Origin of the sequence: Pseudomonas sp. IPO3749, from assembly GCF_013386605.1 — a bacterium.
In the GTDB taxonomy this organism is placed as follows: domain Bacteria; phylum Pseudomonadota; class Gammaproteobacteria; order Pseudomonadales; family Pseudomonadaceae; genus Aquipseudomonas; species Aquipseudomonas azotoformans_A.
Window position 1 is genome coordinate 56,947 of sequence record NZ_JACARN010000019.1, and the last position, 111,853, is coordinate 168,799.

Sequence of the window (111,853 nt, forward strand, 5' to 3'; positions counted from 1 at the left end):
TGAAGGTTTTCTGACCCGGTCGTAAGGGGGCGCGATTATGCCAGAAAACCTCAGTAATCGATGCACTAGCTGCTCATCGGTAACAATCTTCACCGAAAAAAACAGCCGGAAAGGCACGCATCCCAGGGTTTTCGGGGCTTTGGCAAGTCTTTGATTTATAAAGCAGAGGGGCCTCTGGGCGGGGTTTTGTCACAAAAACGTCACCCCTGAAACATTTGTATGAAATTTTACCGGGGATGGTGGGATTCAAGGTTGCCGGCTGCTAGCTATGTGCCAGCAGTCGAGGCAAAAACCTTGGGGCTCGGACCGGATCGCTTATGGCTCTTCGGTTTTCAGCTCTTGTTCAATCTTTTGGATTTCCTGGGCAAATGCCTGGTCGAGCAGGCTGGCTCGCTTGCGCCATGGTTTGCGTTCAGGTTCAGGCTGGGCGGCGTAGGTGGTGACTTCCCCGCCGTAAACGTCCTTGTAACGTTGCTCCTGGCGCTCAAGTTCCGCGCGCAGTTCATCTTTCGTCACATCGTTACCTAATTGAGTGGAGTGTTGATACGTTGCGCCGTTATGCCAGATTGCGCCCTCGGCGTGTTCCAAGTTGAAACGCAGAAGCGTTCAAGTTAGTGGTGCATTCGCGGCAATAGTTGCGATCGACAATGCACGGCATATGCACCATCTGATGAAGCCCGCTCCCGATTATCAAACCAGGTGGACCTTCACACAGAGTGCATTATAGCGGCGCATTTGAATAACACTATCAGCGTAAAGTTAAAAGCCGTCAACTTTGTGTGAGGGTTTTGTTACACGGGTGCGTGGGTAGTTGCAAAAATTCTGGCGTCATAAAATTTAACCAAACTTCACAGGTTATTAAGCAGCCCTTAACTTGATGAAGGCGGGCGGGCCTAAAAACGACGCTCGCCCACAAATTGCGATAATCGAATGATTGTCCGATAATCGCACAATGTTCTCAGGCCTGCCTTGTGCATCCTGGCTGACACGGCTTGTAATAGCTGCCGAACCACCCCAGCGGTCGACAATAAGAGAAAGGATCCCGACATGAACGATCAATTGCGCAACTCTTTCGCGTCAGTGGCGCCGCCGATCGTTGCCTCTCCGGCCAAGCGTATCCAGGCGTTTACCGGTGATCCCGACTTCATGACGTCCCTGGCTCGCGGCCTGGCCGTGGTGCAGGCGTTCCAGGAACGCAAGCGCCACCTCACCATCGCCCAGATCAGTCACCGCACGGAAATCCCCCGCGCCGCCGTGCGCCGTTGCCTGCACACCTTGATCAAGCTCGGCTACGCCACCACCGACGGGCGCACCTATTCGCTGTTGCCCAAAGTGCTGACCCTGGGCCATGCCTATTTGTCGTCCACACCGCTGGCCGTGTCGGCCCAGCCTTACCTGGACCGCATGAGCGAGCAGCTCCACGAAGCCTGCAACATGGCGACCCTCGAAGGCGACGACATTCTCTACATCGCCCGTTCGGCCACCACCCAGCGCCTGATTTCCGTGGACCTGTCGGTGGGCGGGCGCTTGCCGGCCTATTGCACCTCCATGGGCCGCATCCTGCTTGCCGCACTGGACGACGCCTCGCTGCAGGATTACCTCGACCACGCCGATCTGCAAACCAAGACCAGCCGCACCCTGACCACGCCCGCAGCGCTGTTCGAATGCCTGCAACAAGTGCGTCAGCAAGGCTGGTGCATCGTCGACCAGGAGCTGGAGCAAGGCCTGCGTTCCATCGCGGTGCCGGTGTATGACGCCTCGGGCCAGGTGCTGGCCGCGCTGAACGTCAGTACCCACGCCGGGCGCGTCAGCCGCAGTGAGCTGGAACAGCGCTTCCTGCCGAGCATGCTCAGCGCCAGCCGTGAGTTGAGCGCGCAACTGTTCGCTTAAGCTGTTCGGTCACCGCACAGATCCCGGTTTGCTCAATTGACGGTGTTTCCCCCGACTTATTACTGTGCGGCAGCGCTGTTGAAGCGCCCCAATAATAACGACGGCCGCAGGTCGTCAGCCCGCCATCGGTGTGGAAATAAAAACAATGAATCAGCCTTCTGTCGGTTCCACGTTGGACGTCCAGTCCTTCATCAACGCCCAGCCCCTGTCACGTTATCAGTGGCGCGTGGTGATCCTGTGTTTCCTGATCGTTTTCCTCGACGGCCTCGACACCGCTGCCATGGGCTTTATCGCACCGGCACTGTCCCAGGACTGGGGCATTGATCGCGCCAGCCTCGGCCCGGTGATGAGCGCTGCGTTGATCGGCATGGTGTTTGGTGCCCTCGGTTCCGGCCCGTTGGCCGACCGCTTCGGCCGTAAAGTGGTGCTGGTGGGCGCGGTGCTGGTGTTCGGCGCGTTCAGCCTGGCATCTGCCTACAGCAGTAACGTCGATCAGTTGCTGGTGCTGCGGTTTCTCACGGGATTGGGCCTGGGCGCCGGCATGCCGAATGCCACGACGCTGCTGTCCGAATACACACCGGAACGCCACAAATCATTGCTGGTGACCAGCATGTTCTGCGGCTTTAACCTGGGCATGGCCGGTGGCGGGTTTATCTCGGCCAAGCTGATCCCGGCGTTTGGCTGGCATGCCTTGTTGCTGATCGGCGGCATCCTGCCATTGATTCTGGTAGTAGTGCTGATGGTCTGGCTGCCGGAGTCGGCACGCTACCTGGTGGTGCGTAACCGGGGCACCGACAAAGTGCGCAAAACCCTCTCGCCCATCGAACCCAGCATCGTCGCCCAAGCCAGCAGCTTCAGCGTGCCCGAGCAAAAAACCGTCAAGGCGCGCAACGTGTTTGCGGTGATCTTCTCCGGCACCTACAGCGCCGGTACGTTGCTGCTCTGGCTCACCTACTTCATGGGCCTGGTGATCGTCTACCTGCTCACCAGTTGGTTACCGACCCTGATGCGTGACAGTGGCGCCAGCCTGGAACAGGCCGCGTTCATCGGTGCGTTGTTCCAATTCGGTGGCGTGTTGAGCGCGGTGGGCGTGGGGTGGGCGATGGACCGGTTCAATCCGCACAAGGTCATCGGCATTTTCTACCTGCTGGCCGGGGTGTTTGCCTACGCGGTAGGGCAGAGCCTGGGCAATATCACCCTGCTGGCAACCCTGGTGCTGGTTGCCGGGATGTGCGTCAACGGTGCGCAGTCGGCAATGCCGTCTCTGGCCGCACGTTTCTACCCGACCCAAGGCCGCGCGACCGGCGTGTCGTGGATGCTCGGCATCGGTCGTTTCGGCGCGATCCTCGGCGCCTGGATGGGCGCAACCTTACTGGGCCTGGGCTGGAACTTCGAACAAGTGCTCACCGCCCTGGTGATCCCGGCTGCATTGGCCACCGCTGCGGTGGTGATCAAGGGCATGGTCAGCCATGCCGACGCCACCTGAGGCTGATCGATAGCTTGCCAACAATCCGTTCGATAATCGAACACTGAGTCGATTATCGGATTGTTTGGCCCATTTCCCCGGCTTAATCTTCAAGCACTTCGGCGCCACCTCAGCGCCTTTTTCGATCCATACCGGGAGCCCGAACCCCATGGCTGAAATCCTCGCGCTGCGTGACGCGGTGAAGCAATTTGTGAACGACGGTGACACCGTCGCGCTAGAAGGCTTCACCCACCTGATCCCAACGGCAGCAGGTCATGAAATCATTCGTCAGGGCAAAAAAGACCTGACGCTGGTGCGCATGACACCTGACCTGATCTACGACCAGTTGATCGGAGCTGGTTGCGCCCGCAAGCTGATTTTCTCCTGGGGCGGCAACCCCGGCGTGGGCTCCTTGCATCGCCTGCGCGACGCGGTCGAGAAGCAATGGCCGCAACCGCTGGAAATTGAAGAACACAGCCACGCCGACCTGGCCAATGCCTACGTCGCCGGCGCCTCCGGCCTACCGTTCGCGGTGCTGCGTGCCTACGCGGGTTCCGATTTGCCCAAGGTCAACCCGCTGATCAAGACCGTGACTTGCCCCTTTACCGGTGAAGTGCTGGCGGCGGTGCCGTCGGTGCGCCCGGACGTCACCGTGATCCATGCACAAAAGGCTGACCGCAAGGGCAACGTGCTGTTGTGGGGCATCCTCGGTGTGCAGAAAGAGGCGGCCCTGGCGGCCAAGCGTTGCATCGTCACCGTCGAAGAAATCGTCGATGACCTGAATGCGCCGATGAACAGCTGCGTACTGCCGACCTGGGCGCTGACGGCGGTGTGTCATGTGCCGGGTGGCGCGCATCCGTCCTACGCCCATGGCTACAACGAGCGTGATAACCGCTTCTACCAGGCGTGGGACCCGATCGCCCGCGACCGTGGGACCTTCACCGCCTGGATCAATGAATACATCCACGGCACCGCCGATTTCAGCGAATTCCAGGCCAAACTGGCCACCGCGCAGGAGGCCAAGTAATGGCTTACTCGACCAATGAAATGATGACCGTCGCCGCCGCGCGCCGCCTTAAGAACGGCTCGGTATGCTTCGTCGGCATTGGCCTGCCGTCCAAGGCGGCGAACCTGGCGCGCCTGACTTCTTCGCCGGATGTGGTGTTGATCTACGAGTCTGGCCCGATTGGCGCCAAGCCGTCGGTACTGCCGTTGTCTATCGGTGATGGCGAGCTGGCGGAAACCGCCGACACCGTCGTGCCGACCGGTGAGATCTTTCGCTACTGGCTGCAGGGCGGTCGCATCGACGTGGGCTTTCTCGGCGCGGCTCAGGTCGACCGTTTCGGCAACATCAACACCACGGTGGTCGGTGACTACCACCAGCCTAAAGTGCGACTGCCGGGAGCCGGTGGCGCGCCAGAAATCGCCGGTTCGGCCAAGAGCGTGTTGATCATCCTCAAGCAGTCGGCGCGTTCGTTTGTCGACAAGCTCGACTTCATCACCTCGGTCGGCCATGGCGAAGGCGGCGACTCGCGTAAACGCCTGGGTCTGCCAGGTGCCGGCCCTGTCGGGATTATTACCGACCTGTGCATCATGGAGCCGGAGGAGGGCACCCATGAATTCGTGGTCACCGCGTTGCACCCTGGAGTGACCCGCGAGCAGGTGGTGGCCGCGACCGGTTGGGCGATTCGTTTTGCCGACCAGGTCGACACCACCGCCGAACCGACTGACGTAGAGCTGACCGCCCTGCGTGACCTTGAAGCCCGCACTGCGGCCGCCCATGGCCAAGCGCCGGGAGAAGCCTGATGCGCGATGTATTTATCTGTGATGCCATGCGTACCCCCATTGGCCGTTTCGGCGGTGGCTTGTCCACCGTGCGTGCCGATGACCTGGCCGCGCTGCCGATCAAGGCGTTGATCGAGCGCAACCCTTCGGTGGATTGGACGGCCGTCGATGAAGTGTTCCTCGGCTGCGCCAACCAGGCCGGTGAAGACAACCGCAACGTAGCGCGCATGGCGTTGCTGCTGGCGGGCCTGCCGGAAAGCATTCCGGGTGTGACCCTCAACCGCTTGTGCGCCTCGGGCATGGACGCGATCGGCACCGCCTTCCGCGCGATTGCCAGCGGTGAAATGGAACTGGCGATTGCCGGTGGCGTCGAGTCGATGTCCCGCGCGCCGTTCGTGATGGGCAAGGCCGACGCGGCGTTCTCGCGCAATATGAAGCTGGAAGACACCACCATCGGCTGGCGCTTTATCAACCCGTTGATGAAGGCCCAGTACGGCGTGGATGCAATGCCGCAGACGGCCGACAATGTGGCCGACGACTACAAGGTGTCCCGCGCCGACCAAGACGCTTTTGCCCTGCGCAGCCAGCAACGTACCGCTGCTGCACAAGCCGCCGGGTACTTCGCTGAAGAAATCGTGCCCGTACGCGTCGCCCATAAAAAAGGCGAAACCCTGGTCGAACACGATGAGCACCCACGGGACACCACACTGGAAGCCCTGGCCAAACTCAAGCCCGTGAACGGCCCGGACAAAACGGTGACCGCCGGCAACGCCTCGGGTGTCAACGACGGTGCTGCAGCGCTGATCCTGGCCTCAGCCGAAGCCGTCAAAAAACACGGTCTGACTGCCCGTGCCCGCGTGTTGGGCATGGCCAGCGCCGGTGTCGCGCCGCGTGTGATGGGCATTGGCCCGGTGCCAGCGGTGCGTAAGCTGGTCGAGCGCCTGGGCCTGGCCGTCACCGACTTTGACGTCATCGAACTCAACGAAGCCTTCGCCAGCCAAGGCCTGGCCGTGCTGCGCGAACTGGGCATCGCCGACGACGCGCCGCAGGTCAACCCGAACGGCGGCGCCATCGCCCTCGGCCACCCGCTGGGCATGAGCGGCGCGCGGCTGGTGCTGACGGCCCTGCACCAACTCGAAAAGACCGGCGGCAGCAAAGGCCTGGCGACCATGTGCGTGGGCGTCGGCCAAGGCTTGGCCCTGGCGATTGAACGCATCTAATAAGAGAGGACTGCACCATGAGTGACAAGCCTGGATACCGGCGCCCGCAAGCGGGCACTCAACCTGATTACCTGCACCCGGCCTACCAGTCGACGAACCTGCGTTCGCCGTCCCAGCCGTTGGTGTTCCTGCCACATTCCTTGTCGGAAATCACCGGCCCGACCATCGGCGCCGAACGCATCAATGAGAAGGACAACGACCTCACGGCCCAGCATGAAGGCGAGCCCCAAGGCGAACGCATCATCATTCATGGCCGTGTACTCGACGAAAACGGTTTGCCTGTGCCGGGCATTCTGGTGGAGATCTGGCAGGCCAACGCCGCCGGTCGCTACAACCACAAGCGCGACCTGCACGATGCGCCACTGGACCCGAATTTCACCGGCACCGGCCGCACCGTCACCGACGCCGATGGCTGGTACCAGTTCCAGACCATCAAGCCCGGTGCCTATCCGTGGGGCAACCACCACAACGCGTGGCGCCCGGCGCATATCCACTTTTCGCTGTTCGGCCCGAGCGTGCTGACGCGCTTGGTCACGCAGATGTACTTCCCCGGCGACCCGCTGCTGGAATACGACCCGATCTACAACTGCGTGCCGGACACCTCGGCCAAGCAACGCTTGATCGCCAGCTTCGATCTGGAAAAAACCATTCCTTCCTATGCCCTCGGCTACCGCTGGGACATCGTCCTGCGCGGCCGCGACGCCACGCCGATGGAGAAATGAGATGACACTCAACGCGACCACGTCCCACACCGTCGGGCCGTATTACCACATCGGCCTGACCTGGCTGAACCGCGAAGACCTGACCGTGAGCGCCACCCTCGGCGAACGTGTGGCGATCAGCGGGCAAGTGGTGGATGGCAATGGCGATGTCGTCAACGACGCCATGCTTGAAGTCTGGCAGGCCAATGCCGCCGGTAAATATGACCACCCGGAAGACGAGCAGGACAAAGCCGTCGACCCGAACTTCGAAGGCTTCGGCCGGGTGCCGGTGGATGCCGAAGGGCGGTTTCGCTTTACCACCATCAAGCCGGGTGCGGTGCCGGGCCTGAAAGGCACAACCCAGGCGCCGCACCTGGTGGTGCTGGTGTTTGCCCGTGGCTTGGTGAAGCACTTGATGACACGGATTTACTTTGACGGTGAGGCGCTGAATGGGGATGACCCGTTGCTGGCGTGTGTGCCGGCAGATCGGCGCGAAACCTTGATTGCCAAGCAGGATGCAGAGGGTGTGCATCAGTGGAATGTGGTGTTGCAGGGCACAGACCGGGAAACAGTGTTCTTTGATTATTGAGTTGGCTTGAGATCATTCGCGAGCAAGCCCGCTCCCACATTCGATCGAGTTCCACCTTTGGAATACGGTCGAATGTGGGAGCGGGCTTGCTCGCGAAGGCGTCAGATCAGGCACTGAGTAATCAATGGGGTTTAGCAGCTGCTTGCCACAAAACCTCAGCTACACCCTGGCGTCTGGCAATAACCCGCGCCGCCACAAACAGCAAATCTGACAACCGATTGATGTACGCCAACCCCACGCCTTCCAATGGTTCCACCGCATTCAACTGCTGACACCGCCGCTCCGCACTGCGCGCCAGGCTGCGGCACACATGGGCTTGGGCGATCAATGCCGAGCCACCGGGCAGGATGAAGTTCTCCAGCGGCCCCACTTCCTCATTCCAGCGGTCAATCGCGGCTTCCAGCCGATCCACTTCCGCAGCGTTCAAGGCTTTGTACACCGGCATTGCCAGTTCACCGCCCAGATCGAACAAACGATGCTGGCAAGGCGTTAACACCTCGATCACATCCTTCAACTCCGGATGCTTGCCACTCTGTTCTTCCAGGCTGGCCAGCAACAAACCCAACTGGCTGTTCAGCGTATCCACCTCACCAATCGCTTCCACCCGTGGGTGGTCCTTGGGCACGCGGCGGCCATCGCCCAGGCCGGTTTCGCCCTTGTCGCCGGTACGGGTGTAGATCTTCGACAGGCGAAAGCCCATGGTCAGTGCTCCAGTTGGTTCAGTTCGTAAGGGGGCAGTTGGCTACCGGCCAACGGCAGGCGCAGGGTGAAGCAGGTGCCTTGGCCCAGGGTGGAATGCACTTCCATCTGGCCCTTGTGGTTGTTGGTGATGATGAAATACGACACCGACAGCCCGAGCCCTGTGCCCTGGCCGATTTCCTTGGTGGTGAAGAACGGCTCGAAAGTGCGTTTGCGCACGTTCTCGCTCATGCCGATGCCGTTGTCTTCCACTTGGATCTCCGCCCACGGCGGGTTGAGGCGCGTGCGCAGGATGATGCGCCCCGGCTCGCTGTCGTCTTCACGCAGATGGATGGCCTGGGCGGCGTTTTTCAGCAGATTGAGCAGCACCTGTTCCAGCTCGTTGGCGGTGCCGGGCACCGGGCCGAGTTGAGGATCGAACTGGCGGATGATGGCCTGGCCCTTGAAGTCGAAGCCGATGGCCAGGTCGAAGTCATTGCCAGCGATTTCCACGGCCTGGTCGATCAGCGCCGGCAAATCGCAGGGGGCCATCTGCCGGTTGCTGCGACGGCTGAAACTGAGCATGTGGGTGACGATCTTTGCCGCCCGCGCCCCAGCCTGTTGGATGCCATCGAGCAGTTGCGGCACTTCGCGGCTTTGCAGGTAGCGGTTGACTGTTTCCAGCTCGATGCCTGCCTGCTCCGCATGCTCCAGGTTCTTGGGCAACTCGGGGGACAGGCGGCGGCGGATGTTCTGCACGTTGTGCAGGATCGCCCCCAGCGGGTTGTTGATCTCATGGGCCATGCCGGCAGCCAAGCCACCCACGGAGAGCATCTTCTCCGACTGCACCATCATTTCTTCCAGGGACAGGCGCTGCGTGATGTCATCGATCCGGATCACCACGCCACGCCCGGCCCCGCCCATCAGCGGGTAGAAGGTCAGCGCGTAGTGCTTGGCTTCGTCGTCCTTGAACCAAGTGACACGCTCGATGCGCTCCACGGTGTGTTGCTCCACCGCCGCCCGGATCTGCGGCAGGTAAGGTTTGAGCGGCTGGAACGCCAGGTAAATCGGCTGGTTCAGGGCTTCGTCCAAGCGCGTGCCGGAGAGAGCGCTGGCCTCCTGGTTCCATTGGGTGACGTAGAGCTGTTCATCCAGGGCGATCAGCGCCGAGGGCATGGAGTCGATGATGCTGTTCAGGTAATTCTGGAAGCCGGTGAGTTTCTTCTCGATCTTGCTGCGAACCTGCACTTCCAGTTCCAGTTTGCGGTTGGTGTGGCGAGTTTCTTCCGCCAGACCCTGAGCCTGGTCATACGCCGCCTGAGAGTCGTCCCGCGCACGCTTGAGCTGTTGCTCACGGGCTTCGATGCGCGACAGCATGGTGTTGAAGGCCTCGGCCAGGCTGCCAATTTCATCGTGGTTGCCACGGCCGGCGCGCAAGGCGTAGTTCTCCTCGCGGGTGACCTGGCGTGAGAGTTCTTCCAGTTCGTGGATTGGCCGAGTGATCAGGCGTTTGATCTGGCGGGCGATGATCAGCCACAACAACACACTGAAAATCAGGATGCCCAGGCTGGCCGTCAACGTGCCGGTATAGAACGCCACTGGCAGCTCGCTACTGGCCACCAGCAGCAGATGTCCGGACGGCTGGCCGGCGCGGGGCAGGGTGATGATTTGGTTACTGCGAAACTCGGTCACGCGCCAGGCTTCGATATGCCGATAGTTGTCTGGCAGGTGCAGGCGGTCGCCGTGTTGCATCTGCGCCAGGCGATTGCCTTCGCCGTCATACAGGGCGGCGGCGCGCAACGGCGAATAGCTGGTCAGTTCATTGAGCAGCGCGTCTGCCTTGGCGGGCGATTCGAGGGCTTCGGCGGCGAGTGCGGGGTTGGACACCAGGCGGCCGATGGCCTGCAAGGCCTGGGGTGCCATGCTTTCCTGGGAAATCCAGTAGGCGGCGCTGATAAAGGTCAGGTTGGCCACCAGTAACACGGTGGTCAACAGCACCAGCAGGGCGGCCAGCAGTTTCTGCCCGACCGGTAGGTTTTCAAGACGCTGGCGCAGCGGCATCAGGGTTTTCCCAGGTGATAGACAGGCGGGCAGGGTAGCGCGTGGTTCAGTCGCGGGGCAATCCACGTGCAAGCAAGCGCTCCACCAGGCGCACTTGCAGCTGTTGCAGGTGCGGCAGGTTCAACTGGTGACGAGAACCCGCCTGGCAAGCATAGCCCAATAGATAGCTGATTTCGGTGCGACGGCCGGCGGTCACGTCCTGATACATGGACGAGTAGTTGGCGGCAGTGGCCTGGATCACCCGTTCCACTTCGTGTTGCAGGTCCTGCGCGGCAGCCGGTTGGCCGCAACACTCCAGCAGTTCGCCGAGTTCGGCGCACAGGGTTGCGACTTCACAGTGATGGGCTTGCAGTTCTCCGTTACGGCACTGGTACAGCACGGTCAGCGGGTTGATGGCGCAATTGAGCGCCAGCTTGCGCCACAGCCGCGTGAGGATGTCGGTGCTCCAATCGTAGGGGATGCCGGCGGCCTGTAAATCATCCAGCCAGAGCGGCGGGGTGGGGTGGCTCGCGTCGCCCAGCCAGGTGTAGCCATGGCCGGCGAACACCACACGCCAATCGCCATCGCGAAACGCGCCTTCGGTACTGGAGGCAAAGATGCAGCGTGCCTGGGGCAGTTGCGCGGCCACCGCGTCCTGGCTGCCGAGGCCGTTCTGCAGCAGGATCAGTTCTGCGTCCGGTGCCAGCCGGTGTTGCAGCTGTGCGACGGCACTCTGTGCGTCGTAGGCTTTGCACGCCACGAGTAGGCGATGAATCGGCTCGGGACTGTCGGGCGTTTCGCCAATTACCGGGTATGTGTGTTCCATGCCCTGTTCTACCAGCGTTAGCCCTTTGGCTGCCTGATAGCTGGCCAGGCGCGCAGCATCGCGCAGGATCAACCGCACGGGCACGCCAGCGCGCGCCAGCCGGGTGGCCCAGAGTGTGCCCAGGCTGCCGGCGCCGAGAATATGCCAGGTGGTCGACATCAGTTTGTGCTCCAAAGGGTCACCCGCAGCGAACGGGACAAAAGAACCGCTATAATGCCCCGGCATTTTAGCTTGGGCGCGCTCCATCTCTACTGAGCCCGCCCCTTATATTGGAGAAATGACATGCCTTCGTTCGACGTGGTATCCGAACTGGACAAACACGAAGTCACCAACGCCGTCGAGAACGCCGTCAAGGAACTGGACCGTCGCTATGACTTGAAAGGCAAGGGCAGCTTCGAATTCAAGGAAAAAGAGCTGACCGTCAACCTGACCGCTGAAGCCGATTTCCAGCTGGAAGCGATGATCGAGATCCTCAAGCTGTCGCTGGTCAAGCGCAAGATCGACGCGCAATGCCTTGAGATCAAGGACGCCTACGCCTCCGGCAAGTTGATGAAGCAAGAAGCCGTCCTCAAGGAAGGCATCGACAAGGAGCTGGCGAAGAAGATCGTTGCTCACATCAAGGACGCCAAGCTGAAAGTCCAGGCCGCGATCCAGGGTGAGCAGGTTCGCGTCACTGGCAAAAAGCGTGACGACCTGCAAGAGGCCATCGCGGCCCTGCGCGCCAAGACCTTCGACATGCCGCTGCAGTTTAATAACTTCCGCGACTGATGGCACTTTGGGGAACCTGTGGGCGTTTTTGACGTCCCACGCCCCAGAACCTGCGCCGACTATTGAGCCCTACGGGGCTCAATTGCATTTATGGCCAAACATCCGGTAAACAGGAGAATGTAGATGGATTTGAATGCTGAAGTGGATCACCTGATCAAGACCTCAGAGTCGTGGATCCCGATGATCATGGAATACGGCAGCCGTTTTTTGCTGGCGGTGCTCACCCTGGCCATCGGTTGGTGGCTGATCAACGTGTTGACCCACCGAGTGGGGCGTTTGTTGGCATTGCGCAATGCCGACCTGGCGCTGCAACACTTCATCACCAGCCTGGCGAACATTGCGCTCAAGGTCATGCTGGTGGTCAACGTGGCCTCGATGATCGGCGTCGCCACCACTTCGTTCGTGGCCGCGATCGGTGCCGCTACCCTGGCCATTGGCCTGGCATTGCAAGGCAGCCTGGCGAACTTCGCTGGCGGCGTGCTGATTCTGTTGTTCCGTCCGTTCCGCATTGGTGACTGGATCGAAGCCCAGGGCACTTCCGGCACCGTCGACAGCATCCAGATCTTCCACACCGTGCTGCGTACCGGTGACAACAAGACCGTGATCATCCCCAACGGCAGCTTGTCCAACGGCCTCATCACCAACACCAACCGTCAGCCGACCCGCAAGGTGGTGTTTGACGTGGGTGTCGACTATGAAGCTGACCTGCAGAAAGCCCGTGAAGTGTTGCTGGAACTGGCCAAAGACCCGCGTGTACTGGCAGACCCGGCGGCTGTTGCAGTGGTATCGACCTTGGGTGACAGTTCGATCACTGTTTCCCTGCGTTGCTGGACCAAGACTGCGGATTATTGGGACGTAGTGTTCATGTTGAACGAACTTGCACGGGATCGTTTGAAAGCGGCGGGGATTGATATTCCGTTTCCACAGCGGGTTATTCGCGTGATGCAGGAAACAGCTGCCAAGTAATGGCAATTAACTGCCTTGAACTTGGCCGTTAGGTCAGGTTCAAGCCGCCGGTGATAGTGTCGTTAGTTAGCTTGCTAGTTATTTTGTTGCTGAAACATTAAAGCCATAAAAAAGCCGCTCCCTTGTTAAACAAGAGAGCGGCTTTTTGTTTAAGGCGAAAGCCTTAAGTCATCGCTGTAATAAAACTGTCAATTACAGGATGTTCAGCGGGTATTGCGCGATCAGACGCAGTTCGTCGATCGACGACGAACCGTAGTACACGCCATCAGACGAACGATAGGTCGCTTGACGTACACGCAGGCTCAGGTCTTTGGCTGGGCCGCTCTGGATCACGTATTTGGCTTCGATGTCGCGTTCCCACTCTTTGCCGTTCGAGGTGGTGGCGGTGTTGGCGCCGCTACCGGTCACGTAACGAGTCATGAAGCTCAGGCCAGGAATGCCAAAGGTTGCCATGTTGATGTCGTAACGCGCCTGGTAGGACTTCTCGCCCTCGGCGTTGAAGTCGGAACGGGCGATGGAGTTGGCCAGGAACACCGTGCCGCCGCCGTCTACGCCGTAGCCGTAGTCGCCGTCGCCGGTAACTTTCTGAGCTGCCAGGGTGAAGGTGTGTGCACCGATGGTGTACGCACCCTGCAAGCTGAACGCACGGTTATCGAGCTTGGTACGTTCTGCGAACGGCAGAGCGCTGTCTTTGGAAGCACGTTGCAGGCCTTCGCCTTCGCTCTTGGTGTCGTAGATGTTGAAGTCCAAGGCAAACGACTGGTCGTCGCTGATCGCGTGGGTCCAGTTCAGGTTGCTGTAGTACTTACGGAAATAATCTTCAGTTTTCGCGTAGTACAGGCTACCGGTGAACTCAGGAGTGAAGGAGTAGACACCACCGACGAAGTCGGTTTTGGTCAGGCCCAGGCTGTCATGGTAGGTCTGGTTTTGCGCGACGCTGGAAGTGAAGTGACCGCCTTCAAGCTTCAGGCCCTTGATCTCGCTGCTGGTGATCGAGATACCTTGCGGCAGCTCTGGCAGCAAACGGCTGTCGTCTGAAGCGAATACTGGAGCTGTGGTGTATTGGTCACCAATTTTCAGCACAGTATCGGAAATACGGAATTTAACCGCGCCGCCGCCTTTGGAGTAGTCGTCCTGCGAGCGACCATCGGAACCGGTTGGGAACAGACCAGTGCCAGCACGGCCTTTGCCGCTGTCGAGCTTGACGCCCAGCAGGCCGATCACGTCAACACCGACACCGATGGTGCCTTGGGTGAAGCCCGAAGAGTACAGGGCGTTGAAGCCCAGGCCGGATTCTTCGGCACGGCTCTGAGAGTCCGGGCCCGACGGGTTGTTACGGAAGTCGCGGCTGAAGTACAGGGCGCGAGTGTTAATGCTGAAAGTGCTGTCTTCAACAAAGCCTTTGGAATCGCTTTGGGCGGACGCCATTGCGAACTGCGTAGTGCCTGCTGAAACAGCCAGGGCGATCATGCTCCACTTCATCACGCGCATCGTGATTTGCTCCTTTGGTTTTAGGAAGAGTACTGCCGTCCCACCTATATTTTTGTCTGGGCGGCTCTTTCTTTTTGTGTCGGCGCAAAGTTATATCACGCTGACAATATTGGCGATACTTGCCCAACTTTCCTTTCAGCTTCTTTACGAGCTTGTCGTAGATTGCTATATCCATGTCGCAAATTCACAGCCTCACTGTAACGAGGCTGACAACTTCAATACTGTTTCCAGACCGTTAAAAGAACGCAAAAAAACGTTACTTTCCAAGTTTGAAATCTTCCTTGGTGTGCATTGAACCGCTGCTGTTTTTCATCGCGAAACACCTGCTTCCCTTCCGGTGCCGTTGCCGACGATAAAGGGATGAATGCAGCAAGCGTGCCCAAACCGTAAATCGAATGTCATTTTTTCGTGAAAAACGTTACTGCCTCGTGAAAACCGCATAAGCACGGGGTTTTTACGCCGATTGGTTTGGCCTTGACGCCCGGGCTCTGTGCCTGTGTTGGGGTGCATAAATCCTGTATCTGGGAAAAACGTTACCCGTTCACCCCGGTCAGTGGGTAATCGGCGGATCTCTTTGAGGCGCGATTGGGTCATTTTGGTGCATGCCGTCTGATGCCTCAGTGTTTCGGTGATGGCTCAATGCCTTGTTTTGTGAGGCCTCTGCATCGCGGTTCTCGTCGCAATGTTTTGATCAGCGCTTAGCTAATCACTGAAGGATTGGTCATTGAGCGTAGTCGAAAAATCCGTTTGGCTCGAAATGGTGCACTTTTTTTCGTCACGCCTTGCCTGGGCGCGTATTGGCTGACGTGAAGCAATAGCGATTCGCAGGTATGCTGGGCGCCTTGAACCTGACCTGCCGAACGGAGTGCCTGCGGTGTTCGCTTTAGACCAACGCCTTCAACAAGACACACTGGTCATCGGGGATTTCCCCCTGTGCCGCCTGCTGCTGTCCAATGACTCGAACTACCCCTGGTTCATCCTGGTGCCGCGCATCCACGGTATCAGCGAAGTGTTTCAACTGGATGTCGTCGACCAACAACGCCTGTGGCAAGAAACCACCGCCTTGGCCCAGTTGCTGAATGAAGGCTTGTCCGCCGACAAAATGAACATCGGCGCTCTGGGCAACGTGGTCAGCCAGTTGCACGTGCATGTGATCGTGCGCAAACGTGATGATGCCGCCTGGCCTGCGCCGGTATGGGGCAAACACCCCGCGCAGCCTTATACCGATGAACACGTGGCAGCCATTCGTGCTCGCCTGCGCGAGCTGTTGCCCGCCGACTTCGTCTTTACCCAGGGCTGAATCATGGATCTGCAAGACCGCGTCAACGATCTGGAAAGCCGCCTGGCCTTCCAGGACGACACCATCGAGACCCTCAATGACATCCTCGTCACCCAGCAGCGGGCCGTCGAGCGCCTGCAACTGCAGATGACCGCGCTGCTCAAGCGCCAGGAAGAAATGGGCGGTCAGTTCGAAACGTCTGAAGAAGAAGCGCCGCCGCCTCACTATTAATAGGCGTGCATAAAAAAACCGCGACCCAGCCTGGCTGGGTCGCGGTTTTTTTTACTGCGAAGGCGGCTATCAGCGACGCGGCAGTGCAGCGATCACGTCTTCGGCCTGCAGGCCTTTGTCGCGATTCATGACGGAGAATTCCACGCGCTGGCCTTCCACCAGAACGCGATGGCCTTCGCCGCGAATGGCCCGGAAGTGGACGAAGATATCGTCGCCCGAATCACGGGAAATAAAGCCGAAGCCTTTGGAGGTGTTGAACCACTTGACGGTACCGGTATCCCGATTGGTCATGTCGTAGGTTTGCGACGAGGCCGCAGGGGACGAGCGATAGAAGCTGATGGCCAGGTGAAGAACAATGGCGACCACAGCAATCACCAGGCTGAGCAGGATGGCCGGGTGGCCGCCGACTTCAGGCATGGGGGCCAGGAGGGTGAGGGTTTGTACGACAACAGTCAGTACCAACAGCGCGCTGACCAGGTTTTGCAGTTGATGACGCGTGCCTTTGTTCCAGTAAGGGATCACCGGTGCCAGCGTCAGGTTAAGAAGGCCGAACAAGGCCAGGTACAGAGCGTCGTGTTGTTCCAGATACGGCAGGCTTTCAGGCTGCAGGCTCGGGATAAAGGACAGCAGCAAAGCTGCAACGCCCGTTAGCAGGTGGACGATTTTCAACATTTTGATTAACTCACGTTAAGACGGATCACAAGGAAGAGCTGACTGGCACGGTTCGCTTCTGAACAATGGGAGGCGTTGGGCACGTGCGCGGGGTATCAGCCTATGCCGCTGCCGCAGAAAGTAACGGCGACGACACGCCGCCTATTTAACAGCAAAGGCTGTGCCTACTCAAATCAAGCATTTCGAGGTGTTGCAAGGGCGACGGCATTTCTGCGTCAAACGCTTGTCCTAGACACGTGCGGGCTTTTCAAGCGGCCTTCTGGGAGATTTCCTACATGGGCCCAAGGCTTGGACTGTGTCGTTTTCACAGGCCGGGGCGGGGCGAATTGCCGCGCCGGGCTGCGCATCACCGGCACACTTGCTAGAGTGGACCTGCACCTGATCAATGAATGCTTGTCAATTGAAGGGGATAAACATGGCAATCGATATCGGTATCAGTGAAGAAGATCGTAAATCCATCGTCGACGGGCTTTCGCGACTGCTTTCCGATACCTATGTACTGTACCTGAAGACCCACAACTTCCATTGGAACGTCACGGGCCCTATGTTCCGCACGTTGCACCTGATGTTCGAAGAGCAATACAACGAGCTGGCGCTGGCGGTGGACTCCATTGCCGAGCGTATCCGTGCATTGGGTTTCCCGGCGCCGGGTGCCTACTCGGTCTACGCGCGTCTTTCTTCCATCAAGGAAGAAGAAGGCGTGCCGAATGCTGAAGACATGATCAAGCAACTGGTAGAAGGCCAGGAAGCGGTCACGCGCACCGCGCGTGGCATCTTCCCGCTGCTCGACAAGGTCAGCGATGAGCCGACGGCCGACCTGTTGACCCAGCGCATGCAGGTTCACGAGAAAACCGCGTGGATGCTGCGTTCCTTGCTCGAAAATAAGTAAACGACTGCCCTGGGCGGCGCCTTCCCGGCGCCGCTCGCTTGTTTCCACGCATTTGCTAGCGTTGTCCTACGCCGATCAACTCCGCGTCTTCTGGCTGCCGCACTCTGCCTGCTGTTTTATAGGGTCATTGCCCAATGGGACAACCCATGGGCGGCTGTTTGGCAATGGAGTGTCAGGTGTATGTCACGCGGAGTGGGTAATGGAATCATGGAGACCGGTGGTTTTCATAAAATAAAGGTCGACCCCTTTGTAAAAGGGTTCGACATGGGGCTGGCCAAGCCATTGTCCCGGTCGGTGAGGCTCAACGGGTTTTCCACGTGCCTGCGGCTGGAGCAGATTTATTGGAATATCCTCACGGAAATCGCCAGGATCAACGCCTGTTCGGTCAGTGCCTTGCTGTCCTACGTGGATCGCGAAGTGCACTTGCGTTATGGCGGTGTGAAGAACTTCAGTGGGTTGGTCAGGGTGGTGTGCGTGGTTCACGCGTTGAAAGAGCGTGTTCAACCTTATTAGCCACCGGGCTTCGGGGGCAGCCCTCCTTTGAGGTGGGCAAGGCCCCGAGGCAGAAAGCCGGCTGCGCTGCCTCGATTTACCAGATATAATCCCGCGCTTTGCTGCGCGTGCCGGGTTAACCCGGAGCAGGCGTGGCGCAGTAACGTTCTGATCGCCGAGACATCGCCATGCCCATGTACGACTATCAATGTGCTTCCTGTGGTCATCAGTTGGAAGCCATTCAGAAGATCAGCGCCGCGCCGCTGGTCGATTGCCCGGCCTGCCAAGCGCCGGAACTCAAGAAGATGTTGTCCATGCCGGGCTTCCGCCTGAGCGGCAGCGGCTGGTACGAGACCGACTTCAAGACCGGCTCGAAGAAGAACCTGGCGGGCGGCGACAAAGCAGACTGAGTTGAACTCTACGCGCAGGCTCCTGCATTATCCGTCCCCTGCTTTAATGTACGGTGACGAGGCAAGCCTCCACCGAATTTCGAATTACGAGAAGTGAAACCACGACCATGATGCGCAGCCACTATTGCGGCCAACTGAACGAGACCCTGGAAGGTCAGGAAATCACCCTTTGCGGATGGGTCCACCGTCGCCGCGACCACGGCGGGGTGATCTTCCTCGATATCCGTGATCGTGATGGTCTGGCCCAGGTGGTGTTCGACCCGGATCGCGCCGAGAGCTTCGCCGCCGCCGATCGCGTGCGCAGCGAATACGTCGTGAAGATCACCGGCAAGGTTCGCCTGCGTCCGGAAGGCGCCGTGAACAAGAACATGGCCTCCGGCGGCATCGAAGTGTTGGGCTACGAGCTGGAAGTGCTGAACGAGTCGGAAACCCCGCCGTTCCCACTCAACGAATACTCCGACGTCGGCGAAGAAACCCGCCTGCGCTATCGCTTCCTGGACCTGCGTCGTCCGGAAATGGCCGAGAAGCTGCGCCTGCGTTCGCGCATGACCACCAGCATCCGCCGCTTCCTCGACGAAAACGGCTTCCTGGACGTTGAAACCCCGATCCTGACCCGGGCCACCCCGGAAGGCGCGCGTGACTACCTGGTGCCGAGCCGTACCCACGCGGGTTCGTTCTTCGCCCTGCCGCAATCGCCACAACTGTTCAAGCAACTGCTGATGGTGGCCGGCTTCGACCGTTACTACCAGATCGCCAAGTGCTTCCGTGACGAAGACCTGCGCGCCGACCGCCAGCCGGAATTCACCCAGATCGACATCGAGACCAGCTTCCTCGATGAAAAAGAGATCATGGGCCTGACCGAGCAGATGATCCGCAACCTGTTCAAGGAAGTGCTGGACCTGGAGTTCGGCGATTTCCCGCACATGACCTTCGAAGAAGCCATGCGCCGCTACGGTTCCGACAAGCCAGACCTGCGTAACCCGCTGGAACTGGTGGACGTGGCCGACCAACTCAAGGAAGTCGACTTCAAGGTGTTCAGCGGCCCGGCCAATGACCCTAAATGCCGCATCGCCGCCCTGCGTGTGCCTGGCGGCGCGAGCATGCCGCGCAAGCAGATCGACGACTACACCAAGTTCGTCGGCATCTACGGTGCCAAGGGCCTGGCGTACATCAAGGTCAACGAGCGCGCCAACGGTGTTGAAGGTCTGCAATCGCCGATCGTGAAAAACATCCCGTTGGACAACCTGAACGCGATCCTCGATCGCGTCGGTGCAGTCGACGGTGACATCGTGTTCTTCGGTGCCGACAAGGCCAAGATCGTCAGCGAGGCCCTGGGCGCGCTGCGCATCAAGCTGGGTCACGACCTGAACCTGCTGACCTGTGAATGGGCCCCGATGTGGGTCGTTGACTTCCCGATGTTCGAAGAGAACGACGACGGCAGCTTCAGCGCCTTGCACCACCCGTTCACCGCGCCGAAGTGCTCGCCGGCCGAGCTGGAAGCCAACCCGGCAGGCGCTTTGTCCCGTGCCTACGACATGGTGCTCAACGGCACTGAGTTGGGTGGCGGTTCGATCCGTATCCACCGTAAAGAGATGCAACAAGCGGTGTTCCGTCTCTTGGGCATCAACGAAGCGGAACAGGAAGAGAAGTTCGGCTTCCTGCTCGACGCCCTGAAATACGGCGCACCACCGCACGGTGGCCTGGCGTTCGGCCTGGACCGTCTGGTGATGCTGATGACCGGCGCCCAGTCGATCCGCGAAGTGATTGCCTTCCCGAAAACCCAGAGCGCTGCGGACGTCATGACCCAGGCTCCGGGTGTGGTGGATGCCAAGGCACTGCGCGAACTGCACATCCGCCTGCGCGAGACGCCTAAGGCTGAGTAAGGCTGCTGCGTGAAAGCGCACTGAGGTTTACGCAGTCTAAAAAGGCGCATCTTCGGATGCGCCTTTGCGTTAAAGGACTATTCCTCGCCTGGGGCGGGGGTGATCAAGGTTTCTACAGAATTTCGGAGTTGTGTTATGGCTGGCCATTCCAAGTGGGCGAACATCAAGCACCGCAAAGAGCGTCAGGATGCCAAGAAAGGCAAGATCTTCACCAAGTGGATTCGCGAGCTGACCGTCGCCGCCCGCCAGGGCGGTGGTGACCCCGGCTCCAACCCGCGCCTGCGCCTGGCGCTGGACAAGGCGCTGGGCGCCAACATGAGCCGCGACATCATCGACCGCGCCGTGGCCCGTGGCGCTGGTGCTGCCGACACCGACGACATGGTCGAGCTGAGCTACGAAGGCTACGGCCCGGGCGGCGTGGCGGTGATGGTCGAGTGCATGACCGACAACCGCAACCGCACCGCGGCAGCCGTACGTCATGCGTTCAGCAAGTGCGGTGGCAACCTCGGCACCGACGGTTCGGTGGCTTACCTGTTCGAGCGCAAAGGGCAGATCACCTTTGCACCGGGCACGGATGAAGATGCGCTGATGGAAGCCGCGATGGAGGCGGATGCCGACGACGTGGTGACCAACGAAGACGGCTCCATCGACGTGTTCACCTCGTTCGCCAGCTTCTACGCCGTGCGCAATGCGCTGGAAGCCGCCGGCTTCAAAGGCACCGACGCAGAGATCGTGATGCTGCCCACCACCAGCGCCGAGCTGGACCTGGACGGTGCGCAGAAAGTGCTGAAGATGCTGGATATGCTGGAAGATTTGGATGATGTGCAGAATGTGTATTCCAACGCGGATATCCCGGAAGAAGTCGCTGCACAGCTTACCTAAGAACGATGAAAGTCCAGTGTGGAAGCGGGCTTTTGTGGCGAGGGAGCTTGCTCCCGTTGGGGGGCGAAGCGCCCCCCAAAGCCTGCGCCTGCTACGCAGTCGAGCGGGAGCAAGCTCCCTCGCCACAAAAGCAGCTTCCACATTGGATCTATGTGTTTCCACAAAACCGCAGGCGTTATGACTTTAATCCTAGGTATCGACCCCGGTTCGCGCATCACCGGTTTTGGCGTGGTGCAACAGACCCCGCGCGGCTGTGTCTATGTCGCCTCGGGCTGCATCCGCACCGGCGCGGGCGAGTTGGCCGAGCGCCTGCAGATCGTCTATCGCGGCGTACGTGAAGTGATCCAGACCTACGGACCGGTCACCATGGGCATCGAAAAGGTGTTCATGGCAAAAAATGCCGATTCGGCGTTGAAACTGGGCCAGGCCCGTGGCGCCGCCATCGTGGCTGGAGCGGAGGAGGGCATGGAGATCGCCGAGTACACGGCGACCCAGGTCAAGCAGGCCGTGGTCGGTACGGGTGCTGCTAACAAAGAGCAGGTGCAGATGATGGTCATGCACATGCTCAAGCTCACCTCAAAACCGCAGATCGACGCCTCCGACGCCCTGGCCATTGCCATTTGCCACGCGCACACCCGTTCCAGCCTGTTGCCCCATGGCCTGGGTACCGCACGCAGTCGTGGCGGGCGGCTGCGTCTCTGATAGCATCAGCGCAATCGAAATTTCCGGTCAGGCCATGCGCTGACCCCAAGCTTTAAGGATCTGAACCGTGATTGGACGCTTGCGCGGCACCCTGGCTGAGAAACAGCCGCCGCACCTGATTCTGGATGTAAACGGGTTGGGGTATGAGCTGGAAGTGCCCATGACCACCCTGTATCGCCTACCGTCGGTCGGTGAGCCGATTACGCTGCACACTCACTTGGTGGTGCGCGAAGACGCGCAGCTACTCTATGGTTTCATCGGCAAGCGCGACCGCGACTTTTTCCGCGAACTGATCCGCCTCAACGGCGTGGGCCCGAAACTGGCCTTGGCGTTGATGTCGAGCCTGGAAGTGGATGAGCTGGTGCGCGCCGTTTCGGCCCAGGACACTTCAGCGCTGACCAAGGTGCCGGGCGTTGGCAAGAAGACCGCCGAGCGCCTGCTGGTAGAACTCAAGGACCGCTTCAAGGCCTGGGAAGTGGTACCGAGCATGTTCGCCCTTGTACCGAACCAGCCGGATATGCCGGCGGGCCAAGTCGCCAGCGCCGAAAGCGATGCGGTCAGCGCGCTGATTTCCCTGGGCTACAAGCCGCAGGAAGCCAGCAAGGCCGTGTCGTCCATCAAGGACAAGAACCTGAGCAGTGAAGACATGATCCGCCGCGCCCTGAAGGGAATGATTTAAGTGATTGAAGCTGATCGTCTGATTGCAGCCACTGGCCCGCGCGACCGTGAAGAGGTCCAGGACCGCGCCATCCGCCCCCTGAGCCTGGCCGACTACATCGGCCAGCCCACCGTGCGCGAGCAGATGGAGCTGTTCATCCAGGCTGCGCGCGGTCGCAGTGAATCTTTGGATCACACGCTGATATTTGGCCCTCCTGGGTTGGGCAAGACCACCCTGGCCAATATCATCGCCCAGGAAATGGGCGTGTCGATCAAGTCCACCTCCGGCCCGGTGCTGGAGCGTCCGGGTGATTTGGCGGCGTTGCTGACCAACCTTGAACCTCATGACGTGCTGTTCATCGACGAGATCCACCGGCTCTCGCCAATCGTCGAGGAAGTGCTGTACCCAGCGATGGAGGACTTCCAGCTCGACATCATGATCGGCGAAGGCCCGGCAGCGCGCTCGATCAAGCTCGACCTGCCACCGTTCACCCTGGTCGGCGCCACAACACGGGCGGGCATGCTGACCAACCCGTTGCGAGACCGTTTCGGCATTGTTCAACGTCTAGAGTTCTATAGCACGGCCGACCTTGCGACCATCGTCAGCCGTTCGGCGGGCATTCTCGGCTTGCCCCTGGACCCGGAAGGCGCGTTTGAAATAGCCCGTCGGGCCCGCGGTACGCCTCGAATTGCCAACCGTTTGCTGCGCCGTGTGCGCGACTTTGCCGAGGTGCGGGCCAAGGGGCACATCACCAAGGCCGTGGCCGACCTGGCCTTGAACCTGCTGGACGTGGATGAGCACGGCTTCGATCACCAGGATCGGCGTCTACTCTTGACCATGATCGAGAAGTTCGACGGCGGCCCGGTGGGGGTCGACAGCCTGGCCGCGGCCATCAGTGAGGAGCGTCATACCATTGAGGATGTGCTGGAACCGTACTTGATCCAGCAGGGTTACATCATGCGTACCCCAAGGGGGCGAGTCGTTACGCGTCACGCCTATCTGCACTTCGGGTTAAACATTCCGTCACGATTGGGCGAGATGCCTGTAGTAGACGAATTCCTCGATGCAGTGGACGATTAAAAGCCTCACGCCAGACGATTTATCCGAGGTTTGTGCTGTCCTAGTGGCTGGTGTCGTCATTCAGTCAGTCAGAAATGTTTCAGACAACGAAAAAACAGTTGCCCAGCCGGATTGGCAACCTGAGGAGTAAGCACTAGAGTATGCGCGCGCAAAACGGGGATCAGTCGTTCGCACATCGCTGTCGCGTTTATTACGAGGACACCGATGCCGGCGGCATCGTGTATTACGTCAACTACCTCAAGTTCATGGAGCGGGCTCGAACCGAGCGGCTACGGGAGCTGGGCTTTGCCCAGTCCCAGCTGGCAGGGGAGGACCTGTTATTCGTCGTGCATTCCAGCGAGGCGCGGTATCACGCGCCGGCGCGGCTGGACGACGAGTTGTTGGTCAGCGCTGAAGTAATCGAATTGAACCGTGTCAGCCTGCGTTTCAAGCAGCAGGTCAGGCGGGCAACGGATGCAACGCTGCTCTGTGAGGGGCAGTTCCTGGTGGCCTGTGTGCGCACCAATAGTTTGAAACCCCGGGCCATTCCCGAAGCTCTACGTGCGGCCTTTGCCGACGTAAGCGGCGCGGGTAAACAATCAAAGCAGGAGATTTAGCGTGGAACCTACCGTCGTCGACCATTCCTCCATGTGGAGCCTGGTCAGCAATGCCAGTGTTGTGGTTCAACTGGTCATGCTGACCCTGGTAGCCGCATCGGTTACCTCTTGGGTCATGATTTTTCAGCGCAGCAACCTGCTGCGTGCCGGTCGACGTGCCCTGGAGAGCTTTGAAGAGCGCTTCTGGTCGGGTATCGACCTGTCCAAGCTGTACCGCCAGGCTGGCAGCAACCCAGACCCGGATTCGGGCGTCGAGCAAATCTTCCGCGCCGGCTTCAAGGAATTCTCCCGCCTGCGCCAGCAGCCTGGCGTTGACCCGGAAGCGGTCATGGAAGGCGTGGCCCGCGCCATGCGTGTCGCCATTTCCCGCGAAGAAGAGAAGCTTGAGCAAAGCTTGCCGTTTCTTGCCACCGTCGGTTCCGTGAGCCCGTACATCGGCCTGTTCGGTACCGTGTGGGGCATCATGAACTCCTTCCGTGGCCTGGCCCAGGCCCAGCAAGCGACCCTGGCCACCGTGGCTCCAGGTATTGCCGAAGCCCTGATCGCCACCGCGATCGGCCTGTTCGCTGCTATCCCCGCAGTAATTGCCTACAACCGTTTTGCCGCTACCAGCGAAACGTTGATCGGCCGTTACTACACCTTCGCCGACGAATTCCAGGCGATCCTGCACCGTAAAGTGCACACCAGCGAAGAATAAGCAGGTAATTCCCAATGGCTTTAATCGCTCGAGCTCGCAAAAAGCGCAAGCCGGTCGCCGAGATGAACGTAGTGCCTTACATCGATGTGATGCTGGTGCTGCTGGTTATCTTCATGGTGACCGCGCCGATGCTCAATCAGGGCGTGAAGGTTGATCTGCCCAAGGTTTCCAGCGAAGCCTTGCCGCAAGACAACAACACCCAGGTCCTGACCATTTCGATCAAGGCTGACAAGACCTATTACTGGAACCTTGGCAGCGAAGTCGATACCCAAAAACAGCAGGACAAGGCTATGACCTTGCCGCAGATGACCGACGCGGTGACCAAGATCATTCGCTCTGGCAATGAAGGCGGCAAGCACACCCAAGTCTTCATTCGCGGGGACAAAGTGGTCGACTATGGCTCCGTCATGGGCGCCATGGGCGGACTGCAGAAGGCCGGCGTGGGTAACGTTGGCTTGATTACCGAGGCGCCCTGATGCAGCAACAGCGAGAGCCGTCCGCCTCGGAAAGCTTCTTCTGGCCTAGCGTCTGGGCAATTGCCCTGCACGTCCTGGTGTTTGGCATGCTGTTCGTCAGCTTTGCCATGACCCCGGACCTGCCGCCAGCCAAGCCGATCGTGCAGGCGACCCTGTATCAGCTGAAATCGAAAAGTCAGGCCACCACCCAGACCAATCAGAAGATTGCGGGTGAGGCCCAGAAGTCGGCTGCGCGCCAGACTGAAGTCGAACAGATGGAACAGAAGAAGGTCGAGCAGGAAGCGGTGAAGGCTGCTGCGGAACAAAAGAAAGAAGAGGCGGCTCAAAAGGCCGAGGAATCGAAAAAGGCTGACGAAGCCAAGAAAGCGGACGAGGCGAAAAAGGCTGATGAAGCCAAGAAAGCCGAGAAAGCTGCCGAAGCCAAAAAGGCCGAAGAGAAACAATTGGCTGATATAGCCAAGAAGAAGTCTGAAGAAGAAGCCAAGAAGGCTGCTGAAGAAGAGGCCAAGAAAAAGGCCGCTGAAGACGCCAAGAAGAAAATAGTCGAAGACGCGAAGAAGAAAGCCGCCGAAGACGCCAAGAAAAAAGCTGAAGCAGACGAGGCGAAGAAAAAAGTCGCCGACGACGCGAAGAAGAAAGCTGCCGCCGATGCCCAGAAGAAAAAGGCCCAGGAAGCAGCGCGCAAATCCGCCGAAGAGAAAAAGGCCCAGGCCTTGGCAGACTTGCTCTCCGACACGCCGCAGCGTCAGCAAGCCTTGGCCGATGAACGTGGCGATGAAGTTGCGGGCAGTTTCGACGACCTGATTCGGGCGCGGGCAGCAGAAGGTTGGACACGTCCACCTTCGGCACGTAAAGGCATGACAGTAGTGCTGCAGATCGGCATGTTGCCGGACGGTACGGTGACTTCGGTCAGCGTGTCCAAGTCCAGTGGTGACGGTTCGTTCGACAGTTCGGCGGTTGCCGCGGTCAAGAATATTGGCCGGTTGACCGAGATGCAGGGAATGAAACCAAGCGACTTCGCTCCCTATCGTTCATTCAAGATGACATTCACACCTGAGGATCTAGCCTTGTGAGAAACCTTCTTCGAGGAATGCTTGTCGTTATTTGCTGTATGGCAGGGATAGCGGCGGCGGATGAAAAGAACATCCTGGTCACCAGCGGTAGCGATCGGGCCACCCCGATCGCGGTAGTACCGTTCGGTTGGCAAGGCGGCAGCGTGCTGCCGGACGACATGGCCCAGATCGTCAGCGACGACCTGCGCAACTCCGGCTACTACGCACCGATTCCAAAAGGCAACATGATCAGCCAGCCGAACCAGGCCAGCGAAGTCGTGTTCCGCGACTGGAAAGCGGTGGGCGCGCAGTACCTGATGGTCGGCAATATCACGCCGGCCGGTGGTCGTCTGCAAATCACCTACACCTTGTTCAACGTGGCGACCGAGCAGCAGGTTCTGACCGGCAGCGTGTCGGGCACGGCCGAGCAGATCCGCGACATGGCCCACTACATCTCGGACCAGTCGTTTGAAAAGCTCACCGGTATCAAGGGTGCTTTCTCGACGCGTCTGCTGTACGTAACGGCTGAACGTTTCTCCGTAGACAACACTCGTTACACTTTGCAGCGTTCGGACTACGACGGTGCACGGGCTGTGACCTTGCTGCAATCCCGTGAGCCAATCCTGTCGCCGCGCTTCGCGCCGGACGGCAAGCGTATTGCCTACGTGTCCTTCGAACAGAAGCGTCCGCGTATCTTCGTCCAGCACATCGATACTGGCCGTCGTGAGCAGATCACCAACTTCGAAGGCCTCAACGGTGCACCGGCCTGGTCGCCGGATGGTTCGCGCCTGGCGTTTGTACTGTCCAAAGATGGCAACCCGGATATCTACGTGATGAACATGGCTTCGCGCCAGATCACTCGCGCAACCAGCGGCCCTGGCATCAACACCGAGCCGTTCTGGGGCAAGGATGGTTCGACCATCTACTTCACCTCTGACCGCGGCGGCAAGCCCCAGGTCTACAAGGCGAACGTGAATGGTGGTGGGGCAGAGCGTGTTACTTTTATCGGTAACTACAACGCCAACCCTAAGCTTTCGGCCGATGAAAAGACGTTGGTGATGATTCACCGTCAGGATGGTTTCACTAATTTCCGGGTTGCGGCCCAGGATTTGCAGCGCGGAACCGTAAAAATCCTCACAGATACCAACCTTGATGAGTCAGCCACTGTTGCGCCCAACGGCACCATGGTAATCTACGCCACCCGCCAGCAGGGCCGGGGAGTCTTGATGCTCGTGTCCATTAATGGCCGCGTAAGGCTCCCACTTCCTACCGCACAAGGCGAAGTCAGAGAACCATCCTGGTCCCCTTACCTGAACTGACGCGGCGCTACAAAAAGAAGTACTTAACACACTGGGGTTCATTAGGAGTTTCACGATGGAAATGCTGAAGTTTGGTAAGTTTGCTGCTCTGGCTCTGGCTCTGTCCGTAGCCGTTGGTTGCTCGTCTAAAGGCGGCGACAATGCCGGTGAAGGCGCAGCTGTTGATCCAAACGCTGGTTACGGCGCTAACACTGGTGCGGTTGACGGCTCCCTGAGCGAAGAAGCTGCTCTGCGCGCTATCACCACTTTCTACTTCGAATACGACAGTTCGGACCTGAAACCAGAAGCCATGCGCGCTCTGGACGTTCACGCGAAGGACCTGAAAGCTAACGGCGCTCGCGTTGTTCTGGAAGGTAACACTGACGAACGTGGTACTCGTGAGTACAACATGGCACTGGGCGAGCGTCGTGCGAAAGCCGTTCAGCGCTACCTGGTACTGCAAGGTGTTGCTCCAGGCCAACTGGAACTGGTTTCCTACGGTAAAGAGCGTCCAGTTGCTACTGGCCACGACGAGCAGTCCTGGGCTCAAAACCGTCGCGTCGAACTGCGTAAGTAATTCGTCATGCGAACGTGCCGTCGTGCTCTAACTGTATTGGCTCTCAGCCTCGCACCGCTTGCGGTGTGGGCTGCGGTTCCTGTGGAAGATAGCAACTCTGGCTATAACAATAGCGGGAGCAGTTATCCGCCAGCGGGTTATGGCACGAACGGCGCCTATGCGGGGGGAGCGGCTACGTCCGCTCCCTCGGCACAGGGCGAACTGTTCAACCAGCTGCAACGCATGCAGGATCAACTGGCGCAGCAACAAGGCACCATTGAAGTACTGCAAAACCAAGTGAACCAGCTGAAGCAAGAAGGCCTGGAGCGTTACCAGGATCTTGATCGACGCATTGGAGCCGGCGTTCAACCTGCCGCAACTCCTGATAATTCTTCTGCCGGTGGCGCGCCAAGCGCTGCTGCCGGTGGTGCAGCAGCAGGGGCGGCTGCCAGCCAAGCCCCTGCCGCGAGCAGCGAACCGGGTGATCCGGCGAAGGAAAAGCTGTATTACGATGCAGCCTTCGACCTGATCAAAGCCAAGGATTTCGATAAGGCCAGCCAGGCATTTACCGCTTTCCTGCGCAAATACCCGAACAGCCAGTACGCGGGCAATGCTCAATACTGGTTGGGTGAAGTCAACCTGGCCAAGGGTGATCTACAGGGCGCGGGCCAGGCATTTGCCAAGGTCAGCCAGCTCTACCCCAAGCACGCCAAGGTGCCGGATTCACTGTACAAACTCGCTGACGTAGAACGCCGCCTGGGTCATACCGACAAGGTCAAAGGCATTCTGCAGCAGGTTGTGGCCCAGTATCCGGGGACTTCCGCTGCCCAGTTGGCTCAACGGGATCTGCAGCGCTTGTAAGCGATGCAGCCGTTTAGAAGAAACCCGCGCCTGGCGCGGGTTTTTTCGTTAGAATCCACGCCCTTTTATGAAACACGCTTTTTGGGGCCTGCGCGTTGGCGGGGTTCCTTTAAGTGCCTGACGGAGGCGGACAGCCTGTTTAGCTGTTACGCCCGTGGCGACTATGCAAGACACATTACGAATTACCGAAGTCTTTTACTCGTTGCAGGGTGAAACGCGAACGGCTGGCCTGCCCACAGTATTTGTGCGCCTGACCGGTTGCCCCCTGCGTTGCCAATACTGCGACAGCGCCTACGCCTTCAGTGGCGGCACGGTGCGCACCCTCGATGACATTCTGGAGCAGGTCGCCGGCTACAAGCCGCGCTACGTCTGCGTGACCGGCGGCGAGCCGTTGGCCCAGCCCAATGCCATCCCGTTGCTCAAGCAGCTGTGTGATGCCGGCTACGAGGTTTCCCTGGAGACCAGTGGCGCCCTGGACATCTCCGCGGTCGACCCCCGTGTCAGCCGCGTGGTCGACCTCAAGACCCCCGACTCCAAGGAAGCGCACCGTAACCGCTACGAGAACATCGAGCTGCTGACGGCCAACGACCAGGTCAAGTTCGTCATTTGTTCCCGCGACGACTACGACTGGGCGAACTCCAAGCTGATTCAATACGGGCTGGACCGCCGCGCAGGCGAAGTGCTGTTCTCGCCAAGCCACCATGACCTGAATGCACGCGACCTCGCCGATTGGGTGGTTGCAGACAACCTACCGGTGCGCCTGCAATTGCAGTTGCATAAATACCTTTGGAACGACGAGCCAGGACGCTGATATGACTGAACACACAATGGATCAAAAACGCGCGGTAATCCTGCTGTCCGGCGGCCTCGACTCCGCCACCGTGGTGGCCATGGCCCAGGCGCAAGGCTACAGCTGCTACACCATGAGCTTCGACTACGGCCAGCGTCACCGCGCCGAGCTGAATGCCGCCGCGCGTGTCGCCCGTGAGATGGGCGTGGTCGAGCACAAAGTGATTGGACTGAACCTCAACGGCATCGGTGGCTCCGCGCTGACCGACAGCAGCATCGATGTGCCGGAAGCACCTAGCGAAGGCATCCCGGTGACCTACGTGCCGGCACGCAACACCGTGTTCCTGTCCCTGGCCCTGGGTTGGGCAGAGGTACTTAACGCCCGCGACATCTTCATCGGCGTCAACGCAGTGGATTACTCCGGTTACCCGGACTGCCGCCCAGAGTTCGTCGAGTCGTTCGAGCGCATGGCCAACCTGGCGACCAAAGCCGGTGTAGAAGGGCAGGGTTTCCGTATCCTGGCGCCGCTGCAAAACCTGAGCAAGGCCGATATCGTCAAGGCTGGTGTAGGACTTGGCGTAGATTATTCGCTGACTGTTTCCTGCTATCAGGCAGACGATGACGGCCGTGCTTGTGGGAAATGCGACAGCTGCCGACTGCGTGCAGAAGGCTTCCAAGCGGCCGGAATTACTGACCCAACGCGTTATTTCTGATTTATTTCAAATAAGGTGTTGAATAATCCTTAGAAATCAGTATTATACGCGCCACCACACAGCGGGTCGTTAGCTCAGTTGGTAGAGCAGTTGGCTTTTAACCAATTGGTCGTAGGTTCGAATCCCACACGACCCACCATTTTTGGCGGTTTAGAAAATCCGGAAGGCCCACGCAAGTGAGGATTTCCGGGTTTTTTTTTGCCTGTTCGAAACGTCAAAGGCCCCGGCTCGTGAAGAGTCCGGGGCCTTTTTTATTCCTCAGGAAATCCTGTCAGGCGCTGTGCTCAATAAAGTACTGACAAATCAGCCGATCCTCCCGCAAGCACTGTTCGCTCGCCGGCATCCCGGTGGCTTCGGAAAAGAACGCGGCCATCGCCCTGCACACGCATTGCTCTTCGCGTACTACGCTGCCCACCGGGCAGGTGAAGTTGCGCACCATCACACCACCTTCCTGAGGCACCGCCTCGGTACTCGCGCCCAAGGCGTCGGCGGCGGCCATCGCCGCGCGCAGTCCGCTGTCAAAATCTTCAGGCTTGGCCAGGCCAGCGCGTTGGGCCAACTGGCGGCCGGTTTGTTCCAGCACCTCACCCAGCTCCTCGACGTCGTAGCGGTCCTTCAGGGTAGCCAGCAATTGCGTGAGCAGGATTTGATAAGCCGTTGAGGTGACATCTTCGCTGCCCGGTGCGGCTTCGAAGATCACGGGAGGCTTGCCCACAGTGTTAGGCGGACGGATCTTGCTGCGGCGCACCAACCCCTCCGACTCCAACTGTTTGAGCTGCACGATCACGGCATTGCGCGTCACGGCCAGAAGTTCGCAGAGCTGCACCACGGTCAGTGGCTCGCGCTGGAGAAGCTGCAGGATGTCGCTTTTGGTACTCACGGGCGGTCAGGTTCGCTGGCGATTGGGAGGGGCGAGTATAGCGTCATCAAATCCAGTTCACGGAACAAAAAACAATAAAGACAACAAATATTGTCAATATGGCTCGACAGTGATTAGAATCCTCTGCGCCATCGCCCTGTGCGATCTAAAAAAAGGAAATGCCTGATGAGTCTGATACCCAACAATTCACTGGTCACCGCAACCCCCGAAGAGGGGCGCGAGCTGGCGATCAAAATGGCGCGGCTGGTGATCAAGGCGACCCAACCTGATGAAGCGGTACGCGGCCACTTGCGCGATGTGTATGCCAATGATGCGGCAATGCTGATCAGCATTGGCCATGTGGTCGCGACGGAATTTGCGACGATTGCGGCGGCGAATAAATACTGGAACGCGTAGAGCGACCCGGCAGCCAGCGGTCTCTGTTGGCTGCCTGGAACTGCCCGGTCACAACCGGGTTTAAAGGTCAGAAAAAGAAACGATAAAACCACAAAAGTCTTTGATATACATAGGATTGTCTGACAATCCTCTGCATGAAAAACTCTTCATAAACCCCCCGCTCGAACGTTGGTAGCTTCCTCGTCGCTGCCCCACAATTCGAGTCCTAATAATGAATAACAAAACTCTTAAAGGCGCCTTGGCGCTCGCCGTTTCCCTTGCCTCAACCCCGCTGTTCGCCGGTGGTTTCGCGCTCAATGAACAAAGTATCAGTTCAATGGGCACGGGCTATGCCGGTCGCTCCTCATCGGCCGAAGACGCCAGTACCGTGTTCGGCAACCCCGCCGGTATGTCTCGCCTGAAGCAGAATGAAGTCAGCCTTGGTGCGACTTACCTCGATGCCAAAACCGATATCAAGAACGCCAGTTCGTCGCAGTTCGGTGCCGACAACCCAGGCACCAACAAGGGCGACATGGTGCCCGGCATTGCCGTGCCGATGGGCTACCTGGTCACGCCCATTGATGAGCACTGGGCGTTCGGCCTGGGCATCTATGCACCGTTCGGCCTGGTGACTGACTATGAGCACAGCTTCCAGGGCAATGGCTTCGGCAACAAGAGCAAGGTTTCGGTCATCACCGTGCAGCCGACGGTCAGCTATGCCTTCAACGACAAGGTGTCGGTAGGTTTCGGCCCGACCTTCAACCGCATCAGTGGCGAGCTGGATTCCAATGTGCCGCTGGGTGGCGGAGCCGGCGAAAGCGTGAAAGTCAAAGGCGACGACAACGCCACCGGGTTCAACGCCGGTATCCTGGTGCAACCCCTCGAAAGTACGCGTATCGGCGTGACCTACCACTCGCAGGTGGTGTACCACCTCACCGGCAAGACCCACGCCTCCGGGGTGATTTCCGATGCCTTTGACGGTGGCCCGCAGCGTTATGACGCCAGTTTGAACGTGACCACGCCGTCCTCGGTGGATTTCTCGGTCACCCATCAACTGAATGACGACTGGACCCTCTACCTCGGCAGCACCTACACCCGTTGGAGCCAGTTGAAGAAGATCACCATCAACAACGACGGGGTGTCCGACCTTACCGCTCAATTCGGCGGCCTGGGCTCGATCACCGAACAACAGCATTGGCATGACACCTGGTCCCACGCCATCGGCGCGGCGTATCGGGTCAACAAACAACTGGTGCTGCGGACCGGTTTCTCGGTGGACCAGACGCCGACCAACAACACCGACCGTTCCGTGCGGATTCCTACGGGGGATCGCACTGTTTTCAGCCTGGGCGCCGGCTGGACGCCCGTCAACAACCTGACGTTCGATGTGGCGTATTCCTACCTCAAGGAAGAGCCGATCAAGGTTCATCAGAACCTTTCCCAGGTAGGGCTGACGTACGATGCCAAGTATGAAAACAGCGCCAATGGGTTCGGTGGATCGGTGACTTACCGGTTCTGATTTTCGCAAAACCGCAAGGAGCCAGCTTTTTGGCATGGCTCTTTGCTATCTACGTGCTGTCAATCGATCGAAGTCTTGGTTAAATTGAGCATTGTCCAGCTCAAGACAGGGATCGTCATGACCACGCTTTCGCCTATTAATACCGGCAATACGCTTATCGCCCGTCCGACAGAAACGCCGCCTGCAACCCTGACGCACAACGTTGAAGTCAGCCTGAAGAGGCCCTCTGCAGTCGTCAGCCTGGGCAACGTCGTCTCCGATACGCTTTCCGACACCTATTCCCGTCGCGGACAATTACCGGGTCAAGAAACCGTGCGCGCCTGGGAAAGTGACAGCCAGGACGCGCTCAGCAAATCGCTCAACACCAACTTCAATTCGCAGTCGACGGCCAACCGCTTCAGTGGCTTGGGCGCCGGCCTGATTGCGCAGTTCGCCAAGGGCGGGGCAGCGGTTTCCCAGTCGGTGATGTTCGCGAGTGCCGACCGCGCGGCGAACGCGGGTGAAATCAAAGTTGATCAGGGCCTGCTGCACACCAAGGCCGACAATTTGATCAGCCTCAGCATCAAGACCGCCAGCGGCAAGACCGTCACCTTCAGCCTCTCGAGCCAGACCGATGGCCTGGGTGTGCAAGCGACGGTAGACGGTGGCACCTTGACCGATGAGGAGCTCAAGGCCGTCGGCAAATTGGGCAGCGCCTTCCAGTCCGCCGTGGATGGGTTGACGGCAATGCCACCGAAGCTCGACCTGAGCCAACTGACGCAGTTTGACACCAAGCTGCTGGCGTCGGTGGACCTCAATGCCACGCTCAAATCCCTGGACGGCCAGGACCTGAGCCTGGCCTTCCATGCCGATAGCCAAAGCCGCACCACCCGCATGAGTGGCCCGCTCGGCGAGCTGAACCTGGCCGTCGACCTGAAAAACGCCGCGATCATCGGTAACGCCAAACAACAAGCCAAGGCCCTGCAAAGCTATCTCGCCCAATTCGACCGGGCGCAGGAGCGCGGCAGTGCCAAGCCAGAGCTGATGGCGATGTTCAAAGACGCCTTCAGCGCCATGAACAGCCATTATCCACAGGGCGTTACCCTGCCCGAAGCGTTGACGCGTAACTCGACCGACCAGGGCTTGCTGACCGGCTTGGCGGACTTCAAGGCATCCATCAAACAGGCCAGCGAATCGCCCAACCCGATGCGCCCGTCTGAGGTGGACAGCTTCGCCTACGAGGTCTCGCAAAAGACCCGCGTCGGCGGCAACAGCCTGTTGGATCGCAGTGTCAGCCAGGACCAGCAGTCGAGCCTCTCCGCGAGTTTCCATAAGGGGCTCAAGGGCGGCAAAGCGCCTGCCCTGGACGGCAATGCAGAGTCGCAGAATTATCGCTACGTACAAGTGCAGGACAAGGCCAGCAGTTCGGCCAAGCTCTCCTACAAGGACGGCCTGCTGGCCAGTGCAACGCTCGATCAAAGTGCCAGCCAGAACACCCGCACGCAGCAATATGTGATGGGCAAGTTGGTGGAAGACACCACGGTGCCGAAAGAGGCGTCGGTCAAGCGCGACTATCTGGTGTTGCTCGAATACGCGGCCAAGGAAAGCAAGAAGTCCAAGGATGCGCTGGAGGAGTCCACTGTCAAGGAGGCCCTGGCCAGCCTGCATGCTTCGGTAATGTTGCAGGAAGATCCGTCCGCACTGGCACGCTGACGCGGCTGTAAAAAAGGCGTCTCCAGTGATGGAGGCGCCTTTTTTTTGCCCGGCAGACGCACCGACGAATGCCAGATTAGGCTTTTGAAACCCTTGGATATTCTGTAGCCTTGCGCAGCTTCACCTTAACCCGTGCTTGATGAACACAATCACTTCGTCCGGCGGCGCCCGAAGGGCTCCAGAGCCGGTGGTACACTCGACTTTCGCGCAACTGCGCCTGCAGGTCTTGCGAACATGACGCAAATTTCCGAACGCCTTCTGGTTCAAGCCCACCTCGACGCCAAGCAGCCCAAGGCCCTCAGCGCCGCTGAAGAGGCGAACCTGCGTACCGCCATCGCCGCCGAGCTCAAGGCTCAAGACGCGGTGCTGGTCGCCCACTTCTACTGTGACCCGGTGATCCAGGCCCTGGCCGAAGAAACCGGCGGCTGCGTCTCCGACTCCCTGGAAATGGCTCGCTTCGGCGCTGCCCACCCGGCCAAGACCGTATTGGTCGCCGGCGTGCGTTTCATGGGCGAGACCGCCAAGATCCTCACCCCCGAAAAACGCATCCTCATGCCCACCCTGGAAGCCACGTGTTCCCTGGACCTGGGTTGCCCGGTGGAGGAGTTCTCGGCGTTCTGCGACCAACATCCCGAGCGCACCGTGGTGGTGTACGCCAACACCTCGGCGGCGGTCAAAGCCCGGGCGGATTGGGTGGTGACATCCAGTTGCGCGCTGGAAATCGTCGAAAGCCTGATGGACAACGGCGAGACAATTATCTGGGGCCCGGACAAGCACCTGGGCACGTACATCCAGCGCCAGACCGGTGCTGACATGCTGCTGTGGGACGGTGCCTGCATCGTCCACGAAGAGTTCAAGTCCAAGCAGCTTGAAGACATGAAGGCGCTGTACCCGGATGCAGCGATTTTGGTGCACCCAGAGTCGCCGACCTCGGTGATTGAACTGGCAGACGCCGTAGGTTCGACCAGCCAGTTGATTGCGGCTGCCCAGCGCCTGCCGAACAAGACCTTCATCGTCGCCACCGACCGCGGCATCTTCTACAAGATGCAGCAGCTGTGCCCGGACAAGGTCTTTGTCGAGGCGCCTACCGCCGGCAATGGCGCGGCGTGCCGCAGTTGCGCACATTGTCCGTGGATGGCGATGAACACGCTGGAGCGCACGCTGCAGTGCCTGCGCGAGGGCAGCAACGAGATCTTCGTCGAGCCCTCAGTGATCCCGCAGGCCGTGCGCCCGCTCAAGCGCATGCTTGATTTCACTCAGGCTGCCCGCCTGAAACTGGCCGGCAACGCCTGAGTCGTTACTTTTTCTGTTTGGGGATGCGAACCAGCTGGCTGTCGGAATAGATGTCATGCCAGCTGCGTTTGCGCTTATCAACCAGCGACCAGATAAACCCCAGCCCCACGCACAACCACGACGCAATCGACACCACAAAGCGCAACAGCGCCTGCCACAGGCTGATCCGTGAGCCATCGGCATTCTGCACGCGCACGCCCCACACCTGCATGCCCAGGGTCTGCCCGGAATGGGTCCAGAACTTGGCGAAAAAGCCGAACAGCACGAACAGCAGAATCGTCGACAGCAACGGGTCGCCGTCCAGCGCGCCGGATTCGGTGAGGGTGCGCATTTTCGCTTCACCGACAAACGCGATCCAGATCAGTTTGTAGACGAACGCGGTAACGATCAGCAGGGCAGTGCACAACAGAAAGTCATAGAACATCGCTGCCAGGCGACGGCCCAGGCCAACGGCGGGAAATTCGCCTTGAGGGCTCAGCAGGGGTTTTGACATGGCAGGGCTCTCTTGTGAAAAAAGCCATTTTACGAGCAAACGCACATAAAAAAGCCCCTGATGTCACCATCAGGGGCTTTTTGTCGCAGGAGGGATCAACCTTCCGCTTGTACTTCGTCAGCCTGCATGCCTTTTTGGCCTTGCACAGCAACGAACGTCACTTTCTGGCCTTCTTTCAGGCTCTTGAAGCCGTTGCCCTGAATAGCGCGGAAATGCACGAACAGATCCGGACCGCTTTCTGGAGTGATAAAACCAAACCCTTTCTCGTCGTTAAACCACTTGACGGTACCGCTCTGACGTTCAGCCATTTTCTTATTTCCTTGACGCTAAAAATTAATGACAGCCCCTTTCGCAGGAAAGAGTACTGGGCTGGGTTGCAGGAAAGTAAGAGACGTCGAACGGGTTGTAGCACAACTACTTCAGCTACTGCCCAGGTCCAGGTTCCAAGCGACCCATGCAAACACAGTGGGCAAACTCTACGCCAACTAGTGGAGAAAAAACAAGCCCTGCCAAAAGCCCAGGTTTTGCTGGGGCTTATGACACTTGGGTGAATATTATGGATCCGACTTATTCGATAGAGTTGATCACTTGTTATAGCTTGATTCCTATAGGAAAGACTATCGGTAGTGCACTGTTTTATGGCGATTGCGTTACAAATTAGTGCGCTTTAACGCAATCGCGTTACTTATAGAAACAGTCAATCAACCACGGTAGTAACGTTGTGGCACAAATGGCATTTTACTTACACGTAGTGGCACCTTTTTCCCACGTACCAACGCAGAGACTTCGGTATCCAGTGCAGTAAAAGCACTGTCCAGGTAACCCATGGCCAGCGGGCCGCCGAGGGTCGGACCGAAACCGCCGCTGCACACGCTGCCGATCACGGTGCCGATCACGGTGCCGTCGGCGTCGACGATTTCTGCGCCTTCACGCACCAGCGTGCGTTCTTGCGGCAACAGACCTACACGTTTGCGGTTCACACCGGTTTGCTGCTGGGTGAAGATCTTGTCGGCACCCGGGAAGCCACCGGCACGGGCGCCGTCGGCACGACGGGCCTTGGAGATCGCCCACAGCAGGCTGGCTTCGATCGGTGTGGTGTCGGTGTTCATGTCATGGCCATACAGGCACAGGCCGGCTTCCAGGCGCAGCGAGTCGCGGGCGCCCAGGCCGATGGCCTGTACTTCGGTCTCGGCCAGCAGGCTGCGCGCGAGGCTTTCGGCATTGGCGGCGGGCACGGAGATTTCAAAGCCGTCTTCGCCGGTGTAGCCCGAGCGGCTGACGTAGCAGTCCACGCCCAGCAGGCGCAGCGTGGCGAACTGCATGAAGGTCATCTTGGTGACTTCCGGTGCCAGGCGCGCCAGTACCTTCACCGCCGCCGGGCCTTGCAGGGCCAGCAACGCGCGCTCTTCGAACAGTGGCTCGATGGTGCACTGGTCGCCGATATGTTGGCGCAGGTGGGCCAGGTCCTGGTCCTTGCAGGCGGCGTTGACCACCAGGAACAGTTCGTCGTTACCCAGGTTGGCCACCATCAGGTCATCGAGAATACCGCCCTGGTCGTTGGTGAACATCGCGTAGCGCTGCATGCCCACCGGCAGGTCGATGATGTCGACCGGCACCAGGGTTTCCAGTGCCTTGGCGGCATTGGCGCCGGTGAGGCGGATCTGGCCCATGTGGGACACGTCGAACAGTCCGGCCTGATCACGGGTGTGCAGGTGTTCCTTCATCACGCCCAACGGGTATTGCACCGGCATGTCGTAGCCGGCGAAGGGCACCATGCGCGCGCCGAGTTCGATGTGCAGGGCGTGCAGAGGGGTTTTCAACAGGGTTTCGGTGGACATATTCAGCTCCTGAAAAACGTGCTGGCGCGCCGTTAGGCGTCAGCACTCGATAATGTTGACCGCTAAACCGCCACGGGCGGTTTCCTTGTATTTGCTTTTCATGTCGGCGCCGGTCTGGCGCATGGTGCGGATGACCTTGTCGAGGGACACAAAGTGCTGCCCATCGCCGCGCAAGGCCATGCGCACCGCATTGATCGCCTTGACCGAGCCCATCGCATTGCGCTCGATGCACGGCACCTGCACCAGCCCGCCAATCGGGTCGCAGGTCAGGCCGAGGTTGTGTTCCATGCCGATCTCAGCGGCGTTCTCCACCTGGGAAACGCTGCCGCCCAGGACTTCGCACAACGCTCCGGCGGCCATGGAACAGGCCACGCCGACCTCGCCCTGACAGCCGACTTCGGCGCCGGAGATCGACGCGTTTTCCTTGTACAGAATGCCGATGGCAGCGGCGGTGAGCAGGAAGCGCACCACACCGTCTTCGTTCGCGCCGGGGATAAAGCGCATGTAGTAATGCAGCACCGCCGGCACGATGCCCGCCGCGCCGTTGGTGGGCGCCGTGACCACGCGGCCGCCGTTGGCGTTTTCTTCATTGACGGCCAGGGCGTAAAGGTTGACCCAGTCGAGTACCGACAATGGGTCGCGCAGCGCCGACTCCGGGTGTTTGCACAGCTGGCGATGCAGGGCCGCGGCGCGACGCTTGACCTTCAGGCCGCCGGGCAGAATCCCTTCGTTGCGACAGCCCGCGTCCACACAGTCCTGCATCACTTGCCAGATCTTCAGCAGCCCGGCGCGGGTTTCCGCCTCCGGGCGCCAGGCGCTCTCGTTGGTCAGCATCACCTGGCTGATGGACAGCCCGTAGGTGGTGCAATGGCTGAGGAGGTCTTTGGCATGCTTGAAGGGGAAGGTCAGCGGTGTGGCGTCCTCGACAATCCGGTCGGCGCCGGCGGCGTCTTCATCCACCACAAACCCACCACCGACCGAGTAGTACTCGCGGCTGCGGATCTGGATAGTGGCGGCGTCGAAGGCACGGAAAATCATGCCGTTGGGATGGTAGGCGAGGGGTTTGCGAATCATCGCCAAGTGTTCTTTCTCGTTGAACGCAATGCTGTGTTCGCCGAGCAGGTTCAAGCGGCCGTCCTTGCGCATCTGCGCCAGGCGGGTGGCCACGGTTTCGGTATTCACGGTGTCCGGGTGTTCGCCTTCCAGGCCGAGCAACACAGCCTTGTCGCTGCCGTGGCCTTTACCGGTGGCGCCCAGCGATCCGTAGAGTTCCACCTTGATGCTGGTGGTGGCGCTCAACAGGCTGTCACGCTTGAGGCCCTCGACGAACCGAGCGGCGGCACGCATCGGGCCAACGGTGTGGGAACTGGAGGGGCCGACGCCAATCTTGAACAGGTCGAACACGCTAAGGGACATGGTTGTTCTCCGGTTTCTTATTATTTTTCTAAGCCTGGCTCGGTCAAATGTGGGAGCGGGCTTGCTCGCGAAAGCGGTGGGTCAATCACAGTTGTATCAACTGACAGACCGCATTCGCGAGCAAGCCCGCTCCCACATTTTTGACCGAGTACAGTCTCAGGTTATGCGTAGCTCTCGATCGACGGGCACGCACACACCAGGTTGCGATCACCAAACACGTTATCCACACGCCCAACCGGCGGCCAGTACTTGCCTTCGATCAACGACGGCACCGGGTACACCGCCTGCTCGCGGGTGTACGGGTGGGTCCACTCACTCACCAGTTCAGCAGCGGTGTGCGGCGCGTTCTTCAGCGGGTTGTCGTCCTTGTCCAAGGTACCGTTTTCCACCGCGCGGATTTCTTCGCGGATGGCGATCATCGCGTTGCAGAAGCGGTCCAGTTCTTCCTTGGATTCGCTTTCGGTCGGCTCGATCATCAAGGTGCCGGCCACCGGGAACGACATGGTCGGCGCATGGAAGCCGAAGTCGATCAGGCGCTTGGCCACGTCGTCCACGCTGATGCCGCTGCTGTCTTTGAGGGGGCGCAGATCCAGGATGCATTCGTGCGCCACCAGGCCGTTGCTGCCGGTGTAGAGCACGGGGTAGTGCTCTTCCAGGCGACGGGAGATGTAGTTGGCATTCAGGATCGCCAGCTGCGACGCGCGCTTGAGGCCCGCACCGCCCATCATGCTGATGTACATCCAGGTGATCGGCAAAATGCTCGCGCTGCCGAATGGCGCCGCACACACCGCGCCTTCCTTGCGTTCCATGGCCGCGTGGCCGGGCAGGAACGGCGTGAGGTGCGACTTGACGCCAATCGGGCCGACGCCTGGGCCGCCACCGCCGTGAGGGATGCAGAAGGTCTTGTGCAGGTTCAGGTGGGACACGTCGCCACCGAATTTGCCCGGTGCGCATAGGCCGACCATGGCGTTCATGTTGGCGCCGTCGATGTACACCTGGCCGCCGTTGTCGTGAATGATGCCGCAGATTTCGCGGATGCCTTCTTCGAACACGCCGTGAGTGGACGGGTAGGTGATCATCAGCGCGGCCAGGTGGTCGCGGTGCTCGATGGCCTTGGCGCGCAGGTCTTCGATGTCGACGTTGCCGCGTGCATCGCACGCAGTCACGACCACGCGCATGCCCGCCATGTTGGCGGTGGCCGGGTTGGTGCCGTGGGCCGACGAGGGAATCAGGCAGATGTCGCGGCGCTCATCGCCACGGCTCTGGTGATAGGCACGAATGGCCAAGAGGCCCGCGTACTCGCCCTGGGAACCGGCGTTCGGCTGCAGGGAGATCGCGTCGTAACCGGTGGCGGCGCAGAGCATGGCTTCCAGGTCGGAGGTCAGCTCCAGGTAGCCGGCGCTTTGTTCGGCCGGGGCGAACGGGTGCAGGGCACCGAACTCGGCCCAGGTCACCGGGATCATTTCGCTGGCGGCGTTGAGCTTCATGGTGCACGAGCCCAGCGGGATCATGGTGCGGTCCAGCGCCAGGTCCTTGTCGGCCAGCTTGCGCAGGTAGCGCATCAGCTCGGTTTCGGAGTGATAACGGTTGAAGACCGGGTGGCTGAGGACGGGCGACTGGCGCAGTAGGGCGGCTGGCAGCGTGCTTTCCGTCTGGGCGAAAGCGGGCAGGGGCTTGCCGTCGGCAAAGATCGCCCACAGGGTTTCGATATCGGCCTGGGTGGTGGTTTCGTCCACCGACACACCTACACGCTCACCATCCACCACACGCAGGTTGATGCGCTGGGCGCGCGCCTTGTCGTGCAGCGCGGCGGTGTTGGCGCCGGTGTTGAGGGTGAGGGTGTCGAAGAAGTGTTCCTGCTCGACCTTCAAGCCCAGGGCGGTCAGGCCCTTGGCCAGGATCGCGGTCAGCTGGTGCACACGCTGGGCAATCTGGGTCAGGCCTTTGGGGCCGTGGTACACGGCGTACATGCTGGCGATGTTGGCCAGCAGCACTTGGGCGGTGCAGATGTTCGACGTGGCTTTCTCGCGGCGGATATGTTGCTCGCGGGTCTGCATGGCCAGGCGCAGGGCCGGCTTGCCGAAACGGTCGACGGACACTCCTACCAGGCGGCCCGGCATGTCGCGTTTGAACGCATCCTTGGTCGAGAAATACGCCGCGTGCGGGCCACCAAAGCCCAGCGGCACGCCGAAGCGTTGCGCGCTGCCGATGGCCACGTCGGCGCCGAATTCGCCCGGCGGGGCCAGCAAGGTCAGGGCCAGCAGGTCGGCGGCCACGGCCACCAGGGCGTTGGCGGCGTGGAAGCGCTCGGTCAGTGCGCGGTAGTCGAACACATCACCGTTGCTCGCCGGGTATTGCAGCAGGGCGCCGAAGAACGGGCTGACGTCGGTCAGTTCGCGTTCATCGCCCACCACCACGTCGATGCCCAAAGGCTCGGCACGGGTGCGCAGCACGTCGAGGGTTTGCGGGTGGCTGTGGATCGAGGCGAAGAAGGCGTTGCTGCCCTTGTTCTTGCTCAGGCGCTTGCAGAAGGTCATGGCTTCGGCGGCGGCGGTGGCTTCGTCGAGCAGGGAGGCGTTGGCAATCGGCAGGCCGGTGAGGTCGCTGATCAGGGTCTGGAAGTTCAGCAGCGCTTCCAGGCGGCCCTGGGAAATCTCGGGTTGGTACGGGGTGTAAGCGGTGTACCAGGCCGGGTTTTCCAGCAGGTTGCGCAGGATCGGCGACGGCGTGTGGCAGTTGTAGTAACCCTGGCCGATGTAGGTCTTGAACAGTTGGTTCTTGCCGGCGATGGCCTTGATCTTGGCCAGGGCCTCGGCTTCGCTCAGGCCGTCTTCCAGGCCGAGCACGCTGGTGCCCTTGATGCTTTCCGGGATCACGCTGGCGCTCAGCGCTTCCAGGGAGTCGAAGCCCAGGCTTGCGAGCATCTGCTGCTCATCTTCCTGGCGCGGGCCGATGTGGCGGGCGATGAATTCGTTGGCGGTGCTGATGTTGATCGACATGGCGCGCTCCTCAGGCTTCAGCGTTGGCTTTGATCAGGCGGTCATACGCATCCTGATCCAACAGTTTAGCGACTGCACCGGCATCGGCCGGCTTAAAGCGGAAGAACCAACCTTCGCCCATCGGGTCTTCGTTGACCAGCTCCGGGCTGCCATCCAATTTGTCGTTCACTTCAAGGACTTCACCGTCCAAAGGCATGTACACGCCGCTGGCCGCTTTGACCGACTCAACGGTGGACGCTTCGGCGCCCTTGTCATAGGCCTGCAACTCCGGCAGTTGCACGAAAACCACATCACCCAGCGCGTTCTGCGCGAAAGCGGTGATACCCACGGTGACGCTGCCGTCAGCTTCGGCGCGCAGCCATTCGTGATCTTCAGTGAAACGCAACTCGCTCATGGAAACTCCTCAAGGCCAGATTCGTCTGGTGGACGGGATTGGAATAATGGGGAGTTGCTTAGCAATATCGCGGCCAATCTTATTTAAACGTTATAAATCAATGAGTTAATAAAATTGGTTATAGCGTTATGCATTATGACTGTAGCGATTTCGCTACAGCTGGGCGCAGGAAAAAAAGCCTATGCGGATCAAAGCCTTGCATGGCGCGCAAAAAACAGGGTTGTATCGATATCGTTACGCTGTAGCGCTTTCAGTACAGCCGATGTCGTTCTCAGACCTTATTCGGGATGCCGTACTTGCGCAGGCGATGGGCAATCGCCGTGTGCGAGGTCTGCAACCGGCTGGCCAGTTGGCGCGTCGAGGGGTAGCTGGTGTATAGCGTTTCCAGCAGGTTGCGCTCGAAGTCTTCCACCGCCTGTTCGAGGCTGTCGATTTCACCGTCGCTCTGGCGCGCCACTGACGTGCCGGCGATGTCCAGGTCGCCAATGTCCACCAGGCTGCTTTCGCAGATGGCGGCGGCGCGGAAGATCACGTTCTGCAGTTGCCGAACGTTGCCCGGCCAGCGGTTGCCGAGCAGCGCTGGGTACGTGCCGGGTGCCAGGCGGCAGACGGGTCGTTGGATCTGCGCACAGGCCTGCTGCATGAAGTAGCGGGCCAGCAACAGGATGTCCTGGCCGCGTGCGCGCAATGGCGGTACTTCGACGTTGAGCACGTTGAGGCGATAGAACAGGTCTTCGCGAAAGGTGCCTTCGCTGACCATTTTTTCCAGGTCGCGGTGGGTGGCGCTGAGGATGCGCACATTGACCTTCACTTCACGGTCGCCGCCCACGCGGCGGAAGCTGCCGTCGTTGAGAAACCGCAGCAGCTTGGCCTGCAAGTACGGCGACATCTCACCGATCTCATCCAGAAACACCGTGCCCTGGTTGGCCAACTCCATCAGCCCCGGCTTGCCACCGCGTTGCGCGCCGGTAAAGGCGCCCGGTGCATAACCGAACAACTCGCTTTCCGCGAGGTTCTCCGGCAGCGCCGCGCAGTTCAAGGCGAGGAAGGGCGCACTGTGGCGCGCGCTGATCGCATGGCAGGCGCGTGCCACCAGCTCTTTGCCGGTGCCGGTTTCGCCCTGGATCAACAACGGGGCATCCAACGCCGCTACCCGCTGGGCGCGGGCCTTGAGCGTGCGGATGACCGGGGATTCACCGAGCAGCGCGTCAAAGCCTTCGGCATGGTCATGGTGCAGCGCCGAAAGCTGTTCGCCGATGCGGTTGGGTTGGTAGAGGGTGAGCAGGGCGCCGGCGTCAGTGATCGGCGTGGCGTCCAGCAGCAGGGTCTGGCCGTTGACGCTGATCTCGCGCAGCGGCAAGCGAAAGCCTTGCTCCAGCAGGGTGTCGAGCAGCTTCGGGTCATTGAACAGTTCGCTGATGCTTTCGCCCGCCGGCTCGCGACCATACAAGGCGATCAGCGCCGGGTTGGCCAGCAGGATCTTGCCCGCGCTGTCCAACGCCAGCACCGGGTCGGTCATGGCGGCCAACAGGGCGTCAAGTTGCAGGTGGCGACGTTGGCCGGGGAGGATGTCCACCACGGTCACCGCTTGCACGCCCTGTACGCTGAACAGCGCGTCGCGCAGTTCTTCGAGCACCTCGGCGCTCAGGGTCGGCGCGTCGATGTAGACGTTGGGCGGTACCATTTCCACCGCATCCAGGTTGAGATTGCGCCCACCGAGCAGGGCCAGGACTTCCTGGGTGATGCCGACGCGGTCGATGAAGCTGACGTGGATACGCATGGGATGGCGTTTGGTTCTGTGGTGCGAGAGGTGGCAAGTATGCCTTGCTGACGATGGAGATCAAAATGTGGGAGCTGGCTTTTGTGGCGAGGGAGCTTGCTCCCGCTGGGCTGCGTAGCGGCCCCAAGATTCTGGGAGCGCTTCGCACTCCAGCGGGAGCAAGCTCCCTCGCCACAAAAGCCCGCTCCCACAGGGATTTGCGTTGTTCTTACTCCAAATGTTCCGGCTTGACCGGATCACCCGGCTTCACATCCAACTGATGCCGCACATCCTCGAACATCAAGTCGTACTGCTTGTGCATCGCGCCGTTCAACACGGCGATCTTCGGCATGCCGTACTTCTGCGCAATGTTCATCGCATGCCGCGCAAAGTCGAACGCCTGGTCCTTGGGCAGGAAGAACTCTTCCTTGAGGTCCTTGCCCTGCACCGAGCCATGCAGCTTGAACAGCATGCCCTTGCCTTCCTTGGGGTCCTGGCTGACTTCGTAGTCGATACACAGGTTGTAGCTGTAGTCCTGCGCATTCAGCGCGTGGCGTTCAACGTGCAAGTGACCCGGTTCAAAGGTGGCCATAGGCGTCTCTCCTCTACTTCACAGATAGGTGATGCCAGGTTTTGCCGTGCTGATGCGTGTACCGGCGCTGCCCTGGACGATGGCTTCGATGTCCGAGAGTGAACCGATGACGGCGGTTTTGCCAGTCTGGCGGGCGAACTCGCAGGCAGCTTGTACCTTGGGCCCCATGGAGCCGGCGGCGAAACCGAGTTTTTCCATTTCGTCGGGGTGGGCCTGGCCGATGGCCTTTTGGGTCGGTTTGCCGAAATCGATAAAAGCCGCGTTGACGTCGGTGGCGATCACCAGCAGATCGGCTTCCAACTGCGAGGCCAGCAGCGACGAACACAGGTCCTTGTCGATCACCGCTTCGATGCCCTTGAGCTTGCCGTCCTCGCCGTACATCGTAGGGATGCCGCCGCCACCTGCGCAGATCACGATGCTGCTTTTTTCCAGCAGCCACTTGATCGGGCGGATTTCAAAGATGCGTTTAGGGCGCGGGCTGGCGACCACGCGACGGTACTTGTCGCCGTCCGGTGCAATGGCCCAGCCTTTTTCGGCGGCGAGTTTCTCCGCTTCGGCCTTGGAGTACACCGGGCCGATAGGCTTGGTCGGGTTCTTGAACGCCGGGTCCTTGGCGTCCACTTCGACCTGGGTGAGCAGGGTGGCGAAGGGTACTTCGAAGTCCAGCAGGTTGCCCAGTTCCTGTTCGATGATGTAGCCGATCATGCCTTCGGTCTCGGCGCCGAGCACGTCCAGTGGGTACGGCGAGACCTGGGTGTAGGCCGCCGCCTGCAACGACAGCAGGCCGACCTGCGGGCCATTGCCGTGAGCGATCACCAGCTCGTTGCCGGCGTGGATCTTGGCGATCTGTTCGGTGGCAATTCGGATATTGGCGCGTTGGTTGTCCGCAGTCATGGGTTCACCACGGCGGAGCAGGGCGTTACCGCCCAGTGCAACGACGATACGCATAGCGTCTGTCCTTCAGTAATTCTGCGTTGCGAACACGGGACTCAATGTGGGAGCGGGCAAGCCCGCTCCCACATTTGCCCCGTATTCCTTCAGTTATTTACAGGTCGGCCAGGGTCGACACCAGGATCGCCTTGATGGTGTGCATGCGGTTTTCCGCTTGCTCGAAGGCGATGCAGGCCGGCGACTCGAACACGTCGTCTGTCACTTCAATGCCATTGGCCAGGTGCGGATACTGCTCGGCAATCTGCTTGCCGACTTTGGTATCGCTGTTGTGGAACGCCGGCAGGCAGTGCATGAACTTGGTGCGTGGGTTGCCGGTGGCTTTCATCAGCTCGGCGTTCACTTGGTATGGCAGTAGTTGTTCGATGCGCTCGGCCCAGGCTTCCACGGGCTCACCCATCGATACCCACACGTCGGTGTGGATGAAGTCCACGCCTTTGACCGCCGCTTTCGGGTCTTCGGTGAGGGTGATGCGCGCGCCGCTTTCTTCTGCGTATTTCTTGCAGCGGCCGACCAGGTCATCGTGGGGCCACAGGGCTTTAGGCGCGCAAATACGCACGTCCATGCCGAGCTTGGCGCCCACCAGCAGCAGCGAGTTGCCCATGTTGTTGCGGGCATCGCCAAGGTACGCGTAGCTGATCTCGTGGATCGGCTTGTCGGCGTGTTCACGCATGGTCAGCACGTCGGCGATCATCTGGGTCGGGTGATATTCATCGGTCAGTCCGTTGAACACCGGCACGCCGGCAAACTTGGCCAGCTCTTCGACGATCTCCTGCTTGAAGCCACGGTATTCGATGGCGTCATACATGCGCCCGAGTACGCGGGCGGTGTCCTTCATGCTTTCCTTGTGGCCGATCTGCGAGGAGCCCGGGTCGATGTAGGTGACGTTGGCGCCTTGGTCATAGGCGGCCACTTCGAAGGCGCAGCGGGTGCGGGTGGAGGTTTTTTCGAAGATCAGCGCGATGTTGTTGCCTTTGAGGTGTTGCTGTTCGGTGCCGGTGTACTTGGCGCGCTTGAGGTCGCGGGACAGGTCCAGCAGGTAGCGCAGCTCGCGCGGAGTGTGGTGTTCCAGGCTGAGCAGGCTGCGGTTGTGAATGTTGAACGCCATGATGATTCTCCTTGGATTCGGTAATCGGCCCGGTCGGCGCGGGATATGCGCCGCCGGGTGGATGGTCGTTTAGTAGTCGATAGGGTCGCGGATGATCGGGCAGGTCATGCAGTGGCCGCCGCCACGGCCACGGCCCAGTTCACCGGCACTGATGGTGATGACTTCCACACCGGCCTTGCGCAGCAGGGTGTTGGTGTAGGTGTTGCGGTCGTAACCGATCACCACACCTGGCTCCACGGCCACCACGTTGTTGCCGTCGTCCCACTGCTCGCGTTCAGCGGCGAAGCTGTTGCCGCCGGTTTCGACGACGCGCAGGGCCTTGAGGCCGAGGGCGGCGGCGACGGTGTCGAGGAAGTTGGTTTTCTCGCGTTGGATATCGATGCCGTGAGGCTTGCTCTCGTCAGGGCGCAGGGTGAAGGCGACGATCTGGTTGACCACTTCGGGGAAGATGGTGACCAGGTCGCGGTCGCAGAAGCTGAACACGGTGTCCAGGTGCATCGCGGCGCGGGATTTCGGCAGGCCGGCCACGATGACTTTTTCCACTGCCTTGTTCTTGAACAGGTTGCGCGCCAGTTGACCGATGGCCTGATGCGACGAACGCTCGCCCATGCCAATCAGGACCACGCCGTTGCCGATGGGCATCACGTCGCCGCCTTCCAGGGTGGAGGCGCCGTGTTCCTGGTCGGGGTCGCCGTACCAGATCTGGAAGTCGGCGTTGGTGAACTCGGGGTGGAATTTGTAAATGGCGGTGGTCAGCAGGGTCTCCTGGCGTCGCGCCGGCCAGTACATCGGGTTCAGCGTCACGCCGCCGTAGATCCAGCAGGTGGTGTCACGGGTGAACTGGGTGTTGGGCAGTGGCGGCAGGATGAAGCTGGAATGCCCGAGGAAATCGCGGAACATCTCGATGGTCTTGCCACCGAAGCTGCTCGGCAGGTCATCGGCGGACACGCCACCAATCAGGAACTCACTGATTTTGCGCGGCTCCAGGCTGCGCAGCCAGGAGCTGACTTCATCCACCAGGCCCAGGCCGACGGTGTTGGCGGTGATCTTGCGTTCCAGGATCCAGTCCAGCGCGTCGGGGATGGCGACGATGTCGGTGAGCAGGTTGTGCATTTCCAGCACATCAATATCCCGCTCGCGCATCTTGGTCACGAAGTCGAAGTGGTCACGCTTGGCCTGGGCCACCCACAGCACGTCATCGAACAGCAGTTCATCGCAGTTGTTGGGGGTCAGCCGCTGGTGGGCCAAGCCTGGGGAGCACACCATGACTTTGCGCAGTTTGCCGGCTTCGGAATGTACGCCGTACTTCACTTTTTCCGTGGTCATTACAGATCCTCCAGTGAACAAAAGATTCAGGTGTTACAGGGTCAGGAAACCGTCGTAGAGCCCATAGGCCGCCACCAGGGCGCCAATGACCACTGCGGCGAAAATCAGCTTCTCGACGTTGGTGAAAATCGGTTTGCCCAGTTCACGCTTGGCCTTGGCGAACAGGATTGCGCCGGGGGCGTAGAGCAGGGCGGAGAGCAGCAGGTATTTGGTGCCGCCGGCGTAGAGCAGCCAGATCGCGTAGATCAGGGCAATGGCGCCGATGAACAGGTCTTTCTTGCGCTCTTTCAGGGCGTTCTCGTAGGTCTCGCCGCGCACCGCCAGCAGCAGCGCGTAGGCCGCCGACCACAGGTAAGGCACCAGGATCATCGAGGTGGCGAGGTAGATCAGCGACAGGTAAGTGCTGGCGGAAAACAGCGTGATCACCAGGAACAGTTGCACCATGGCGTTGGTCAGCCACAGGGCGTTGACCGGCACATGGTTGGCGTTCTCCTTGCGCAGGAACTCCGGCATGGTGTGGTCCTTGGCGGCGGCGAACATGATCTCCGCACACAGCAGCACCCACGACAGTAGCGCCCCCAGCAGCGAGATGATCAGGCCGACGCTGATCAGCACCGCGCCCCAGTGGCCTACCACATGCTCCAGCACGGCGGCCATCGACGGGTTTTGCAGCTTGGCCAGTTCCGGTTGGGTCATGATGCCCAGGGACAGCACGTTCACCAGCATCAGGAACAGCAGCACGGTGATAAAGCCGATCACGGTGGCCTTGCCCACGTCGGAGCGTTTTTCCGCACGAGACGAGAAGATGCTCGCGCCTTCGATGCCGATGAACACCCAGACGGTGACCAGCATCATGTTGCGTACCTGGTTCATCACACTGCCCAGGTCGGGGTTTTTCACGCCCCAGATGTCAGCGGTGAAGATCTCCAGCTTGAACGCAAACAGTGCGATCAACACGAACAGCACCAGCGGCACGACCTTGGCGACGGTGGTCACCAGGTTGATGAACGCCGCTTCCTTGATGCCGCGCAATACCAGGAAATGCACGGCCCACAGCAGCGCCGAGGCACCGATCACTGCAGCAGGGGTATTTCCCTCTCCAAATAGCGGGAAGAAGTAACCGAGGGTGCTAAATAGCAACACGAAGTAACCGACGTTGCCCAGCCAGGCACTGATCCAGTAACCCCAGGCAGACGAGAAACCCATGTAGTCGCCGAACCCGGCCTTGGCGTAGGCATACACGCCGCCGTCGAGGTCGGGCTTGCGGTTGGCGAGGGTCTGGAATACGAAAGCGAGGGTCAACATGCCGATGGCGGTAATCACCCAACCAATCAACACCGCGCCGACGTCGGCGCTGGCGGCCATGTTCTGCGGCAGTGAGAAGATCCCGCCGCCAATCATCGAGCCCACGACAAGTGCAACCAGTGCGCCGAGTCGAAGTTTTCCGGGAGATTCAGACATTGCATAACTCCAATGCAGGAGAAGAGAGACCACAGAATAATTCCGTGCGCTATTCAAACAGCTGACTCAGATCACTTCATTGGCACATTCCATTGTGAATTAATGACTTAGGCTGGAAACTCGTGGGCGATATAAATCCTCGGAGAGGTGCTTTGCAGAGCGCCTCTCTCGCTTTATGGTTAATCTATTAGTCAGGTCCGTGGACGTTTGAAGCTAGACCGTATTTCCAGATGTGCAAACTTTTTGAACGAAGTTTCACCAAAGCGCTATAAGCGTAATGCGTGGGCAGTATTTAAATTCTAAATAAGCCTAATTGTGTATAACCGACATGCCATTACGTTATGAACCTGTCAGGTTTATCGCCTTCTCTAATAAACGCTACACTCGCTGAGTTAATTAGTTGAGTGCACGGTTGTCGGCTCAAACAGTTATTGACCAGGAGTGTGTATGTCCCAACCGGCCCAGAAACTTCGACTCAGCGCCTTGATCGCCCTGGTGGTGGGCTCGATGATCGGCGGTGGGATTTTTTCCTTGCCGCAGAACATGGCTGCCCGCGCCGAGGTGGGGGCCGTGCTGATCGGTTGGGCAATCACCGCCGTCGGCATGTTGACCCTGGCATTCGTGTTCCAGACCTTGGCCAACCGCAAGCCCGAGCTGGATTCGGGGGTGTACGCCTACGCCAAGGCGGGTTTCGGCGACTACATGGGTTTTTCATCGGCTTGGGGCTACTGGATCAGCGCCTGGATGGGCAACGTGGGTTATTTCGTGTTGCTATTTAGTACCCTCGGCTACTTTTTTCCGGTGTTCGGCCAGGGCAACACACCGGTGGCCATCGGCTGTGCGTCGCTGCTGCTGTGGGCCGTGCATTTCCTGGTGATGCGCGGAATCAAGGAGGCGGCGTTCATCAACCAGATCACCACCGTGGCCAAGATTGTGCCGCTGCTGATGTTCATCGTGATCGCCGCCGTGGCGTTCAAGGCGGATATCTTCACCCGCGATATCTGGGGCCTGGGCAACCCGAAGATCGGCAGCGTGGTGGACCAGGTGCGCAACATGATGCTGGTCACCGTGTTTGTGTTTATCGGCATCGAAGGCGCCAGTGTCTACTCGGCGCGGGCTGAGAAACGCTCGGATGTGGGCCGCGCCACGGTGATCGGCTTCCTGGGTGTGCTGGCGTTGCTGGTGCTGGTGAACGTGCTGTCGTTGGGCATCATGAGCCAACCGGAACTGGCGCAATTACAAAACCCGTCCCTGGCGGGTGTGCTGGAACATATCGTCGGCCCCTGGGGGGCGATGGCGATCAGCATCGGTTTGGCAGTGTCTCTACTCGGCGCCTTATTGTCGTGGGCGCTGCTCTGCGCGGAAATCCTCTACGCCACCGCCCATGACAAGACCATGCCGGCCTTCCTGAAAAAGGAAAACGTCAATCAGGTGCCGGTCAATGCGCTGTGGCTGACCAATGTGATGATCCAGCTGTTCCTGGTGATCACGCTGTTTTCCCACAGCACCTACACCACCCTGATCTACCTGGCCTCGTCGATGATCCTGGTGCCCTACCTGTGGTCGGCGGCCTATGCGGTGCTGTTGAGCGGGCGCGGCGAAACCTATGAAGGCGCCCACGGCCAACGGATGAAGGACCTGCTGGTCGGCCTGATTGCCCTCGGCTACGCGGTGTGGCTGCTCTACGCCGGGGGCTTGAAATACCTGCTGCTGTCGGCGTTGTTGTATGCGCCGGGCGTGATCCTGTTTGCCCTCGCCAAGCGTGAGCAGGGCCAGCCCTTGTTCACCCTCATGGAAAAAGGCATTTTCAGCTGCGTGATCGCCGGCGCAGGGCTGGCGGCGTATGGGTTGTACAGCGGGGTATTGTCGTTGTGAAACTGGCGTATCAGCCGCCCTACGACTGGGCGGCAATGGTGGGGTTTCTGTCGGCGCGGGCGATCGGCGGGATGGAGACGGTCGAGGCGGGCGTGTACCGGCGCAGTATCAGCCTCGGTGGGCAGCAGGGCTGGATCAGTGTGGCAATGGGGGATGGCGATTGGCTCGACGTGGAGGTGGATTTTCCAGAAGCGGCAGCGCTGCCTGAAATCGAACGGCGCCTGCGCACGATGTTTGATCTGGATGCCCAACCCCAGTTGATCAACCCGCAACTGGCGACGGACCCGTTGATGGCGCAACTGGTCGCAGCGCGTCCGGGCTTGCGTGTGCCGGGCACCTGGGATGGCCTGGAACTGGCGATTCGCGCGGTGCTGGGCCAGCAAATCACTGTGGTGGCCGCGATTCGTCTGGCTGGCAAGTTGGTGACTCAATACGGCCAGCCACTGGAAACCCCGCATGCCGGAATCACCCATGTGTTTCCCACCTCCGAGGTGTTGGCGGCGGCGGACCTGGCGACGCTGGGCATGCCCAAGGCACGTGGGCGGACCTTGTCGGGCGTGGCCCAGGCGTTGCTGAATGATCCTCGATTGTTCGAACCCCAGGCCAGCCTCAAGGCCGGTGTGGCGCGGTTGGTGGCGTTGCCAGGCATTGGTGATTGGACCGCGCAGTACATCGCCATGCGCCAGATGCGCGAGGCGGATGCATTTGCGTCGGGGGATATCGGGTTGATCAATGCGCTGGTGGCATTGGAAGGTGGGCCGGTTTCGGCGCGGCAGTTGTTGGCGCGGGCTGAGGCTTGGCGCCCGCTCCGGGCGTATGCGGCGCAGCACTTGTGGACGTCGTTGCAGCGGGCGGATTAAGAGTGCCTGTACTGGCCTCTTCGCGAGCAAGCCCGCTCCCACATTCGACCGCATTCCATGGAGGTACTCGGTCAAAATGTGGGAGCGGGCTTGCTCGCGAATGCGGACTCAAGGTCACCACTGAGGCCGATGTGAGCCCAATTCCCCAGCCGGCAAATCCCACTGCAACGGCGTGCCGCTGATGGTCACCGGTGGCAATATTCGATGTGCCTGGCCCCAGGCTGTCTGTTCCATCAATACCCCTTGATCCGTAGGCTCTTCGGCGCGTAACCCTGGCTGCTCCGGCACTTGTCCAGCCTCCACCAACAAGCTCGCCGTTCGCGCCAATGACAACCGCGCCGCGCCACCACGCCCGGACTTCAACCGTTCGCTCAATGCTTGAATCGCACTGGCTGCCATCAAATACCCGGTGGCGTGATCCAGCGCCTGCAACGGCAGGGGCAGCGGTTTGTCCGACTGTTTCCAGGCCATGCCGGCGGCGGCGATTCCGCTGCTCATCTGCACCAGGCTGTCGAAACCCCGGCGGTTGCGCCACGGGCCGCTCCAGCCGTAGGCGTTGAGGCTCACGTCGATCAGCCCGGGGGCGAGGGTTTGCAGTGCGTCGCAGGTGTAGCCCAACTGTTCCAGGGCATCGGCGCGGTAGCCGTGGAACAGGATGTCCGCTTCCTTGAGCAGGTCTTCGAAAACCTGCCGGCCTTCCGGGCTTTTCAGATCCAGGCGGGCGCAGCGTTTGCCCAGGGTCATTTCCGGTACTACGCCGGGTTCGTTCCAGGTGGGCGAGTCGATGCGCAGCACGTCAGCGCCCAGGCCTGCAAGAAAACGACTGGCGACGGGGCCGGCCAACACGCGAGTCAGGTCCAATACCTTGAGGCCCGCCAGTGGCCGCGCAACCGAGCCGAGCCAGGGCTTGTCGGTGGTGGTTGCAAAGGTCTGGCGCTGCACCAGTTCCTCGGCATTCACCGCCAACCCTTGGGGGTGGGCTTGCCAGGCTTGCCAGTCACGCATCTGCGCGGCGCAACCGCCCTCATCGACAATCGCCTGTTCCAGTTCGGCGGCATTCCATTTGGCAACCTTGGCGGCCATTTCGGCCCGGTCGGTCACCTTGCCCAGCACACGCTCGGCCGCCGCGCGGTGATGGGGCGCATTGGTGTGCAGGCGAATCCAGCCATCGGCGCTGGCGTAGTCGCCGGCCACCGGGTCCCACAGCGGCGGTACTTGCCAGCCCACCGGGCGGATCGAAGAAGAAAACCAAAAGGACGCGAGGCGCCGGTCCACTGTGACGCTGGGCAGGCGCCCGGTCTGTTGTTGGATCAACTGCGCCACCGCCTGGCCAGCGGCACCGATGCTGGCGCTGGCCAGCTCAGTCACGGCGAAGGTCGAGGGCAGGGCGCCGGCTTCGGTAAAGGTCAGTGGTGTTTGCGGTAGAGCGAGTGCGGCTTGGATGGGAGTCAGCAGGTCAGTCATCAAAGGCCCTCCGTAAGAGAAGGGCCACTATAGAAGATCATCAGGCCGGTGTGACAACCCCTGGTTCCAACGGCAGGTCGATGCTGGCAACAAAACCGCCGTCGGGATGGTTGGCCAGGATCAGGCTGCCGCCATGGCGTTCGGCGGCACGACGCGCAATCGCCAGGCCCAGGCCATGGCCTTGTGCGGTCTGGCCGGGGGCGCGGTAGAAGGGTTCGCCCAGCTGGCTCAAGTGTTCGGCCTCAACGCCGGGGCCGTGGTCGCGCACGCTGATCAGGATCCGATCACCCTGACGCTGGGCGTGCAGTTCAATCGGTTGGCCCTGTGGATTGAAGCGCTGGGCATTGCGCAGCAGGTTATCCACCGCGCGTTCGATCATGGTCGGCCAGCCCTTCAGGTGCAGGTCGGTGTCGGCGTTCAGTTGCACCACCTGGTCCGGCGCGCCGAGCTGGGCGTCTTTTTGCAAGGTTTTGAGCAAGACGGTGAGGTCGACTTCTTCGGCGCTGGCGTTGTCGGCATCAACGCGGGCCAGTACCAGAATTTCACTGATCAGGGCTTCGAGTCGGTCGCACTCGCGGGTCAGGCGCGGCCAGAGCTTTTCCCGCTCTTCGGGGCTGGCGCGTTCGGCCAGGGCCAGGGCGATACGCAAACGCGCCAAGGGTGAGCGCAACTCGTGGGACACGTCGCGCAGCAACTGGCGCTGGCTGCCGATCAGGCTTTGCAGGCGGGCGCCCATGCGGTTGAAATCGGTGGCCAGCACGCCGAATTCATCGCGACGGTTGGCCAGGCGCGCCAGGCTGTTTTGCTGATAGGTGGCTTGGCCAAGGTCGTGCACCGCGCCGCGTAAACGGCTGAGGGGACGGGTGATGGACAGCGTCACCAACAGGCTGAACAGGGTCAGCACGACCAGCGCAATCGCCAGTGCACTCAACGGCCACAGAAGGCTGCTGCGGTGCCAGGCGTCGAGTTCCGGGTGGGGGATGCGGTAGATCAGCAGGTAGGTGTCGCCGGTCTTGTCGCTGGTGTACTCGGCGGTCAGGCGACGCCACGGCAGGTGACCGTCCTGGCTGTCATTCTGGCGCGCTTCGAAGGCGGCGGCGCGGCGCGGGAAGGTGCCGCGCACCACCGGCTCGCCGCTTTCATTCAGCACTTGTACGTCGATGTGGTACTGGCGTTTGCGTTGTTGCAGCAGATCCTGGGCCGCGTCCTCGCCCTGGGCTTCGTAGAGTTGGGTCCACTCTTCGGCCAGGTTATTGAGGCCGGGGTGACGGCTGAGAATCCAGGCATCTTGATTGAGCATGTGCCCAAGCAGGATCGACAACCCGGCAACCAAGGCGATGGCCAGCCAGAAACTGGCCAGGATGCGCCAGAACAATGAACGCACAGGAAACCCTCAAACAGGAAAAGCCCAGTGGCGGTGGCCACTGGGCTGGGAGCGTTAACGCGGGTGCATTATTGCGCTTTTTGCGGCTGTTGCGCTTTCCAGGCCTGGAATTCCTTCCATTCGGCGCGACGCTGTTCCTGCTGCTTGACGATCTCGTCGAATTTCTTCTGCTGGTCAGGCTTGAGCACCGCACGAATGTCCGCCTGGGTTTTCTGCTTGCCGGCGGCGATTTCGTCCTGCATGGCTTTCTGGTCAGCGGCTGGCAGTTTGTCCAAGTACTTCTTGGTCAGGTCTTTGCGAGCGTGCCATTGGTCGCCCATCAACTTGCCGATCTGCTGGCGCTGTTCCTTGCTCAGGTCCAGTTGGCTGAAAGGGCCGCCTTTGCCACGCGGACCGTGTTCACCGCCGTGGCCCGGGCCACCCATCATGTGGCCTTCCGGGCCGCCCATCGGGCCTGGGCCTTCAGGCATTGCCGCCATGGCAACGGTGGGCAGGGCAGCGGCGAACATCAAAGCGATAAGGGTCTTGCGCATGGTGATTCTCCTGTCTCTATTCCGGTGAGTCCGGATGTGAGTAGATTACGGAGATCAAGGTCAGCGGCGGTCAGGTGTGGGTAAAGCTTGGGTAAAGACGATTTGGGGGGGAGCTGACAAAACCAGGAGCCCAGGGCTCCCGATTTCAAAGACTGTAGTAGTAGCCCCGGCTACGCAACGCCACGATCCGTGGCCGGCCATCCGGGTGTGGGCCGATTTTTTTGCGCAGGTTGCTGACGTGCATGTCCAGGCTGCGATCGTAAAGGGTCAGCTTGCGGCCCAGGGCGATCTGCGCCAGTTCCTGCTTGTCCAGCGGTTCACCGGGCTGGCGCAGCAAGGCTTCCAGCAGGCGGCTTTCGGAAACGGTAAGGGCGAACTCCTGTTCGTCGATGCTGACCACGCCGCGCACCGGGCTGAAGCACAGGTCGCCCAATTCCAGCTGGGTCGACACGGCGGCCGGATGGCTGCGACGCAATACGGCGCGCAGGCGGGCGGTCAGCTCGCGTGGGTCGCAGGGCTTGGCCAGGTAATCATCGGCGCCCAGTTCCAGGCCGAGGATGCGGTCCAGTGGTTCTCCACGGGCCGAGAGCATCAGCACCGGCAGCTCCGGGTGGTCGTTGCGCAATTGCTTGAGCAATTCAAGGCCGCTGCCGTCGGGCAGCATCACGTCGAGCACCACCGCAGCCGGGGCGCTGTCGGCCAAGGCTTTGCGCGCACTCAAGCCGTCATGGCAGGCGCGCACCTGAAAGCCTTCCTGGCTCAACCAACTGGTCAGCAGCTCACAGAGCTCCTGGTCATCATCTATCAGTAACAGCTCGCTCATGACTCACTCAATTTAGCCATTGTCGACGGCGACGGTGCCCCCCGCTGGCGAAGATCCCGCACAGCAGGGCGATCAGTGCGACGGCTCCACCGGTGACGAACCACTGTTGTTGCTCGGTCAGCCAGCGGGTCAAGGCGCCGCCCTGTGTATCTTTGAGTTGCTGGGCCAGGCGTTGGTTCTCTTGGCGAAGGCGACTCAATTGGGCGCTTTCGCGGGTAGCATCTGCGCTTTGCAGTTGCTTGCTCAGTTCTTCACGCTGGCGTTCGCTTTCTTTCAAACGTTGCTGCAACTCGGTGATCTGGGCACCGGCACTCAAGGACAGGGGCGTGGAACTGCCGGTGTTCGAGGTTTCTTCAGCGTGGGCCGAAGCCCCGATCATTACCACTGCCAACAGACACAACTGACGTAAGCGCATCGGAACTCCTGATTCCACACGAATATTCAGAACGTTGTCGGCAGGGTACCGAGAATAATGAGCAATTAGGCATGCGCCGAACCGATTAGGTTCGGCGCGGCCGTTATCAAGGCAAGACTTGCTTGAACGGCTTGATCACGACGTCCGCGTAAACGCCGGCCGCCACGTAAGGATCAGCCTTCGCCCAGGCCTGGGCATCGGCCAGGGAGGCGAACTCGGCGACGATGAGGCTACCGGTGAAACCGGCATCGCCTGGGTCGTTGCTGTCTACCGCCGGGTGCGGGCCGGCCAGCACGATACGGCCTTCGGCCTGCAGCTGCTTGAGGCGCTCGACATGGGCCGGGCGTACGCTCAGGCGTTTTTCCAGCGAATTGGCCACGTCGGTGGCAATGATGGCGTAGAGCATGTCAGTCCTCGGTTTTTGGCGTGGTAGGGGCAACGTCATGCAGGTGGCGCGACAGGTAGATGCCCTGGCCCACCAGGAACAACACGGTCATGGCCAGGCTGCCGAACACTTTGAAGTCGACCCAGTAATCCTGGAAGGTAAAGGCCACGAACAGGTTGGCGGCGCCGCAGAACAGGAAGAACACGATCCAGGCCACGTTCAAGCGTGTCCACACGGGCTCCGGCAGGGTCAGCGCGTGGCCCATGATCCGCTTGATCAGCAGGCGGTCACCGATGAAGTGGCTGCCGGTAAACACCAGCGCGAACAACCAGTTCACCACCGGCGCTTTCCATTTAAGGAAGGTTTCGCTGTGGAAGGCCAGGGTCAGGCCGCCGAATACCAGGCAGGCAATGAGGGTGAGCCATTGGCTTTTTTCCAGCTTGCGCTGGGAGATGAAGATAGCGCCGTAGACGACGATAGAGCTGATGATCAGGACGGCGGTGGCGCTGTAGATGCCCCCGAACGACACCGGGTGACCGGCGATATCGATGACCCTGGGGTCGAGTTTGGTAACGATGAAAAACAGCAACAGCGGGATGAAGTCGATGAATTGTTTCACAGTAAGAGCCAGAAGCTGGATGTGGCGGCATAATAACAAACATCCTTGGTAGCGAAAGCGCCAGCTGACTTGAGGTTACACATCCCCGTGAATGTTGATTTGCACTGCCACAGCACGGCCTCCGACGGCGCCCTGGCGCCCGCGGTACTGGTTGCGCGTGCGTTTGAAAAAGGCGTGCGAGTCCTGGCGTTGACCGACCACGACACCCTCGAAGGCCTCGACGAAGCCCGCGAAACCGCGCATTCATTGGGCATGCAACTGGTCAACGGCGTGGAATTGTCCTGCACTTGGGGCGGCGCCACCATTCATGTGCTCGGCTATGGTTTTGATCAACAAGCCCCGCCGCTGGTGCAGGCCATTGCCGATTTGCACGATGGCCGCTGGCTGCGGTCCGAAGAAATAAGCCGCAAGCTCAGCCTTAAAGGCATGCCGAACGCCCTCGACGGCGCTCGCGCCATCCAGCAGGAGCTGGGCGACAGCGGCAATGCACCGGCCCGGCCGCACTTTGCCGACTGGATGGTGCGTGAAGGGTTCGTCAAGGATCGCGCCGAAGCCTTCCGCAAATGGCTGGGCGCCGGCAAGTTGGGGGATGTGAAGCAACACTGGCCGACCCTGGAAGACACGGTCGCGACCCTGCGTGCCTCCGGGGCCTGGGTCAGCCTGGCCCATCCCTGGCATTACGATTTCACCCGCAGCAAGCGCCGCAAGCTGATCAGCGACTATATTGGAGCGGGCGGCCACGCGATCGAAGTGGTCAATGGGCACCAACCTGCCGAGCAGGTCGGCAGCCTGGCGATCCTTGCCCGCGAATTTGGTCTGCTGGTCAGCGCCGGCAGTGATTTTCATGGCCCAGGTGGGTGGTCCGAAATCGGCGAGTATCGCCAGGTACCCGAAGACCTGCCGCTCTTGTCGGGGCGATTCAAGCATGACCCCATTACTGCCACCGTCTGAACAGGTAGAACACGTGAGTCAATTCTTCCAGATTCATCCGGAAAACCCCCAGGCGCGCCTGATCAAGCAGGCCGTCGAGATCATTCGCGCCGGCGGCGTGGTGATCTACCCGACTGATTCGTCCTACGCCATCGGTTGCCAGATCGGCGACAAGGGCGCGGTGGAACGTGTAAGACGCCTGCGTCAGTTGGACGACAAGCACAACTTTGCGCTGATCTGCAGCGACCTGTCCCAGCTCGGCCTGTTCGCCAAGGTCGACACCGGCACTTTCCGCCTGCTCAAGGCGCACACGCCGGGGCCCTATACCTTTATTCTCAACGCCACCCGCGAAGTGCCGCGCCTGTTGCTGCACCCCAAGAAGCGCACCATCGGCCTGCGGGTGCCGGAACATCCCATCGCCCTGGCGCTGCTCGAAGAGCTGGGTGAGCCTTTGATGAGCGTGTCGCTGATCATGCCGGGTGAAGATGAGCCGCTGTACGACCCCTACGAAATGCGTCAATTGCTGGAAAAACAGGTCGACCTGATCATCGACGGCGGCTACGGCGGCAACAAGGCCTCCACCGTGATCAACCTGGCCGACGGTGAGCCCGAGGTGATCCGCGTGGGTTGCGGCGACCCGGCCCCGTTCATGGTCGAGGCCTGAATGTCAGCCGTGGAAACCGTTGATCCCCAGGCGGGCGCCCAGCAGGAACTGCCGTTTGCCATGGTGTATGGCCAGGCGGTCATGGAAATGCCGCTGGACCTGTACATTCCGCCGGATGCCCTGGAAGTCTTCCTTGAAGCGTTCGAGGGCCCGCTGGACTTGCTGCTGTACCTGATCCGTAAACAGAACATCAACATCCTCGACATTCCGGTGGCGGAAATCACCCGCCAGTACATGGGCTATGTCGAGTTGATGCAATCGGTACGTCTGGAGCTGGCCGCCGAGTACCTGGTGATGGCCGCCATGCTCGCCGAGATCAAGTCGCGCATGCTGCTGCCGCGTTCGGAAACGGTGGAAGCCGAAGAGGACGACCCGCGCGCCGAGCTGATCCGCCGCCTGCAAGAGTACGAACGCTTCAAGGCCGCCGCCGAAGGCATCGACGGCTTGAGCCGGGTGGGCCGCGACGTGGTAGTGCCCAAGCTCGACGCCCCCGAAGCCCGCGCACGCAAACTGCTGCCGGACGTGAGCCTGGAAGAATTGCTGATGTCCATGGCCGAGGTGCTGCGCCGGGGCGATATGTTTGAAAGCCACCAGGTCAGCCGCGAGGCGTTGTCGACCCGCGAGCGCATGAGCGATGTGCTGGAGCGCCTGAAGGGCGGTGGTTTTGTGCCTTTTGTCGAACTGTTTACTAAAGAAGAAGGGCGCCTGGGGGTGGTGGTGACCTTTATGGCGATCCTTGAATTGGTCAAGGAATCCTTGGTCGAGCTGGTCCAGAATGAGCCTTTTGCGGCTATCCACGTGCGGGCGCGAGCCGAATAAAGAGCTGAATCGATGAATCTGACTGAACCCCGCGAACTGGCGCCGTTGCTGGAAGCCTTCCTACTGGCCTCGGGTAAGCCGCAATCCTTGGAACGCCTGTTCGAACTCTTTGAAGAAGCCGAGCGCCCTGAGCCACCGGTGTTCAAGAAGGCACTGGAAATCCTGCGCAAGTCCTGCGATGGCCGCGCCTTTGAACTGCGCGAAGTGGCGTCGGGTTACCGCCTGCAGATCCGTGAGAAGTTTTCCCCGTGGGTCGGCCGTTTGTGGGAAGAGCGTCCGCAACGTTATTCGCGGGCGATGCTGGAAACCATGGCGCTGATCGCCTATCGCCAGCCGATTACGCGGGGCGAGATCGAAGATGTACGGGGCGTGGCGGTCAACAGCCATATCGTCAAGACCTTGCTGGAGCGCGAGTGGATCCGCATCGTCGGCTACCGTGACGTGCCCGGCAAACCGGCGATGTTCGCCACCACCAAGGTGTTTCTCGACCATTTCAACCTGAAAAACCTCGACGATCTGCCGCCGCTGGCCGAACTGCGCGAGATGGAAGCCGAGCCGGTGCTCGATTTCGACGACGCGCCGGTCCCCGCGAGCCTGCAGGAATTGGCCGATGCCAGCGCCGAGCCGGAAGAGCCGAAGGACGAGACCAGTTTCCATACGTTGCTGCTGGAATTGGACGATATGGAGCAGGGCATCAAGACTGACTTTGATGACCAGCTGCGTGACGGTGCCGCCGAACCTGAAACTCAACCGAACGTTGAGGGTGAGCCTGAAGTCGAAGCAGAACCAGAGCCAGAGCCAGAGCCAGAGCCGGAGGAAGACATCCTTGGCGTGGCTGAAGCGCGCGAAAAACTCCTCGCCGCCGTCGCCGCTCTCGAACAACCGCCCCTGAGCGACGAGGAAGACGAAGCCCGCGCCCTGGCAGAAGCCATCGAAGCCGAGCGTCGCCAGTTCGAAGACTGACGCAATCTGACTGTCCTTAAAAAGGATTGCCCATGAGTTCCACCAAAGACCCCTGCATCAGCCTCTGCAAATTCAGCGACGACATCTGCGTCGGCTGTGGCCGCAGCAAGCGCGAGATCCGCGCCTGGAAGAAACTCGACAAGGCCGACAAACGCACGGTCCTGGCCGAAGCCGAACTCCGATTGCTGGCCCTGGGCGCCACCGGTCGGCGGAAAAGCAAATGATTAGGGTGTTATCGACTAGTCTCTGATGCGCAACGCGCACCATGCGCGTATGATTCGCGACCCTTTGCCGAGCTATTCGGCCAAAGCCCCGCTTTCAACACTCTTCAGGCCACGCCTGAATCGACCCACCGGGAGGTGCTTAAGATGAACGACAAAGACCAGAACGACAGCCAGGAAATCGGCCCAGCAGGCGAAAAACTGCAAAAGGTGCTGGCGCGTATCGGCGTGGGCTCGCGCCGCGACGTCGAAGCCTGGATCACCCAGAAGCGCATCAAGGTCAACGGCGTCGAGGCCACCCTCGGCCAGCGCGTCGACCTGCACGATGCAATCACCATTGATGGCAAGGTCATCAAGCGTGAAGAGGCCGCCGAATCGGTGCGCCGCGTGATCATGTACAACAAGCCGGACGGCGAGATCTGCACCCGTGACGACCCGGAAGGCCGTCCGACCGTGTTCGACAAGATGCCCAAGCCCAAAGAAGGTCGTTGGATCAACATCGGACGTCTGGACATCAACACCACCGGCTTGCTGATGTTCACCACTGACGGTGAACTGGCCAACCGCCTGATGCACCCGTCCTACGAGATGGACCGCGAATACGCCGTGCGTGTACGTGGCGAAGTCGATGACGAGATGATCGAGCGCCTCAAGGCGGGCGTGGTGCTGGAAGACGGCCCGGCCAAGTTCACCGACATCAAGCAGGCGCCAGGCGGCGAAGGTTTCAACCACTGGTACCACTGCGTGGTGATGGAAGGGCGTAACCGTGAAGTGCGTCGCCTGTGGGAATCCCAGGGCCTGGTGGTCAGCCGCCTGAAGCGCGTGCGTTTCGGTCCGGTGTTCCTCAACTCCGACCTGCCGATGGGCCGCTGGCGCGAAATGAGCCAGTACGAAGTCGACATCCTCAGTGCCGAAGTCGGCCTGACGCCGGTCGCGATGCCGCAGATGAACGCCAAGAGCAAAGACAAGCTTGAGCGTATGCAGCGCAAATCGTCGCGTCCTGTGGCACGTACCGAGCGTGTGGCCCGCACCCTGCGCCCGGCGCTGAATGCACCGGCAACCGGCGGTCGTATCTCGCGTGAGCCGCAGATCGAAGGTGAGCGTCGCCCAACCGCGCCATCGCGCCAGGAAGGGGAGCGTGCGCCACGTGCACCGCGCCCGGCCCCGACCGGTGGTCGCAGCAACCGGGGTGAAGCGGATCGCCCGGCTGATAACGCCAGCACCAAGCGCCCAGCCAAGCCGGCGGCGAACAAGCGCCCTGGTCCGAAACTGGTCGCGGACGAGCCGTCGGGCAAGCGCCGTGGCGCCCCGGCCGGTTCGGGTCAGCGTCCTGGTTTTGGTCGCAAGAAGCCGCAGTGATGTAAGCGCTGCACAAAAACGCCAACCCTCGGGTTGGCGTTTTTTTATGCACAGCATTTGTCAGAACGCAAAAGTCCCATCAAACACTGGCTTGTCATCCAACGCCAACACCCCGCTGGCAAAGATCAAATCCAGGTGATGGCTGCCTTTCTGCCCGCCGCCCAAACCCAGGTGCAGCCCACAGTGGCGCTCCTCAAACCCGGCGTTGCGCGCATACAGATCCTTCACGCCTTCATTGGTGCCAATCCCCAATTCCTCGACGCGACGGTTCGACGGGTTGGCATTCAGGTACTTGTTGAAATCATCTGCCAGCCCCGGCACCTCACTGGCCACGCTGCAGATGGTCGAGTTCTCGATCCACAACTCCAGTGGTGACGCCAGCACGCCATATTTACGCGCAAACGGGATGGTGCTGAGAAAGGTGCCGACAAACCTCACTTGGCCATTGATGGCTTCACTGTGGGTGGCGATCTCGCCGGGGGCCAGGTCGTGGTTGCCGATGCCGTTGATATTGGTCCACTTCTTGATGCTGCTCATCGGCGCTTCTAGGCGTGAGCCGTGCTTGTCGGTAAAGCTCAGCACCGTGGCTTGCGACATGCGCCGGATCAGCGTGGCGTTGAGGTCGGCAATGCGCTGGGGCTCGACACTGAAGGTGTCGTAGAAGTAGTCGCCGTAATCCTTGAACAGCAGGGATTTTTTCCAGTGCTCGGCCATCACACCCTGCAGGGCGCGGATAAAGTCCGGGCCTTCGGCGCGAGGGTTGGGCAGGGTGGAAGAGTCGTAGAGAAACAGGTAGAGGTCGCAGGCTTCGATGGCCTCGGCCAGGGTGTCGCTGGCGGCGAGGTCCAGGCGCTGCACCTGGAAGTTGAAGCGGGCGGCGCTGCTGTGGGTGATCGCCTGGGCGATGGCGTCGTAGCGCTCGGTATGGCCCAGCAGCACGGTGGGGCGACTCAGGCCATTGAGGGCCGGGTGGTGCGCGAGGTAGTAGAGAAAGTGTTCGACGGCGCGGGCCTTGTCCATGACGTGTTTCCTTCTGTGCCTTGGGTAAGGAGGCAGATGCCGTGCACAGCACCTGCCGGATGCCTGCCGATATTTAGAATGGCCACATCGCGGTGCCGAACGGCACAACGGCGTCGGCTTGCATCATTTCAACGGCGGCCTCATGGGTCGGCGCTTCAAACCAATCGTCGAGTTGCAGTTCGGTTTCCAGGTCGTTTTCCAGTGCTTGCATGGTGTATCTCCTAGAGGACGTTGTTTGAGAACGGCTTGCCAACGGGCTTCGCGGGCAAGTGGGAAGAAACTAGGAGAGAGTGTTTCAAAATGCAAAAATTTTATTGACACGGTTTCATTTGGATTTTTTGTTCTGTTTTTTGTGTTTGAATTTTTCTCTAACAAATTCAGGGAACTACGCAGGCTAAATTGTAGGAAATTTCCGAGCGACAATTTTCCTTAAGATCACGGCTGTAACGTTAATTTTCCGTGCTGTAACGATTAATTTACGAGTAAAAGGCGACATTATTGGCTGACCCGGCCCTGTAAGGATTACCTGACAGATCGTCGCACTCGTCTCTCGAGGGCGCCCCCAAGCTGGCGAGCGGTGTACAATCCGCCGCGTTTTACTGTGACCCCCTTGCGTAACCACGCAACAGGCCAAGACCCCAGGGTTTACCCACCCTGATCACTCCGCCTGGCCACGAGCCGGACGGGTTCGATTTCGTCACAGATAAAAACAAACAGGTGACGCATGACCATTAGAAAGACGCTGTACTCCTGGTGCCTGCGCTGGGGTTTGAGCGGCGCTGCTTGAGTCGGTAATTCAAGGCAGCAACCTGCATTCAACATCATCAAACCTTGCGTGAGAGCCTTTTCATGAGTGTTCCCCCTTCCTCTTCAGGCGAGCTGAAACGCGGCCTGAAAAACCGGCATATCCAGTTGATCGCCCTGGGTGGCGCCATCGGCACCGGCCTGTTCCTCGGCTCGGCCGGGGTGCTCAAATCCGCTGGCCCGTCGATGATCCTGGGCTATGCCATCTGCGGCTTCATTGCCTTCATGATCATGCGCCAGCTCGGCGAAATGATCGTCGAAGAGCCGGTCGCCGGTTCCTTCAGCCACTTTGCCCACAAATACTGGGGCGGTTTCGCCGGGTTCCTGTCGGGCTGGAACTGCTGGATCCTGTACATTCTGGTGGGCATGTCGGAGCTGACGGCCGTCGGCAAGTACGTGCATTACTGGTGGCCGGAGATCCCGACCTGGGTCTCGGCCGCAGCGTTCTTCGTGCTGATCAACCTGATCAACTTGGCCAACGTCAAAGTCTTCGGTGAAGCCGAGTTCTGGTTTGCCATTATCAAGGTGGTGGCCATCGTCGGTATGATCGCCCTGGGCAGCTATTTGCTGGTCAGCGGCAGCGGCGGGCCTCAGGCCTCGGTGACCAACCTGTGGGAGCACGGCGGTTTCTTCCCCCATGGCGTCGGCGGGTTGGTGATGGCCATGGCAATCATCATGTTCTCCTTCGGCGGCCTGGAAATGCTCGGCTTCACCGCCGCTGAAGCCGACCAGCCACGCACCGTGATCCCGAAAGCGATCAACCAGGTGATCTATCGCATCCTGATTTTCTACATCGGTGCGCTGGTCGTACTGCTGTCGCTGACCCCATGGGATAGCCTGCTTACCACCCTCAACGCCTCCGGCGATGCCTACAGCGGCAGCCCGTTCGTGCAGGTGTTCTCGATGCTGGGCAGCAACACCGCTGCGCATATCCTCAACTTCGTGGTCCTGACCGCCGCGCTGTCGGTGTACAACAGCGGCACCTACTGCAATAGCCGCATGCTGTTGGGCATGGCCGAGCAGGGCGATGCGCCTAAAGCATTGGCGAAGATCGACAAGCGCGGCGTGCCGGTGCGTTCCATCCTCGCGTCGGCGGCGATCACCCTGGTGGCGGTGCTGATGAACTACCTGATCCCGCAACACGCGCTGGAACTGCTGATGTCGCTGGTAGTGGCCACTCTGGTGATCAACTGGGCGATGATCAGCTTCTCCCACTTCAAGTTCCGCCAACACATGAACCGCACCGGCCAGGTGCCGCTGTTCAAGGCGCTGTGGTACCCGTACGGCAACTATGTGTGCCTGGCGTTCGTGGTGTTTATCCTGGTGATCATGCTGATGATTCCGGGGATCCAGGTGTCGGTGTACGCGATCCCGGTGTGGGTGGCGTTTATGGCGGTGTGTTACTGGGTCAAGAACAAGCGCAGTGCCCGCGCAGCCATGGGCACAACGGGGACGGTTCTGGAGTAGGACCTTTCCTCAAACAGAAAACCCGGCGCCGTGCCGGGTTTTTTGTGTGCAGGGGCAGGTTAGAATCGCCCCTCGTTTTTTCAGCCTGCCTGGAGGCCCCATGCAACACACCGACATCGACGGCGGCGCCTTGCAGCGCGATGAGCTGGAAGTCCTGATCGACCAGCATGGCGGCCCCTTGCGTCTGATCGGAGTGGATTTGAGCGGCGCTGATCTGTCGCGCATGGCCTTGGATCATTGGGTGTTCGAGCGCTGCATCCTGGTCCAGGCCTCCTTTCTCGGTTCGCGCCTGGAAGGCACGCAGTGGAAAAGCTGCCGCGCCAGTCTCGCCATTTTCGAAGCGGCGAACCTGTTGGAAGCGCACTTCCACAGCTGTGACCTGAACAACACCCGCTGGCAGCGCAGCAAGCTGTCCCAGGCGAGCTTTGAGCACTGTAAATTGACCGGCGCCAATTTCACCCATTGCGCCTCGCTGGGCTTGAGCTTCAGCGAAACGCGGTTGAACAGCGCCTTCTTGTCCGGGCTGTCGTTTGCCCGCACCGTGCTGAATAACCTGGATTTCTCCGACAGCGATTTATCGGATGCCGACTTTCGCAAGGCCGAACTGATCGATTGCAGCCTGGCCCACGCTCGTATCAACGGCGCCAATTTTGCTGGCGCCGACTTGCGGGGGGCGGATTTAAGCGGGTTTCGCCTGAATGATGCCAAACTGTTCAAAGGCGCCGTGATTTCCAAAGCCCAGGCGTCGATGTTGTTGTCCGAGTTGGGCTTGTCCGTTGCTTAAGGTTTTTGATTGATGCTGGTGATTTCCAACAATGTGCAGCTGCCCGACGCCGAGATCGAGCTGACCGCCATTCGCGCCCAGGGCGCTGGCGGGCAGAACGTCAACAAGGTGTCGAGTGCCGTGCACCTGCGATTTGATATCCCGGCGTCGTCGCTGCCGGAGTTTTACAAGGAGCGGCTGCTGGCGCTGCGCGACAGTCGGATCACCAGTGAAGGCGTGCTGGTGCTCAAGGCCCAGCAATACCGGACCCAGGAGCAGAACCGCGCGGATGCGTTGGAGCGTCTGGTGGAGTTGATTCTCAGCGCCACCAAGGTGGAGAAGAAACGCCGCCCGACCAAGCCGACCCTGGGCTCGAAAAAGCGCCGTCTCGAATCCAAGACCAAGCGCGGCAGCATCAAGGCCGGGCGCGGCAAGGTCGACTTCTAGTCGTCACGCGCCTCGCGGGCCTTGGGTGCCTGACGGTACAGGTACAGGCTCAGCAGCAAACCACCCAGGGCTGCAAGGGCGGCGAAGAGGAAGATCGACGCAAAGCCGAAGCCAGCTGCCACGGCCCCGGCGAGCGGTCCGGTGATGCCCAGCGACAGGTCGATAAACAGTGAGTAGGCGCCCACCGCCGAGCCGCGGCTGGATGCTGGCACCAGGTTGACGGCCTCCACCCCGAGCGCCGGGAACACCAGGGAAAAGCCAAAGCCGCTCAACGCCGCGCCAGCCAGGGCCAGGTTGGCGTCCGGCGCCAGCCACAGCAACAGCAAACCGAGGATCTCCACCGACAAGCAGGCAATTGCCACGCGAAAGCCGCCGATCCGGTTGATCAGGTTGCCGAACAACAACCGTGCGCCGATAAAGCTGGCGCCGAACAGGCTCAGGGCCCACACCGCGTTATCCCAGTGCTGGGTGGTGTAATACAAGGTGATGAAGGTGGCGATGGTGCCAAAGCCGATGGAACCCAGCGCCAAGGCACAGCCATGGGGCAATACGCGGCCCAGCACATTCATGAAGGGCAGGCGCACGCCGGCAACGATTGGTGCAGCGACTTTGTTCCAGGCCAGCAGCAGGCCGACGATGGCCAGCAAGATAATGCTGACGCCCATGCTCCACAGCCCGAAATTTCTTACCAGCAACACGCCCAGTGGTGCGCCGACGGCCAGCGCGCCGTAGCTGGCGATGCCGTTCCAGGAAATCACCTTGGCGGTGTTCTGCGCGCCGACGCGGCCGATGCCCCAGCCGATCGCGCCCGAACCCACCAGGCTTTCCGCGCTGCCAAGGACCAGGCGGCCAATCAACAGGCTGCCCAGGCTCAAGGCCGGCAGGCTGGAAAACCACGCCGCGAGCAGCATGAACACACCGCTCAGGCCGCAGCCCACCAGGCCGATCAGCACGGCGCGCTTGCTGCCCAAGTTATCGATGATTTTGCCCGCGTACGGGCGGCTCAGCAGGGTAGCCAGGTATTGCACGCTGATCACCAGGCCGGCAATCACCGCGCCGTAACCCAGCTCACTGTGGACATAGCCCGGCAACACGGCCAGTGGAATGCCGATATTCAGGTAGCCAATGAAGGTGAACAACACGATGGAAACAACTTGCAGCGTGACCGCCATGGGGCGCTGGGTATCGGGCATGGGAAAGGTCCACTGTCGCGGCAGGTAAAGATAGGCTGCTAATGATACCGGTGGTTTTGCTTGTGCAGGGCGGTAAAACGCAAAAACCTCCGCTCAGAAAGACGTCAGGCTTGGGCAGGGGCCAGCAATTGGGTGGTGACCAGGGCGGCCAGGGCGTTTTCCTGGGTGCCGAAGCGCTTGAGCAGCAGCGCTTGTTTGTCGGCGCTGAGGCGGTTCCAGATCTCGACCATCTGCAAGGCCGCGTCGAGTACGGCGGTATCCGGGTTGTCGGGGAGGGTATCGGTCATGGCGGGCGTCTCGATGGGTTCAGGCAGTGTGGAAAGCGCTCAAAGCTGCGCTTTCCACACGGTCTGGTACGGCGTCAGTCCTGGCTTTCGCTGTCGACTGGTTTTGCTTCTTTGGCCTCAGGCTGTTTATCACTGGCCTGCTGCGGTGTTGGCTGCTCTGTAGGGTGCAGGCTTGGGAAGGGGAGATTAGGTATCTCGTGCATCGTCGTCGCTCCTCGCAAGGTCTGTTTTTTCAATCGCAGGTGATTCCGCGCTCTCAAAAAGCCTTGGCAGGATACAGCACTGCAAATGACAAAAAGATTTTAATGTCGGCAGATGGATGAACTTTCATCGTTTAAACGGTCGTTCGGCTAGAACGGCACCTTGCCCAGAATCATGTCGCGGTACATCACAAAATCCCCCAACAGGCTGTAGAACGGGTGTTGAAAGGTCGCTGGGCGGTTCTTTTCGAAGAAGAAGTGGCCGATCCAGGCAAAGCTGTAACCGGCAATCGGCAAGGCGATTAACAGGAGAAGCGAACCTCTGCCGATGGCGTACGCCAAAATACCGATCACCAGCGTGGTGCCGATAAAGTGCAGGCGCCGGCAGGTGCTGTTGGCGTGCTCAGCCAGGTAATAAGGGTAAAACTCAGCAAAGCTATTGAATCGCTTGACGTTTTCCACGGTGACCGGCCCTTTGATTGTTGTGCCGCCCAACAGATGTTCGGCGGGGAGCTTATTTGAGTCTAGAGTGATCAGTGGTAACAGCCAGTGACAATAGATGCCACTTTAGTATCCTTGGCTTCCTGGCTGCCGTTTGAGCCTGCTTTATTAAGAAGACGCCATGAGCGAACGAACAACTTCTGCAAGCTGGGCGATGGGGATAGTCAAGGCATTGGAAATGGACGGCCTGGATTGCCGCGCCTTGTTCAAGCAGCTCGGCCTCGACTACGCCGCCCTGAGCGATCCCGATGCGCGGTTTCCACAGGACTCCATGACCCGCCTGTGGCAGCGTGCGGTGGAGCTGTCGGGTAACCCGGCGATCGGCCTGAACATGGGCAAAGTGGTGCGCCCGGCGTCCTTTCATGTGGCCGGTTATGCGTTGATGTCCAGCAACACCTTGGCCGAAGGTTTTATGCGGCTGGTGCGCTACCAGCGGATCATCGCTGAAAGTGCCGACCTGAGTTTCCGACTGATCCCCGAAGGTTATGCGCTGATTCTGACGGTACACGGTGACCACCTGCCGCCTACCCGGCAGAGCGCCGAAGCCTCGCTGGCCAGCGCCTTGGCCCTGTGCGGCTGGCTGACCGGCCGCACGCTGCAGCCGCGCAAGGTGGTGCTGCAAGGTGAGCAACCGGCGGACCTGGCCCCGTACAAACAAGCCTTCCATGCGCCGCTGGAATTCAATGCGCCCTATGACGCGCTGATTTTCGAGCGGGCCGACATGGACGCGCCGCTGCCCACGGCCAACGAGGCCATGGCCTTGCTGCATGACCGCTTTGCCGGTGAATACCTGGCGCGCTTCTCGGAAAGCCGCGTGACCCACAAGGCGCGGCAGGTGTTGTGCCGCCTGTTGCCCCAGGGCGAGCCCAAGCGTGAAGTGGTGGCCCAGACCTTGCACTTGTCCCAGCGCACTTTGCAGCGGCGTTTGCAGGAGGAGGGCACGAGCTTCCAGACCCTGCTCGATGACACCCGCCGTGAACTGGCCGAGCAATACCTGGCGCAACCCAGCATGACCCTGCTGGAAATTGCCTACCTGTTGGGCTTTGCCGACCCGAGCAACTTCTTCCGCGCGTTTCGTCGCTGGTTCGATGTCACGCCCGGCGAATACCGGGCGCGGTTGTTGGTCGCGTCGAGCGTCAGTGACGCCAAAACGCCGGAATACACAGAACAAAGACCGTAATGATCTCCAGCCGGCCGAGTAGCATGCCCAGTGACAGGATCCACTTGGCCGCATCCGGCAGGCTGGCGAAATTACCCGCCGGGCCAATGGTTTCGCCCAGGCCCGGGCCCACGCCCGAAACGGTACTCGCGGCGCCGGTCAAGGCGGTCATCCAGTCCAGGCCGAGCAGCGACAAGGCCAGGGCGATGGCGCAGATGGTGATGGCGAAGAAGAAGGAAAAGGTCAGGATCGACCGCACGATCTCTTCGTCGAGACGGTGGCCGTTGTACTTCTGCTTGATCACCGCGCGCGGATGAATCAGCTGGTTCAAGTTGGCCTTGAGCAGGATATAGGCAACCTGGAAGCGGAAGATCTTGATCCCACCCGCCGTGGAGCCCGAACAGCCGCCGATAAAGCCGAGGTAGAAAAACAGCATCAGTGAGAAATTGCCCCACAGGCTGTAGTCCCCCAGTGCAAACCCCGTGGTCGTCACCACCGACGTGACGTTCAGTGCCACGTGACGCAGCGCGTCCAGCCAGTGCAGGTTGGTGGTCCACCAGTACCAGGTGCCCAGCACCAGCCAGGTCACGATCAACAAACCGAGCAAACCTTGTACCTGCTGGTCCTTGATCAACGCCCGGCGGTTACCGCGCAAAGTGGCCACGTACAGGGTGAACGGCAAGCTGCCGAGGATCATCACCACCACGGCTACCCAGTGCACCGCCGGTTGTTTCCAGTGCGCCAGGGATTCATCGGAGGTGGAAAACCCGCCGGTGGAAATCGCTGACATCGCATGGTTGATCGCATCGAACAGCCCCATGCCGGCCCACCAGAACGCCAGGCTGCCAAGGATGGTGATGCCCACGTAGGCCGCCACGATCAGCCGCGCCACCATGTGCGAGCGGGGCATGACCTTTTCCGAGCGGTCCGAGGATTCGGTCTGGAACAGGCGCATGCCACCAATGCGCAGCAGCGGTAGGATCGCTACTGCCATGCCGATAAAGCCGATGCCGCCCAGCCAGTGCAGCAGCGAACGCCACATCAAGATACCCGGCGACATCGCGTCCAGCCCGCTCAACACCGTGGAGCCGGTGGCGGTAATGCCGGACATGCTTTCAAAAAACGAGTCGGTGTAGCTGATGTGCTGGGTCAGCAGGAACGGCAGCGCGGCAAAGATACACACCACCACCCAGCTGGTGACGGTGAGCAGGTACATGTCCCGCGGGCGCAGGTGCACATGCTCGGGACGACCGGGAATCACCAGCGCCAGGCCGGCGATAAAGGTGATCATGCTGGCCCACAGGAAGGAGGGCAGGTCGCTGGTGCGTTCGAAGATCACCAGGGTGGCCATGGGCACGACCATCGCGATCGCGAGGGTGATCAGGAAGATGCCGATGATGAAACCGATGATGCGCAGGGTCGGCAACGCCATGAAATTCGCTCGGATGTTGGAGGTGGCGCCATTCTACCTGCGGTGCAGGGCTTGTAAACCGGGGCTTGGAAGCGATGAGAGGCTAATGTGGGAGCGGGCTTGCTCGCGAAGGCGGCGTGTCAGTTGAAGAATTTGTAGCTGATAGACCGCTCCCACATGGATTGTGTGGTGTCTGATTGATTATCGACATCCGCATACAAAAAAGGCGACCCGAAGGTCGCCTCATTCAACTGCGCATTGATCAGAACTCGTGATCAGCGTTATCCGGGTTCAGGTCGCTGATACCCAGCTTGCCCGCTGCCGCTTCGATCGAACCGGTCTGCTTGACCAGGGCGGCGATGGCGTCACGGACGATCTGGTTGCCCGCATCGTTACCGGCCGCGATCAACTGGTCGTAGTGCTCACCCTTGTTGGCATGGTCAACCATGACCTGGATCTTCGCTTCGGTAGCCGCCAGGTCCGCTTTCAGTGCGGTGTCGGCTGCCGGGTCGGCCTTGGCCACCAGGGACGACAGGCTGGCGCCGGTCATTTTGGTGCCGTCGACGCGGGTGTACTCGCCCAGGTAGACGTTGCGGATGCCCTTGGCATCGTAGAAGTGCGAGTTGTGGGTGTTGTCGCTGAAGCAGTCCTGCTCGTCTTCCGGCGAGTTGGCTTCCAGGGAAACTTTCATGCGCTCACCGGCCAGTTCGCCCAGGGACAGGCTGCCCATGCCGAACAGCATTTTGCGCAGGCCGTCGGTGGCAGGTTCTGCCTCCAGGGTGGCGCGGTAGTTGTCTTCAACGTTGGGTTTCCAGTTGCCGACCATTTCTTCCAGGTCGCTGACCAGCAGTTGGGTCACGGCGCTCAGGTAGGCGCGGCGACGCTCGTTGTGGCCGCCAGTGGCGCCGTCGCCGGTCAGGTAGTCCGACGCAGGACGGTTGCCGGCGCCTGGGCCGGTGCCGTTCAGGTCCTGGCCCCAGAGCAGGAATTCGATGGCGTGGTAGCCGGTGGCGACGTTGGCCTCGGAACCGCCCAGCTCGTTGAGGCTGGCGAGTTTTTCCGGGGTGATGTCCTTCACGTCGACCTTGTCTTCGCCGACCTGGATTTCGTTGTTGGCGATGATGTTGGCAGTGGCGCCTGGGTTACCCAGGGCGTGTTCGTAGGACTTGTCGACATAGTCGATCAGGCCTTCGTCCAGCGGCCATGCGTTCACCTGGCCTTCCCAGTCGTCGATGATGGTGTTGCCGAAGCGGAACACTTCACTTTGCAGGTAAGGAACGCGGGCGGCGATCCAGGCGGTGCGCGCGGCTTTCAGGGTTTCGTCGTTCGGCTTGGCGAGGAACGCGTCGATAGCGGTTTGCAGGGTTTTCGCGGTGGACTCGGCATCGCTGTAGACCGCGAACACCATGTCTGCGTAATGCGCGACCACGGCCTTGGCAGCGGCTTCGTCGACCTGGCCGGCAGGAGTGGCAGCCGCTGGAGCGGTAGTGCTGGCAGCCGGGGTCGGCGCCTGAGGCGCGGCGGCCTTGTCTTTACCTTCGCCGCAACCGGCGAGAGAAATGGCAATGGCCAGCAGACTGGCGGTGGCCAGGGGCATACGAATCATGGCGAACATCCTGCTTCGGTTGTTGATGGGGCGCGCGGGGGAGCGCAAAAACTGCGACATAATGCGAAAGATTTGCATTTTGTGTAAAGGGTTATACGCGGGAAATATTCAGTATCGTTTTGCTGCATCAGAGAATCGCGGCGTTATTGCGCTCCGACTGCTTCAAAAAAGCCGCCAACTCCCGCGCCGGCAAGGGTTTGCTGTAGTGATAACCCTGACCTTCATGGCAGCCTTCGGAGATGATGTAGGCCTCCTGCTCGGCGGTTTCCACGCCTTCGGCGATCACCTGCATACCGAGGCTTTTGCCCAGTTGGATGATCGCCCGCACGATGGTGGCGTCGTCGTCATCGTCCAGCAGGTCCTGCACGAAGCTCTTGTCGATCTTGATCTTGTCCAGCGGCAGGCTTTTCAAGTAGCTGAGGGATGAGTAGCCGGTGCCGAAGTCATCAATCGCAATCAATGCCCCGGAACGGCGCAGGCTCAGCAGGTGCTGGGCGGCGGTGCTGATGTCTTCCATCAGGCCGGTCTCGGTGACTTCCAGTTCCAGGCTGCGCGGCGGCAGGCGGTAGATCTGCATCAGGTTGTTGACCACCCGCGGCAACTCGGTGTGGTGCAATTGCACGGTGGACAGGTTGACCGCCATGCGCAACTCGGTGAAGCCCAAGTCGTGCCATTCACGCAATTGCCGGCAGGCCTGGTCGAGTACCCATTCCCCAATCGGGATGATGGTGCCGTTCTGTTCGGCCAGCGGAATGAACAGGTCCGGCGGCACCAGGCCATGTTCCGGGTGCTGCCAGCGGATCAGCGCTTCCACGCCGACCACATGGTGATCGCGGTAGCTGATCTGCGGCTGGTACACCAGGTGGAATTGGTCGCGGCTGAGGGCATCGCGCAGGTCTTTTTCCAGCTCGCGGCGACGGCGCATTTCGCTGTCGACGCTGGCGATATAGAACTGATAGCGGTTGCGCGACCGGGTCTTGGCCAGGGTCATGGTTTGCTCGGCTTTCTGCAGCAGCTTTTCGGTGCTGTCGCCGTCTTCCGGGAACAGGGTGATGCCGATGGTGGCGCGTAGGCGGATGCCTTCGTGGTCGAGGGCAAATTCCGCTTCCAGGTCATCGAGGATGCTTTGCGCCAGTTCGGCGGCCTCGTAGGGCTGGTCGATATCGGCCTGTACCAGGGCGAACTGGTCGCCGCCCAGCCGGGCCAGGGCACCGAGGCGGCCGCTGTGGGCGCGCAAACGGTCGGCCAGGGCCAGCAGCAATTGGTCGCCGGCCTGGTAGGTGAACTGTTCGTTGACGCTCTTGAAGTCATCCAGCCCCACGCACAACACGGCCACGCGGCGTTGGCGTCGACCGGCGTCGATGAGGATCTTGTCCAACTGCTCCTGCAGTTTCTGGCGGTTCGGCAGGCCCGTCAGGAAGTCGTACTGGGCCATGCGCAGTAGGCTGCTTTCCGCCTCATGGCGCAGGTGGGTGTTGCGTTCGATGGATTCGAGCAACTGGTTGGCGGTGTTGATCCACAGCCCCAGTTCATTGCGCTCGTGGCCCTTGAGTTGCGGGATCTTGTGTTCGCTGGGCCGGTCCGGGTTGATCGAGGTCAGGTGCTCGATGATCCGCGACAGCGGCTTGGTCAGCAGCCAGTGGTAGACCAGGTACAGCACCAGGCCCATCGCCAGGGCGCGCAATACCCCGGAAATAAAGATGATCACTGAACTGACAATAAACCCCTTGCCGTAGGTGGCCGTGTCGAGGGTGATGCTCAGATCGCCGTAATACTCGCTGTAGGGGCCTTTGCCGACCAATGCGGTGGTGAACGTGCGTTCCTGGCCGAGTATCAGGTCGGTCAACCAGCGGCTGGGCGATTGCTGTAGGGCGCGGCTTTTTTCGGCGAGCATGGTTTCGTTGGGATGGCCGATGGACGCCATGCGCACCGCGTCATCCTGGAACAGGCCCTCAATCACTTGCATGCCCATCTCGCGGTCCAGGCTGTAGACGGCCTGGGTCGAGGGGTCGCGGAACATGTCGAGGATGCGCTGGGCATCGCCGGCCACGGCCTGGCGCGTCTTGTAGGCATCGAAAACGATCTGCGCCACGCTCAGCGCAACGCCCACGATCAATGCCGACAGCAGCACAACCCGTAGCAACTTCACCGACAAGCTGTTCTTGAGTTCCAGCTTCAAAGGGGCATTCCTTGTCTCATGCGGGTGGCCTTCAATATGCCATGAGTATTGGCAATCCCGTGAGGGCAGTCAAAGGAACATTAGGGCCGCAGGCGTCTTGAGGCTGAATGCACAGAAAAAAACAGAAAAAAACGGCGGATTTGCTCCGCCGTCTGGGTACTCGACTTATCTGTGGTCAGAACAATGCCGTTCTATTACTGATAGGCGGAGATCTCGATCTTTGGCGGCGCCGGCGGCATCATGTCCTCACCCGGCTTGCTGGGTGCACTGGCACCACCGCCTTCGCTACCACCGCCTGCGCCACCGGCGAGGCCTTTCATAAGCCCGCTCATGAGTTGCATCGCCATCTGCCCGCCCGCTTTTCCGATTTCTTCCATCATTGATTCTCCAGCAGAGTGTGAAAGGGTTATTCCTCTCACTGCGTGGGTGGCAGATTCCCTTCTGCGGGTTCCACGATTCCGGTCTGGCCAGCGTTGTGGAACGCCCACAAAAAAGCCCGGCAATGCCGGGCTTTTTCTACTGCAAGCGTCGCTTAGGCAGTGAAGGTCTTGCCTTCGAACTGCTCAGCCACGAACTTCCAGTTGACCAGGTTCCAGAACGCTTCCACATACTTTGGACGCACGTTGCGGTAGTCGATGTAGTAGGCGTGTTCCCATACGTCGCAGGTCAGCAGCGGGGTGTCGCCGTTGGTCAGCGGGTTGCCGGCGCCGATGGTGCTGGCCAGGGCCAGGGAACCGTCAGCCTTTTTCACCAGCCAGCCCCAACCGGAACCGAAGGTGCCGACGGAGGTCTTGGTGAACTCTTCCTTGAACTTGTCGAACGAACCGAACGCAGCGTTGATGGCTTCAGCCAATGCGCCGGTCGGTTGGCCGCCAGCGTTTGGCGCCAGGCAGTTCCAGTAGAAGGTGTGGTTCCAGACCTGAGCGGCGTTGTTGAAGATGCCGCCCGAAGAGGATTTGACGATCTCTTCCAGGGTCTTGCCTTCGAACTCGGTGCCTGGCACCAGGTTGTTCAGGTTCACGACGTAGGTGTTGTGGTGCTTGTCGTGGTGGAATTCCAAGGTTTCCTTGGAGATGTGCGGCTGCAGGGCATCGTGTGCGTAGGGCAGCGGCGGCAATTCGAAAGCCATGATGATTCTCCTAATCAGGTCAGTTGCGGTGAGCGCAAGGCCGATCACGGGCGGCCAAACAAGCGCCGGGGAGTTTGTACTCTTTGCGGCGCAGGGTCCGGATCATAGCACCGGGGGTGCGGCAAAACCACGCAACAACTGTGTGGGATAGAGGTTCCAGAGCGTTTTGGAATATTCCCTAAGCCGCGATCAATTGATAGGCCACGCTGAACATCATCACCGCCACCAACAGGTCCAGCAGGCGCCAGGTTGCCGGCCGCGCCAGCCAGGGTGCCAGCCATGCCGCGCCGAGTGCCAGGGTGGCGAACCACAGGAACGATGCGCTGGCGGCGCCGGCCACGTAGGCACCGGGTTCGGTTTGCTGTGCGCCGAGTGAGCCGATCAGCAATACAGTGTCCAGGTACACGTGCGGGTTGAGCAGGGTCACGGCCAGCGCGCTCAGCAACACCGCGCGCAGCGAGCGCACCTTGAGAGTGTCGCCTTGGTCCAGGCTTTGTTTCGAACAGGCCCGGCGCAGTGCGCACGCGCCGTACCAGATCAGGAACGCCGCGCCGCCCCAGCGTGCCACCGCCAGCAGCACCGGGCTTTGCGCCAGCACCGTCGCCAGGCCGAACACCCCGGCGGCCACCAGCAGGGCGTCACACACCACACACAATGCCGCCACGGGCAAGTGATGTTCACGACGCAGGCTCTGCGCCAGTACAAAGGCGTTCTGGGTGCCGATGGCCATGATCAGGCCCAGCGCCACCAGCAGACCATTCAAATAGCTTTGCCACATAGGATTTACTCCGCGTCTGCTGCCAGTTGCCGCAACACCTGCAGGGCGCGCTCGGCATCGGCACGCCCGACGAACAGGTGGTCGTGGTAATAACCGGCAATCACATTGCAACTGATGCCGGCCTTGCCCAGCGCACTGGCGAAGGCGGCGGTGAGGCCCACGGCTTCCAGGGCCGAATGCACATTCAAGGTGATCCACGCGGCGACGTAGTCAAAAGCCAGGCCGGCCTGTTCCGCTTGTTGGCGTTCAACGATCAGGGTCAAGCCTTCCTGCTCGCGAAAGCTGCCGATTACCTCGCAGCCAGCAGGGATGCGGTTGTCGGGCACGGTGCAGAACACATAGTCGCCGTCATTGAGTTGAGGGCTCATGCTGCGCAGCAGGGTTGCCAGGGCGGTTTCGCCAGCCATGGGAGGTTCCTTATAAAGAGAAGAGCGATGCTGGCTATTCTCAGGGTGCAGGCTGTATAAGAAAAACCAATATTCCTGATCGCTCATTAGAGAAACTGATGTTCGACTATAAATTGCTTTCTGCCCTGGCAGCCGTGGTGGAACAAGCGGGCTTCGAGCGTGCCGCTCAGGTGCTGGGGCTGTCGCAGTCGGCCATCTCCCAGCGCATCAAGTTGCTGGAGGCACGTATTGGCCAGCCGGTACTGGTGCGGGCCACGCCGCCGACGCCCACTGATATCGGCCGTCGCCTGCTCAACCATGTGCAACAGGTGCGCTTACTGGAGCGCGACCTGCAAAGCCAGGTGCCCGCGCTGGATGAGGAAGGCATGCCCGAACGCCTGCGCATCGCGTTGAACGCCGACAGCCTCGCCACGTGGTGGGCCGAGGCCGTCAGCGGGTTTTGCGCCGAGCAGCATTTGCTGCTGGATCTGGTGGTGGAAGACCAGACCGTCGGCCTCAAACGCATGCGCGCTGGCGAAGTGGCGGCCTGCATCTGCGCCAGCGAGCGTCCGGTGGCGGGCGCGCGCAGCCTGTTGCTGGGCGCCATGCGGTATCGCGCGTTGGCCAGCCCGGCGTTTATCGCCCGGCACTTTCCCCAGGGCGTACGCGCCGATCAACTGGCGCGCACCCCGGCACTGGTGTTCGGGCCGGATGATTTCCTGCAGCACCGCTATCTGGCTTCTCTCGGCGTGGACGGCGGTTTCGAGCACCATTTGTGCCCATCGTCTGAAGGTTTTATCCGCCTCACCGAGGCGGGCCTGGGCTGGGGGCTGGTGCCGGAATTGCAGGTTCGCGACCAGCTGGAAAAGGGCATATTGGTCGAGTTATTGCCAGATAAGCCCATCGATGTGCCGCTGTACTGGCATCATTGGCGCAGTGGCGGGCAACTGTTGGGCTTGCTGACCGACCATCTGGCCCAGGCTTGTGGTCAATGGCTGGTGCCGTTGGAGTGATGGCGTGCGTCAAGGCAACAGCGATGAAAAACGTAAGAACATGGGGTAATACATGAAGATTCTGGTCACCGGCGCAAGCGGCTTCATTGGCGGGCGCTTTGCGCGTTTCGCCCTGGAGCAGGGCCTGGACGTGCGGGTCAACGGGCGACGTGCCGAAGGTGTGGAGCACCTGGTCAGGCGCGGCGCCGAGTTTATCCAGGGTGATCTGAATGACGCCGACCTGGTGCGTCACCTGTGCCGCGATGTCGAGGCCGTGGTGCACTGCGCCGGCGCCGTCGGCTTGTGGGGCAAGTATCAGGACTTTTACCAAGGCAACGTGCTGGTCACCGAAAACGTCGTCGAAGCCTGCCTCAAGCAGCACGTCGGGCGTTTGGTGCATCTATCGTCGCCCTCCATCTACTTCGACGGTCGCGACCACCTGGGCCTGACCGAAGAGCAAGTGCCCAAGCGCTTCAAGCACCCTTATGCCGCCACCAAATACCTGGCCGAGCAGAAGGTGTTCGGTGCCCAGGAGTTCGGCCTCGAGGTGATTGCCCTGCGCCCGCGATTCGTTACGGGGGCCGGCGACATGAGCATCTTCCCGCGCCTGCTGAACATGCAACGCAAGAACCGCCTGGCCATCGTCGGCGACGGCCTGAACAAGGTCGACTTCACCAGCGTGCACAACCTCAACGAAGCCCTGCTCAGCAGTTTGCTCGCGCCGGGCCCTGCGCTGGGCCGGGCCTACAACATCAGCAACGGCACGCCAGTGCCGGTGTGGGATGTGGTCAACTACGTGATGCGTCAAATGCAATTGCCCCAGGTGACGCGTTACCGGTCCTACGGTTTGTCCTACAGCGTGGCGGCGCTCAACGAAGCGTTTTGTGCGATGTGGCCCGGGCGACCGGAGCCGTCTCTTTCGCGCCTGGGCATGCAAGTGATGAACAAAGATTTCACCCTCGACATCAGCCGCGCCAGGCATTATCTGGATTACGAGCCCAAAGTCAGCCTGTGGACCGCCCTCGACGAGTTCTGCAGTTGGTGGAAAGCCCAGGATCCGGGGTTCAAGTAAGCACACAAGCGGCAACACTTCGGGAACCGAATCTGGCGTTCCGGGTCGATCAGTGCGCCGGGAACGCGGTTTATACTCCCGTCGCACGCCACTTCACCGATTCAGGGTTGATACATGCGCAACGATGCTAAAGACGACTTCGACAACGTTCCCAGCCTGCGGGCCGATGTCGGGGATGACGATGATTTCGAACCCACCCCGGCCACCTCGGTGCGCTCGCGCAACCCCCAGGTGGTCAAGGTCAAGAGCGCCAGCACCGGGCCTTTGTGGGCGTTGATCGGCGCGCTGCTGATCGCCTTTGCGGGCCTGGCCTGGTGGAGCTTCCAGCAGATCTCCCTGATGGGCCAGCAGTTGGTGGCCACCCAGGAAAGCTTCGCGCGCATCAGCGAGGAAGCGGCGGGGCGCCTGCAGGACATTTCCGGCAAGGTGGTGGCCAGTGAGGCCAGCGTCAACAACGGCAGCGAAGCGCTGAAACTGCAGATCAAGCAGCTGGAAACCCAGTTGCTGGAGCAGGGCAAGCAGCAGGTCGGCGTGGCTGGGCAAGCCACCGAGTTGGATAAACGACTTGCACAGATGACCGCCAGCACCACCGACCTGTCCAACGCCAATAGCAAGCTGCAGGGCCAAGTGCAGGCGCTGACCGACGCCGTGGCGACGCTCAAGGCGGCGCAAGTTGACGCCGGAAAGCGCGATAACGAAATCAAGGAGCTCACTGCAGACGTGGCCGCCTTGAAGAAACAGGGCAACCCGAGTGCTGCCATCGCGCGTATCGAGCAAGACCTTGTGGTGCTCAAGAGCGCCCAGGACAACCAGCCGGCCAACAGCGATGCGCCGACCAATAAAGAGTTCGACGTGTTCCGTATTCAGACCACGCGCAACATCACCACGTTGCAAAGCCAGGTGCAGAACCTGAACCAGCAGCTGAATGCGCCGGCAAGGGTCACCCCGCTCGGGCAATAAGGCTGATGTTGGGAATGTCACCACTTGGTGACATTTCCCATCGCCTTCGTTACTTGCCCCCACCGCGCCCTTGTTTAGACTCCGGTCATCCCACAAAAAACAATAAGGGCCACCCATGACCACGCAACCACTGCCTGCCAGCAGTTGGCTGAACGCGCCTGCCCACCACGCCTGGCTTGCGGCCGAGGGGCAGCGCCTGCTGGCCTTCGCCAAGGCGTCCCGACTGCCCGACGGCTTTGGCAACCTGGACGACAAAGGCCAATTGCCGGCCGACGCCCACGCCGAAACCATGAACACCGCCCGCATGACCCATAGCTTCGCCATGGCCCACGCCTTGGGCTTGCCGGGGTATGCCGAGCTGGTTGCGCATGGCGTTGCAGCCCTCAGTGGCCCGCTGCGTGACAGTGAGCACGGTGGCTGGTTTGCCACGCCCCACGCCCTCGATGGCAACCGGGGCAAGGCGGCTTACCTGCACGCGTTCGTTGCCCTGGCCGCCAGCTCGGCGGTGGTGGCAGGTGCGCCCGGTGCACAAAACCTTCTGACTGACGCTGTCCATATCATCGACCAGTTTTTCTGGAGCGAGGAGGAGGGCGTGATGCTCGAATCGTTCGCCCAGGATTGGAGCGGTGTCGAAGCCTATCGCGGCGCCAACAGCAACATGCACGCTACTGAAGCCTTCCTCGCGCTGGCCGATGTCACCGGCGATACGCGCTGGTTGGACCGCGCCTTGCGCATCGTCGAGCGGGTTATCCACACCCACGCGGCGGGCAACCAGTTCATGGTGATCGAACATTTCGACACGCACTGGCAACCCTTGCTCGGTTACAACGAAGACAACCCCGCCGACGGCTTCCGCCCCTACGGCATCACTCCCGGCCACGGTTTTGAATGGGCGCGGCTGGTGCTGCACCTGGAAGCCGCGCGCCTGCACGCCGGGCTTGCTACGCCCGAATGGCTGGTGACCGACGCCAAGGGCCTGTTCGCCAGCGCCTGCGAATACGCCTGGTCCGTGGATGGCGCCCCCGGCATCGTCTACACCCTCGACTGGAACCAGCGCCCGGTGGTGCGCGAACGCCTGCACTGGACCCACGCTGAAGCCAGCGCTGCAGCCCAGGCGTTGCTCAAACGCACCGGCGAGTTGCACTACGAAACCTGGTACCGGCGTTTCTGGGAGTTTTGCGAAACCCACTTCATCGACCGTATTCACGGCAGCTGGCACCACGAACTCAGCCCCCACAACCAACCCAGCAGCGTCATCTGGGGTGGCAAGCCCGACCTGTACCATGCCTGGCAAGCGGTATTGCTGCCTGCGCTGCCGTTGGCGCCAAGCATGGCCAGTGCCATCGGGGCTGGGCGCTATGTCACCGGTTGGTGACATTTGTCCATCCCTTTGTTACCTGCGCCTGAAAAATCCATGTTTAAACTCCGTGCAGCGCAAGCCTAAGACTTGCATGCATAACAACAAGAAAAGGTACTCAGATGAATGCGATTAATCGCCTCGCCGTTGCTATTTCCATTGCCTCGTTGTTTCCCCTCTCTGCATTTGCCGCCGACTCGAAAGGGACGGTTGAAGTTGTGCATTGGTGGACCTCGGGCGGTGAAAAGGCGGCTGTAGATGTCCTGAAGGCCCAAGTTGAGAAAGATGGTTTCGTCTGGAAAGACGGCGCCGTAGCAGGTGGCGGTGGCGCCACCGCCATGACCGTGCTGAAAAGCCGCGCGGTTGCTGGCAACCCGCCAGGCGTTGCCCAGATCAAAGGCCCCGACATCCAGGAATGGGCGTCCACCGGCTTGCTCGACACCGACGTGCTCAAAGACGTCGCCAAAGAAGAGAAGTGGGACTCCCTGCTCGACAAGAAAGTCTCCGACACCGTGAAGTACGAAGGTGACTACGTCGCCGTACCGGTCAACATCCACCGCGTGAACTGGCTGTGGATCAACCCGGAAGTCTTCAAAAAAGCCGGTATCACCAAGAACCCGACCACCCTCGAAGAATTCTACGCAGCCGGCGACAAGCTGAAAGCCGCAGGCTTCATTCCGCTCGCCCATGGTGGCCAGCCTTGGCAGGACAGCACCGTGTTCGAAGCGGTCGTTCTGTCGGTGATGGGGGCCGATGGCTACAAGAAAGCCCTGGTTGACCTGGATAACGCTGCGCTGACCGGTCCGGAAATGGTCAAGTCGCTGACCGAACTGAAGAAAGTCGCGACCTACATGGACGTCGACGGCAAAGGCCAGGACTGGAACCTCGAAGCGGGCAAGGTCATCAACGGCAAGGCCGGCATGCAGATCATGGGTGACTGGGCCAAGTCCGAATGGACCGCGGCCAAGAAAGTCGCCGGCAAGGACTACGAGTGCGTAGCCTTCCCAGGCACCGACAAAGCCTTCACCTACAACATCGACTCCCTGGCGGTGTTCAAGCAGAAAGACAAAGGCACCGCTGCTGGCCAGCAAGACATTGCCAAAGTCGTGCTGGGTGAGAACTTCCAGAAAGTGTTCAGCATCAACAAGGGTTCGATCCCTGTTCGCAACGACATGCTGAACAAAATGGATTCCTACGGCTTCGATTCCTGCGCCCAGACCGCTGCCAAGGACTTCCTGGCAGACGCCAAGACCGGCGGCCTGCAGCCAAGCATGGCGCACAACATGGCCACTACCCTGGCGGTGCAAGGTGCGTTCTTTGATGTCGTGACCAACTTCATCAACGACCCGAAAGCCGACCCGGCCGACACCGCCAAGAAATTGGGCGCTGCGATCAAGTCTGCCAAGTAAGGCCCTGTTCAAGAGTCGGGCTGTTGTGGCGAGGGAGCTTGCTCCCGCTGGGGTGCGAAGCACCCCCAAAGGCGGCGTCTGCTTCGCAGCCGAGCGGGAGCAAGCTCCCTCGCCACACCCAGCAGACTCCGGCAGGCAGTAGTCCTTTTTCCCTGTACTGGATTTCCCCATGAGTTCTGTTGCTGTGTTCAGCAAAGCCTCGCCGTTCGATGCACTGCAGCGCTGGCTACCCAAACTGGTGCTGGCGCCCAGCATGTTCATCGTGCTGGTGGGCTTCTACGGCTACATCCTGTGGACGTTTGTGCTGTCGTTCACCAATTCCACATTCCTGCCCACCTACAAATGGGCGGGCCTTGCGCAATACGCGCGGTTGTTCGACAACGACCGCTGGTGGGTAGCGAGCAAGAACCTGGCGGTGTTTGGCGGGATGTTCATCGGTATCACCCTGGTCATCGGCGTGACCCTGGCGATCTTCCTCGACCAGAAAATCCGTCGTGAAGGTTTTATCCGCACCATTTACCTGTACCCGATGGCGCTCTCGATGATCGTCACCGGTACCGCCTGGAAATGGCTGCTCAACCCGGGCATGGGCCTGGACAAACTCCTGCGTGACTGGGGCTGGGAAGGCTTCCGTCTCGACTGGCTGATCGACCCGGATCGCGTGGTCTACTGCCTGGTGATCGCTGCCGTCTGGCAAGCCTCGGGCTTTATCATGGCGATGTTCCTGGCTGGCCTGCGCGGTGTCGATCAATCGATCGTGCGCGCTGCACAGATCGACGGTGCGAGCCTGCCGCGCATCTACTGGAGCGTGGTGTTGCCAAGCCTGCGTCCGGTGTTCTTCAGTGCGGTGATGATCCTGGCGCACATTGCGATCAAGAGCTTCGACCTGGTAGCGGCGATGACCGCCGGCGGCCCAGGCTACTCGTCCGACCTGCCTGCGATGTTCATGTACTCGTTCACCTTCAGCCGTGGCCAGATGGGCATGGGTTCGGCCAGTGCCATCCTGATGCTCGGTGCGATCCTCGCGATCATCGTGCCTTACCTCTACTCCGAGCTGAGGACCAAGCGTAATGACTAGTCTCGCCTCCAAATCACCCATCAGCCTGAGTCGCATCGCGATCTATGCGGTGCTGATCCTCGCCGTGCTGCTGTACCTGGTGCCGCTGGTGGTGATGCTGCTCACCAGCTTCAAGACCCCGGAAGACATCAGCTCCGGCAACCTGCTGAGCTGGCCGACCGTGGTCACCGGCATCGGCTGGGTCAAGGCCTGGGCCACGGTAGACGGTTACTTCTGGAACTCGATCAAGATCACCGTTCCGGCCGTACTGATCTCCACCGCCATCGGTGCGTTGAACGGTTATGTGCTGTCGTTCTGGCGCTTCAAAGGCTCGCAGCTGTTCTTCGGCCTGCTTTTGTTCGGCTGCTTCCTGCCGTTCCAGACCGTGCTGCTGCCGGCCTCGTTCACCCTGGGCAAGATGGGCCTGGCCAGCACCACCACCGGCCTGGTGTTCGTGCACGTGGTCTACGGCCTGGCGTTCACCACGCTGTTCTTCCGTAACTACTACGTGAGCATTCCGGATGCGCTGATCAAGGCCGCGCGTTTGGACGGTGCAGGTTTCTTCACCATCTTCCGTCAGATCATTCTGCCGATGTCGACCCCGATCATCATGGTCTGCCTGATCTGGCAGTTCACCCAGATCTGGAACGACTTCCTGTTCGGCGTGGTGTTCTCCAGTGGTGACTCCCAGCCCATCACCGTGGCGCTGAACAACCTGGTCAACACCAGCACCGGGGCCAAGGAATATAACGTGGATATGGCGGCGGCGATGATCGCCGGGCTGCCGACCCTGCTGGTCTATGTGATCGCAGGCAAGTATTTCGTGCGCGGCCTCACGGCCGGCGCGGTCAAGGGGTAATCATGGCTACGCTTGAACTTCGCAATGTAAACAAGACCTATGGCGCCGGCCTGCCCGACACCTTGAAGAACATCGAACTGTCGATCAAGGAAGGCGAATTCCTGATCCTGGTCGGCCCTTCGGGGTGCGGCAAATCCACGCTGATGAACTGCATCGCCGGTCTTGAGACCATCACTGGCGGCGCCATCATGATCGGCGACCAGGACGTGAGCGGCATGAGCCCCAAGGACCGTGACATCGCCATGGTGTTCCAGTCCTACGCGCTGTACCCGACCATGAGCGTGCGCGAGAACATCGAGTTCGGCCTCAAGATCCGCAAGATGCCCCAGGCCGATATCGACGCCGAAGTGGCGCGTGTGGCCAAGCTGCTGCAGATCGAACACCTGCTCAACCGCAAGCCTGGCCAACTCTCCGGCGGCCAGCAACAGCGCGTGGCCATGGGCCGTGCACTGGCGCGTCGGCCGAAGATCTACCTGTTCGACGAACCGCTGTCCAACCTCGACGCCAAGCTGCGCGTCGAGATGCGCACCGAAATGAAACTGATGCACCAGCGCCTCAAGACCACTACGGTCTACGTGACCCACGACCAGATCGAAGCAATGACCCTGGGCGACAAGGTCGCGGTAATGAAGGACGGCATCATCCAGCAGTTCGGTACGCCGAAAGAAATCTACAACAACCCGGCCAACCAGTTCGTGGCGAGCTTTATCGGTTCGCCGCCGATGAACTTCGTGCCGCTGCGCCTGCAACGCAAGGACGGTCGCCTGGTGGCCCTGCTCGACAGCGGCCAGGCCCGTTGCGAACTGGCGCTTAACACCACCGATGCCGGCCTTGAGGACCGCGACGTGATCCTGGGCTTGCGTCCGGAGCAAATCATGTTGGCCTCGGGCGAGGGCGACAGTGCGTCGAGCATCCGTGCCGAAGTGCAGGTCACCGAGCCGACCGGCCCGGACACCCTGGTGTTCGTGCAACTCAATGACACCAAGGTCTGCTGCCGCCTGGCACCCGACGTGGCACCGCAGGTGGGCGAGACCCTGACCCTGCAATTCGATCCTTCCAAGGTATTGCTGTTCGACGCCAACACCGGCGAGCGACTGGGCACTGCTTCTTCATTGCCCGCCCAGGGGCATGCCGACAATGTGGCCCAATTCAAAGGCCGTTGAAGCAGATAAGTTGTTGTTTTAGATAAAAAAAGTAAACCGCGTTAGATAAAAACAGTTTAATAACAATAAAGACGAGGATGTAGGGATGAAAAAGCAACACAACAACACTCGGCTGATCTGCCAAATGTCAGCTGCAGCAGCCCTGGTATTGTCCGCCAATGCGATGGCGGCCGATGCATTCAGTGCTGATTCGAAATGGATGACCGGCGACTGGGGTGGCGAGCGTACCAAGCTGATCGAGCAAGGTATCGACATCAAGGCTGACTACGTTGGGGAGATGGGCTACAACGCCAAAGGTGGTTACAACAACGACAAGACCGGTCGTTACTCCGATCAATTCGGTCTGGGCGTAGCACTGGACCTGCAAAAGTTGTGGGGTTGGGATAACACCCAAGCCAAGATCCAGTTGACCAACCGTAATGGCCAAAATATCTCCAATGACCGTATTGGCGACCCGCGTGCCGGCACCTTGAGTTCGTCTCAAGAAGTCTACGGCCGTGGCCACATGGTGCGTCTGACCCAGTTCTGGATCCAGCACCAGATGTTCGACAACAAGCTGGACGTGAAACTCGGTTACTTCGGCGAAGGCGAAGACTTCAACACCTTCCCGTGCGACTTCCAGAACCTGTCGTTCTGCGGCTCGCAAGTGGGTAACTATGTAAACACCTGGTACAACTGGCCGGTCAGCCAGGCCGCGATCCGCGTGAAGTACAACATCACGCCTGAGCTGTATGCGCAAATCGGTGCGTACAACCAGAACCCATCGCAACTGGAGCACGGCAACGGCTTCAAACTCAGCGGCAGCGGCACCAAGGGCACCGTGATTCCGGTGGAATTGGTCTGGTCGCCGAAGGTCAACAACCTGCCGGGCGAATACCGTGTGGGTTACTACAAAAGTGCCGCCGATGCTTCGGACGTTCGTGAAGACATCAACGGCAACGATGCAGCGACCACTGGCGCGGCTTACCGTACCCGCAGCAGCAAGAAAGGCTACTGGTTCGTTGCCCAACAGCAACTCACCACGCATAACGGCGATGCTTCCCGCGGCCTGAACATCGCGGCCAACGCCACCTTCCACGACAAGGAAACCAACCTGGTCGACAACTATCAGTCGATCATGCTGGTGTACAAAGGGCCATTCGACGCGCGTCCAAAAGATGACGTTGGTATCGGTGTCGCTCGCCTGCACGTCAACGATGACGTGAAGAAGAACTCTGAGTTGCTCAACGCCGCCAATGGCGTGAGTGACTACGATAACCCGCTGTACACGCCGATCCGTGAGACTGAATACAACGTCGAACTCAACTACGGTTTCCACGTCACCAACTGGCTGACCGTGCGTCCAAACCTGCAATACGTCGTGCAGCCTGGCGGCGTGGATAAAGTCGACAACGCGTTGGTAGCCGGCCTGAAAATTCAGTCTACGTTCTAACGTTGTTGCGATAAGCTCCTTCTCTCTGTGCGCATTTTGCGGGTAGCCATGGCTACCCGCTTTTTTTGGGCAGCACTGTGAAGACATTCAGGACTGTGGCACATGCATGAGCAACCGCTGCAACGCTTTTTCAAATCCCTGCGCGAGCGTCCGGTGTTCGCCTGGGAACGCTTCCAGATGCGTGACGTGTTGGTGATCGACCATCCGCTGTGCCAGGCGGTGTTCAGCCGCCAGGGCGCGCAATTGCTGCACTTTCAGCCTACCGGTCAAAAGCCTTGGCTGTGGTGTGCAGCCAAGTGGCCGCAAGTCGGCGCCATCCGGGGCGGCATACCGGTGTGCTGGCCGTGGTATGGCCGTCACCCGAGCGAAAATGCCTGGCCCTCTCATGGCTGGGCGCGGCTGATCGACTGGAAACTGCTCGACAGCAGCACCGACGACGACGGCGTACGCCTGCACTGGCAACTGCAGCTGTGCGACTGGCAAGTCGACCTGCACGCGCACCTGGGCGAAACCCTGGAATTGCGCTTGAGTACCGAGCATCAGGACGAGCTGCCGTGCCAATTGAGCCACGCTTTGCATGCCTACTGGCGTATTGGTCACGTTGATGAGGTAGCGCTGTCTGGACTTGAGGGCGCGCAAGGCTACGACCAGCTCAATCGCCAGGTTTGCCAGCAGGAAGGCGAGCTACGCGTGGAAGGTGGTTGTCAGCGGGTGTTCCAGCATGACGGTGAATTGCAGCTCAAGGACCATGCCTGGCAGCGTGAGCTGTGTATCGATACGGGCGACAGCGCCGACACCGTGGTGTGGCATCCGGGCAGCCGGCCGCTGTTGGGCGTGAGCTTCAACGAGGCATCGGGGTTTGTGTGCGTGGAGTCGGCGATGGCTGCGGCCAGCTTGGCGCCGGGGGAGCGGGCGCATTTGAGTTTGCAGGCCAGGGCTGGAATTTAGCGGGATGTTTAGGGCCTCTTCGCGAGCAAGCCCGCTCCCACATTTGACCGAGTTCCAGCATGAGAATGCGGTCGAATGTGGGAGCGGGCTTGCTCGCGAAGAGGCCAGTTTTACTGGTAGAGATTCCAGCCTTAGTTGAACTCATCCCCCACCGGATACCGGCTGTCATTCAAGCTCTCTTTGATCTTGCGCAAATGCGGCTGGAAATCCACGCCACGGCGCAAGGTCATGCCGGTCGCCAACACATCCAGCACCGTCAGTTGGATGATCCGCGAGGTCATTGGCATGTAGATATCAGTGTCTTCCGGCAACGGAATGTTCAGGCTCACCGTACTGGCCTTGGCCAGCGGTGAGTTCTCGGCGGTCACGCCCAGCACGGATGCGCCGTTTTCCCGCGCGATGCGCGCCACTTCCACCAGCTCACGGGTGCGCCCGGTGTAGGAAATGATCACGAACAACTCGCCCGTGTGCGCCACCGAGGCGATCATGCGCTGCATCAGTACATCGGCATGCGCCGTCACTGCCAGGTTGAAGCGGAAGAACTTGTGCAGCGCATCCATCGCCACAGGGGCCGAGGCGCCCAGGCCGAAGAAGTGGATCTGCCGCGCCTGGATCAACAGGTCCACGGCTTTGCTGATCAAGTTCGGGTCCAGCGCCTGGCAGGCACTGTCCAGGGACGCGATGGCACTGCCAAAGATCTTCTGCGTGTAAGCCTCCGGGTTATCATCGGCCTCCACGGCACGGCTGACATACGCGGCACCACTGGCCAGGCTTTGTGCCAACTGCAATTTCAGCTCAGGGTAACCGCTCACGCCGAACGAACGGCAGAAACGGTTGACCGTCGGTTCACTGACCGAGGCAGCCTGGGCGAGGGCGGCGATAGAGAAGCGGGTCGCCTGCTGCGGGTTGAGCAGGATGACCTCGGCGACTTTTTTCTCGGCCTTGTTCAATTCTTCGAGGCGGTTCCGGATCTGTTCCAGAAGATTTCGCACGCGGTCCATTCAGTCTTTCCTTCGGGCGACGATGCAAATAAAAAGGTGGCAACCAATCGACGAGTGGCCTTTTGCGGTGGCCTATCCTACTGAGGGTAGCTGAACACCACCACTCGCAATGCGTATTTCGGGAAAATGTTGTGGTTATTACTACATTTTTCCTTGAGTGATGCCTTGAAAAAAGGTATTTGTAGCTTAACTTGATAAAAGAACAAACATCATGCCTTCGATAACCGTAGAACCCTGCACCTTTGCCCTGTTTGGCGCCTTGGGTGATCTGGCGCTGCGCAAGTTATTTCCTGCCCTCTATCAACTTGATGGCGCCGGGCTGCTGCACGACGATACGCGCATCCTGGCCCTGGCCCGTGAAGCCGGTTCCGAGCAACAGCACCTGGCCCATATCGAACACGCGCTGCGCGAGTTCGTCGGCAAGGAGCTGGACGAAGCCATTGCCCAGCGTTTCCTGGCACGCCTCACTTATGTGCACGTCGATTTCCTGAAGGCCGATGACTACGTGGCCCTGGCGGACATCGCCGGCACCGAGCAACGCCTGATTGCCTACTTCGCCACCCCGGCGGCGGTGTATGGCGCGATCTGCGAGAACCTGTCCAAGGTCGGCCTGGCGGAAAACACCCGCGTGGTGCTGGAAAAACCCATCGGTTCGGACCTGGAGTCCTCGCGCAAGGTCAACGACGCCGTGGCGCAGTTTTTCCCGGAAAACCGCACCTACCGCATCGACCACTACCTGGGTAAAGAGACGGTCCAGAACCTGATCGCCCTGCGTTTCGCCAACAGCCTGTTCGAAACCCAGTGGAACCAGAACTACATCTCCCACGTGGAAATCACCGTGGCCGAGCAGGTCGGTATCGAAGGCCGTTGGGGCTACTTCGACAAGGCCGGCCAGCTGCGCGACATGATCCAGAACCACCTGCTGCAGCTGCTGTGCCTGATCGCCATGGACCCGCCGGCCGACTTGTCCGCCGACAGCATCCGCGACGAGAAGGTCAAGGTGCTCAAGGCCCTGGCGCCGATCAGTCCGGACGGCCTGACCACCCAGGTGGTGCGCGGCCAGTACATCGCAGGCTACAGCGCCGGCAAGCCGGTGCCGGGTTACCTGGAAGAAGAAAACTCCAACACCCAGAGCGACACCGAGACCTTCGTCGCCCTGCGTGCCGATATCCGCAACTGGCGTTGGGCCGGGGTGCCGTTCTACCTGCGTACCGGCAAGCGCATGCCGCAAAAGCTGTCGCAGATCGTTATCCACTTCAAGGAACCGTCCCACTACATCTTCGCCCCGGAACAGCGCCTGCAGATCAGCAACAAGCTGATCATCCGCCTGCAACCGGACGAAGGTATTTCCTTGCGCGTGATGACCAAGGAGCAGGGCCTGGACAAGGGCATGCAACTGCGCAGCGGTCCGCTGCAACTGAATTTTTCCGACACCTACCGCAGCGCCCGTATCCCGGATGCCTACGAGCGGTTGTTGCTGGAAGTGATGCGCGGCAACCAGAACCTGTTTGTTCGCAAAGATGAAATCGAAGCCGCGTGGAAGTGGTGTGACCAGTTGATCGCCGGGTGGAAGAAATCCGGTGATGCGCCCAAGCCGTACGCGGCGGGGTCCTGGGGGCCGATGAGCTCCATTGCACTGATCACGCGGGATGGGAGGTCGTGGTATGGCGATATCTGATTTGAAACTGCCCCAGGGCGTAACCCCCCACGAGTACCGCACGCCGGTGCTGTTGGCGGAAGGCCTGGCAACTGACGTGGCCGAGCAACTGCGCACGGCCATCAGCGCCCGTGGCGAGGCGACCCTGGTGGTGTCCGGTGGCCGCAGCCCGGTGGCGTTTTTCCAGCACCTGGCCAAGCAGGGCCTGGATTGGTCCAAGGTCACCATCACCCTGGCCGACGAGCGCTGGGTGCCGGTGGAGCATGCCGACAGCAATGCCGGTTTGCTCAAGCAGCATCTGCTGCAAGGTCCGGCGGCCAAGGCCAAGTTCTTGAGCCTGTACAGCGCCGCGGCCAACCTTGAAGACGCTGCCGAGCAGGCCGATCGCCTGCTGGGCGAATTGCCAGCCATTGATGTGCTGGTGCTGGGCATGGGCGATGACGGCCACACCGCGTCGCTGTTCCCCAACAGCCCGAACCTCGCCGAAGCACTGAAGGCCGACGGTACCCGCCGTTGCTGGCCGATGCTGGCGCCGACCGTGCCGCACCAACGCCTGACCATGAGTCGCGCATTGCTGGCGACGGCGAACTACACCGTGCTGTCGATCTCCGGCAGTTCGAAATTGACCACCTTGAGCGCTGCGCTGGCCAGTGACGACGTCGCTGCCATGCCGATTCGCGCGTTTCTGCAACCTACATTAGAGATTTACTGGTGCCCATGAGCCAAGGATCAGCCGCTATGAAAAGCCCTCAACCGACCGTGCCCATGGCGGATAAAGTTGCCTTGATCGACAGCCTCTGCGCCAAGGCGCGGATCCTGCCGGTGATCACCATCGCCCGCGAACAGGACATCCTGCCGTTGGCCGATGCCCTGGCAGCCGGTGGTTTGACCGCATTGGAAGTGACCCTGCGTTCCGAGTTCGGCCTCAAGGCCATTCAGGTCCTGCGCGAGCAACGCCCTGAACTGTGCACCGGTGCCGGCACCGTGCTCGACCGTCACATGCTTGAAGCCGCCGAAGTCGCTGGCTCGCAGTTCATCGTCACTCCAGGCATCACCCGCGACCTGCTGGAAGCCTCGGTACACAGCCCGATCCCGCTGCTGCCGGGCATCAGCAATGCCTCGGGCATCATGGAGGGTTATGGCCTGGGCTATCGCCGCTTCAAACTGTTCCCGGCCGAAGTCAGCGGCGGCGTGGCCGCGATCAAGGCCCTGGGCGGCCCGTTCGGCGAAGTGAAATTCTGCCCGACCGGCGGCGTCGGCCCGGCCAACATCAAAAACTACATGGCGTTGAAAAACGTGATGTGTGTGGGCGGTAGCTGGATGCTCGACCCTGAGTGGGTCAAGAACGGCGACTGGGCCCGCATCCAGGAAGTCACCGCCGAGGCGCTGGCGCTGCTGGATTGATCTGATTTACCGAATCGTTGTTGCTGTGCTTAACGGCATTTTTGCGGTGCACTTGGTCGGTGTACCGCTTTTTTTTGCCTGTTGAAAACGCGCCTAGCCGACGCTCAACTCGGTGATGGCTTTAACCAGCACGGCTATCTCCTCTGCCTGCGTCACCAACCCCGGCGTCACCCGAATGCAGGTGCCAAACGACGCACCCACACGCGTCGTGGTGAACAGGTTGTAGTCCTTGAGCAAACGCTCCGTCATCACCTGCTGATCCTTCCCAATGAACTTGAACGCCGTAATCGCGCAATACAAGCGTGGATCATCCGGCGTCAGCACCTCGATCCCCGGCAGTGCCCGTACCTGGCTGACCCACAAGTCCCGCAAGTAATTCACTCGCGCGCCCTTGGCCGCCGCGCCGCCCAGTTGCCGGTGTTCTTCAAGCACCAGCGGCAAGGTCATCAGCGCCGGGAAATTCGGCGTGCTGTAGGGCGTACGTGCGCGAACGTCGGTGGCGGGGTAGTGGAATTCGCCCATGTCCGGGTCGATGTCGGCCAGGCGCTCCGGAGCGATGTACAGGAAACCCAAGGTCAGCGGGGCGCCAATCCACTTGTGCAGGTTGAAGCCGGCAAACTGGATACCCAGTTCGGCCAGGTTGAATTCGATCTGGCCCAGGGCATGGGCGCCATCGAGGATCACATCGATACCCTGCTCGCGCGCCGCCTGGGCAATCGCGGCCACGGGCATGACCAGCCCGGTGCGGTGGGTCACGTGGGTCAGTGCCATCAGCTTCAAGCGCGGGTACTGCACGAATGCATCGCGATACGTCTGCACCAGGCTGTCGAAACTCGCCGGGTGCGTGTGGGACAGTTCGATGACTTCCACGCCGCGATAGCCCGCCAGCCAGCGCATGGCGCCTTTCACCGTGTCGTACTCAAGGTCGCTGATCAGCACTTGGTCGCCCGGTTGCAGACGGTTGTAGTTGCGGATCAGCGATTGCAGGGCTTCGGTGGCATTGCGGGTGAAGGCGATGGCGGCGGGGTCGGCATCGATCAGCCCGGCCAGTTGGCGGAGGATCGCCTCGTTTTCACCGCGCTCGAATTGCTGGCGTACATGCAGCGAGTTGCTGCGGTTGATAAACGCCACGTGTTCCAGGTACTGCGCCTGTACCGCTTGGCTCATGCGGCCGAAGTAACCGTTCTCCAGGTTGATCGGGCCGGGCTCCAGCACATAGCGCTGGGCGATGGCGTGCCAGTGGTTTTCGTTGTCTGCATTCCTTGGCATGGCATGACTCTTTAATGTCGAGGGGCGGGTTTACCGTGTTTGGCGCGCAGCGGTTCGAGCAATTCAGACAAGCCGTTGCTGTCGATCTCCTGCATCAGGGCCAGCAGACCCCCTAGCTCTCCATGGGGGAATCCTTCGCGGGCGAACCAGTTCAGGTACGGGCCGGGCAGGTCAGCGATGATGCGTCCCTTGTATTTGCCGAAGGGCATTTCGCGGGTGATCAGCAGTTCGAGTTTTTCGGGATTCATGAAGGCTCAGGTGTGTGTATCGAGACTTTGGAAAATACAGGCATTCTGCATGAAGGCCAAATGACAGATCATGCAAATAACGTACATACAGATGGTTCAATTTATCGTAACTAATTGAAATTAAAGGATAAGTTGTTTTGTTAAAACCTGGCACGGGCGCTGCAACCATTAAGACAACCTTCTAACCCGTACAAGGAATTGAAAAATGACTGACATCAATAAAGAATCGATCTCCGTACTGAACGACCTGATCGAGACCAGCATCGACGGCCAAAAGGGTTTCAAGGAGTGCGCTGAAGACATCAAGCACCCAGAACTCAAAGCCCTGTTTGCCAAGCGTTCTGCCGACTGCGCCACCGCCGCCGCTGAACTGAAAACCGCCGTACGTGCCTTGGGCGGTGATCCGGAAGATTCCGGCAGCGTGGCCGGTGCACTGCATCGCGGCTGGGTCGACGTCAAGTCGATGCTAACCGGCAAGGATGAAGAAGCGGTGCTGAACGAAGCCGAGCGCGGTGAAGACCACGCCCTGAAGGCTTATAAAGATGCGATCGAGAAGATCAACAAGCACAACCTGCTGGGCATTCGTGACCTGGTTGAGCGTCAGTACCACGGTGTACAACGCAACCACGACCAAGTGAAAGCCCTGCGTAACCAGGCTCGCGCTCAGTCTTGAGTCGTCGCTGAATAGAAAAAGCCCCGCCGATGCGGGGCTTTTTTATGCGCCAGGATCAGCCAATGCTGATCGGCGGCAACTCGGTCAAGGTCACGACTTGCTGCTTACGCGGCGCCAGGATCTCCGCTTCGCCGTCCACTACCAGTTCATCACGCTGGTTGAACACACGGGTGGCGATGCGCACGCGGAATTTCGGCAGCTTCTCGAGGATTTCCAGGCGCACGGTCAGGGTGTCGCCAATCTTCACCGGCTTCTGGAAGCTCATTTGCTGGCCGATGTAGATGGTGCCCGGCCCAGGCAATTCGCAGGCCACGGCCGCGCTGATCAGGGCGCCGCTGAACATGCCATGGGCGATACGCTCCTTGAACATGGTCGCCTTGGCGTACTCGGCGTCCAGGTGCACCGGGTTGTGGTCACCGGACATCGCGGCGAACAGCTGGATATCGCGCTCCTCCACCAACTTGCTGTAGCTGGCGGTCTGGCCGACTTCGAGGGCTTCGTACGGGGTGTTGGTTACCTGGGTCATCTAAAGGTGCATCCTGTGGCTAATCGGTAATTTAATTGACTGATTTTAAACGATAAATTATTCGCAGCGGGCCGGCCTGCGCAGTGTCAGCGCCTGGTCGAGCCACGCCAGCACATCCGCTGTGACAGCGTCGCGGTTGGTTTCGTTGAACACTTCATGGCGCGCCTGCGGGTAGACAGTCAGTTGCAGGTGCTGGCAGCCGGCGTCGCGCAAGGCGTCGGCCAGACTGGTGAGACGCTTGCCCTCACTCACCGGATCACATTCGCCGCCCATCACCAGGATCGGCAGGCCCGGATCGATCTGCGCGAGATTGGACGCTTTGCTGATCTGCTGCAAGCCGCCGAGCAGGTCGATCCAGAGCTGATTGGTGCAGCGGAACCCGCACAGGGGGTCGTTGATGTACTTGTCCACCTCATCCGGGTCACGGCTGAGCCAGTCGAACGCGGTGCGATTGGGTTTGAAGGCTTTGTTGAACGAGCCAAACGACAGGAATTCGATCAGCGCACTGCGCCCGCGCAAGCCCTGGCGCAGGCGCTCTATGCGTGCGATCACCCGAGCGGCGCGATAGAGCGCCACGGGTTGGAAGTTCGAGCCGCTGAGAATCGCCCCATGCAGGCTGGCGCTGTGGTGCAGCAGGTAAGCCTGGGCGATATAGCTGCCCATGCTGTGGCCCAGCAGAATGATCGGCAACCCCGGCTGCTGCTGGCCGATATGCTGGTTGAGGCTGGCCAGGTCGCCCACCACTTTGTTCCAGCCATCCGTCTCGGCGTACAGGCCCAAGGTGCCTTCGTCGGCGGTGCGGCCATGGCCACGCTGGTCCAGCGCATACAGGCCGTAGCCGGCGCCGCACAGGGCCTCGGCCAGGCGCGCATAGCGCCCACTGTGTTCGGCCATGCCGTGGGACAGCATCACCACGGCCTTGGCGGGGCCCTCGGGCATCCATTGATTGACGTACAGGCGGCTGCGGTCATTCGCGGTCAGCCAGAAGGTGCTGTGGTTCATGGCGCTTCCTTTGCTCAGGGTCGTTGCAGTGTATAGCTCATCTGTTGAGGGACTGGGTATCTGCCTACGCATCAGCAGCAAGATTCATACAATCAATGACACGATTTAGCGTATTTGCCTGTTTGGCCATAGCTGCTAACGTCCCCAAAGCTCCGCTTTTTATAGCGTCAGGAAAGCGGCCGGACACACTCAGGTAAGAGGACAAGAATAATGCAACCTGATTTCTGGAATGACAAACGCGCGGCGGGCGTTCCCAATGACATCGACCTGTCGGCCTACAAGTCGGTGATCGAGGTCTTCGAGCGTTCCTGCAAGGCTTTTGCCGACCGTCCGGCATTCAGCAACATGGGCATCACCCTGACTTACGCCGAGCTTGAGCGCCAGAGTGCGGCGTTCGCCGGCTACCTGCAACAGCACACCGACCTCAAGCCGGGCGACCGCATCGCGGTGCAGATGCCCAACGTGCTGCATTACCCGATTGCCGTGTTCGGCGCCTTGCGTGCCGGGCTAATCGTGGTCAACACCAACCCGCTGTACACCCCGCGCGAGATGCGCCACCAGTTCAAGGACGCCGGCGTGCGGGCGCTGGTCTACCTCAACCTGTTCGGCTCGCGCGTGCAGGAGGTGTGCAGCGACACCGAGATCGACTACCTGATCGAAGCCAAGATGGGCGACTTCATGCCCGCCGCCAAGGGCTGGCTGGTCAACACCCTGGTCGACAAGGTCAAGAAGATGGTCCCGGCCTACAGCCTGCCGCGCGCGGTGTCGTTCAAGCGCGCGTTACACATGGGCGCGGGCCTGGGCGTGACGCGCCACCCGGTGACCCTGGACGATATCGCCGTGCTGCAATACACCGGCGGCACCACCGGCCTGGCCAAGGGCGCGATGCTGACCCACGGCAACCTGGTGGCAAACATGCAACAGGTGCGCGCCTGTATGTCCCAGACCGGTGAGGACGGCCACCCGCTGATCAAGGAAGGGCAGGAGGTGATGATCGCGCCGCTGCCGCTGTACCACATCTATGCGTTTACGGCGAACTGCATGTGCATGATGGTCTCGGGCAATCACAACGTACTGATCACCAATCCACGGGACATCGGCGGCTTTATCAAGGAGCTGAAGAAGTGGCGTTTCACCGGGCTGCTGGGGCTCAACACGCTGTTCGTGGCGTTGATGGACCATCCTGACTTCAAGTCCCTGGATTTCTCCCACCTCAAGCTCACCAATTCCGGCGGCACCGCATTGATCAAGGCCACCGCCGAGCGTTGGGAGCAGATCACTGGTTGCGCCATCGGCGAGGGCTACGGTCTGACGGAAACCTCTCCGGTGGCCAGTACCAACCCCTACGGCAACAAATCCCGCCTGGGCACCGTGGGCATCCCGGTGCCGGCCACGGCGATGAAAGTGATCGATGACCAGGGCGTCGAGTTGCCACTGGGCGAGCGCGGCGAGTTGTGCATCAAGGGCCCGCAGGTGATGAAGGGCTACTGGCAGCAACCGGCCGCGACCGCCGAGGCGCTGGACGCCGAAGGTTGGCTCAAGACCGGTGACATTGCAGTGATCGACGAGGATGGCTTTGTGCGCATCGTCGACCGCAAGAAAGACCTGATCATTGTGTCGGGCTTCAACGTCTACCCCAACGAGATTGAAGACGTGGTGATGGCCCACCCGGCGGTGGCCAACTGCGCGGTGATCGGCGTGCCGGACGAGCGCACGGGGGAGGCGGTGAAGCTGTTTGTGGTGGCGCGGGCTGAGGGGGTGAGCCTTGAGGAGTTGAAGGCCTACTGCAAGACCAACTTCACCGGGTACAAGGTGCCCAAGCATATTGTGCTGCGCGAGTCGTTGCCGATGACGCCGGTGGGCAAGATTTTGCGCAGAGAGTTGCGCGACATCGCCTGACCTTGAATTGAAATGCAATAAAGTGTGGGAGCGGGCTTGCTGTGGTGAGCGGGCTTGCGCGCCGGACTGCGCAGCGGTCCTCATTGATTTGCGGTGAACCTGTCGGGGGACAAGCCCGCTCCCACATTCGTCTTGTGTTGCCATGAAAACCCTATTCCAGAGCGTTTTTCGTAGGCAATTAGGTGTTGTTTAAAGTGTGACCGAATATTGTAGGACAGTCGCGTTTATGACCACAGGGCCCACCTTTGGCTCTAGGCGACCTTTGGCAAAGCTGCTACTCTCGGCGCGCTTTGTGACGTCTCGGCCTGCTTGAAAGCGCCAGATTCACCTAAAAAAACATACACCAATAATAATCGCATCAAATGCGATGATGAATTCGCGTCGCTGACGTCGCTGAGGAGTGGGCTTCCATGAACGAAGACTTTTGGAAGGATAAGTACCCCGCCGGGATTGCTGCACAAATCAATCCAGACGAGTATCCGAATATTCAGGCGGTACTGAAGCAGTCCTGCCAGCGCTTCGCCAACAAACCGGCTTTCAGCAACCTGGGCAAGACCATCACCTACGGTGAGTTGTACGAATTGTCCGGCGCCTTCGCCGCGTACCTGCAACAGCACACCGACTTGAAGCCCGGCGATCGCATCGCCGTGCAACTGCCCAACGTCCTCCAGTACCCGGTTGCCGTGTTTGGCGCCATCCGTGCCGGCCTGATCGTGGTCAACACCAACCCGCTGTACACCGCGCGGGAAATGGAACACCAATTCAACGACTCCGGTGCCAAGGCCCTCGTCTGCCTGGCCAACATGGCGCACCTGGCGGAAAAGGTCGTGCCCAAGACCGCCGTCAAACACGTGATCGTCACCGAAGTCGCCGACCTGTTGCCGCCGCTCAAGCGCCTGCTGATCAACAGCGTCATCAAGTACGTGAAGAAGATGGTCCCGGCGTATCACTTGCCCCAGGCGATCAAATTCAACGACGTGCTGGCCAAGGGGCACGGCCAACCGGTCAACGACGCCAGCCCGGCCAGTGGCGATGTGGCCGTGCTGCAATACACCGGCGGCACCACCGGCGTGGCCAAGGGCGCGATGCTCACCCACCGCAACCTGGTCGCCAACATGTTGCAGTGCAAGGCACTGATGGGTTCCAACCTCAACGAAGGTTGCGAGATCCTGATCACGCCGCTGCCGCTGTATCACATCTATGCGTTCACCTTTCATTGCATGGCGATGATGCTGATCGGCAACCACAACATCCTGATCAGCAACCCGCGCGACCTGCCGGCGATGGTCAAGGAACTGTCGAAGTGGAAGTTCAGCGGCTTTGTCGGCCTGAACACCCTGTTCGTGGCGCTGTGCAACAACGAGGCGTTCCGCAAGCTGGACTTCTCCGCGCTGAAAGTCACCCTGTCCGGCGGCATGGCCTTGCAATTGGCCGCCGCCGAGCGCTGGAAGGCCGTGACCGGCTGTGGCATCTGCGAAGGCTACGGCATGACCGAAACCAGCCCGGTGGCCACGGTGAACCCGATCCAGCACATCCAGATCGGCACCATCGGCATTCCGGTGCCGTCCACCGTGTGCAAAGTCATCGCTGACGACGGCACTGAACTCGCCCTGGGTGAAACCGGCGAGCTGTGTGTGAAGGGCCCGCAAGTGATGAAGGGCTACTGGCAGCGCCAGGACGCCACCGACGAAATGCTCGACAGCGAAGGCTGGCTCAAGACCGGTGACATCGCGATCATCCAGCCCGACGGCTATATGCGCATTGTCGACCGCAAGAAGGACATGATCCTGGTCTCGGGCTTCAACGTGTACCCCAACGAGCTGGAAGATGTACTGGCAGGCCTGCCGGGCGTGTTGCAGTGTGCGGCCATCGGTGTGCCGGACGAGAAGTCCGGGGAACACATCAAGCTGTTCATTGTGGTCAAGCCGGGCGCGACCCTGACCAAGGACCAGGTGATGGAGCACATGCGCGCCAACGTCACCGCCTACAAGGTGCCCAAGGCCGTGGAATTCCGCGATGCATTGCCGACCACCAACGTGGGCAAGATCCTACGGCGTGAGTTGCGCGATGAAGAGTTGAAGAAGCTCGGTCTTAAAAAGTAACCCCATAAAAAACCCCGCAGAAGCGGGGTTTTTTATTGAAGGGGGTTACAGGGCGAAATGCGCGAAGCTCACGTTAGCACCTGTTGGCCGCACATCCTTCAAGAACGAGTCCTTGTCGGCACTCAGCTCCAGCGTGATCTCCGGCTTGCGCTTGTTCGCATTGCGCACCACCAACCCTTCGATGTGTTCACGCAAAAACGCGGTCGGCACCTTCAAGTGCAGCAACTGGTCAGTCTCGGCGTTGTGCATCAACAGATGGATCCACTCGTACTGGCCCACGGCAATACGGCCCACCGGCAGGTCGAACCACCAGATGTTGCGTTTGCGGTCCAGGTCGGTGAAGTGGCAGTTGTTGACGCCGAGTACGGCACCGCCCAGTTCGGTGTTTCGGCGGGCGATAGCCTGTGCTTTATTGAGTTTCATAACCTTCCTACGGATCTGTTATTCAGCAGTTGAGCCTGAATGTGCCGGGCATTCTCAGGGGTTGGCGGCAAAACATAAAGCCAAAACTGCGACCGGCGATGAAATGCGTGGGCAAAAATAATTGAAACTCTGCCGAACGGCCTCGGGTCAATCTTTAGGTAATGACCAAAACCCTTGATTGTTCTTTCGGAGAGATACCATGAGCAGCACATCTGACAAGGTTAAAGGCGTGGCAAACGAGGCGGTCGGCAATATCAAGCAAGGTGTCGGTAAAGTCACCGGCAACGACAAACTGCGCGCTGAAGGTGTGGTTCAGGAAAAGAAAGGCGAAGTGCAGAAAGCGGTTGGCGACACCAAGGACGCTGTGAAAAAAGCGACCAAGTAAGCGCGTTTTCAAGCAGTCCAAACGGCCATCCACGGATGGCCGTTTTTATGTCACATGCTGTGATTAAAGTTTCGAAATTGTTTCAAGGTCGCCAAATAGGCTACCTTGATGTAGAAAACGGCCCCTGAGTCGCCCACGAACTCAACCTTTTTGCGGCGAAAGGAGACGCTATGATTTTTCCGGTTCTCGATGGGCTCAAGCTGCACAAAGTGCTGCTGCGCACCGTCAAGGAATTCGTCGATGACGAAATGCCTACCTACGCCTCGGCACTGGCCTACCAGATGCTGTTCTCGCTGTTTCCCTTCCTGCTGTTCCTGATTGCCCTGATCGGTTTCCTGCATTTGCCGGACTTCTTCACCTGGCTGCGTCTGCAGTCGGAACTGGTGTTGCCGCCCCAGGCCCTGGAGCAGGTCAACCCGGTGATCGACCAGTTGCAGCAATCCAAAGGTGGCCTGCTCTCGGTAGGTATCGTGATCGCGCTGTGGACGGCCTCGGCCGGCGTGCGCCTGATGATGAGCGCGATGAACGCCGCTTATGACGTGGTTGAAGGCCGGCCGATCTGGAAGCGCTTCCCGCTGTCGATTTTCTACACCGTTGGCATCGCCGGCATGTTGCTGGCCGCCGCTGCACTGATGGTGCTGGGCCCGCAAGTGATGGAATGGCTGGCCGGTCAGATCGGCATGCAGGAATTCGTGGTGACCTTGTGGACCATCCTGCGCTGGCCGTTGATCGTGATTCTGCTGATGTTTGCCGTGGCCCTCATGTATTACGTGATGCCCGACGTCGAGCAGAAATTCCGCTTCATCACCCCAGGCTCAGTGCTGGCGGTGGTGGTCTGGATCGTCGCGTCACTGGGTTTTGGCTACTACGTCAAAACCTTTGCCGACTACAACGCCATGTATGGCAGTATCGGCGCGATCATCGTGTTGCTCCTGTACTTCTACATTTCCGCCGCCGTGCTGTTGCTGGGCGCGGAGATGAACGCGGTGATCGAGCACATGTCCGCCGAGGGCAAGGATCCGGGTGAAAAAGAGTTCGATGAACCCGGCCACACCGATGAAAAACAGCACGTCTCAGGCCTCGGCCGGGACCACTCCAAGCCCACTGCCGATGAAGTCTGAGCGATGATCCGTGAAATTCTGAAAATGGGCGACGAGCGCCTGCTGCGCATCGCGCCTCCGGTCCCGCCGGAAATGTTCGACAGCCCCGAGCTGTGGCAATTGATCGATGACATGTTCCAGACCATGGAACACGTGGGCGGCGTCGGCCTGGCCGCGCCGCAGATCGGTGTCGACCTGCAATTGGTGATCTTCGGCTTCGAGGCCAGCGAACGCTACCCGGACGCGCCGCCGGTGCCGCAGACGATTTTGATCAACCCACTGATCACACCACTGAGCCCGGTGCTGGAAGAGGGCTATGAAGGCTGCCTGTCCGTGCCGGGTTTGCGGGGCGCGGTGGATCGTTACCAACAGATTCGTTATGAGGGTTTTGACCCAAAGGGCGAGCCGATTGTGCGCATCGCCGAGGGCTTTCATGCGCGGGTGGTGCAGCATGAGTGCGATCACCTGATCGGCCGGTTGTATCCGTCGCGGATTACCGACTTCACCAAGTTCGGCTTTATCGAAGTGATGTTCCCGGACATGGATCCCACGGCTGACGACTGATCCTGCAGCTGAATGTGAGGCTGCTTGTTGTGGTGAGCGGGCTTGCCCGCTCACCACAACAAGCCCGCTCACTACAGAAAGCGATACTCCAATGTTTTTAGCGGGTGGGTTTGACGAACCGCAACGTCATCCGATCCGACTCCCCAATCGCCACATACTTCGCCTTATCCTGCTCGCCCAATCTCAGCGTCGGCGGTAACGTCCACACGCCTGCCGGGTAATCCTTGGTGTCCTTCGGATTGGCATTCACCTCGCTCTGTCCCGCCAGCTTGAACCCGGCATCGGAGGCCAGCTTCACCACCTGTGCGGTGGTCAGATAGCCGCTGTCCTTGATCGCTTCCTGATCCGCCCCATCCTTGGCCCGGTGATCTTCCACGCCCAGCACGCCGCCCGGTTTCAGTACCTTGTAGAACGCACTGAACGTGGCCGGCGCAGTGCCTGCCTCGACCCAGTTATGCACATTGCGGAAGGTCAGCACCGCATCCGCTGACGCCGGCTTGCCGAACACCGGCGCCTTGGGATCGAACTCGACCACCTCGGCCTTGGCGTAGCGAGCTGGATCAGCCGCGAATTTCTTTTTCAGGTTCTCTTCGGACGTACGCGCGTAGGCGCTGCTGCTCGCCGCCTGCACGGCGGCGATGTAATGCCCATGATCCTTGAGCAACGGCGCCAGCAGTTCGCTGTACCAGCCGCCACCGGGGGTGATTTCGATCACCGTCTGCTTGGCGCCCAGGCCAAAGAATTCCAAGGTCTGTTGCGGGTGACGATAACTGTCGCGGGCGCTGTTGGCCGATTCGCGCCAACTGCCGGCGAGCGCGCTCTGGTACTGCTGGGCGGTAATGGGCGCGTCGGCTGCCTGGCTCAAGAGCGGAACGAGCAGGGCGGTGAGGGAGAGAGCTGCAAGCGTCGTTTTCATGATCATCCTGTAAAGGGCCACTGTGCCGCCGAGGCTAGCATGGGGCCTGCAGGCGCCGATCACACATTATCTGCGGTCGACCTTACCAAACGATCTAAGCCCATCGCGATCATGGGTTTGTTGCGCTTGTAGCGTACCCAGCGTTCGCTGAGGGATTGCGGCAGCACGGTGTCCTGGGTGAAGCCCATCCGTTGATACAACCCTTCCAGGTCTGGATGACACAACAACCACAGGGTGCCGTCGACATCGGCAACCGCGGCCTCGATCACCCGCGCCGCCAGCCCTTGGCCGCGATAGGCCGGGTCAACGAACACCCCGGTCAACCATTGCCCTCCCACCACCGGCGTCAGGCACAACCCGGCGACGATCTCTGCGTCGCGCGCCACCCACAAACGCCCACCCTTGAGCGCCTTCATCGACGAGTTGTGGTTGCGGTAAAACTTGTTTAGCAGCGGCCACAGCGGCTCTGCCAGCGGTTCGATGTGCAATGGGGGCATGGTGTTCAGGCAGCGTTATTCAGGGCCTTGGATTATAAGCGCCTTCTGCCGGGCAATAGGTGGTATACCCAGTGCTACATCCCCTGTCAGTGGAGCAAGCATCATGGCCAAAGGTATGGATTCAAAGAAAGCCGCGAAGAAAAAACCGGCAAAGACCGCCGATGAAAAACGCGCAGACAAAAAGGCCAAGAAGTCTGAAACCGGCCTTTTCGGTCACTGAGTTACAAGCTTAGAACCAAACGATCTGCAAGATTTTCCCGCCTCATTGCACAGAGCAGGAAACACCTGCTCTGAGCGGCTGATGGCCAACTACCTTGATCTGACCCAACGCCGGGAAATCGAAGCCCTGGCCAGCACCTTTATCGCAAGAACCGAATGGCCGACATGGCTGCTGCTGATCGGCGTGTACGCCGGTTGGTTTGCCGTGATCCTGGGCAGCCATTGGCTGGGCCTGGGGTTGAGCCTCTTGCTGCTGATTCCAATCGTGACGCTGTGGCTGTCGGTGCAACACGAATTGCTCCACGGCCATCCCACCCGTTCGTTGCTGCTCAATAAACTGCTCGGCTACGCGCCCTTTGCGGTGTGGTACCCGTACACGCTGTACCGCGACAGTCACTTGCTGCACCACAACGACGAAGACCTGACCCTGCCGGGCATCGACCCGGAAAGCCGGTACCTCAACCAGCAGCAATGGGACAACAGTTCGCTGTTCGAGCGTGGCGTGCATTGGCTGACCAAGACGGTACTGGGCCGCTTTGTGTTGGCCGCCCCCTTGGCAATCGCCCGTTTGGCCCGTCACGAATATCGGCGCCTGCCCCAAGTGTGGCCGATGTGGCTGGCCCATGGCGCCGTCACCGTGTTGATGCTGAGTTTCATCGCCCATTACAGCGCGCTCTCGGTGTGGCATTACCTGCTGCTGGTCAGCGTGCCGGCCTTGTCCCTGGCGTCGATCCGTTCCTACTATGAGCACCGCCCGCACCCGCAGCCGGAGCAACGCACCGTGCTCAACGAAGCGTCCTGGCCGTGGACCTGGCTGTTCCTCAACAACAACCTGCACCTGGTGCACCACGACCTGCCGAAACTGCCCTGGTACTTGCTGCCCACGGTCTACCGTGCCCGCCGCGAACAATGGGTGGCGCGCAGCGGCGGCTTCCTGGTGCAGGGCTACGGCCAGTTGATCAGCCGCCACGGCCTCAAGGCCATCGACAGCCCCCGGCACCCTTTTGCGTGAGAGATGACCATGAGTGACCACTACGCCGAGCTGCTGATGTACGTCGCGCCCGAGCCGATCGAGCAGGCCAACCAGCAGTGGATTGCGCGCATCCTCGACCACCTGAACCTGGGGCGGCGCAATGCCGATCACCTCGACCTGCACGGTCTGTGGCTCGCGCCTGAATTAATGGTGACCCAGACCTGCGGTTATCCATTGATGACCCAGCTGCGCGGCCAGGTCCGTGTCATCGGCCGCCCATGCTACGAGTTGCCCCATAGCAGCCAAGGCGAACATTGCAGCCTGTTGCTGACTCGCGATGACAACCCACGCCGCACCTTGGCGGATTTCTACAACAGCCGTGGCGTGATCAACGGCCACGATTCCAACAGCGGCATGAACCTGCTGCGCGAACGCCTGGCACCCTTGCAACGCGACGGGCGCTTCTTCGCCAACGTCGCCATCAGCGGTGCCCACCGCGAGAGCCTGCGTTGGCTGCGCGAAGACCGCGCCGACCTGGCGGCCATCGACAGCGTCACCTACGACTACCTCGCCCGTTTCGCGCCGCAGGAAGTGGCGGGGCTGCGCATCGTCACGCGCAGCGCACCGAGCCCGACCTTGCCCTATATCGGTCCAGTGGGCTTGAGCGATGAACAGGTCGTTCAGATCCGTCAGGCCATGAACCAGGCACTGCGGGATTTACCGCAGGTGGCCGAGACATTGGGCCTGCAAGCCGTACTGCCCGCCAGCGAAGACGACTACCAAGTGCTATTGGGCTATGAGCAACAGGCCGCAAGCGCTGGTTATCCAGTGTTTCAATAAGGTTATATAAAAATACCTTTTAAATATTATTAAAGAATAAGCAGCCTTGCTAGGATCGCTCCACCGGAACGCCGGACATAACGCGCAACCTACTCAGATGGAGCCACTATGTCCGGCGCCGACACTTCTCACAGCGATTACGTGGGCGGATTGTTCCGCAGTCATTACGACTGGCTGTGCAGCCGTTTGCACCGCCACCTCGATTCACGTGCCCACGCCGAAGACATCGCCGCCGACACCTTCGTCCAGCTGCTGAGTGCGCCGGGGGTGATGCCCATTCGCCAGCCGCGTGCGCTGCTCACCACCATCGCCCAGCGGCTGATGTATCAACTGTGGCGCCGGCGTGATCTGGAACGGGCCTACCTCGACGCTCTCGATAACGACGAAACCTCCACCGCGCCGTCTCCCGAAGAGCTGGCGCAAATGCTCGAAGCCCTGCAAGCCATCGATCAGTTACTCGACGGCTTGCCGGCCAAGGTCAAGGCGACCTTTTTGCTCTCGCAACTCAATGGCCTGACCTACCCGGAAATCGCCAGCGAACTGAGGATTTCCCAGCGCTCGGTCAGCGACTACATGACCCGTGCCTTCAACCGCTGCCTGCGGCTTTGCCTGGAATGAGCGACGAGCTGATCGACAGCGCCACGCGCTGGTACGTGCTGTTGCGCTCCGGCCAAGCTTCGACGGGCGACTGGCAGCGCTATGAACAATGGCGCGCCGCCGACCCGCGTCATGACGCCCTGTGCCGACAGTTGGAAACCCGCTTGGGCGTGTTCCAGGTTCCCCAGGCGCAAGGGGTGAGTGGCAAGGTGTTGCAACAGGCACTGGAGGCGCCGTCCAGTCGACGGCAGGTGTTGCAGGTCGCGCTGGCCGGTGCTGGTGTGGCAGTTGGCGCGGCCTTGCTGGCCAAGCCGCTGGGCTTGCCATTGACTGAACTGACGGCGGATATCCGCACTGGCACCGGCGAGCGCCGCACCGTCGCGTTGGGCGATGGCAGCGAATTGCTGCTCAACGCACAAAGCGCGGCCGACATCCAGTTTGATCCGCAACGCCGGCTGATACGCCTGCGCGAGGGCGAGTTGCTGGCCAAGGTCGCCAGCGACCGCATCCGACCGTTTTTGATCCAGACCGACCAGGCGCGTCTGCGCGCCTACGGCAACCGTTTCCTAGTGCGTGAACGGCAAGGGCAGGGCCAGGTGGTTGCCCTCAACGGCGCAGTGGAAATTGACGGCCAGCACGGCGAACGCCTGCAACTCGCCGCCGGCCATGAAGTGAATTACGACCGTGCCGGATTCGGCCCGGTGCAGGCCAGTTCCTCCGGGGCCACGGCCTGGGTCGACGGCTTCCTGCAAGTGCGCGACCGCCCGCTGGCCGAAGTCATCGACGCACTGCGGCCTTATCACAATGGCGTGCTGCGTCTGGACCCTGCGGTGGCGGGCCTGCGCGTCAGCGGCTTGTACCGGTTGGACAACCCCCAGCAAATCCTCGACACCCTGGCGCGCACCTTGCCGATCCACATCACCCGCCGCAGCGGTTTTTGGGTGACCGTCAATGCCGCGTGATGCCCTCTGTGGCGAGGGAGCTTGCTCCCGCTGGGGTGCGCAGCAGCACCAAAACCTGGGAGCGCTTCGCACTCCAGCGCGAGCAAGCTCGCTCACCACAAAGTGCTCGTTCACTTTGGAACAGGCCAGTTCTAAGAACATAACCAAACGATCTGCAAGTTTTCCTCCCGCCGTCCCACATCACTCCCGTAAGCGCTGCGGGGAGCAGCGCCGTCGAGTTTCCTTGGGGGGAGCCAAAGTGAATCAGTTCAACCGTGTGCCGCTTCGAACCTTTGCCCTGGTGCCGTTCGCCAGCCTGTTGTTGTCGTTTGCCGCGAGTGCCGAAGAGGTGCGCCAGGTCTATCACATCGCACCTGGCCCGTTGGATGAAGTGCTGCTGAACATCAGCCGCCAAAGCGGCCAGGTGATCTCGTTTACGCCGCAGTTGGGTAACTATTCCTCGGCCAGTGTGGACGGTTCTCTGTCGGCGCAACAGGCGGTGGACGCCGCGCTCAAGGGCACCGGCCTGCAAGTCCAGGTGAGCCCGGACGGCGCGTTCATCATCAAGGAGGGCGCGAGCAAAAACGCGACCAGCAACGTCAACGCGCAAACCCGTGCAGCGCAAGCGCCGACCCTGGACCGCGTGGTCGCCATTGGCACCCGGCGCAGTGACGCCACCGCCTTGACCAGCGCCGCGCCGGTGGATGTGATCAACGCCGAAGAACTCAAGCAGACCGGTGCCACCAGCCTCAACCAGGCACTGTTCCAACTGCTGCCGTCGTTCAACTTCCCGCAAAACCAGAGCGCCACCCGTGGCCAGAACCCCAAGGGCGCGTCCCTGCGTGGCCTGGCGCCGGACCAGACGCTGGTGCTGATCAACGGCAAGCGCCGCCATGCCTCGGCGGTGGTGAACATCTCCGGTGGCGTGCCGTTCATTGGCGCGCAGCCGGTGGACCTGGACATGATCCCCATCAGCAGCATCGACCACGTCGAAGTGCTGCGCGATGGCGCCTCGGCGCAATACGGCTCGGATGCGGTGGCGGGCGTGGTCAACATCGTGCTCAAAGAGCGTGACAGCGGCGGCCAGGTCAACACCCAACTGGGCAAATACGCCCAGGGCGACGGCTTCAGCAAAACCACCGACGGCTGGTACGGCCTGGGCTTGCCGGGGGATGGCTTCCTTACCCTGAGCTTCAACACCCTCAACAACAAACCCACCGACATTGGCGACCAATACGTCGCCGACGGCCAGTTGCAAGACCCGCGCTGGGGCGGTGCCGGGCGCGATAAATTCAACCTGGCGGCGAACGCCGAAGTCGGCCTGAGCGACCAGTGGCGCCTCTACAGTTTCGCCACCTTTGGCCAGGACAAATCGGTAAACAACACGCCGCCGTTGCTGGCGAATAATCCGAACAACGTGCCGGGCATTTACCCCAACGGCACCATTCCCAAATACCGCTACCGCTATGAAGACGGCGCACTCACCGTCGGCACCCGCTATGAAGACGACACGCTTGGCCGCTTTGACCTCAGCGCCACCTACGGTCGCGACAAGCACGATGAACTGGCCTTTAACACCGTCAACCCCAGCTACGGCCTGAACAGCCCGACCAAATTCGACGTGGCGACGCTGGTCAACGAGCAGACCAACCTCGGCCTGGATTACGCCAAGGACCTGGACGTCAACTGGTCGAGCCATCCGCTGACCGTCTCGGCGGGCATTGCCTACCGCCATGAGCAGTATCGTCTGGAGGAGGGCGACTACGAGTCCTACTCCTTTGGCGGCATCAACGGTGTGCAGGTCGGCGCGGTGCAAGCCTCCGGTCTCACACCAGACGACGCCGGCACCTACAAGCGGGATGTCGGCGGCGTTTACTTTGGTCTTGAGCACCAGCTCACCGACAAATTCCAGGTCGGCCTGGCCGGACGTACCGAGCACTACTCGGACTTCGGTTCGGCCACCACCGGCAAGCTCTCGGCGCGGTATGACTTCACG

115 protein-coding genes and 1 tRNA gene (2 of these 116 running past the window's edge) are annotated in these 111,853 nt (G+C 60.4%); 69 read left to right on the plus strand and 47 right to left on the minus strand.

Going from position 1 to position 111,853, the window contains the following annotated elements; genetic code table 11:
• On the minus strand, window position 1 holds a 1-nt sliver of the coding sequence (locus HX812_RS09625; RefSeq protein ID WP_028619266.1) for an inorganic phosphate transporter. 1,475 nt of this gene lie to the left of the window's left edge; only 1 of the gene's 1,476 nt is visible here; its start codon straddles the left edge of the window (only 1 of its three bases is visible, at window position 1); its stop codon lies beyond the left edge, outside the window.
• Between the two features lie 314 nt (window positions 2-315).
• Window positions 316-516: a hypothetical protein gene (locus tag HX812_RS09630; RefSeq protein ID WP_003189295.1), complete on the minus strand. Its 201-nt coding sequence runs from the start codon at window positions 514-516 to the stop codon at window positions 316-318.
• Window positions 517-1,047: 531 nt separating this feature from the next.
• On the opposite strand from HX812_RS09630, the gene pcaR reads away from it, so the two are divergent.
• The 7 genes from pcaR to pcaG all read left to right on the plus strand — a co-directional run bounded on the left by pcaR (window position 1,048) and on the right by pcaG (window position 7,650).
• On the plus strand, window positions 1,048-1,890 hold the full coding sequence (gene pcaR, locus HX812_RS09635) for a pca regulon transcriptional regulator PcaR (RefSeq protein ID WP_028619267.1): 843 nt from the start codon (window positions 1,048-1,050) through the stop codon (window positions 1,888-1,890).
• Window positions 1,891-2,035: 145 nt separating this feature from the next.
• On the plus strand, window positions 2,036-3,376 hold the full coding sequence (locus HX812_RS09640; protein WP_038849773.1) for an MFS transporter: 1,341 nt from the start codon (window positions 2,036-2,038) through the stop codon (window positions 3,374-3,376).
• Between the two features lie 148 nt (window positions 3,377-3,524).
• Entirely contained in the window at window positions 3,525-4,382 is an 858-nt protein-coding gene (locus HX812_RS09645) for a CoA transferase subunit A (protein ID WP_038849774.1), read from the plus strand.
• On the plus strand, window positions 4,382-5,161 hold the full coding sequence (locus tag HX812_RS09650) for a CoA-transferase subunit beta (protein WP_028619270.1): 780 nt from the start codon (window positions 4,382-4,384) through the stop codon (window positions 5,159-5,161). Before HX812_RS09645 ends, HX812_RS09650 begins: the two co-directional genes overlap by 1 nt.
• Window positions 5,158-6,360 (plus strand): 3-oxoadipyl-CoA thiolase, encoded by a 1,203-nt coding sequence (gene pcaF / locus HX812_RS09655; protein ID WP_177128137.1) that lies wholly within the window; start codon window positions 5,158-5,160, stop codon window positions 6,358-6,360. The genes HX812_RS09650 and pcaF overlap by 4 nt, the downstream gene beginning before the upstream one ends.
• Window positions 6,361-6,377: 17 nt before the next feature.
• Entirely contained in the window at window positions 6,378-7,082 is a 705-nt protein-coding gene (gene pcaH / locus HX812_RS09660) for a protocatechuate 3,4-dioxygenase subunit beta (RefSeq protein ID WP_019817832.1), read from the plus strand.
• A 1-nt stretch (window position 7,083) separates the two neighbouring features.
• Window positions 7,084-7,650: a protocatechuate 3,4-dioxygenase subunit alpha gene (pcaG, locus tag HX812_RS09665; RefSeq protein WP_038849781.1), complete on the plus strand. Its 567-nt coding sequence runs from the start codon at window positions 7,084-7,086 to the stop codon at window positions 7,648-7,650.
• Between the two features lie 121 nt (window positions 7,651-7,771).
• Here the strand turns inward: pcaG and HX812_RS09670 are convergent, their stop codons facing one another.
• From HX812_RS09670 to HX812_RS09680, 3 genes are read right to left on the minus strand one after another with little or no spacing between them, the layout of a single operon-like run.
• Window positions 7,772-8,350 (minus strand): cob(I)yrinic acid a,c-diamide adenosyltransferase, encoded by a 579-nt coding sequence (locus HX812_RS09670; protein WP_038845963.1) that lies wholly within the window; start codon window positions 8,348-8,350, stop codon window positions 7,772-7,774.
• Window positions 8,351-8,352: 2 nt separating this feature from the next.
• Window positions 8,353-10,389, minus strand: a complete 2,037-nt coding sequence (locus HX812_RS09675) for an ATP-binding protein (RefSeq protein WP_033898501.1) — start codon at window positions 10,387-10,389, stop codon at window positions 8,353-8,355.
• A gap of 46 nt (window positions 10,390-10,435) precedes the next feature.
• Window positions 10,436-11,353: a putative 2-dehydropantoate 2-reductase gene (locus HX812_RS09680; RefSeq protein WP_177128224.1), complete on the minus strand. Its 918-nt coding sequence runs from the start codon at window positions 11,351-11,353 to the stop codon at window positions 10,436-10,438.
• Window positions 11,354-11,476: 123 nt separating this feature from the next.
• Here HX812_RS09680 and HX812_RS09685 point away from each other — a divergent pair, with 123 nt between their 5' ends.
• Window positions 11,477-11,962 (plus strand): YajQ family cyclic di-GMP-binding protein, encoded by a 486-nt coding sequence (locus HX812_RS09685; protein ID WP_003175814.1) that lies wholly within the window; start codon window positions 11,477-11,479, stop codon window positions 11,960-11,962.
• Window positions 11,963-12,085: 123 nt separating this feature from the next.
• Entirely contained in the window at window positions 12,086-12,928 is an 843-nt protein-coding gene (locus HX812_RS09690) for a mechanosensitive ion channel family protein (protein WP_016975459.1), read from the plus strand.
• 192 nt (window positions 12,929-13,120) lie between these two features.
• On the opposite strand, the gene HX812_RS09695 is transcribed toward HX812_RS09690, so the two are convergent.
• Window positions 13,121-14,419 (minus strand): OprD family porin, encoded by a 1,299-nt coding sequence (locus tag HX812_RS09695; protein WP_033898499.1) that lies wholly within the window; start codon window positions 14,417-14,419, stop codon window positions 13,121-13,123.
• Between the two features lie 874 nt (window positions 14,420-15,293).
• Here HX812_RS09695 and HX812_RS09700 point away from each other — a divergent pair.
• Together HX812_RS09700 and HX812_RS09705 are read left to right on the plus strand one after the other, a co-directional pair.
• Entirely contained in the window at window positions 15,294-15,719 is a 426-nt protein-coding gene (locus HX812_RS09700; RefSeq protein WP_038845967.1) for an HIT domain-containing protein, read from the plus strand.
• 3 nt (window positions 15,720-15,722) lie between these two features.
• On the plus strand, window positions 15,723-15,929 hold the full coding sequence (locus HX812_RS09705) for a SlyX family protein (protein ID WP_010208093.1): 207 nt from the start codon (window positions 15,723-15,725) through the stop codon (window positions 15,927-15,929).
• 69 nt (window positions 15,930-15,998) lie between these two features.
• Here the strand turns inward: HX812_RS09705 and HX812_RS32250 are convergent, their stop codons facing one another.
• The gene (locus HX812_RS32250) at window positions 15,999-16,601 is read right to left on the minus strand and encodes a cold-shock protein (RefSeq protein WP_038845968.1); all 603 of its coding nucleotides are present in this window, start codon (window positions 16,599-16,601) and stop codon (window positions 15,999-16,001) included.
• A 415-nt stretch (window positions 16,602-17,016) separates the two neighbouring features.
• Between HX812_RS32250 and HX812_RS09715 the strand changes: the two genes are divergently transcribed.
• The 18 genes from HX812_RS09715 (at window position 17,017) to HX812_RS09800 (ending at window position 30,774) form a co-directional block, all read left to right on the plus strand.
• On the plus strand, window positions 17,017-17,490 hold the full coding sequence (locus HX812_RS09715) for a Dps family protein (protein ID WP_033898494.1): 474 nt from the start codon (window positions 17,017-17,019) through the stop codon (window positions 17,488-17,490).
• A gap of 180 nt (window positions 17,491-17,670) precedes the next feature.
• Window positions 17,671-18,003 (plus strand): ribbon-helix-helix domain-containing protein, encoded by a 333-nt coding sequence (locus HX812_RS09720; RefSeq protein ID WP_038845970.1) that lies wholly within the window; start codon window positions 17,671-17,673, stop codon window positions 18,001-18,003.
• A gap of 167 nt (window positions 18,004-18,170) precedes the next feature.
• The gene (locus HX812_RS09725) at window positions 18,171-18,392 is read left to right on the plus strand and encodes an FmdB family zinc ribbon protein (protein ID WP_010208103.1); all 222 of its coding nucleotides are present in this window, start codon (window positions 18,171-18,173) and stop codon (window positions 18,390-18,392) included.
• A 107-nt stretch (window positions 18,393-18,499) separates the two neighbouring features.
• Window positions 18,500-20,275 (plus strand): aspartate--tRNA ligase, encoded by a 1,776-nt coding sequence (gene aspS, locus HX812_RS09730; protein WP_033898492.1) that lies wholly within the window; start codon window positions 18,500-18,502, stop codon window positions 20,273-20,275.
• Between the two features lie 135 nt (window positions 20,276-20,410).
• Entirely contained in the window at window positions 20,411-21,157 is a 747-nt protein-coding gene (locus tag HX812_RS09735) for a YebC/PmpR family DNA-binding transcriptional regulator (RefSeq protein WP_033898490.1), read from the plus strand.
• A gap of 177 nt (window positions 21,158-21,334) precedes the next feature.
• On the plus strand, window positions 21,335-21,859 hold the full coding sequence (gene ruvC, locus HX812_RS09740; RefSeq protein ID WP_016975450.1) for a crossover junction endodeoxyribonuclease RuvC: 525 nt from the start codon (window positions 21,335-21,337) through the stop codon (window positions 21,857-21,859).
• Between the two features lie 67 nt (window positions 21,860-21,926).
• On the plus strand, window positions 21,927-22,538 hold the full coding sequence (ruvA, locus tag HX812_RS09745; protein ID WP_038845972.1) for a Holliday junction branch migration protein RuvA: 612 nt from the start codon (window positions 21,927-21,929) through the stop codon (window positions 22,536-22,538).
• Window positions 22,539-23,597 carry a Holliday junction branch migration DNA helicase RuvB gene (ruvB, locus tag HX812_RS09750; RefSeq protein WP_015885611.1) on the plus strand — a complete coding sequence of 353 codons (1,059 nt, stop codon included), beginning with the start codon at window positions 22,539-22,541 and terminating at the stop codon, window positions 23,595-23,597.
• 140 nt (window positions 23,598-23,737) lie between these two features.
• Entirely contained in the window at window positions 23,738-24,193 is a 456-nt protein-coding gene (ybgC, locus tag HX812_RS09755) for a tol-pal system-associated acyl-CoA thioesterase (protein WP_015885610.1), read from the plus strand.
• Between the two features lies 1 nt (window position 24,194).
• On the plus strand, window positions 24,195-24,890 hold the full coding sequence (gene tolQ, locus HX812_RS09760; RefSeq protein ID WP_015885609.1) for a protein TolQ: 696 nt from the start codon (window positions 24,195-24,197) through the stop codon (window positions 24,888-24,890).
• A gap of 23 nt (window positions 24,891-24,913) precedes the next feature.
• Entirely contained in the window at window positions 24,914-25,366 is a 453-nt protein-coding gene (gene tolR, locus HX812_RS09765; RefSeq protein WP_161630238.1) for a protein TolR, read from the plus strand.
• On the plus strand, window positions 25,366-26,439 hold the full coding sequence (gene tolA / locus HX812_RS09770) for a cell envelope integrity protein TolA (protein ID WP_033898485.1): 1,074 nt from the start codon (window positions 25,366-25,368) through the stop codon (window positions 26,437-26,439). Before tolR ends, tolA begins: the two co-directional genes overlap by 1 nt.
• A 17-nt stretch (window positions 26,440-26,456) precedes the next feature.
• Window positions 26,457-27,737 (plus strand): Tol-Pal system beta propeller repeat protein TolB, encoded by a 1,281-nt coding sequence (gene tolB, locus HX812_RS09775; protein WP_033898484.1) that lies wholly within the window; start codon window positions 26,457-26,459, stop codon window positions 27,735-27,737.
• A gap of 55 nt (window positions 27,738-27,792) precedes the next feature.
• Window positions 27,793-28,293: a peptidoglycan-associated lipoprotein Pal gene (gene pal / locus HX812_RS09780; protein WP_003209827.1), complete on the plus strand. Its 501-nt coding sequence runs from the start codon at window positions 27,793-27,795 to the stop codon at window positions 28,291-28,293.
• A 6-nt stretch (window positions 28,294-28,299) separates the two neighbouring features.
• Window positions 28,300-29,133, plus strand: coding sequence for a tol-pal system protein YbgF (gene ybgF, locus HX812_RS09785; protein ID WP_016975447.1), 834 nt, complete (start codon window positions 28,300-28,302; stop codon window positions 29,131-29,133).
• Window positions 29,134-29,296: 163 nt separating this feature from the next.
• A complete protein-coding gene (gene queE / locus HX812_RS09790) occupies window positions 29,297-29,944 on the plus strand; it encodes a 7-carboxy-7-deazaguanine synthase QueE (protein ID WP_010208116.1) in 648 nt (215 codons plus the stop codon).
• 16 nt (window positions 29,945-29,960) lie between these two features.
• Window positions 29,961-30,635, plus strand: coding sequence for a 7-cyano-7-deazaguanine synthase QueC (queC, locus tag HX812_RS09795; RefSeq protein ID WP_028617741.1), 675 nt, complete (start codon window positions 29,961-29,963; stop codon window positions 30,633-30,635).
• Between the two features lie 63 nt (window positions 30,636-30,698).
• Window positions 30,699-30,774 (plus strand) — tRNA-Lys (locus HX812_RS09800).
• Between the two features lie 132 nt (window positions 30,775-30,906).
• Here the strand turns inward: HX812_RS09800 and HX812_RS09805 are convergent.
• Window positions 30,907-31,515, minus strand: coding sequence for a metalloregulator ArsR/SmtB family transcription factor (locus HX812_RS09805; RefSeq protein WP_038845974.1), 609 nt, complete (start codon window positions 31,513-31,515; stop codon window positions 30,907-30,909).
• A gap of 165 nt (window positions 31,516-31,680) precedes the next feature.
• Here HX812_RS09805 and HX812_RS09810 point away from each other — a divergent pair, with 165 nt between their 5' ends.
• From HX812_RS09810 to nadA, 4 genes are all read left to right on the plus strand, one after another.
• On the plus strand, window positions 31,681-31,911 hold the full coding sequence (locus HX812_RS09810) for a hexameric tyrosine-coordinated heme protein (protein ID WP_038845976.1): 231 nt from the start codon (window positions 31,681-31,683) through the stop codon (window positions 31,909-31,911).
• A gap of 211 nt (window positions 31,912-32,122) precedes the next feature.
• Window positions 32,123-33,409: an OmpP1/FadL family transporter gene (locus HX812_RS09815; protein ID WP_038845977.1), complete on the plus strand. Its 1,287-nt coding sequence runs from the start codon at window positions 32,123-32,125 to the stop codon at window positions 33,407-33,409.
• Between the two features lie 117 nt (window positions 33,410-33,526).
• Window positions 33,527-35,101: a lactate dehydrogenase gene (locus tag HX812_RS09820; RefSeq protein ID WP_235165437.1), complete on the plus strand. Its 1,575-nt coding sequence runs from the start codon at window positions 33,527-33,529 to the stop codon at window positions 35,099-35,101.
• A 234-nt stretch (window positions 35,102-35,335) separates the two neighbouring features.
• Window positions 35,336-36,394, plus strand: coding sequence for a quinolinate synthase NadA (nadA, locus tag HX812_RS09825; protein ID WP_038845978.1), 1,059 nt, complete (start codon window positions 35,336-35,338; stop codon window positions 36,392-36,394).
• A gap of 4 nt (window positions 36,395-36,398) precedes the next feature.
• Here nadA and HX812_RS09830 read toward each other — a convergent pair whose 3' ends face one another.
• The 12 genes from HX812_RS09830 to arcD (HX812_RS09885) all read right to left on the minus strand — a co-directional run bounded on the left by HX812_RS09830 (window position 36,399) and on the right by arcD (HX812_RS09885) (window position 50,728).
• A complete protein-coding gene (locus HX812_RS09830) occupies window positions 36,399-36,887 on the minus strand; it encodes an RDD family protein (RefSeq protein ID WP_033902224.1) in 489 nt (162 codons plus the stop codon).
• Window positions 36,888-36,982: 95 nt separating this feature from the next.
• Entirely contained in the window at window positions 36,983-37,195 is a 213-nt protein-coding gene (locus tag HX812_RS09835) for a cold-shock protein (protein ID WP_003365337.1), read from the minus strand.
• A 393-nt stretch (window positions 37,196-37,588) separates the two neighbouring features.
• Entirely contained in the window at window positions 37,589-38,725 is a 1,137-nt protein-coding gene (gene gcvT, locus HX812_RS09840; RefSeq protein ID WP_038845981.1) for a glycine cleavage system aminomethyltransferase GcvT, read from the minus strand.
• Between the two features lie 39 nt (window positions 38,726-38,764).
• Entirely contained in the window at window positions 38,765-40,141 is a 1,377-nt protein-coding gene (locus HX812_RS09845; RefSeq protein WP_038845983.1) for an L-serine ammonia-lyase, read from the minus strand.
• 161 nt (window positions 40,142-40,302) lie between these two features.
• Entirely contained in the window at window positions 40,303-43,140 is a 2,838-nt protein-coding gene (gene gcvP, locus HX812_RS09850; protein WP_038849560.1) for an aminomethyl-transferring glycine dehydrogenase, read from the minus strand.
• 10 nt (window positions 43,141-43,150) lie between these two features.
• Window positions 43,151-43,534, minus strand: a complete 384-nt coding sequence (gene gcvH, locus HX812_RS09855) for a glycine cleavage system protein GcvH (RefSeq protein ID WP_010208126.1) — start codon at window positions 43,532-43,534, stop codon at window positions 43,151-43,153.
• A 271-nt stretch (window positions 43,535-43,805) separates the two neighbouring features.
• Window positions 43,806-45,314: a sigma-54-dependent transcriptional regulator gene (locus tag HX812_RS09860; protein WP_016975437.1), complete on the minus strand. Its 1,509-nt coding sequence runs from the start codon at window positions 45,312-45,314 to the stop codon at window positions 43,806-43,808.
• Window positions 45,315-45,522: 208 nt separating this feature from the next.
• Window positions 45,523-45,885 (minus strand): DUF5064 family protein, encoded by a 363-nt coding sequence (locus HX812_RS09865; protein WP_016975436.1) that lies wholly within the window; start codon window positions 45,883-45,885, stop codon window positions 45,523-45,525.
• A gap of 18 nt (window positions 45,886-45,903) precedes the next feature.
• Window positions 45,904-46,833, minus strand: a complete 930-nt coding sequence (gene arcC, locus HX812_RS09870) for a carbamate kinase (protein WP_038851583.1) — start codon at window positions 46,831-46,833, stop codon at window positions 45,904-45,906.
• 97 nt (window positions 46,834-46,930) lie between these two features.
• Window positions 46,931-47,941: an ornithine carbamoyltransferase gene (locus HX812_RS09875; protein WP_033896356.1), complete on the minus strand. Its 1,011-nt coding sequence runs from the start codon at window positions 47,939-47,941 to the stop codon at window positions 46,931-46,933.
• A 69-nt stretch (window positions 47,942-48,010) separates the two neighbouring features.
• Window positions 48,011-49,267, minus strand: coding sequence for an arginine deiminase (gene arcA / locus HX812_RS09880; RefSeq protein ID WP_016975433.1), 1,257 nt, complete (start codon window positions 49,265-49,267; stop codon window positions 48,011-48,013).
• A 33-nt stretch (window positions 49,268-49,300) separates the two neighbouring features.
• The gene (gene arcD / locus HX812_RS09885; RefSeq protein ID WP_038851585.1) at window positions 49,301-50,728 is read right to left on the minus strand and encodes an arginine-ornithine antiporter; all 1,428 of its coding nucleotides are present in this window, start codon (window positions 50,726-50,728) and stop codon (window positions 49,301-49,303) included.
• Window positions 50,729-51,175: 447 nt separating this feature from the next.
• Here arcD (HX812_RS09885) and arcD (HX812_RS09890) point away from each other — a divergent pair, with 447 nt between their 5' ends.
• Complete coding sequence (gene arcD, locus HX812_RS09890; protein ID WP_038851586.1) at window positions 51,176-52,603, plus strand: arginine-ornithine antiporter; 1,428 nt, start codon at window positions 51,176-51,178, stop codon at window positions 52,601-52,603.
• Window positions 52,600-53,463 (plus strand): DNA-3-methyladenine glycosylase, encoded by an 864-nt coding sequence (locus tag HX812_RS09895; RefSeq protein WP_038851588.1) that lies wholly within the window; start codon window positions 52,600-52,602, stop codon window positions 53,461-53,463. The genes arcD (HX812_RS09890) and HX812_RS09895 overlap by 4 nt, the downstream gene beginning before the upstream one ends.
• Window positions 53,464-53,577: 114 nt before the next feature.
• Here HX812_RS09895 and HX812_RS09900 read toward each other — a convergent pair whose 3' ends face one another.
• The 7 genes from HX812_RS09900 to HX812_RS09930 all read right to left on the minus strand — a co-directional run bounded on the left by HX812_RS09900 (window position 53,578) and on the right by HX812_RS09930 (window position 59,086).
• Complete coding sequence (locus HX812_RS09900; protein WP_038851589.1) at window positions 53,578-54,927, minus strand: CoA transferase; 1,350 nt, start codon at window positions 54,925-54,927, stop codon at window positions 53,578-53,580.
• Between the two features lie 40 nt (window positions 54,928-54,967).
• The gene (locus HX812_RS09905; RefSeq protein WP_038851590.1) at window positions 54,968-56,311 is read right to left on the minus strand and encodes a HAMP domain-containing sensor histidine kinase; all 1,344 of its coding nucleotides are present in this window, start codon (window positions 56,309-56,311) and stop codon (window positions 54,968-54,970) included.
• 68 nt (window positions 56,312-56,379) lie between these two features.
• A complete protein-coding gene (locus tag HX812_RS09910) occupies window positions 56,380-56,844 on the minus strand; it encodes an LTXXQ domain-containing protein (protein WP_016975427.1) in 465 nt (154 codons plus the stop codon).
• A gap of 145 nt (window positions 56,845-56,989) precedes the next feature.
• Window positions 56,990-57,667: a response regulator transcription factor gene (locus HX812_RS09915; protein ID WP_003193803.1), complete on the minus strand. Its 678-nt coding sequence runs from the start codon at window positions 57,665-57,667 to the stop codon at window positions 56,990-56,992.
• 7 nt (window positions 57,668-57,674) lie between these two features.
• Window positions 57,675-58,082: a hypothetical protein gene (locus HX812_RS09920; RefSeq protein WP_038851591.1), complete on the minus strand. Its 408-nt coding sequence runs from the start codon at window positions 58,080-58,082 to the stop codon at window positions 57,675-57,677.
• Between the two features lie 106 nt (window positions 58,083-58,188).
• The gene (locus HX812_RS09925) at window positions 58,189-58,488 is read right to left on the minus strand and encodes a YciI family protein (protein WP_015885584.1); all 300 of its coding nucleotides are present in this window, start codon (window positions 58,486-58,488) and stop codon (window positions 58,189-58,191) included.
• A gap of 1 nt (window position 58,489) precedes the next feature.
• Window positions 58,490-59,086, minus strand: coding sequence for a septation protein A (locus tag HX812_RS09930; RefSeq protein WP_016975424.1), 597 nt, complete (start codon window positions 59,084-59,086; stop codon window positions 58,490-58,492).
• Window positions 59,087-59,173: 87 nt separating this feature from the next.
• Here HX812_RS09930 and HX812_RS09935 point away from each other — a divergent pair, with 87 nt between their 5' ends.
• The 6 genes from HX812_RS09935 to rluB all read left to right on the plus strand — a co-directional run bounded on the left by HX812_RS09935 (window position 59,174) and on the right by rluB (window position 64,042).
• On the plus strand, window positions 59,174-60,037 hold the full coding sequence (locus HX812_RS09935; RefSeq protein ID WP_038851593.1) for a PHP domain-containing protein: 864 nt from the start codon (window positions 59,174-59,176) through the stop codon (window positions 60,035-60,037).
• 13 nt (window positions 60,038-60,050) lie between these two features.
• Complete coding sequence (locus HX812_RS09940; RefSeq protein ID WP_033896346.1) at window positions 60,051-60,680, plus strand: L-threonylcarbamoyladenylate synthase; 630 nt, start codon at window positions 60,051-60,053, stop codon at window positions 60,678-60,680.
• A 120-nt stretch (window positions 60,681-60,800) separates the two neighbouring features.
• Window positions 60,801-61,499 (plus strand): ScpA family protein, encoded by a 699-nt coding sequence (locus HX812_RS09945; protein ID WP_177053511.1) that lies wholly within the window; start codon window positions 60,801-60,803, stop codon window positions 61,497-61,499.
• Window positions 61,500-61,511: 12 nt separating this feature from the next.
• Window positions 61,512-62,462, plus strand: coding sequence for an SMC-Scp complex subunit ScpB (gene scpB, locus HX812_RS09950; RefSeq protein WP_038851594.1), 951 nt, complete (start codon window positions 61,512-61,514; stop codon window positions 62,460-62,462).
• Window positions 62,463-62,494: 32 nt separating this feature from the next.
• Window positions 62,495-62,686, plus strand: coding sequence for a DUF1289 domain-containing protein (locus HX812_RS09955; RefSeq protein WP_038851595.1), 192 nt, complete (start codon window positions 62,495-62,497; stop codon window positions 62,684-62,686).
• 144 nt (window positions 62,687-62,830) lie between these two features.
• Entirely contained in the window at window positions 62,831-64,042 is a 1,212-nt protein-coding gene (gene rluB / locus HX812_RS09960) for a 23S rRNA pseudouridine(2605) synthase RluB (protein WP_038851597.1), read from the plus strand.
• Between the two features lie 60 nt (window positions 64,043-64,102).
• On the opposite strand, the gene HX812_RS09965 is transcribed toward rluB, so the two are convergent.
• Both HX812_RS09965 and HX812_RS09970 read right to left on the minus strand, forming a co-directional pair.
• The gene (locus HX812_RS09965) at window positions 64,103-65,062 is read right to left on the minus strand and encodes a hypothetical protein (RefSeq protein ID WP_033896342.1); all 960 of its coding nucleotides are present in this window, start codon (window positions 65,060-65,062) and stop codon (window positions 64,103-64,105) included.
• Between the two features lie 73 nt (window positions 65,063-65,135).
• Window positions 65,136-65,273 (minus strand): hypothetical protein, encoded by a 138-nt coding sequence (locus HX812_RS09970; RefSeq protein ID WP_003175756.1) that lies wholly within the window; start codon window positions 65,271-65,273, stop codon window positions 65,136-65,138.
• Window positions 65,274-65,911: 638 nt separating this feature from the next.
• Between HX812_RS09970 and HX812_RS09975 the strand changes: the two genes are divergently transcribed.
• The 3 genes from HX812_RS09975 (at window position 65,912) to arfB (ending at window position 68,543) form a co-directional block, all read left to right on the plus strand.
• The gene (locus HX812_RS09975; protein ID WP_033896340.1) at window positions 65,912-67,333 is read left to right on the plus strand and encodes an amino acid permease; all 1,422 of its coding nucleotides are present in this window, start codon (window positions 65,912-65,914) and stop codon (window positions 67,331-67,333) included.
• 100 nt (window positions 67,334-67,433) lie between these two features.
• Window positions 67,434-68,117: a pentapeptide repeat-containing protein gene (locus HX812_RS09980; RefSeq protein WP_038851599.1), complete on the plus strand. Its 684-nt coding sequence runs from the start codon at window positions 67,434-67,436 to the stop codon at window positions 68,115-68,117.
• 12 nt (window positions 68,118-68,129) lie between these two features.
• A complete protein-coding gene (arfB, locus tag HX812_RS09985) occupies window positions 68,130-68,543 on the plus strand; it encodes an alternative ribosome rescue aminoacyl-tRNA hydrolase ArfB (RefSeq protein WP_017737978.1) in 414 nt (137 codons plus the stop codon).
• Here the strand turns inward: arfB and HX812_RS09990 are convergent.
• The 3 genes from HX812_RS09990 to HX812_RS10000 all read right to left on the minus strand — a co-directional run bounded on the left by HX812_RS09990 (window position 68,540) and on the right by HX812_RS10000 (window position 70,685).
• A complete protein-coding gene (locus HX812_RS09990) occupies window positions 68,540-69,736 on the minus strand; it encodes an MFS transporter (RefSeq protein WP_038851600.1) in 1,197 nt (398 codons plus the stop codon). The two genes, arfB and HX812_RS09990, sit on opposite strands and share 4 nt — an antisense overlap.
• A gap of 104 nt (window positions 69,737-69,840) precedes the next feature.
• Entirely contained in the window at window positions 69,841-70,023 is a 183-nt protein-coding gene (locus HX812_RS09995) for a hypothetical protein (protein WP_038851602.1), read from the minus strand.
• A gap of 350 nt (window positions 70,024-70,373) precedes the next feature.
• Entirely contained in the window at window positions 70,374-70,685 is a 312-nt protein-coding gene (locus tag HX812_RS10000; RefSeq protein WP_038851615.1) for a DUF962 domain-containing protein, read from the minus strand.
• A 160-nt stretch (window positions 70,686-70,845) separates the two neighbouring features.
• Here HX812_RS10000 and HX812_RS10005 point away from each other — a divergent pair, with 160 nt between their 5' ends.
• On the plus strand, window positions 70,846-71,904 hold the full coding sequence (locus HX812_RS10005; protein WP_038851604.1) for an AraC family transcriptional regulator: 1,059 nt from the start codon (window positions 70,846-70,848) through the stop codon (window positions 71,902-71,904).
• Here the strand turns inward: HX812_RS10005 and HX812_RS10010 are convergent.
• The 7 genes from HX812_RS10010 to HX812_RS10040 form a co-directional block, all read right to left on the minus strand.
• A complete protein-coding gene (locus HX812_RS10010; RefSeq protein ID WP_028617711.1) occupies window positions 71,861-73,315 on the minus strand; it encodes a TrkH family potassium uptake protein in 1,455 nt (484 codons plus the stop codon). The genes HX812_RS10005 and HX812_RS10010 overlap by 44 nt on opposite strands.
• A 241-nt stretch (window positions 73,316-73,556) precedes the next feature.
• Window positions 73,557-74,900: an imelysin family protein gene (locus HX812_RS10015; protein ID WP_038851605.1), complete on the minus strand. Its 1,344-nt coding sequence runs from the start codon at window positions 74,898-74,900 to the stop codon at window positions 73,557-73,559.
• A gap of 127 nt (window positions 74,901-75,027) precedes the next feature.
• The gene (locus HX812_RS10020; RefSeq protein ID WP_038851606.1) at window positions 75,028-77,079 is read right to left on the minus strand and encodes a bifunctional diguanylate cyclase/phosphodiesterase; all 2,052 of its coding nucleotides are present in this window, start codon (window positions 77,077-77,079) and stop codon (window positions 75,028-75,030) included.
• A gap of 194 nt (window positions 77,080-77,273) precedes the next feature.
• Window positions 77,274-77,459 (minus strand): hypothetical protein, encoded by a 186-nt coding sequence (locus HX812_RS10025; RefSeq protein WP_038851607.1) that lies wholly within the window; start codon window positions 77,457-77,459, stop codon window positions 77,274-77,276.
• Between the two features lie 152 nt (window positions 77,460-77,611).
• Complete coding sequence (locus tag HX812_RS10030) at window positions 77,612-78,208, minus strand: superoxide dismutase (RefSeq protein WP_016975406.1); 597 nt, start codon at window positions 78,206-78,208, stop codon at window positions 77,612-77,614.
• Window positions 78,209-78,386: 178 nt separating this feature from the next.
• Window positions 78,387-78,986 carry a LysE/ArgO family amino acid transporter gene (locus tag HX812_RS10035; protein ID WP_033896331.1) on the minus strand — a complete coding sequence of 200 codons (600 nt, stop codon included), beginning with the start codon at window positions 78,984-78,986 and terminating at the stop codon, window positions 78,387-78,389.
• 5 nt (window positions 78,987-78,991) lie between these two features.
• Entirely contained in the window at window positions 78,992-79,393 is a 402-nt protein-coding gene (locus HX812_RS10040) for an ACT domain-containing protein (RefSeq protein ID WP_038851608.1), read from the minus strand.
• 98 nt (window positions 79,394-79,491) lie between these two features.
• Here HX812_RS10040 and HX812_RS10045 point away from each other — a divergent pair, with 98 nt between their 5' ends.
• The 10 genes from HX812_RS10045 (at window position 79,492) to HX812_RS10090 (ending at window position 90,621) form a co-directional block, all read left to right on the plus strand.
• Window positions 79,492-80,385: a LysR family transcriptional regulator ArgP gene (locus HX812_RS10045; RefSeq protein WP_016975403.1), complete on the plus strand. Its 894-nt coding sequence runs from the start codon at window positions 79,492-79,494 to the stop codon at window positions 80,383-80,385.
• A 52-nt stretch (window positions 80,386-80,437) separates the two neighbouring features.
• The gene (locus HX812_RS10050) at window positions 80,438-81,436 is read left to right on the plus strand and encodes an NAD(P)-dependent oxidoreductase (protein WP_038851610.1); all 999 of its coding nucleotides are present in this window, start codon (window positions 80,438-80,440) and stop codon (window positions 81,434-81,436) included.
• Between the two features lie 114 nt (window positions 81,437-81,550).
• Window positions 81,551-82,396 (plus strand): hypothetical protein, encoded by an 846-nt coding sequence (locus tag HX812_RS10055; RefSeq protein WP_038851611.1) that lies wholly within the window; start codon window positions 81,551-81,553, stop codon window positions 82,394-82,396.
• A 115-nt stretch (window positions 82,397-82,511) separates the two neighbouring features.
• The gene (locus HX812_RS10060; protein WP_038851612.1) at window positions 82,512-83,771 is read left to right on the plus strand and encodes an AGE family epimerase/isomerase; all 1,260 of its coding nucleotides are present in this window, start codon (window positions 82,512-82,514) and stop codon (window positions 83,769-83,771) included.
• Window positions 83,772-83,875: 104 nt separating this feature from the next.
• A complete protein-coding gene (locus HX812_RS10065) occupies window positions 83,876-85,162 on the plus strand; it encodes an ABC transporter substrate-binding protein (RefSeq protein ID WP_038851613.1) in 1,287 nt (428 codons plus the stop codon).
• 169 nt (window positions 85,163-85,331) lie between these two features.
• Window positions 85,332-86,240, plus strand: a complete 909-nt coding sequence (locus HX812_RS10070) for a carbohydrate ABC transporter permease (protein WP_033896325.1) — start codon at window positions 85,332-85,334, stop codon at window positions 86,238-86,240.
• Window positions 86,233-87,078 (plus strand): carbohydrate ABC transporter permease, encoded by an 846-nt coding sequence (locus HX812_RS10075; protein ID WP_016975397.1) that lies wholly within the window; start codon window positions 86,233-86,235, stop codon window positions 87,076-87,078. The genes HX812_RS10070 and HX812_RS10075 overlap by 8 nt, the downstream gene beginning before the upstream one ends.
• Before the next feature lie 2 nt (window positions 87,079-87,080).
• On the plus strand, window positions 87,081-88,241 hold the full coding sequence (locus tag HX812_RS10080; protein WP_016975396.1) for an ABC transporter ATP-binding protein: 1,161 nt from the start codon (window positions 87,081-87,083) through the stop codon (window positions 88,239-88,241).
• Window positions 88,242-88,326: 85 nt separating this feature from the next.
• Window positions 88,327-89,673 (plus strand): carbohydrate porin, encoded by a 1,347-nt coding sequence (locus HX812_RS10085; protein WP_016975394.1) that lies wholly within the window; start codon window positions 88,327-88,329, stop codon window positions 89,671-89,673.
• A 102-nt stretch (window positions 89,674-89,775) separates the two neighbouring features.
• Complete coding sequence (locus HX812_RS10090; RefSeq protein WP_038851614.1) at window positions 89,776-90,621, plus strand: D-hexose-6-phosphate mutarotase; 846 nt, start codon at window positions 89,776-89,778, stop codon at window positions 90,619-90,621.
• 131 nt (window positions 90,622-90,752) lie between these two features.
• On the opposite strand, the gene HX812_RS10095 is transcribed toward HX812_RS10090, so the two are convergent.
• Window positions 90,753-91,613, minus strand: coding sequence for a MurR/RpiR family transcriptional regulator (locus HX812_RS10095; RefSeq protein WP_174555598.1), 861 nt, complete (start codon window positions 91,611-91,613; stop codon window positions 90,753-90,755).
• Between the two features lie 220 nt (window positions 91,614-91,833).
• On the opposite strand from HX812_RS10095, the gene zwf reads away from it, so the two are divergent.
• From zwf to HX812_RS10110, 3 genes are read left to right on the plus strand one after another with little or no spacing between them, the layout of a single operon-like run.
• Window positions 91,834-93,300 (plus strand): glucose-6-phosphate dehydrogenase, encoded by a 1,467-nt coding sequence (zwf, locus tag HX812_RS10100; protein WP_033896321.1) that lies wholly within the window; start codon window positions 91,834-91,836, stop codon window positions 93,298-93,300.
• On the plus strand, window positions 93,287-94,000 hold the full coding sequence (pgl, locus tag HX812_RS10105; RefSeq protein WP_038850554.1) for a 6-phosphogluconolactonase: 714 nt from the start codon (window positions 93,287-93,289) through the stop codon (window positions 93,998-94,000). Before zwf ends, pgl begins: the two co-directional genes overlap by 14 nt.
• A 17-nt stretch (window positions 94,001-94,017) precedes the next feature.
• Window positions 94,018-94,683, plus strand: a complete 666-nt coding sequence (locus HX812_RS10110; RefSeq protein ID WP_038850555.1) for a bifunctional 4-hydroxy-2-oxoglutarate aldolase/2-dehydro-3-deoxy-phosphogluconate aldolase — start codon at window positions 94,018-94,020, stop codon at window positions 94,681-94,683.
• A gap of 93 nt (window positions 94,684-94,776) precedes the next feature.
• Here the strand turns inward: HX812_RS10110 and HX812_RS10115 are convergent, their stop codons facing one another.
• Window positions 94,777-95,952 (minus strand): aminotransferase class V-fold PLP-dependent enzyme, encoded by a 1,176-nt coding sequence (locus HX812_RS10115; RefSeq protein WP_038850556.1) that lies wholly within the window; start codon window positions 95,950-95,952, stop codon window positions 94,777-94,779.
• Window positions 95,953-95,963: 11 nt separating this feature from the next.
• Window positions 95,964-96,200, minus strand: a complete 237-nt coding sequence (locus HX812_RS10120) for a DUF3820 family protein (protein WP_010208204.1) — start codon at window positions 96,198-96,200, stop codon at window positions 95,964-95,966.
• Between the two features lie 205 nt (window positions 96,201-96,405).
• On the opposite strand from HX812_RS10120, the gene HX812_RS10125 reads away from it, so the two are divergent.
• Window positions 96,406-96,873, plus strand: coding sequence for a PA2169 family four-helix-bundle protein (locus tag HX812_RS10125; RefSeq protein ID WP_033896318.1), 468 nt, complete (start codon window positions 96,406-96,408; stop codon window positions 96,871-96,873).
• A gap of 55 nt (window positions 96,874-96,928) precedes the next feature.
• Here the strand turns inward: HX812_RS10125 and HX812_RS10130 are convergent, their stop codons facing one another.
• Window positions 96,929-97,399 carry a MaoC family dehydratase gene (locus tag HX812_RS10130; RefSeq protein ID WP_010208208.1) on the minus strand — a complete coding sequence of 157 codons (471 nt, stop codon included), beginning with the start codon at window positions 97,397-97,399 and terminating at the stop codon, window positions 96,929-96,931.
• Window positions 97,400-97,456: 57 nt separating this feature from the next.
• Complete coding sequence (locus tag HX812_RS10135; protein ID WP_038850558.1) at window positions 97,457-98,401, minus strand: alpha/beta hydrolase; 945 nt, start codon at window positions 98,399-98,401, stop codon at window positions 97,457-97,459.
• Window positions 98,402-98,611: 210 nt separating this feature from the next.
• Here HX812_RS10135 and fadD2 point away from each other — a divergent pair, with 210 nt between their 5' ends.
• Both fadD2 and fadD1 read left to right on the plus strand, forming a co-directional pair.
• Complete coding sequence (fadD2, locus tag HX812_RS10140) at window positions 98,612-100,300, plus strand: long-chain-fatty-acid--CoA ligase FadD2 (protein WP_038850559.1); 1,689 nt, start codon at window positions 98,612-98,614, stop codon at window positions 100,298-100,300.
• Window positions 100,301-100,710: 410 nt separating this feature from the next.
• Window positions 100,711-102,402, plus strand: a complete 1,692-nt coding sequence (fadD1, locus tag HX812_RS10145; protein WP_038850560.1) for a long-chain-fatty-acid--CoA ligase FadD1 — start codon at window positions 100,711-100,713, stop codon at window positions 102,400-102,402.
• 45 nt (window positions 102,403-102,447) lie between these two features.
• Here the strand turns inward: fadD1 and HX812_RS10150 are convergent, their stop codons facing one another.
• The gene (locus HX812_RS10150) at window positions 102,448-102,825 is read right to left on the minus strand and encodes a hypothetical protein (RefSeq protein ID WP_033896314.1); all 378 of its coding nucleotides are present in this window, start codon (window positions 102,823-102,825) and stop codon (window positions 102,448-102,450) included.
• 199 nt (window positions 102,826-103,024) lie between these two features.
• Here HX812_RS10150 and HX812_RS10155 point away from each other — a divergent pair, with 199 nt between their 5' ends.
• From HX812_RS10155 to def, 3 genes are all read left to right on the plus strand, one after another.
• The gene (locus HX812_RS10155; protein ID WP_028617689.1) at window positions 103,025-103,210 is read left to right on the plus strand and encodes a CsbD family protein; all 186 of its coding nucleotides are present in this window, start codon (window positions 103,025-103,027) and stop codon (window positions 103,208-103,210) included.
• A gap of 170 nt (window positions 103,211-103,380) precedes the next feature.
• A complete protein-coding gene (locus tag HX812_RS10160) occupies window positions 103,381-104,331 on the plus strand; it encodes a YihY/virulence factor BrkB family protein (protein WP_016975971.1) in 951 nt (316 codons plus the stop codon).
• Between the two features lie 3 nt (window positions 104,332-104,334).
• The gene (gene def / locus HX812_RS10165) at window positions 104,335-104,874 is read left to right on the plus strand and encodes a peptide deformylase (protein ID WP_016975972.1); all 540 of its coding nucleotides are present in this window, start codon (window positions 104,335-104,337) and stop codon (window positions 104,872-104,874) included.
• A gap of 97 nt (window positions 104,875-104,971) precedes the next feature.
• Here def and HX812_RS10170 read toward each other — a convergent pair whose 3' ends face one another.
• Complete coding sequence (locus HX812_RS10170; protein WP_038850562.1) at window positions 104,972-105,790, minus strand: class I SAM-dependent methyltransferase; 819 nt, start codon at window positions 105,788-105,790, stop codon at window positions 104,972-104,974.
• A gap of 59 nt (window positions 105,791-105,849) precedes the next feature.
• Window positions 105,850-106,287 (minus strand): GNAT family N-acetyltransferase, encoded by a 438-nt coding sequence (locus HX812_RS10175; protein ID WP_033896311.1) that lies wholly within the window; start codon window positions 106,285-106,287, stop codon window positions 105,850-105,852.
• Between the two features lie 301 nt (window positions 106,288-106,588).
• On the opposite strand from HX812_RS10175, the gene HX812_RS10180 reads away from it, so the two are divergent.
• The 5 genes from HX812_RS10180 to HX812_RS10200 all read left to right on the plus strand — a co-directional run.
• Entirely contained in the window at window positions 106,589-107,518 is a 930-nt protein-coding gene (locus HX812_RS10180) for a fatty acid desaturase (RefSeq protein ID WP_038850564.1), read from the plus strand.
• Between the two features lie 9 nt (window positions 107,519-107,527).
• Window positions 107,528-108,319 carry a phosphate/phosphite/phosphonate ABC transporter substrate-binding protein gene (locus tag HX812_RS10185; RefSeq protein WP_038850617.1) on the plus strand — a complete coding sequence of 264 codons (792 nt, stop codon included), beginning with the start codon at window positions 107,528-107,530 and terminating at the stop codon, window positions 108,317-108,319.
• Window positions 108,320-108,427: 108 nt separating this feature from the next.
• Window positions 108,428-108,937, plus strand: a complete 510-nt coding sequence (locus tag HX812_RS10190; RefSeq protein WP_038850566.1) for a sigma-70 family RNA polymerase sigma factor — start codon at window positions 108,428-108,430, stop codon at window positions 108,935-108,937.
• Window positions 108,934-109,878: a FecR domain-containing protein gene (locus HX812_RS10195; RefSeq protein WP_038850567.1), complete on the plus strand. Its 945-nt coding sequence runs from the start codon at window positions 108,934-108,936 to the stop codon at window positions 109,876-109,878. The genes HX812_RS10190 and HX812_RS10195 overlap by 4 nt, the downstream gene beginning before the upstream one ends.
• A 238-nt stretch (window positions 109,879-110,116) precedes the next feature.
• Window positions 110,117-111,853, plus strand: the 5' portion of a protein-coding gene (locus tag HX812_RS10200) for a TonB-dependent receptor (RefSeq protein ID WP_038850569.1). It continues 900 nt past the right edge of the window; the window shows 1,737 of its 2,637 coding nt (coding positions 1-1,737); the start codon lies at window positions 110,117-110,119; its stop codon lies off the right edge, out of view.

Excerpts from the sequence above, each read along its gene's own strand:
- HX812_RS09680 (WP_177128224.1), bottom strand. The coding sequence starts at position 11,353 with ATGTCGACCACCTGGCATATTCTCGGCGCCGGCAGCCTGGGCACACTC.
- HX812_RS09675 (WP_033898501.1), bottom strand. The coding sequence starts at position 10,389 with ATGCCGCTGCGCCAGCGTCTTGAAAACCTACCGGTCGGGCAGAAACTG.
- scpB (WP_038851594.1), top strand. The coding sequence starts at position 61,512 with ATGAATCTGACTGAACCCCGCGAACTGGCGCCGTTGCTGGAAGCCTTC.
- HX812_RS10160 (WP_016975971.1), top strand. The coding sequence starts at position 103,381 with ATGATTTTTCCGGTTCTCGATGGGCTCAAGCTGCACAAAGTGCTGCTG.
- HX812_RS09955 (WP_038851595.1), top strand. The coding sequence starts at position 62,495 with ATGAGTTCCACCAAAGACCCCTGCATCAGCCTCTGCAAATTCAGCGAC.
- HX812_RS09670 (WP_038845963.1), bottom strand. The coding sequence starts at position 8,350 with ATGGGCTTTCGCCTGTCGAAGATCTACACCCGTACCGGCGACAAGGGC.
- HX812_RS09875 (WP_033896356.1), bottom strand. The coding sequence starts at position 47,941 with ATGGCGTTCAACATTCACAACCGCAGCCTGCTCAGCCTGGAACACCAC.
- arcD (WP_038851586.1), top strand. The coding sequence starts at position 51,176 with ATGTCCCAACCGGCCCAGAAACTTCGACTCAGCGCCTTGATCGCCCTG.
- HX812_RS09860 (WP_016975437.1), bottom strand. The coding sequence starts at position 45,314 with ATGCGTATCCACGTCAGCTTCATCGACCGCGTCGGCATCACCCAGGAA.
- HX812_RS10085 (WP_016975394.1), top strand. The coding sequence starts at position 88,327 with ATGAAAAAGCAACACAACAACACTCGGCTGATCTGCCAAATGTCAGCT.
- ybgC (WP_015885610.1), top strand. The coding sequence starts at position 23,738 with ATGCGCGCGCAAAACGGGGATCAGTCGTTCGCACATCGCTGTCGCGTT.
- HX812_RS09810 (WP_038845976.1), top strand. The coding sequence starts at position 31,681 with ATGAGTCTGATACCCAACAATTCACTGGTCACCGCAACCCCCGAAGAG.
- HX812_RS09975 (WP_033896340.1), top strand. The coding sequence starts at position 65,912 with ATGAGTGTTCCCCCTTCCTCTTCAGGCGAGCTGAAACGCGGCCTGAAA.
- HX812_RS09995 (WP_038851602.1), bottom strand. The coding sequence starts at position 70,023 with ATGACCGATACCCTCCCCGACAACCCGGATACCGCCGTACTCGACGCG.
- HX812_RS10060 (WP_038851612.1), top strand. The coding sequence starts at position 82,512 with ATGACCACGCAACCACTGCCTGCCAGCAGTTGGCTGAACGCGCCTGCC.
- HX812_RS10080 (WP_016975396.1), top strand. The coding sequence starts at position 87,081 with ATGGCTACGCTTGAACTTCGCAATGTAAACAAGACCTATGGCGCCGGC.
- HX812_RS10135 (WP_038850558.1), bottom strand. The coding sequence starts at position 98,401 with ATGAACCACAGCACCTTCTGGCTGACCGCGAATGACCGCAGCCGCCTG.
- HX812_RS10195 (WP_038850567.1), top strand. The coding sequence starts at position 108,934 with ATGAGCGACGAGCTGATCGACAGCGCCACGCGCTGGTACGTGCTGTTG.
- HX812_RS10180 (WP_038850564.1), top strand. The coding sequence starts at position 106,589 with ATGGCCAACTACCTTGATCTGACCCAACGCCGGGAAATCGAAGCCCTG.
- zwf (WP_033896321.1), top strand. The coding sequence starts at position 91,834 with ATGCCTTCGATAACCGTAGAACCCTGCACCTTTGCCCTGTTTGGCGCC.
- HX812_RS09900 (WP_038851589.1), bottom strand. The coding sequence starts at position 54,927 with ATGACTGACCTGCTGACTCCCATCCAAGCCGCACTCGCTCTACCGCAA.
- HX812_RS10090 (WP_038851614.1), top strand. The coding sequence starts at position 89,776 with ATGCATGAGCAACCGCTGCAACGCTTTTTCAAATCCCTGCGCGAGCGT.
- HX812_RS09815 (WP_038845977.1), top strand. The coding sequence starts at position 32,123 with ATGAATAACAAAACTCTTAAAGGCGCCTTGGCGCTCGCCGTTTCCCTT.
- HX812_RS10045 (WP_016975403.1), top strand. The coding sequence starts at position 79,492 with ATGTTCGACTATAAATTGCTTTCTGCCCTGGCAGCCGTGGTGGAACAA.
- def (WP_016975972.1), top strand. The coding sequence starts at position 104,335 with ATGATCCGTGAAATTCTGAAAATGGGCGACGAGCGCCTGCTGCGCATC.
- HX812_RS10005 (WP_038851604.1), top strand. The coding sequence starts at position 70,846 with ATGAGCGAACGAACAACTTCTGCAAGCTGGGCGATGGGGATAGTCAAG.
- gcvH (WP_010208126.1), bottom strand. The coding sequence starts at position 43,534 with ATGAGCGAGTTGCGTTTCACTGAAGATCACGAATGGCTGCGCGCCGAA.
- HX812_RS09835 (WP_003365337.1), bottom strand. The coding sequence starts at position 37,195 with ATGGCTGAACGTCAGAGCGGTACCGTCAAGTGGTTTAACGACGAGAAA.
- HX812_RS10170 (WP_038850562.1), bottom strand. The coding sequence starts at position 105,790 with ATGAAAACGACGCTTGCAGCTCTCTCCCTCACCGCCCTGCTCGTTCCG.
- aspS (WP_033898492.1), top strand. The coding sequence starts at position 18,500 with ATGATGCGCAGCCACTATTGCGGCCAACTGAACGAGACCCTGGAAGGT.
- HX812_RS09970 (WP_003175756.1), bottom strand. The coding sequence starts at position 65,273 with ATGCAAGCACTGGAAAACGACCTGGAAACCGAACTGCAACTCGACGAT.
- HX812_RS10055 (WP_038851611.1), top strand. The coding sequence starts at position 81,551 with ATGCGCAACGATGCTAAAGACGACTTCGACAACGTTCCCAGCCTGCGG.
- HX812_RS10185 (WP_038850617.1), top strand. The coding sequence starts at position 107,528 with ATGAGTGACCACTACGCCGAGCTGCTGATGTACGTCGCGCCCGAGCCG.
- arcA (WP_016975433.1), bottom strand. The coding sequence starts at position 49,267 with ATGACCACGGAAAAAGTGAAGTACGGCGTACATTCCGAAGCCGGCAAA.
- tolA (WP_033898485.1), top strand. The coding sequence starts at position 25,366 with ATGCAGCAACAGCGAGAGCCGTCCGCCTCGGAAAGCTTCTTCTGGCCT.
- HX812_RS09845 (WP_038845983.1), bottom strand. The coding sequence starts at position 40,141 with ATGTCCCTTAGCGTGTTCGACCTGTTCAAGATTGGCGTCGGCCCCTCC.
- HX812_RS09865 (WP_016975436.1), bottom strand. The coding sequence starts at position 45,885 with ATGGCCACCTTTGAACCGGGTCACTTGCACGTTGAACGCCACGCGCTG.
- pgl (WP_038850554.1), top strand. The coding sequence starts at position 93,287 with ATGGCGATATCTGATTTGAAACTGCCCCAGGGCGTAACCCCCCACGAG.
- ruvC (WP_016975450.1), top strand. The coding sequence starts at position 21,335 with ATGACTTTAATCCTAGGTATCGACCCCGGTTCGCGCATCACCGGTTTT.
- gcvT (WP_038845981.1), bottom strand. The coding sequence starts at position 38,725 with ATGTCCACCGAAACCCTGTTGAAAACCCCTCTGCACGCCCTGCACATC.
- HX812_RS10065 (WP_038851613.1), top strand. The coding sequence starts at position 83,876 with ATGAATGCGATTAATCGCCTCGCCGTTGCTATTTCCATTGCCTCGTTG.
- HX812_RS09705 (WP_010208093.1), top strand. The coding sequence starts at position 15,723 with ATGGATCTGCAAGACCGCGTCAACGATCTGGAAAGCCGCCTGGCCTTC.
- HX812_RS09725 (WP_010208103.1), top strand. The coding sequence starts at position 18,171 with ATGCCCATGTACGACTATCAATGTGCTTCCTGTGGTCATCAGTTGGAA.
- HX812_RS10030 (WP_016975406.1), bottom strand. The coding sequence starts at position 78,208 with ATGGCTTTCGAATTGCCGCCGCTGCCCTACGCACACGATGCCCTGCAG.
- rluB (WP_038851597.1), top strand. The coding sequence starts at position 62,831 with ATGAACGACAAAGACCAGAACGACAGCCAGGAAATCGGCCCAGCAGGC.
- HX812_RS09645 (WP_038849774.1), top strand. The coding sequence starts at position 3,525 with ATGGCTGAAATCCTCGCGCTGCGTGACGCGGTGAAGCAATTTGTGAAC.
- HX812_RS10015 (WP_038851605.1), bottom strand. The coding sequence starts at position 74,900 with ATGATTCGTATGCCCCTGGCCACCGCCAGTCTGCTGGCCATTGCCATT.
- pcaG (WP_038849781.1), top strand. The coding sequence starts at position 7,084 with ATGACACTCAACGCGACCACGTCCCACACCGTCGGGCCGTATTACCAC.
- HX812_RS32250 (WP_038845968.1), bottom strand. The coding sequence starts at position 16,601 with ATGTTGAAAATCGTCCACCTGCTAACGGGCGTTGCAGCTTTGCTGCTG.
- HX812_RS09640 (WP_038849773.1), top strand. The coding sequence starts at position 2,036 with ATGAATCAGCCTTCTGTCGGTTCCACGTTGGACGTCCAGTCCTTCATC.
- HX812_RS09920 (WP_038851591.1), bottom strand. The coding sequence starts at position 58,082 with ATGCGCTTACGTCAGTTGTGTCTGTTGGCAGTGGTAATGATCGGGGCT.
- HX812_RS10125 (WP_033896318.1), top strand. The coding sequence starts at position 96,406 with ATGACTGACATCAATAAAGAATCGATCTCCGTACTGAACGACCTGATC.
- gcvP (WP_038849560.1), bottom strand. The coding sequence starts at position 43,140 with ATGTCGATCAACATCAGCACCGCCAACGAATTCATCGCCCGCCACATC.
- tolB (WP_033898484.1), top strand. The coding sequence starts at position 26,457 with ATGCTTGTCGTTATTTGCTGTATGGCAGGGATAGCGGCGGCGGATGAA.
- queC (WP_028617741.1), top strand. The coding sequence starts at position 29,961 with ATGGATCAAAAACGCGCGGTAATCCTGCTGTCCGGCGGCCTCGACTCC.
- HX812_RS09690 (WP_016975459.1), top strand. The coding sequence starts at position 12,086 with ATGGATTTGAATGCTGAAGTGGATCACCTGATCAAGACCTCAGAGTCG.
- HX812_RS10115 (WP_038850556.1), bottom strand. The coding sequence starts at position 95,952 with ATGCCAAGGAATGCAGACAACGAAAACCACTGGCACGCCATCGCCCAG.
- pal (WP_003209827.1), top strand. The coding sequence starts at position 27,793 with ATGGAAATGCTGAAGTTTGGTAAGTTTGCTGCTCTGGCTCTGGCTCTG.
- HX812_RS09915 (WP_003193803.1), bottom strand. The coding sequence starts at position 57,667 with ATGAGCGAGCTGTTACTGATAGATGATGACCAGGAGCTCTGTGAGCTG.
- queE (WP_010208116.1), top strand. The coding sequence starts at position 29,297 with ATGCAAGACACATTACGAATTACCGAAGTCTTTTACTCGTTGCAGGGT.
- pcaH (WP_019817832.1), top strand. The coding sequence starts at position 6,378 with ATGAGTGACAAGCCTGGATACCGGCGCCCGCAAGCGGGCACTCAACCT.
- HX812_RS10110 (WP_038850555.1), top strand. The coding sequence starts at position 94,018 with ATGAAAAGCCCTCAACCGACCGTGCCCATGGCGGATAAAGTTGCCTTG.
- HX812_RS10120 (WP_010208204.1), bottom strand. The coding sequence starts at position 96,200 with ATGAATCCCGAAAAACTCGAACTGCTGATCACCCGCGAAATGCCCTTC.
- HX812_RS10155 (WP_028617689.1), top strand. The coding sequence starts at position 103,025 with ATGAGCAGCACATCTGACAAGGTTAAAGGCGTGGCAAACGAGGCGGTC.
- HX812_RS10130 (WP_010208208.1), bottom strand. The coding sequence starts at position 97,399 with ATGACCCAGGTAACCAACACCCCGTACGAAGCCCTCGAAGTCGGCCAG.
- arcC (WP_038851583.1), bottom strand. The coding sequence starts at position 46,833 with ATGCGTATCGTCGTTGCACTGGGCGGTAACGCCCTGCTCCGCCGTGGT.
- arcD (WP_038851585.1), bottom strand. The coding sequence starts at position 50,728 with ATGTCTGAATCTCCCGGAAAACTTCGACTCGGCGCACTGGTTGCACTT.
- HX812_RS10175 (WP_033896311.1), bottom strand. The coding sequence starts at position 106,287 with ATGCCCCCATTGCACATCGAACCGCTGGCAGAGCCGCTGTGGCCGCTG.
- HX812_RS09830 (WP_033902224.1), bottom strand. The coding sequence starts at position 36,887 with ATGTCAAAACCCCTGCTGAGCCCTCAAGGCGAATTTCCCGCCGTTGGC.
- HX812_RS09910 (WP_016975427.1), bottom strand. The coding sequence starts at position 56,844 with ATGCGCAAGACCCTTATCGCTTTGATGTTCGCCGCTGCCCTGCCCACC.
- HX812_RS10025 (WP_038851607.1), bottom strand. The coding sequence starts at position 77,459 with ATGATGGAAGAAATCGGAAAAGCGGGCGGGCAGATGGCGATGCAACTC.
- HX812_RS10040 (WP_038851608.1), bottom strand. The coding sequence starts at position 79,393 with ATGGCTGGCGAAACCGCCCTGGCAACCCTGCTGCGCAGCATGAGCCCT.
- ybgF (WP_016975447.1), top strand. The coding sequence starts at position 28,300 with ATGCGAACGTGCCGTCGTGCTCTAACTGTATTGGCTCTCAGCCTCGCA.
- HX812_RS09715 (WP_033898494.1), top strand. The coding sequence starts at position 17,017 with ATGGCAATCGATATCGGTATCAGTGAAGAAGATCGTAAATCCATCGTC.
- pcaR (WP_028619267.1), top strand. The coding sequence starts at position 1,048 with ATGAACGATCAATTGCGCAACTCTTTCGCGTCAGTGGCGCCGCCGATC.
- fadD2 (WP_038850559.1), top strand. The coding sequence starts at position 98,612 with ATGCAACCTGATTTCTGGAATGACAAACGCGCGGCGGGCGTTCCCAAT.
- HX812_RS10070 (WP_033896325.1), top strand. The coding sequence starts at position 85,332 with ATGAGTTCTGTTGCTGTGTTCAGCAAAGCCTCGCCGTTCGATGCACTG.
- HX812_RS09735 (WP_033898490.1), top strand. The coding sequence starts at position 20,411 with ATGGCTGGCCATTCCAAGTGGGCGAACATCAAGCACCGCAAAGAGCGT.
- HX812_RS09925 (WP_015885584.1), bottom strand. The coding sequence starts at position 58,488 with ATGCTCTACGCCATCATTGCCACCGACGTGGCCAATTCGCTGGAAAAA.
- HX812_RS09965 (WP_033896342.1), bottom strand. The coding sequence starts at position 65,062 with ATGGACAAGGCCCGCGCCGTCGAACACTTTCTCTACTACCTCGCGCAC.
- HX812_RS10075 (WP_016975397.1), top strand. The coding sequence starts at position 86,233 with ATGACTAGTCTCGCCTCCAAATCACCCATCAGCCTGAGTCGCATCGCG.
- arfB (WP_017737978.1), top strand. The coding sequence starts at position 68,130 with ATGCTGGTGATTTCCAACAATGTGCAGCTGCCCGACGCCGAGATCGAG.
- fadD1 (WP_038850560.1), top strand. The coding sequence starts at position 100,711 with ATGAACGAAGACTTTTGGAAGGATAAGTACCCCGCCGGGATTGCTGCA.
- HX812_RS10150 (WP_033896314.1), bottom strand. The coding sequence starts at position 102,825 with ATGAAACTCAATAAAGCACAGGCTATCGCCCGCCGAAACACCGAACTG.
- HX812_RS09695 (WP_033898499.1), bottom strand. The coding sequence starts at position 14,419 with ATGCGCGTGATGAAGTGGAGCATGATCGCCCTGGCTGTTTCAGCAGGC.
- HX812_RS10190 (WP_038850566.1), top strand. The coding sequence starts at position 108,428 with ATGTCCGGCGCCGACACTTCTCACAGCGATTACGTGGGCGGATTGTTC.
- HX812_RS09980 (WP_038851599.1), top strand. The coding sequence starts at position 67,434 with ATGCAACACACCGACATCGACGGCGGCGCCTTGCAGCGCGATGAGCTG.
- HX812_RS10035 (WP_033896331.1), bottom strand. The coding sequence starts at position 78,986 with ATGTGGCAAAGCTATTTGAATGGTCTGCTGGTGGCGCTGGGCCTGATC.
- HX812_RS09650 (WP_028619270.1), top strand. The coding sequence starts at position 4,382 with ATGGCTTACTCGACCAATGAAATGATGACCGTCGCCGCCGCGCGCCGC.
- HX812_RS09820 (WP_235165437.1), top strand. The coding sequence starts at position 33,527 with ATGACCACGCTTTCGCCTATTAATACCGGCAATACGCTTATCGCCCGT.
- HX812_RS10050 (WP_038851610.1), top strand. The coding sequence starts at position 80,438 with ATGAAGATTCTGGTCACCGGCGCAAGCGGCTTCATTGGCGGGCGCTTT.
- HX812_RS10010 (WP_028617711.1), bottom strand. The coding sequence starts at position 73,315 with ATGGCGTTGCCGACCCTGCGCATCATCGGTTTCATCATCGGCATCTTC.
- HX812_RS09720 (WP_038845970.1), top strand. The coding sequence starts at position 17,671 with ATGTCACGCGGAGTGGGTAATGGAATCATGGAGACCGGTGGTTTTCAT.
- HX812_RS09990 (WP_038851600.1), bottom strand. The coding sequence starts at position 69,736 with ATGCCCGATACCCAGCGCCCCATGGCGGTCACGCTGCAAGTTGTTTCC.
- HX812_RS09685 (WP_003175814.1), top strand. The coding sequence starts at position 11,477 with ATGCCTTCGTTCGACGTGGTATCCGAACTGGACAAACACGAAGTCACC.
- nadA (WP_038845978.1), top strand. The coding sequence starts at position 35,336 with ATGACGCAAATTTCCGAACGCCTTCTGGTTCAAGCCCACCTCGACGCC.